The organism is Nitrosomonas sp. (assembly GCF_040240425.1).
Classification (GTDB): Bacteria; Pseudomonadota; Gammaproteobacteria; order Burkholderiales; family Nitrosomonadaceae; genus Nitrosomonas.
Window position 1 is genome coordinate 1 of sequence record NZ_QPHG01000010.1, and the last position, 96170, is coordinate 96170.

The window sequence follows — 96170 nt, forward strand, 5'->3', positions numbered from 1 at the left end:
GACTGTAATCAAGATCGGCAAAACTCGTTTGGTGTGGCATGGCGTATTTAGAAGGTCGTTAATAAATCTATTATCTCAACAAACCTCGGGATTTGTTCAGCGGTTCCCTAACGGTATCACCCATAATCAAAGGTGTAACCCCGATACCCCGGAAATATTCGGCGGCTGCAACCAGTGACTGATGCGCATTGGCGATGATCCGGTTTTCGACGCGGGTAAAAATAGGGGAACCGGGCTTAGGTGTTTCATTCACAGCACCGGCTTTTCCTGCCAGTAATACGCGCTTAACTGCTGGCGGCACATTCAGATCGTAGCGCTCTAATATCGCAAGTGCATCGGTGAAGGTTGTCGGATCGGGTGCGCAAGGACCGGAAGCGATATAAGTTGCGGCATCACCGGTAACATCCGAAATGATCAAAGCCAGTACCGGTGCCTTGCAAACGGCGGCGAGCCTGCCGCCTTGAATAGCTGATAAATGTTTACGAACCGTGTTGATTTCTTGAATATTCGCGCCACACCGCAATAATTGATTGGTGACTTCCCTCGAATCTTGCAACGAAATACCTTCGATGGGCAAGGATAGCAAGCTGGATCCGCCGCCGCTGAACAGGCAGAGCAAGAAGTCGTCAGGGGTTAACGACTTGGCCATAGCCAGTATTTCTTGCGATGCCCGTATGCCATTTTCATCAGGGATGGGATGCCCGGCTTCAACGACTTTAATTTTATGCGTGGGTAGCGCGTGTCCATAACGCGTGACGACCAAACCGTCGATCTGTGCACCCGCAGGCCAGGCATTTTCAACCGCCTGCGCCATGGCAGCCGCCGCTTTCCCTGCGCCGACAACCAGTGTGCGGCCTGCGGGAGGATTAGGGAGATGTTGCGGCACGATATGTGCTGGATTAGCAGCTTTCACAGCCACTGAGAAACTTTCCAGCAAATAGCCGCGCGGATTCATTTTTTCAACATGGATTGCAGGTAATGGCCGGTAAAACTGTTTGCATTGGCGGTAATGTCTTCCGGTGTGCCTTCCGCGATAATGCATCCGCCCCCGTCGCCACCCTCCGGGCCCAGATCAATAATCCAGTCGGCGGTTTTGATGACATCGAGATTGTGTTCGATGACCACCACGGTATTACCGTGATCGCGCAGGCGGTGTAACACTTTCAGCAGCAGATCGATATCCTGGAAATGCAGGCCGGTAGTCGGTTCATCCAGAATATACAGCGTGCGTCCGGTATCGCGCTTGGATAGTTCGAGCGATAATTTCACCCGTTGCGCTTCACCGCCGGAGAGCGTGGTAGCGGATTGCCCCAGGGTAATATAGCCGAGACCAACTTCCAGCAGCGTTTGCAGTTTGCGGGCAACCACCGGCACTGGCGTGAAGAATTCATGCGCATTCTCTACCGTCATTTGCAATACTTCGTTAATATTTTTGCCTTTGTATTGAATCTCCAGCGTTTCGCGGTTATAGCGGCGGCCATGGCAAACATCGCAGGTGACATAAATATCCGGCAGAAAATGCATTTCCACCTTGATGACGCCATCGCCCTGGCAAGATTCGCATCGTCCGCCTTTGACATTGAATGAGAAACGCCCGGGCGCATAACCGCGTTCGCGCGCTTGCGGCACACCGGCGAATAACTCCCGGATCGGCGTGAACAAACCGGTATATGTGGCCGGATTGGAGCGCGGTGTGCGTCCGATCGGGCTTTGATCCATGTTGATCACTTTGTCGAAAAAAGCCAGTCCGTCAATATTTAGATAGGGTGCTGGCTCGGCGTTGCTGGCGTACAGGTGACGGGCAACCGCGCGATGCAGTGTTTCATTGATCAGTGTGGATTTTCCCGATCCTGAAACGCCGGTGACACAAATAAAGAGTCCAACCGGCAGGTTCAGCGTAACATTCTTGAGATTATTCCCGGAAGCGCCTTCAATCCGCAGTATCCGGTCGTGATCCGGTGCGTGGCGTTTTTCCGGGATGTGGATCGATAATTTTCCGGATAAGTATTTACCGGTCAGAGAGTGATCGTCCTCTTGGATGGCTTGCGGACTACCTTGAGCCACCACGAAACCACCATGCTCACCGGCACCGGGTCCCATGTCGACGACATAATCCGCGATTTGAATGGCATCCTGGTCATGTTCGACGACGATCACGCTATTGCCGAGGTCACGCAGGTTTTTTAGTGTATCCAGCAGACGGCTATTATCGCGTTGATGCAGACCGATGGAAGGTTCGTCCAGAACATACATGACACCCGTCAGGCCGGAACCGATCTGGCTGGCGAGACGGATGCGCTGCGATTCGCCGCCGGATAACGTGTCGGCTGAGCGGTCCAGCGATAGATAATCCAACCCGACATTGTTGAGAAATTGCAGGCGGCTGGAGATTTCCTTGACGATGCGCTCGGCGATCGATTGTTTGTGGCCCGTTAACGCAATCTGGTCAAAGAATTGTTTGGTTTTTTTGAGCGGGAAAGCGCTAATTTCATAAATTGCCTGTCCGGCAACATGCACATGACGCGCGGCTTGACATAAGCGCGTACCTTGGCATTCCGGACAGATTTGCGCATTGAGATATTTTGCCAGTTCTTCGCGTACGGTTTGCGATTCGGTTTCCTTGTAGCGCCGCGTCAGATTCGGAATAATCCCCTCAAAAGGATGCGTTTCTTGCTGCTTGCGTCCGTTTTCGGTTAAATAGGAAAAATGAATTTTTTCCTTACCGGAACCATGCAGGATAATGTTGCGAATCGGTTCGTCCAGATTTTCAAATGGCGTTTCCAAATCGAATTGATAATGTGCCGCCAGACTGGTCAACAATTGAAAGTAAAATTGATTGCGCCGGTCCCAGTTTTTGACCGCACCAGCCGCCAGTGAAAGGTGCGGAAAAGCGACCACGCGCGCGGGGTCAAAAAATGTGATTTGCCCCAGGCCATCGCACTTGGTGCAGGCGCCCAGCGGGTTATTGAATGAAAATAATCTCGGTTCCAGTTCGGAGAGCGAATAGCTGCATACCGGGCAACTGAATTTGGCGGAAAACAAATGTTCATGGCCGCTATCCATCTCAACCGCCAGTGCGCGTCCTTCGGAATGACGTAATGCCATTTCAAATGATTCCGCAAGCCGCTGTTTGGCCTCCGGAGAAACTTTCAAGCGATCGATCACGACTTCAATGGTGTGTTTTTTGGTTTTTTGCAGCTTGGGCAATGCGTCGATTTCATGCACTTCGCCGTCGATCCGTAAGCGTACGAAACCTTGCGCGCGCAATTCATCGAATAAGTCAGTGTTTTCACCTTTGCGTTCCACGATCAATGGGGAGAGGATCATCAGGCGGGTATCGGGCGGCAGCTGCAATACATGATCGACCATTTGCGACACGCTTTGCGCGGTCAGTACGATATTGTGCTCGGGACAGTAAGGATCGCCGACGCGGGCGAACAGCAAACGCAGATAATCATGAATTTCCGTGACCGTGCCGACCGTCGAACGCGGGTTGTGCGAGGTTGCTTTTTGCTCGATGGCAATGGCCGGTGAAAGTCCTTCGATCAAATCCACATCGGGTTTCTCCATCAGCTGAAGAAACTGTCTGGCGTACGCTGAAAGCGATTCCACATAACGGCGCTGACCTTCCGCGTAGAGCGTATCGAATGCGAGCGAGGATTTTCCCGATCCCGACAAACCGGTAATCACTACGAGCTTGTTACGCGGCAGATCGAGATGAATGTTTTTCAGATTGTGCGTACGCGCACCCCGTATTTTTATGGATTCCATGAACTATCTATGTAAGAGTCAACCTGCTAATATACCCAACTTTTTAGGAATATCACAACCTGATTCATGTCTGCTTCCTCTTCAACTGAAAAAATGTCCCCAGCGGAGTTGCGTGCGACCATCGGTTTAGCCGGTGTATATGGCTTGCGCATGTTTGGCTTGTTTATCATTTTGCCGGTGTTTGCTTTTTACGCTGAGGACTTGCCGGGTGGAGACAATTACACCTTAGTCGGCATCGCACTAGGGGCATATGGCCTCACGCAGGCTGTGCTGCAAATCCCTTTCGGCTGGCTTTCCGACCGCATCGGACGCAAACCCGTCATCTATCTGGGATTGATTTTGTTTGCTGTGGGTAGCTTGATCGCAGCGATGGCCGCCGATATTTATTGGGTAATAGCGGGGCGGATCATCCAAGGCGCCGGCGCTATTTCCGCAGCTGTGATGGCACTGGCAGCGGATCTTACGCGCGAAGAGCATCGTACTAAGGCGATGGCAACCATCGGTATGACGATCGGCACAGTTTTCGCCCTTTCCTTGATTGCCGCACCGGTTCTGAATCAATGGATCGGTGTGCCGGGGATTTTTGCCATGACCGGTATATTGGCGCTGCTGGCAATGATTGTAGTGAAGAAAGTCATTCCCGATCCGGTGATTAGCCGCTTTCATTCCGATACGGAAGCATCGCCGGCGAGTTTTGCCAGCGTATTGCGCAATACGCAGTTGCTGCGTTTGAATTATGGCATTTTTGCGTTACATGCCGCGTTGATGGCGCTGTGGCTGGTGGTGCCGTTAACCTTACGTCAAGCGGGCATGGCCGCGGACGATCACTGGCAGATATATTTGCCGGTTCTGATTTTGTCGATTGTGCTGATTGTTCCGGCCATTATTTACGCCGAGAAAAAGGCTAAATTAAAACCGGTATTTATTGCAGCCGTTGCGACGTTGCTGACTGGCCAGCTGTTACTGGCCATTACTTTGGATTCAATCTGGGGCACGGCTGCTGCATTATTGGTTTTTTTCACGGCATTCAATTTGCTTGAGGCCAGTTTGCCATCCTTGATTTCGAAAATCGCGCCAGTTGGAGCGAAAGGAACGGCAATCGGCATCTATAGCAGTACGCAGTTTTTGGGGGCGTTTGCCGGGGCCGCAGTGGGCGGTCACTTGGTTGCCACTTATGGAAGCGATGCGTTATACGCGTTCTGCGGGGCGTTGCTGCTGGTATGGTTGATATTAGCTGCTACGATGCAGGCGCCAGCAGCAGTGCGCTCCAAAATGTACCATGTACAGGAAATGGATACAGATCAATCGGCGGAGCTTTCACGTCAGCTTGCAGCGATACCCGGTGTATATGAAGCTTTGGTTCTGGTCAATGAGCGGGTGGCTTACCTGAAAGTCGATATGAAAGGCTTCGATGAAGAGAAAGTGATTAAATTGCTTGGGGAGGAAACATAAATGGCGTCGCTCAATAAAGTCATACTCATCGGTAATTTGGGTAAAGATCCGGAAACGCGTTACATGTCAAATGGTGATGCGGTGACCAATATTACATTGGCAACGACGGATACTTGGAAAGATAAAAATGGCGAAAAGCAAGAGAAAACGGAGTGGCATCGTGTCACTTTTTACCGCAAGCTTGCTGAAATTGCGGGAGAATACTTGAAGAAAGGCCGCTCGGTTTATGTCGAAGGCAGGCTTGAGACCCGTAAATGGACAGACAAGAACGGCGTGGAACGATATACGACGGATATTATTGCCAGTGATATGAAAATGCTGGGGAATCGATCAGGAAGCGGCAGTTTTGAATCGGCGCCTGACCACGAAGAAGATAGCTCAATTTCTAACCGGTCTTCCTCGTTAGGCAAAGCGCCGAGCGGATTTGATGATATGGATGATGATATTCCATTCTGACTGGTCAGAATGCGATTGCGTTAACGTTTTTCAGGTAAGCGGACTATTCCCAACCGGCGTTCTGCGATAGAGATATTTGATTGCCGGCGGGGGGGTAATGAAAATTCAATGCTTTCGATGTTGCCGCCAATATCTTTGGCCATATTTCTGAACTCGAGCGCCAGCATGCATTTTGGAACGATAAACGTTTGCTTGAATCCAGACTTGAAATGAACAAGAATTTTCATAACTTTTTTCCAGGTAAGTTTTATTTATTAATGGCTTAGTCAATAAATTAACAGCAATGAAGCTGTTTCAACGACCTAAAAAAAATAAACTTTAGTGGATATTGGCTATGATTCCTTATAGCAGTGCAATTGTACGTCTTGGAATATCAATTCTGATGGAGTCCTCATTCAGTGGATTTCACAACTCTGCTGGTAATATTTCCTGAGCAAGATTGTGACGGTCCTGATACAGTCATTGCAACCAGAGCTCCAATTCCCGCTTGAAAAGTATTAACTTCGGAACGCGCAAGTAGTACACACGGTTTGCCGGAATGCTTGCAGTAATGTTTCACGGTGAAGAAAGCTTCATGATTTACGCAGTCAACCGGGCAAATGATCATATCCGCTTGCTTCAGGAGTTTTGGCAGATCTTCGAGATGATCGTGCGAGCCGCCATGGAACCCCATAAAACAACCGTCGCAGCTTTTTACTAATTGGCTGTATTCCGGATAAAGCCTAATCCGGCCCCCAACACATAAAACAGATCGTCCGGCTAATTGGCAGCCTGAATTATATTGATGACCTGCCTGACTGTATTTTCTATCGGCCTCATTTAAATAAGCTGCTTTGACCAACGGTGCCCAATCAACGACAGGGATGCTTTTATTCGATATCCTGCGGGGACGGGTAATCTTTGGATTGGCGTGCTCGACTCTTCGCTGCCATGCGCGCGACAATGTTGTGAAAATGCGCAGGCAGCAGGATACGAAAGTATCTGCGGATTCTGAAGCCGTGAAATGATCATGAGGAATCGTGCCGGAAGTATTGGCCAATGCCAGTTTCTTTAGAAATTTCATTGTGATATCTCCTGAGAATCATCAGCGAATAAAAAATTGGCTGGCTGACCTGGAGACAGGCTGGCTGGCTGAATATGCCGCTGAAGAAGGAAGAGGTAAACTTCAGCGGCAGGAAATACTACATCTGACTTTGCAGCCAGTTATGGATACCGATTTTTTGCATGACATTGAGCTGAGTTTCTAGCCAATCAATGTGTTCTTCGGTATCTTCCAGAATCCGTTCAAAAACTTCGCGCGATACATAATCTTGCACTGATTCGCAAGCCGCTATTGCGGCGAGTAACGTGTCTCGCGAAGCTAACTCAAGTTTTAAATCGCATGCGACGCACTCTTCAGCGGTCTCTCCGATCATTAACTTACCGAGATCCTGTAAATTGGGTAATCCTTCCAGTAACAAGATCCGCTCAATTAATGTATCGGCATGTTTCATCTCTTCACACGATTCTTCAAACTCGTGTTTTCCTAAACTGTTGAATCCCCAGTTTTTGTACATACGTGCATGAAGAAAATATTGGTTAATGGCGGTTAGTTCATGTTGCAATTGCTGATTCAACCAGCGAATAATATCTGCGTTACCTTTCATTTTTAGCTCCTAAGGTGAATATCTCTTGATGTATCCGGGTGGTGAGAAGATATCACTCTGTATGGTATTTATTACTTGTTGGATCTAGCATTTTTGCAGAGGAAACCCCGGCATTATCCCAGATTATGCATCTACTCAGCCTTGCGGTTCATGATGATTTACGACTAGCGAGAGTGCTAACAGATTACACGCGTTAATATACATGATATGTGTCTTTTATCCACTATTTGTTCAGAATTAACTTGCCATTCCGTGTGCGACGCAGCGAATATTGCTCGCCTTTATGCAGTATCAACACAACATCGCCATTCTTGAATAGCACATCGCTATTGATCAATGTGCTTAAATTTAATAAATCAGGTTTTAGTGAATTTTTTATGATTGTTTGAGATGAGTTTATGGTGTTCATGGTTAATTAGAATTACATATAATGAGAATGATTCTCATTATATGTAATTCAGGATGAAATGCAAGACCTCGCCGGAAATTTTGTTTGAGAAGCTTTTTGCTACTGGAATGGCGGAAAGTAGATGAATCCCAATGGCCATCAAAATGTGAAGAGGTTTTATTGGTGATGTCACTAGATAAGTGTATACTGCAAATCTGCTGTCTAGGTGATTGCAAGCTATTGAGATTTATAGTTAAAGTTTTTGTAAACAATTGAACTGCTCATCGTGAATGAGTAAGACGCTTTGATTCTACAATGATGATCGAACGGCGCAATTTTTATCGAATTCTACATGTTCAGCCCGATGCACCGATGGCGGTGATAACAGAGAGCTATCGGGTGTTGATGCAAAAGCTGAACATTCGTGCTGATCTGAATAATCCGGATTGGAATGCCAGCTTACTCAATATTGCTTATAACACTTTGCGAGATCCGGTTAAGCGAGCCGCCTATGATCGTGAGTTGCTGAAGCGCTATCATATTAGGGTCCTGAGCCAGGGTGCGCTGGGTTCTAAAACGGAGGCTGAAGTAGAAAGTGCAAGAAGTGAGCAGCCATCCGGATTGAATCAACGCAATTATTACCGGATACTGCAAATCCAGCCCGATGCGCCGATTGCCACAATCAAGGCCAGTTATCAGGCGCTAAAAAAGAGTACTGCCGGAGATACCGCGTTACTTGATGAAGCCTATCGAGTTTTATCCGATCCCAGGATGCGTCAGCAATATGATGATATATTCGCGGGAGGATTGTTTCGTGCGGCGAGAAAAACCACGCGACAAAATAGTAATTTACCTGGATTGACGGTTCGGGAAAACAATACATCGCAATTTGCTGTCGAGCAGTATCGGCCAGTTATCACGCGTTATTGCTCGTTTTGCAAAACTCCCAATGTGCCGCAACCCGGTGTGTATCAAAGTGAAAATTGTCTCGAATGCGGCAGTCCACTGCTTTTATTGCATCATGAAAATCTGGAATCATCGCAGCGCGCCATGCGGCGGGTCAACATCAGTGGGAAGTTTGAGTTTTACTTGTTCTGGCCGGGGCGGCCATGCCTAGGTACATGCCAGGATCTTTCACCGCTGGGAATACGCTTCATGACGACTGAGATACTCGATTCCAATGACGTCATTAAAATTGATGCACCCAGTTTTCAGGCAGTGGCTGAAGTGACGCATAAGCGTTATGAGAAAAAAGGGTTTTCGGTTGGAACTCGTTTTATTGCCATCAAATTTGATCAACGCTATGGGAATTTTGTCACGGTGCAGGTATAACCGATGATAAAAGCAGCCCGGTTTAATCACTCACAGTAGGTTACATCAAATCAAGTTGACCGGGATCTTAAAGTAGGCAATGCCATTTGTCTCGACCGGTGGCAATTTCCCCGCTCTAATATTCACCTGTATCGAAGGCAGTAATAAATTGGGCATCTCCAGGGTTGCGTCACGCCGGTTGCGCATGCTGACAAAGGTGTCTTCATTAATCCCGTCATGAACATGAATGTTGTGCGCGCGTTGCTGTGCCACGGTGCTTTCCCATACAGCTTTGCGCGTAGCGGGAGGGTAGTCATGGCACATAAACAGCCGTGTTGTTGATGGCAGAGCCAGTATTTTCCGGATGGAATGAAATAGCTGATGCGCATCTCCTCCCGGGAAATCTGCACGTGCGGTGCCAATATCCGGCATGAAGAGTGTATCGCCCACAAACACGGCATCATCGAACTGATATGCCAAATCAGCGGGCGTGTGGCCGGATACAGAGATGGCTTTGCCCGTTAAATTCCCAACTGAGAATAACTCGTCATCAGCGAACAGGTGATCAAAATCATGACCATCGGGAACAAATTCATCGCCAAGATTGAAAATTTTTTTGAATGTCTTCTGTACAGCGGGAATGTGATCGCCAATGCCGGTTTTTCCACCCACTTGATGTTTGAGATAATCGGCGGATGACAAATGGTCTGCATGCGCATGCGTCTCCAGTATCCACTCAACCGATAACCGCCGCTCACGGATGAATGCAATCAACTTGTCAGCCGAATGCGTACTGGTTCTGCCCGATTTGGGATCGTAATCCAGAACCGGATCAATGACGGCGCAACTTCCATTCGATTCATCAAAAACTACATAACTGACGGTCCAGGTTGACGGATCGTAGAATGCTTGAATAGTAGGTTTCATTGCGTTCTCCTGTTATATTATTAGGAAAAATCTTACATATTATATTGCATTTATCTATAATTATACAATATTACATATTGTAATTAATTTATGCATTGTGATCGAAATGCAATAGAAGGAGGAAATCAACGATGTCTATCACTTCTGATTTAATACCATGGCATGCGCTGACCGGCGGTTTTGTCATAGGCATTGCGGTGACCTTGCTACTATTTTTTGAAGGCCGCATTGCAGGCATATCGGGAATCGTGGGTGGATTATACCGGTTAAAAAAAGGCGACATCAGCTGGCGTGTTGCGTTTATTTTTGGACTTATAGTATCGGCGGTCATCTGGAAGCTTTTTTTTGACATGCCGCCAATACAAATAGAAACTAGCCATGTGATGCTCGCGTTTGCCGGCCTATTGGTGGGCTATGGTACCCGTCTGGGTTCGGGGTGTACCAGCGGTCATGGTGTGTGCGGTTTATCGCGCCGTTCGCCGCGCTCCATTGCAGCGACGGTGGTATTCATGCTGACTGGTTTCGCAGCGGTTTATTTGTTGCGGCATGTTTTAGTTTAGCCTGGATAAATTGATTATCGGAGAATCAAAATGATTAGTTTTATCGCGTTAATCGCTGGGATTATTTTCGGTTTCGGGATTATCGGCTCAGGCATGGTTAATCCGGCACTGGTTTTGGCATTTCTTGATGTGACGGGCGATTGGGATGCTACATTGCTATGGGTGATGGGCGGTGCAGTGACTGTCGGTACTATCGCTTTTATGCTGGCAAGAAAGCGCGAGCGATCCTATCTTGGCTTACCGATGCAGATACCTGGCATGGCTAAAATAGATAGCCGCTTGCTTTTAGGGAGTCTTATGTTCGGAATCGGCTGGGGTATTGCAGGCATTTGTCCCGGGCCGGCCTTGGTATTAGCGGGGACGGGCAATAGTGATGCGCTGGTATTTTTGGTTGCAATGCTATTGGGGATGGGGATCTACCGGATGACGCAAGATCGTGGCTGATTTGATGCAAATGGATTAGAATCTTAATCGCTCAACAAAATATTATTTTGTTATCCTAATCTTATTAATATAAGTTAACGTAAAGAATTAATTAATCATGAAAACAGATTCAGCCTTAAACAATATCGCAGCGCTGCATTCATCCGCATCGGAGGCTTGCGCTTTACTGAAAATATTGGCTAACGAAGACCGGCTGCTCATTTTATGCGAATTGACCAAAGGAACCCGGAATGTGGGCGAACTGGAAGAATTGCTGGGTATTCATCAACCCACACTGTCGCAACAATTGACGGTGTTGCGTGAAGAGAATTTGGTTGCGACGGAGCGTCGAGGAAAATACATTTACTACAGTTTGGCAAGCCAGGACGCCGTCAAAATCATGGAAACTTTATTTAGTCTGTATTGTAAAAATCACTCCGATTGAAGGAAAGGCGCGATCATACAGATGTCGGCTTTACGGTATCCTTCTGGCGGCGGTTTCTCGTGAACCGGTTTAGCGATTGCCATGGATTATCTTATTTTTCTGTATGTTACAAGGAACATGTTCGGCGATCTGTTGGTTGCCAACAGCAAAACAGGAACTACAGCAGAACCTGCTGTAGTTCCTGCGAGTGTTTCATTCATGAATGCTTTTAGGTTGCGTTGAGCCGGTTGGCAGGTGAAGCCAACGTTCAGTTCAGCATGATTTCACGTAGTTTTTCTTCCAGTGGAGGACGCAAGCCGGATTTGCGGGCCTCCTCGATCGCTACTTCAGGATCGATGCCTTTGGTGATGCGATAGCTAGCCCACATAGCGCTTGCCCGGTTACCCGATCCGCAATGAATGAGTACCGGCGTTTGCGCCGCTTCGAACACTTTGGCGAATTGCGCCACTTGCTCCTTAGTGATGCCGGCCACTGTCGTTGGAATGTTGAAATAGGCGATGCCAACCGAGTCGACCAATCCTTTTTCTTCGGCAGTTCCTTCGTTCTTGGTACGCAAATCAATAACCGTTTTGAAACCGGTAGCTGATAGTGCTTGCACGCCGCCATCGCTGATCATTCCTGATATGGCGACTTGTTCCGTAGCGCGGCTGTAATTTTGTACGGGAATTACCTGGTGCGCGAACGGCACCCGGCCTCCCGAAGCTTGTGCAAGGCCGGTAAACAACATGCCCGCCAGCGTTATCAGAATGATAGAGTATTTCATAGAAAGCCCCATTTGCTGTGTTAAGTGAAAAAAGATTGTTTTCATTGTAGCCGGACTGAATAATGAAATACAAATTATTCCTGCCGGTGCCGGTCTATGGAATGGATGCAATGCAACCGGACAAATTTCATCAAAGGTAAAACACTTATGTCGCATCAACACTCATCGGAAGACGGCGGAACACCTGTATGGCATACCTGTCCACCGCAGCAGGTGCTGGATGTGCTGAATACCGGAAGCGACGGACTAACGCAAACGGAAGCACTGCGGCGACTTGAGCGCTATGGCGCAAACCGTTTGAAGCCTCCGCAGGCGAAGAGTGCCATGATGCGGTTTCTATTGCAGTTTCATAATGTGCTGATTTATATCTTGCTGGTTGCATCGGTGTTGACTGCTGTTCTCGGGCATTGGGTGGATAGCGGTGTCATTCTTGGTGTGGTGGTCATTAATGCCATCATCGGTTTCGTGCAAGAAGGCAAAGCAGAAAAAGCGCTCAATGCAATCCGGCGCATGCTGTCGCTTGCTGCGATTGTGATACGCGCGGGTCAACGGGAACAGATTCCGGCAGAGCAGCTGGTGCCCGGTGATATTGTCCTGCTGCAATCGGGCGACAAGGTGCCGGCCGATTTGCGCTTGCTTCACTGTAAAAACCTGCGTATAGAGGAAGCCGCGTTGACCGGAGAATCACAAGCGGTAGAGAAATCCATTAGTGAGGTTGAGGCCGTGACAGCTATAGGAGACCGGTTCTGCATGGCGTACTCCGGTACGCTGGTGGTTTATGGACAAGGAACGGGCATCGTGGTTGCCACCGGCCAGCAGACCGAGATCGGCCGTATCAGTCAGATGATCGCGCAAGTCGATAAACTGACCTCACCGCTCCTGCGGCAAATGGCGATTTTTGCCCGCTGGCTGACACTGGTGGTTTTGTTGCTGGCGGCCGGTATTTTTGTGTACGGATTGTTATGGCAAGACTATCCGCTCAGTGAAATTTTTATGGCGGCAGTCAGCATGGCGATCGCAGCCGTTCCGGAAGAGTTACCGGCCATCATGACAATCACGCTGGCATTGGGAGTGCAGAATATGGCGCGGCGCAGCGCCATTGTACGTAGACTTCCGGCGGTCGAAACGCTGGGTGCCGTGACTGTCATTTGCACCGACAAAACCGGGACGTTGACGCGCAACGAGATGACCGTGCAACGTGTGGTCACTGCCGATGATCAATTGCAGGTCAGTGGCGCGGGTTATGTGCCAAAGGGTAGTTTTAGCAGGGATGGAGCGGAAATTTCCAGTGTTGACCATGCCGATCTGCGGGAACTGTGCCGCGCTGGTCTTTTGTGTAATGACGCGCTGTTGCGGCAGAGCAATGATACTTGGGAAATTCAAGGCGATCCGACAGAAGGTGCGCTGATTACCTTGGCGATGAAGGCCGCGCTGGATCCTACGCAGGAACATGAGCAGCTGCCGCGTATTGACGTGATACCGTTTGAGCCGGAGCACCGTTTTATGGCGACACTGCATCATGACCACACCGGGCACAGCCTGGTTTATGTCAAAGGCGCTCCGGAAAGGGTGCTGGTTATGTGTAATCACCAGTGTAGCCAAGGCGAAGACCGTCCGCTTCAATCCGATTTCTGGCAGGCCAGAATACGCGAGGCAAGCGAAAACGGGCAGCGTATCCTCGCCATTGCCAGCCGTGTGATGCCGGTAAAACAACACACATTGGCAATGTCCGATATGGAAACCGGGTTCACTTTGCTCGGATTGGTTGGTATTATCGATCCGCCGCGAGAGGAAGCCATTACCGCAGTACAACAATGTCATGCCGCGGGCATTCGCGTCAAAATGATTACCGGCGATCACCGCATCACCGCCGCTGCGATTGGCGCAAGCCTGGGCATTGGGGATGGTCAACGGACCGTGACGGGAATTGAGCTGGACGATATGGACGATGCGCAATTGCGCCGGACGGCTGCGGATGTGGATATTTTTGCCCGCGCCGATCCGGGGCATAAACTGCGTCTGGTGAACGCTTTACAGAATAACGGTGAAATTGTTGCCATGACCGGCGACGGTGTGAACGATGCACCAGCCTTAAAGCGCGCCGATATTGGTGTAGCCATGGGACGGAAAGGTACCGAGGTGGCTAAGGAAGCGGCTGAAATGGTGCTGACGGACGATAATTTTGCATCGATTGCGCATGCTGTGGAAGAAGGCCGCACAGTCTACGATAACATCAGAAAAACAATGGTGTATGTGCTGCCGACCAATGGCGGTGAAGCCGGATTGGTGCTACTGGCGATCATGTTTGGAATGGCGTTGCCGGTTACACCGCTGCAAATTTTATGGATCAATATGGTCACGACGGTGACTTTGGCGATTTCTCTTTCGTTTGAACGGCCCGAAATGAGCGTGATGTCACGTCCGCCGCATGATCCGCATGCGCCGGTTTTGTCGGGTTTCCTGGTGTGGCGTATCGTTTTTGTCACGCTCTTGATGATTGGCGGCAGCTTTGCCTTGTATTTCTGGGAGCTGGCGCAAGGTTCGAGTGTTGAGCTTGGCCGCACCGTGGTGGTGAATGTGCTGGTGTTATGTGAAATCGTCTACTTATTCAATTGCCGCTATTTGATTGCTTCCGTGTGCTCGCGCCAGGGCATGCTGGGTAATCCCTATGTGGTGTTGGCGGCGGGTTCGTTACTGATATTGCAGTTGCTGCTTACTTATTTACCCGTCATGCAACAGCTATTTGGCACCGTTGCACTGGATGCGGCGGCTTGGGGACGTATTGCCGCAGTGAGCTTGATATTGTTTGTAGTGATTGAATTTGAAAAATACTGGTTGCGGCGCAGGGGGATCAAGGATTGATGAAGGGCCAATTTATCCAGTTCAGCATAAATTGGCCCGTTTGCATCCCCCTACCGGCGGATGCAGTTTTACAATGTTACAACGCTGCGAGGAAAGCCACGAGATCGGCTTTTTCTCTTTCGGTCAGACCGATACTGAAGCGGGTGTTGTAAAACTCAACCACGGATTGCAGATCCGGTGCAGAACCATCATGGAAGTAAGGTGGGCGTGAAGCAACCGAACGCAGGATCGGTCCTTTAAAGCGGCCAATATCCTTCCATTTGCCAGTCAGCAATGCACGGCCTGGATCGGTCGTTTTGACGATTTCACCCGTCGTTTTGTTTTTCAGGGTGTACAGCGGCATATCCGGTGCGCGGCGTGATTCATCGGCAATACCGATATCCAGAGGCATCGGGGTGGAGTGATTGCCCGAATTCGGGGTGTTATGGCATGTTGTGCATGTACCTGGCAGTACGCTTACAGCCAGGTCATCATTAATGCCTTTTACCCCTTTGATCAAGATCGGTTTGCTGTTGAATAGCGCTTGTCCGCGTGCAATGGCAGCGCGTGCGCTTTTGGTGCCATGAGTGGATTTGGTTGTTTTAAAGCGATTCCAGCTGTCATAGAGCGACATCGCATTGGGATCAAAAGGTTCGCGTGTTTTGTAGTCACCCGCTAATGTATCGTTAATGCCAAAGTGATACTTTTGCTTTTTCAGCGCTTTAGGTCCGCCGAGTGCATCTTCTGCGGTAAGTTCGCCGGCATCATTATCTTTGATTTGCGCAGTGAACAGTCCGGATTCGAATGCCACGATCGCATCGCGCTCTTCTTCGGTCAGATCCCGCAATGCTTCGGCATGGCCTCGTGTGGCGTGATTGGCTTGTGTGCCCAAGTCAAACGATACCGGAGAGAAGCAAGTCGATGTGCCAAAAATACAATCACCGGAGCCTGGCTGTAGGGTTGTTTCGCGACCATCCCACATGACGGCGCTGAGAAACTTCAGGTTGGTGGTTGGCATCGGGCGGCGGAATAGAGACAATTCGGTTTCGCTGGCGAAGCCGTAAGGATCATCGGCTTCGATCAATTCAAATTCCGCACCGCTGGGAATACCGATTCCCACACGGATATTGGCTTTCTCCAGCAGCATGCTATAAGCCGCGCGGCGTTTTGTAACCGTAGTTACATCTGCGAGGGGAGAGTTGGCGCCATCCACCAAACGGAAAAGCGGATCCAGACCTTTTGTTTTATTGAAAAGTTTCTTTACCTCTTGCGGGGTAATGGTCCATCCTTGGTCCGGTGCATGGCAAGAAGCGCAGCTGCGGCCATTTGTTCCAATGCTTTTGAAGAATGGGTTATTAAGATCAATAAAACCTGCTGTGCTATAGGTCGCATCTTTCCCATGACTATTCTCTGCGCTAAACATATTAGGCAGGCGGTTTGAATGATGATCATGCTCGTCATCGTGATCATGGCTATCTTTGGCAAACGCGGGTGCTGCCAGCATAATAAATAATGCTGATATTGCTTGCAGCTTAATGTTGTTCTTCACTTACTTTCTCCTATTTGTGGATAAAAAAGCCAAATCTTTTTCGGAATTTAGCTCAACAAAGTTTTCTGCCGAGGGCTTAAAATGGGGCGTAGTCTAATTCAATAAATGAAGACCGGCTATAGTCTTGTTGAACTAGTGGTTATAGTCTAAATAACCTAGAGTAAACTGGCTGTGAGAAAAGTCACATCCGCTGAATTAAGTTGAAATTACTTGCAGAGAAAGTTCCGAAAGGGAGTAGGTTTGGCGGCGGGATAATTGCTGAATAGAAGACCGCCAAGCGGGGATTGATAGTCTTCTTGCTGCTATGGTGCTGATTCTAATTAGAGTAAATTTTATCGGCGAATCAAATAAAAGCTTTTATTCTCGTTCATTCTTATCGGATTTGCCCTTGTTATTGCTATGCTCACCGAAATGTTTCAACGATTTTTTCCACGCGCTTTGTCCTATGATACGTCCAAATTTGCGCGCCACTAAATCGCCGTCAATGAAATGGATACCGCCGTAGCGTCTGGAAACACCGGCTTCATCAGCAGCATCGGAGAAAGTAGCCCAGTAGAGGACAATATCTTTAGCCGGTACGGTACCGGGCTCGACTCTTGATGATCCGGCCGGTATGACTACGCTATGTCCGAAGTTGTCGCTTTTGGTAAACAGCTTCAGTGTTTCCGCACCTGCGGCACTGAAGATGCTGTGTCCCGAGAAATATTCCGGAAATGGAGGCGTAACTACGCTGGCGGCTTGATAAGGTTTCCAATCGGCACCGTCGATTAACCCTTGCCATGAGGGAATATGTTGACCAGCGAAGAGAAAGTGTATGGCAGTAACGGGTCTGACATAGTCAAAATACCGTTTGATATCCCACGACACAATACTGGCGTCCAGAATAGCATTGGATAAAGCGAAAAACATTTTGATATCTTGATCGATGTTGTGCGCGTCACGATCCGATACGAATGTGGCAAACAATGTCCAATGTCCGGGTGGCAGTTCGGATAACGGACCATTCGCCCAGTACTCAGCGATGACTTTTTTCTCGTCGGTTAAATGAGTGCCGTAATCGACAACTTGTTGCGCTTGAATACGATAGCGCTCCGGCTCGGTTTTATAGTTGGCGGGTGCAGGAATATCTTTCCGGAATTGCGAGCCGGATTTCAGCACATAAGGTTTCACATTTCCCCAATGCGGCGCAATGTAAGCCTGATCGTGCCCGCCGACCGATAATGGCTGCCAGTGATTCGGATCATTGATGGATGAAGACGTGTTGACCGGTGTATATCCGGTGTAATCACTATAGGGCGCTCCGCCGCCATTCAGATCGCCTAATTGATTGGAACCGTCATGGTGGCGGAATTCAATGACCGCCGCCGCAACATTGCCAACACCCGCTGGGGTGGAGGTATCGGTCGAATTATCCAAAGGATAGGCCTAATGCACTCATTACACTATTGAAGCTGGTAACCTGTGTAGGGAACAGATCGGATAAGCATTTATGAGCAGCATAGCTCATGGCTTTTGCTTTATTTGCATGAGTATGTTCATTGACAGGGCAGCGCAGATGATCTTCTAGTTGCGTGCCTTTTGCTTTTTTGTCATAAGCTGCCCACGCATCGAACATGCAAGTATGTGTGGATTGCTAGCGCTCTTGCCACAATTGGCGGGCCTGGGTGTGTGGTGCGAATGGCTTCCAATGCCGCATTATTCCATTTTGTTACGATCGTTTCTGCAGAGATGGTGTGGAAGATTCCGCAATGTACTTTGACGTTAAAGTAGTCAATGCGAAAAATAATCAAATCATTGGACGTGGAACTGATTGCCTGTCAAAAGTAGCGCCAACAGGAACCGGGGTTGCTTTAGTGGGCACGACTTATTTTCATTTACCTGGTGGCAGTTTGATTACAAGAGGTAAAACCAGTGTACAACCTGTGCTTCATCCAACGGTAACACTGAGAGGTCTCACGGTCACTCATATTACCGGTGCTGCTAGTGACCAAAACTCAGTGATTGGAGGAACAGGCCGTTTCGCAAGCGCATCAGGCAAGGTACGGTTATCCGGAATGGTGAGTATGGCTAATTTTGCAGGTAATATTGGTGATCCAATCGTATCTGATTGTTTATTTGTAGTGGATTTGGATTAATGTTCTTGTTCTGAGCTGACAATTGATATTGTTAGCTCAGAGCGCGATTTGACAATGCTCATCGCCTTCCATCGTACCAAATCGGCAGTTTCTTTCTGTCCTGCAACGCCTTACGTGGACTGAACATGACACTGAATATTTGACTGGCGATTTCCCGGCCGGTATAGAGTTTTACCTTACGCGGTGAAGTTACCAGCGGGTGGCGGGTTAATATGGTGAATTTCAAGCCGTGCTTGCGGCCCCATTTTTTCAGCAGTTCGCTCAAATCGATTTCATCGGCGGCGAACATTTCTTGGTTAAAGCCGCCCACGTCGCGAAACGCATCGGTACGGCATACCACCAGTGCGCCGGATGCCCAGTGAAAAGTGACTGAGCACACAGTCCATAGCCGCATCGCGGCATTACCCCACCACGGCAGACCGGGCATGTGCATGACACTGCCGCAACCGACGTATTTACCCGATTCGATCATGTGCAGAATGTCGGTGACCATACCGGGATTCAACAAGCTGTCGGCATCGACAAACAGCAGCCAGTCACCAGTAGCGGCGGCCGCGCCGGTGTTGCGTGCGCGGCCGATCTGGTTGATCGGCTCGAATACGACTTTTGCGCCTGCTTGCGTGGCCAGTTCCGCAGTTTTGTCGCTGGAATTGTTGTCCACGACAATGACTTCATGGGTAAAGCCGGGTTTTGCGTTGGCGCCGACTGATAATTTGATGGAGTCCAAACAGTCGAGGATCAGCTGTTCTTCGTTAAAAGCAGGGATGACGATCGAAAGATGCATGGCCAGCTTGGAATTGAAAGTGAATATGCGGATTCAGGATGGAGAGCGGGGGACCGCTCTCCAGTGCGAAATTAGAACTCGCCTTGTTTGATGTAAGGTTGTGACCACAGAATCACTTGCATCAGCACGGATTTGCGCCATGCGTCTTGCATGCGATCCACATCATCGCGGGAATGACCGCCTTTTTCCAGGAACGGACGCAGGGTGGTGGTGATCGGGATCAATAAGGCAAAAATGTAATGCACATGAATGATCGGTACCGCTTTGACGTTGTCCGTGGTGTTTTTCTTGGTGGTGTGGTGACGCAGACCGATTTCGTGTTGATAGTTCAACCAATCCTGATTGTATTCCGCATTGGCGGTATCCAGAATCCATTGGCCAAAACGTTTGCGCACGCCACCGAGGTAGTCCATGTTGGGTTGACCGTCGGATGCATTGGTAAAGTAGTGCAACAGGAAAGGAGTTGAGCCGACAAAACCGTACCACACGTCGAGAATTTGCTCGACTTGATCTTTCAATATGTCGTGCGACATTTTCAGATAACGCACATCGTCATCACCGAATAGCGATGCTTGTTTCAGTTTGGCGAAATCATCCAGGGATACGGGAGATTTTCCAACAGCAGCGGTACCGTAGGTATAGCCAGGTATATTTGTTGCCATAAAATTTCCTTTTTAAATGTTTACGAGGTTAATCACCATAACTAACAGCGATTGTCGTTAGCTATGCATTGTATATCATGCTGTTATGCAATGAATTCTTGTTAAATGCTAGAGAAAAATAAACTGGTTAAATATTCGCAACGCGGATTCTACAGGATTGATAATTTGTGCGGGTAACCTTTTTAAGGTTAATGATTAGGTGTTTTCAATAACGCATCGAACCAGACTTTCCAGCGCTGGTATTTTTTGACTAAAGCGTTGTTGTCATTGAGAACCGTGATGTCCTTGGCGTGCCGATGGCATCCTATTTTATGTTCGCTCGCGAGTAATGCCGCGCCCAGCAGACTCGCTTCTTTTTGCTGCAAATGTGAAACCGGGCAAGGGGCGCACTGCGCGATGCCATGTTGCAGACAAGGTAGTTCGGATAATCCGCCAGACAGATAGATCCTGGTCAATGGCGCGTGCCGGTGAAAATCTTCTAGAATGCGTGACACCCGGAAAATAATGGCTTCGAGCAATAACGCGCCGATTTGCCGTGTGGTCAGACCGGATACGGATTGCGAGAAATGAATACCCCAATCATTGCGAAAATACGGTGCGCCTAAACCGCTCGGTTCTGCCAGGCAAAAGATATCGTTTGCCGCTAAATCTTCAACGAGGCAATCCTTGACTGGATAAGGTGCGAGTGCGGCGGCGATGGAGTTGAGCGTGCCTTCTACGGCAAATTGCGTTTCTTGCTGATTGTTCTGATAAACCAATGTGTGCAGATAGCCGCCAAACGCTGATGTGTCCGCGGCAAGGGAGCGGATCACGAAACCGCCAGTGCCGAGATTCACTAAAGCTTCGGAAGAGCGATCGGTCAGGCTGGCGACGAGCGCGGCGGATTGATCGCCCACGCTGGCTTGCAGTGTTAGGCCGATATCCAACGGCAAATTCAATCCGGTGGAAGGCTTGATGTGCGGCAAAATCGAGCGAGGAATATCAAACAGATGGCACAAAGTGTCAGACCACTGTTGCTGGTGGATATCCATCAGCAGGGTGCGTGCGGCCATTGAAGCATCGGTGACAAAATGCCTGCCCTGCGTCCAGCGCCAAATTAGAAAAGTATCCAATGTTCCGGCCAGCCATTCGCCTTGAACCAGCTTCTCGCGCCATGCCGGATTCTCCTGCAAGAGAACACTGAGCTTGGGGGCGAAATAATAGGGCGTCAAACGCAAGCCAGTCAGAGAACGCAAGGTTTCCTCGGATGCATGCAAGCGCTCGCAACAGCTTTTCCCCCGGTCGTCCTGCCACGAAATCAAAGGTGTTACCGGCTCTCCGCTGGCTTTATCCCAAATCAGAAAGGACGAGCGCTGGCTGCACATTCCCAGCGGCGGGTTGTTATCTGCTTGTGCGATGCAGTCTTGCAGGACTTGTGCGGCAATCCGGGCATATTCGGATGCGCTGCTTTCGTACCGACCATCGTGGCTATCGATCGTGGGCGCGGGTTGGGCGGCGATATGTTGGAGGTTTCCCTGCCGGTCCAGTAAAGCGGCTTTTATCGATGTTGAACCCAAGTCGAGCGCAACGGCAGCAGCTGAAATCAGTGTGCGATCCACGGCGCGCAGCGCTCAATTTCCTGATGCAAACGGGTATCGGTCCACTGCAAGGGTGCCGCAACGCGTAAGGCGATGCGTTGCAACTGATCCTGTGTCAGCTGGGTGAGAATCAGTAACGGCAAGCGGCGGCGTAACAGATCGTCGAGATGGACGATCATTTCTTGGGCGGCGCAGTGCACCAGATCGGCAACAATAAACGGCAATGCTGGAACGATCCGTTGCGCCAGATCGGGATCTGTTTCGATGCGGCGAAAAATTCCGTCCGCTTGTGTGCCGTGACGGCGCAGCAACCATCTTGCGCTCTCTCCATCGATGCCGAGCTGCGCGGCGCGGTCTTGCATTGCCGCAAACCATGCCGGAAAAGTATCCTGCGGCGCCCACGGAAAACGCTTGTTTTGCGTGGCGCAAGGTTGTGCGATGCCCAATTGCGCGCATACCGTGTCGACGATACAGGCGGCGTCCTGGCGCGATGAGGTTATTTTTCCGCCGACGGCATAGTGCGCACCGTTTGCGGCGGTTTTTAGCTCCCAGTCGCGGCTGACTGTGGAAGGTGAACTGGCAGAAGTGGTTTTTACGGGTTGTTTAAAAACCCGCACACCGGCAAAACGGCCGATGATATCGGCTTTGGTCCATGGCGTTTTCAGATAACCGTTGGCGGCAGCGAGCAGATAATCGATATCGCTGTCATCGGCGCCTATCTGATCCACATCGCCTTTGAAATCGGTATCGGTGGTGCCGAGCAGCGTTAAGCCATACCAGGGAATCATAAAAAACACCCGGCCATCGGATTTGGCCGTCAGCAGCAAGGCTTCATCGTTCAACACGGCGGGCATGAGTAAGTGGACACCTTTGGCGAGGCGGCACCAATCGCGGCTGGGTGATTCGGTTGCCAACCACTGCCCAGTGGTGAAAACGATCTGCTTGGCACGGATTGCCTGTTCGGCTTGCGTGAGTTGATCGCGGATGATCGCGCCGTCGGCTTTGCCATCGGTTTCCAATAATCGCACCAGCTGGCAGTAATTGACGCAGCGTGCGCCAGCTGCCAGCGCACCGGCGGTGAGTTCCAGCACTAAGCGGGCATCATCGGTTTGCGCGTCAGCGTAAGTGAAACCGCCTTTTAGTGCAACCTCGGTGAGCGCCGGGAAATGCGCAGTGAATTGTTCTGGATTGAAATAGCGATGCTGCATGTGCGGTTCCGGGTCATGCGCCAGGAAATCGTACAGCGTTAGCCCCAGTTTCAGTTGCAGGCGGTTTAGGCGCTGCTGTGCGTACACGGGCACGCCAAAGCGTAGCGGCCAAATGCGGTGCGGTGCGTTATGCAACAGCAGGGTGCGTTCTTTCAGCGATTTGCCGACCAGTTTGAAATCGTATGTTTCCAGATAGCGTAACCCGCCGTGAATCAATTTACTGGATGCGGATGACGTGGCGCTGGCCCAGTCGTTTTGTTCGATGAGAGCGACTTTCAGGCCGCGCAATGCGGCGTCATACGCGGTCCACGCGCCGTATATGCCGCCACCGCACACAAAGAGATCGAAGGGTTGGTGGTGTAGCGCTGCAAAATCCCGCTTCATTGATTGCGCAGCGTCAGCGCTTGTTGCGGTAAGTCGCTGATCAAAATATCTACGCCCAGTTGCAGCGCTTGAGTGATTTCCGCATCGCTGTTACACGTATAAACCGCGATGCATTTGCCGTGAGCGCGCAATAGATCGGTTATCGCACGATCTGTAATTTGAATAGGCAAGCAGAATCCGTAGAGAAATGCGTGGGTGCTCAATAGCGCACGGACATCCGCGATGGTTTGATCGGTTTCAAGATTGTATATCAGCGGAAATTCCGGTAGATATTGGTGTGCGTAGACGAGACTGGCTAAGTTGAAGGACGACACGGTGATGCGCTGTTCCGGATTCTCGCCGATCAAATCGAGTGTTTGGCGGATTTTCAGCTGGTGACGGGAAACCTGTTCCCAGTCACGATTCTTGATTTCGACCAATAAACGACAGCGCGTACGGTAGGCGGCGAGAAAATCCTGTAAGGTCATGATGCCCTCGCCGTCCGATTCCGGATGAATCAATGCCTTGAGCTCGCGAAAATCGAAATCGTCGATGCGTTTGCCGTCCAAGCCGATTTTGTTCAGAAAACGGTCGTGCCATAGCACCGCAATCTCATCCCGGCTCAACTGCACATCGGTTTCGATGCCATCGATGGCATACCCTAACGCTTTATCAAAAGCGCTTCGAGTATTTTCCAATGCTTCCCGGTTAGCGCCGCGATGTGCGAATACCAGAGACTTTTTGCGTGGCTGGTTGTCGAGTTCAGACATCGCGTCGATGTGTGGATTAGCCTGACTACTTCACAGCGGCTTGCAGCAGCTCAATGATGGCAGGATCTTTGGCTATTTCAGCTGCGGTTTTTTCGGTTTTACTTTTGATTTTCGGGTTAGCGCCTTTGGCCAACAGTACTTTCACCGTATCCGCATGATCGTGTAACGCAGCCCACATCAGGGCAGTTATGCCATCGTCGTTTTGCAGATCGATTTTCGCGCCATTTTCCAGCAATATCTCAATGACCGGCGTATGGCCGTTTTGCGCGGCCAGAATCAGCGGTGTGAATCCGTTGGTGGCTTGATGATCGACTTTGGCGCCATGTTTGATCAAGGCTTTGACCACATCGGCGTGCCCGATCAACGCTGCCAGCGTGAGCGGTGTTGCGCCGTTTTTATCCTGCACGTTCGTTTTGGCGCCTTTTGCCAGCAATGCATCGACAATTTCACCGTGTCCGTTCTGTGCGGCGATGTAGAGTGGCGTCGTATCGTTGATTGCCACGATATCGACCGGCGCATTCTTCGCCAGTAACGTTTTGACAATCGCGGTATGGCCGTTTCTGGCTGCCATATACAGCGCGGTGGTATTGTCGGCGGCCTGTGCATCGATTTGTGCGCCTTTTTCCAGCAGTGTGTCGACCATGCCGGCTCTGCCGTCCATGGCGGCAATGATCAAGGCGGTTAGCTTGTCCTGCGTTTGCAAATGAATATCCGCGCCTTTTTCCAGCAGCGTATTGGCGATGGTTTCATGACCTTTCTGAATCGCCAGCATCAAGGCGGTGATGCCATCCGTTGTCTGTGCATTGATTTGCGCGCCTTTTGCCAGCAATGCGTTGACTACATCCGCATGCCCGTTTTTGGCGGCAATGATCAGTGCGGTCGCGCCACCGGCATTTTTCAGATTGACATCGGCGTTCTTGTCCAGCAACAAGTTGACGTTGTCGGCGTGCCCGTATTGCGAAGCCACGATCAGCGCACTGAATCCCTTGTCATTCTGGTAATTGACGTTGACTCCCTTATCCAGTAACTGCTTGAGGTTTTCCGGTTGTCCGGAGAATGCCGCTTTAAGAAATTCGGCTTCATCATCGGAAGAAGCGTTGGCGGCAGAAATGGTCAATAGCGCTGCGATGACCGGGAAAATAATGAATGCGCGCGTAAAATTTACAAAGTTTTTTATATAATTCATCTATGACACCTATAACGGGCTTGTATTGTAGTGATCGATTTTCAGGATTTAATTTCGGGGTAAACTGATCAATGCTTCTTGCACTGATGTTGGATCGTTGATTTTCATGGCCGGTATTTTAACCCAGAAATGTTTTTTCTTCGTTCTAATTGACTGGTTAAGATAAGCTTTATTTTTATCAGTAAAAGATAGTATGAATTCACTCGCGGTAGTTAACAATTGGTAGATCTCTATGAATGATTGGATAATCCCGGATTGGTCGGCGCCAGCCAATGTGAAAGCGTTGTTTACAACCCGCAATGGCGGTGTCAGCCGGGGTGAGAATGACATCTACGCTTCGTTGAATTTGGGAGCGCATGTCAATGATGATGTCACGCATGTGACGCGCAATCGCGCTTTACTGCGCCGCCATTTGCCGAATGAGCCGAAATGGTTGAAACAAGTGCATGGCACCTCACCGATCTGGATCGATCATGCCGAAGCGGCAACGCCGGAAGGCGACGCCGTTCTCAGCCGCGAGTCAGGCACTGTGTGCGCGGTCATGGTGGCGGATTGCTTACCGGTGTTTCTTTGCGACACGGCAGGAACCACGGTGGGTATTGTGCATGCCGGATGGCGCGGACTGGCTGGCGGAGTCATCGAACAATCCATTGCTGCAATGCAAGTGGATCAGCATAAGTTGATGGCTTGGCTGGGACCAGCGATCGGTCCGGATCATTTTGAAGTCGGCAAGGATGTTTATGACACTTTTGTTCGGCATGACGCGCAAGCGGCGCAAGCCTTTGTGCCCACAAACAGTCAGTATGAAAAGAAATGGCTGGCGGATATTTTTCTGCTGGCGCGGCAGCGATTGATCAGTGCGGGTGTCACGGAAATTTACGGCGGCGGCGTTTGCACTTATAGCGACCCAGCGCGTTTTTTTTCCTACCGCCGGGATGGTCAGACCGGTCGCATGGCGGCCTTAATCTGGCTGGCGTAAAAATTCTTTAACTTGTTAATTTATTAGATTGTAACAGCGTATAATCCGGCCTTTCTTTTGTCATTGGTTTTATGTCGACGCTGACCTGGATCATAACTGCCAGCTTACTGGGCGGAATATTGAGTTTACTGTTTGCCGCAATACTTGCACTCAATGCCCGGGTATCGTGGCTTTCCATGCTGGTATCGTATGCCATCGGCGCCTTACTGGGCGCTGCTTTTCTGAATACTCTACCCGAAGCGCTTGAACATTCGGACGATCCAAAGCAAATAACGCTCATCGTATTGCTCGGCATTTTGGTCTTTTTTATCCTGGAAAAGCTGGTGCTGTGGCGTCATTGCCATTTGGAAGATTGCGAAGCGCATGATCTATCACACGCGCCGGTCGCTGCGGTTTCATCCGCTGCCGGTCACCACGAGCACGATCATGGACGCAGCGGAATGATGGTGATTGTCGGGGATACTTTCCATAATTTTGTCGATGGCATTTTGATCGCGGCTGCATTCATGGTGGATGTGCAATTGGGAATCGTGACATCGATTGCGATTATCGCCCATGAAATCCCGCAGGAAGCGGGCGATTTTATTATTCTGCTGAATTCCGGATATACGCGCCGCATGGCATTCTTGATGAACCTGCTATCCAGTTTTGCCACGCTCGTGGGTGGTGTGCTGGCTTATTTCATGTTGCATAACATGAATTTTCTGGTGCAGCCGTTACTGGCGATCGCTTCGGCGAGTATGATTTATGTGGCGATGTCGGATTTGATTCCCGGCTTGCATAAGCGCCCGGAGATTCATGCGACCATTCAACAAGTAACATTGATTTTACTGGGGATCGCTTCGATCTGGATCATGGGAGGGTTTTTCCCGCATGATTGATGCTATGTTCAAAGAAACTTTACTGACAAGGTATTCAACAATGAAACGATTCATTATGCTGTTATTGCTGCTTTTTTGTACCAGCACCGGGTATGCGCAAGAGGACAATAGTCTTCTCGAGAAAGTTGAAAGCAGCGCGCGCGCATGGTTAAAGCTGGTGGATAGTGGCGATTATAAAGATAGCTGGGAGAACGCATCGCCGCTATTCAAGGGGAAAACTTCCGAAGGCGCGTGGATTAAATCGATCACTGCGATCAGAGCGCCGCGTGGCGCAATAACCGCGCGTTATATTGCAACCGCGGGTGCGACCAAGTCGCTATCGGGATTTCCCGACGGAGAGTATGTTGTGCTGCAGTTTTACACTACTTTCGGGGAGAATGGTCTGGCATTGGAGACCATTACGCTGGCAAAAGCAAAAGATGACACCTGGCAAATTGCCGATTATGAGGCCAAATAAGGGATTTCGCTGTATCCCGGATCAGCTGACTCCCTTGAATCCCTGGGAAATCCGGTAATAGACACGCCGCACCGGCGTGCCGTAGCGTTCGATGACCCGGTATTCGATAGGGCCGGGGCGATCCAGCATGTGGTTAATATCATTTTTTGTGCGGGTTCTTTCCAAATGGCGGCGTTTCATGCCCACTTGGATGATAGGGCGGTCAGCCGCTTCCTGCGAAGGCAGCCAGTATTCGTACATGGCGCCGCTGTCGCCAAACATGTTACGTGAACGGATATCCAAGGGATCATCGCCGTGTGTATAAAAATATAACGCGCTGGCAACAGACCATTTGCTCATGCCGACAATAATCGGTTCCTGGCCGGTTTGGTGCTTCACTTCCGCGGCAATTTGCTTGATTTCACCCGCCGTCTCCCGCCAGAAGTAATGTTCCGTGAACATATGATAAGGCATACCCGGTATTCCCAGTACCACGTAGTGCAACACGAAAGCATACACAAAAATGCAGCTGATGATGGTCAATCGCCAGCTGGCTTGAATCCGCCTGGCAAAGGCGCTGACTTGATCCGTTTGGCCGATCATCCAAGCGATGGCGGGTAAAACCGCGAGCCAGATCGGACCGGTCCAATGAAAACGCGGTGTTTCAAAAGTGCTGATGATGAAAAAAATACAAAGTGGAACGCCGGTGAAGATCTGTACAAATAACTGACGTCTGCGTTCGAATGGCCGATCCTCAGAGGGTTTATTCGAGAACAAGGCGAGCAGTGCCGCAGCAAAGCCGATCGGGGTAAGCAACACCAAAATGTGAAAAATTAAAAAATGCACGGCGAATTCATGACCATCCGTCAGCAGCTGGTTCGATTGAAAGGCAAACGATGCCCAGTCATTCTCATAGTTCCAGATAATGACCGGTGAAAAAAGTAATAACGCCAGCAATGACGCCAGATAAGGATGAGAACGTTGCATCCAGCGCCGCGCTGTTGGATCTAGGATGACAAACACCAGCGCTGCGATACCGAGTAATCCAATCGTATATTTGGATAATAATCCGGCGCCAAAAGCGATTCCCATGCCTAGCCAAGCGGTGCGTTGACCGGCAACCAGCGTGCGTTCCATGTAGTACAGCGTGGCAGCCCAGGCGGCGACCAACGGTGCGTCAGGTGTCATGAGCAGACCGGAACCAAATCCCAGCGGTAGAATGGCCAGCAATAATAATGTGCGCATCGCGGTGGATTTGTCGTACAGATTCTGCGCCAGCGCGTACAAATAACCCAAAGTGATTGAGCCGCACAGCAGTGCGCCAATGCGTACGCCAAATTCATTATTACCGGCAATAGCGGTGCCAAACCAGATTAACCACGCCACCATGGGCGGGTGATCATAGAAACTCAGGTCCATGTGCTGCGCATACTGCCAGTAATACGTTTCATCCGGTATGAGCTGCGCCAGGCCGAAATAAACCAGGCGCAACAATATGGCAAACAGTACGATGCCGATCGCTGCGGTGCGCCAACGTATATCCACCGAAGGCAAATCTTTCTCGCTGGGGAATACATAAAAAGCCGAGCCCAGGTAATTGACGGCTGCAGTGGCCACGATAGCGGGAAATATGGCTAATAAAGGTGGTATATGCCACACATAAACCAGCAGGGCCAGGACACCGCCGCGCAATAATAATGCCAGCGCGCCGACAGTCAGGAAACGGCCGAATTGATGCCATTTGAGATAACCTGCATGATGCTCACGGAATGACCACTTTGAATTGAACGTATAGTTGGTGACCGCGGCGACGAAGAAACTGATGAAGTGAGCCAGTGCAAGTCCGGCGTCACGGCTGATCATCCACTGGAAAACGACGGCGTCAATTAATGCGCCGAATAACCCAACCGCGGCGAAACGTCCGGCGGTATTCAGTGTGGCTGTGCCGCCGGCCAGAGTGATCAGGCGTTGAATATAGGCTTGCTGGTGCGACAATGATAATTTGAAAGTGCCTTGCGCGTGGTCGCGGAAACAAATCGGCACCTCCGTGACGCGCAGCTTCCCCTGATTGGCCATGAGCAATTCGAGCAGGATTTTGTAACTGCGCGCATGATTGGAAATGCTGGCAGCCAATTCACGGCGGAAGGCAAAGAAACCCGAGGTGGCATCGTTCACATCGCACAGCGGGCGGGCAATCCAGCTGCCAGCGCGAGATAATAATTGCCGGTACAGCGGCCAGTTTTCCGTACTACCACCGGCTACATAGCGGCTGCCGATCACGACATCGCAGTTTCCGTTCAGAACCGGCGTAACAATTGTCGGTAGTTGTTCTGGAGGGTGACTCAGATCGGCATCCATGACGACAATGACATCACTTTTGGCTGCGGCTATACCGGCGAGAGTCGCAGCGGTCAGATCGGGTTTATCGCGGCGCTCAATGAGACGGACGTTAGACTGATTTCTCCATGCGCGCACTTTGTCCGGTGCGCCATCGGTAGAACCATCATCAACGAAAATAACTTCAAAGCTATCCGGGGAAAAGCTAAGTGCGGATAAGCGAGTTAACAGTAAATTAATATTCCCGGCTTCATTTAATGTGGGTACTACAATCGAAAATTGAGTCATGTAGTTCCACAGATTAACATTGAGGCGTGGTGATTGGCGGCATGATTTTATTTTTGTAGCTTCTGGTATTTATTTACCGCTTTATTATGGTCTGCCAGATTGGTGGAGAATTGCGATTCTCCATTGCCTTTTGCCACAAAATACAGCGCATCCGTTTCAGCCGGATTCACTGCCGCGCGAATGGAAGCCAGACTGGGCAGGGCAATCGGAGTGGGTGGCAAACCTGCGCGAGTATATGTGTTGTATTCCTGATCCGCAAGCAGATCTTGTTTGCGCAAATTACCGTTAAACTGCTCGCCCATGCCATAGATAATAGTGGGATCCGTTTGTAACCGCATCCCTTTGCGCAGCCGGTTGGTAAATACGCCGGCTATTTCAGCGCGGTCACTCTCCAAGCCGGTTTCTTTTTCAATGATCGAAGCTAGAATGAGCGCTTCATACGGCGAGGTTAACGGCAAAGATCCGGCGCGCGACTCCCAGCTGGTTTGCAAGTGATTCTGCATGGTGCGATAGGCGCGCTGCAAGATTTCGATATCGCTGCTGTCACGCACAAAAAAATAGGTATCGGGAAAGAACAATCCTTCGGCAGCACTTTCAGCTGCCCCGATCAAGCGTAAAATTTCCGGGTCACTGAGTCCGGCCGTATGATTTTGTATGGCTGGATGTTCATTCAATGCTTTTCGCAGCTGTGCAAACGTCGAGCCTTCAAGAATTCTGATTTCATGCTGCTTGGCATCGCCTTTGGTCAAATAGTTTAACAGCGCAATCTGGGTGATATTCTCGGTCAGCAGATAGTCTCCGGCCTTGATGGCGGATTCCAGGTTCAAGTAACGCGCCAACAGGATTAAAGACCATTTGGTGTGGATGACACCGGCGTCGGCCAGTTGCTGGGCAGTTTGTTTCAGGTTGCTGCCATGCCGGATAGAAAATTCATACGGTTTGACCGGCAGTGTGATACTGGAATGAACATGAAGATAAAACCATCCGATGAGCAGGATGGTTATGAAAAACGCATAGAACAGGAGGCGTTTCAGCGTGTGCATGCGCCACAGATGATGTTTATACGCTACGGAAAACGAGCGTTCCGTTAGTCCCTCCAAACCCGAAGGAATTGGATAGCGCAACTTTGATATTCATGTCCCGTGCGGTATTGGGAATGAAATCCAGATCACACTGCGGATCTTGATTGACCAAGTTGATGGTCGGCGGCGCAATGTGCTGATGGATCGCGAGTACGGAGAAAACCGCCTCCACGCCACCGGCTGCGCCGAGCAAGTGCCCGGTCATTGATTTCGTTGAGCTAACCGCCAGTTTACTGCTGTGTTCACCGAAGCAGCGTTTGACTGCAATGGTTTCGGCAATATCACCCAACGGAGTGGATGTGCCATGTGCATTGATGTAATCGACTTCGGTAGTATTGATGCCCGCATTCTTGAGCGCATTGGTCATACAGCGTGCAGCGCCCTCGCCATCGTCACAAGGAGCGGTCATGTGGAATGCATCCGCGCTCATGCCAAAACCGGCCAATTCCGCATAAATCTTCGCGCCGCGCCGTTTGGCATGCTCCAGTTCTTCCAGTACCAGTACGCCTGCACCTTCGCCCAGAACAAAACCATCGCGGTCGACATCCCAAGGACGGCTGGCAGTTTCCGGATTGTCATTGTTTCCGGATAATGCTTTGGCCGCGGCAAATCCGCCGATGGCAAGCGGCGTTACACAGGACTCCGCGCCGCCGCACACCATGACATCGGCATCACCGTACTCGATCATACGGGCTGAATTGCCGATGCTATGCGTGGCCGTGGTACAAGCGGTTACGATCGCGATGTTGGGTCCTTTATAGCCATACATGATGGATAAATTACCCGCGATCATATTGATAATAGTACTGGGAATAAAGAACGGGGAAATTTTGCGCGGTCCACCTGCATGGTACGCCGTATCGGTATTTTCGATCATCGGCAAGCCGCCGATGCCGGAACCGATATTGACGCCGATTTTTTCCGCATCAAGGCGGGAGATATCATCGATACCCGCATCTTTGACGGCTTGAATCGCCGCGGCCATGCCGTAATGGATAAAAACATCCATGCGGCGCGCTTCTTTTACAGAAAGATATTGGTGAATATCGAAATCTTTTACTTCGCCTGCAATTTGTGAAGCAAAACTCGATGCATCAAAACGGGTTATCCGGGTGATACCGGATTTTCCTGAGATGATGTCCTCCCATGCGCTGGATACTGTGCTGCCTACTGGCGACACAATACCCAATCCGGTAACGACTACCCTGCGTTTGGACAAAATAACTCCGCTTACTTGTTCTTGAAAAACAAAATACTAACTGGCGCTGGTGTTGGCGGTGACGTAATCAATCGCTTCCTGGACGGTATTTATTTTTTCAGCTTGCTCATCTGGAATTTCACATTCGAATTCTTCTTCCAATGCCATGACCAATTCAACCGTATCGAGTGAATCCGCTCCCAGATCGTTGACGAAAGACGATTCGTTTTTGACTTCTGCTTCATTAACACCAAGTTGTTCAGCTACAATTTTTTTAATACGCTGCTCAATATTTTCCATCTAGGTATTTCCTTTTCAGGTAAGAAAAATGCGTGCCATTCTAACAAATTTTGTATGCCAGCAAAACCAAAACATGACTGCGGGCACATAACTTCCTATTTAAGTTTTTAATTAGGTGGCGCATTATAAAGAACTTTTTGTGATTGTTTTGTGATTAATCTGATTTTACGATCCGATTGAATCAATCTATTCCGTTTCTGTGTTAATCCATATACATGCCGCCATTGACGTGAAGTGTTGTGCCTGTGATGTAGCCCGCCGCAGACGACGCCAAGAATGCGACAGCCGAGGCGACTTCTTCCGGACGGCCTAATCGCCCCAGTGGAACGTGTTGAATCAAGCTCTGCTGGAATTCATCAGCCAGTGCGCGGGTCATGTCGGTATCGATGAAACCGGGGGCAACACAGTTGACAGTAATATTACGGCTGCCCACTTCACGCGCCAATGATTTGCTGAATCCGAATATCCCCGCTTTTGCGGCGGCATAATTGGTCTGGCCCAGGTTACCCATAGCGCCGACAACAGAGGAAATGTTGATAATGCGGCCGTAGCGGGCTTTCATCATGGCACGGAGAACCGCACGGCTTAAGCGGAATACTGATTTTAAATCGGTTTCCAATATATCGTCCCATTCCTCGTCTTTCATGCGCACCAATAAATTGTCCCGCGTGATGCCGGCGTTATTAACCAGTATTTCCACTTCACCGAATTTTTCCCGGATGGTTTGGAGAGTGTGGTTGATTTGCTCAGCATCGTTTACGTTTAAAGCGACCCCCATTCCCTTGATACCGAATTTTTCCAAATATTGATTGATCGCACCAGCACCGTTTTCCGTGGTTGCAGTTCCAATCACGACAGCGCCCGATTGTCCCATTTTGATTGCGATGGCTTGCCCGATACCCCGGCTTGCGCCTGTGATCAAAGTTATCTTATTTTCCAAAACCATACCTCCTTAAATCGAGCCATGATAATGTGTTACGAATGTTCATTGTAATGCTATGTCCTTAAATGGTTAATCGCTTGTTTGATGGCTTCACCATCTGCCAGCGACAGCTGTTGCAGGTTTGGGTCAATGCGTTTGTTAAGTCCGGCCAATACTTTTCCCGGGCCGCATTCGACGACATGCGTAATACCGTTAGCGGCGAGTGCTTTGATGGTATCCACCCAGCGTACCGGGCTGGTGAGCTGGCGAATCAGAATTTCTTTGATATCCGCGGTATCAGTATGCGTTTTTACATCGGCATTATGCAGAATCGGGATGCGGGGCGATTGCAAGGGCACATGCGCTAACTGCTGCCGCATACTGTCAGCCGCCGGTTTCATCAGTGAACAGTGCGACGGGATGCTCATGGGCAGCATGATGGCGCGTTTTGCTCCCTTTGATTTGGCCATTTCGATTCCCTGCAAAATGGCATTCTTATGCCCGGCAATGACGATTTGCCCCGGTGAATTAAAGTTGGCGGGTTCAAGCGATTCTTCACTGTTTTGGTTTGTAATGTCACGGCAGATGGTTTCGATGATTTCATCATCCATTCCCAAAATCGCCGCCATGCCGCCAACACCTTCCGGCACCGCTTGTTGCATGGCTTGCGCGCGAAAATGCACCAATGCCAAGGCATCGGCAAAACTCAACGCTTCGGATGCAACCAATGCAGAATATTCACCCAGGCTATGTCCGGCCAGATAGGCTGGTTTTTCCCCGCCAAGACTTTCCCAAGCGCGATACACTGCGATTCCTGCAGTGAGCATGAGCGGCTGGGTATTGATCGTGAGATTGAGATCATCCGCCGGTCCGTTATTGACCATGGACCAGAAATCCTGCTTTAGGATATCGGATGCTTCTTGAAAGGTTTCCTGAATGATTGGTAAATCGGTGTACCCATTCATCATGCCGACGGATTGCGATCCCTGGCCCGGAAATACAAATGCAAATTTCATAAATCACCAACGCAGTAAGACTGCTCCCCATGTAAAACCACCACCGACACCTTCCAGTAAAACCAATTGATCACGCTGAATACGCCCGTCACGCACAGCCATGTCCAGCGCAAGCGGGATGGAAGCGGCGGAGGTGTTGCCATGCTTGTCCACGGCTACAACCACTTTGTCCATCGGCAATCCAAGTTTTCTGGCGGTTGATTGAATAATCCGGATATTTGCCTGATGCGGAATCAGCCAGTCGATATCGGTGGATTGCAGATCGTTTTTTGCCATCGCTTCCTGCACGACTTCTTCCAGAACCTTGACGGCGAATTTAAAAACAGCATTGCCTTCCATATTGATGTAAGGCGTGCCCTGTACTTTGCCGCCGCTGATGCTGCCCGGTGCGGAAAGAATATTGCTGTGACTGCCGCTGGCATGCAGATGTGTCGATAATATGCCGGGCTGATCGCTTTGCGAAAGTACCACCGCCCCCGCGCCGTCACCGAATAAAACACAAGTGCTCCGGTCATTCCAGTCGAGTATTTTCGAATAGATTTCGCTGCCGACCACCAATGCATTGCGGCATTTGCCGGAACTGACAAACATATCGGCTGTGGCGAGCGCATAAACAAAGCCGCTGCAAACCGCTTGCACATCAAAAGCCGGGCAATTTTCAATGCCCAGCTTGTTTTGCAAAATACAGGCGGTGCTCGGGAAAATCATGTCCGGTGTGGTAGTGGCGACGATAATGAGATCGATGTCCTGACTGGTTACACCGGCAGCCTGCATGGCATTTTGACACGCATACAGCGCCAAGTCGCTGGCGACTTGATCCTCACTGGCAATGTGCCGCTGGGTGATGCCGGTGCGCGTGCGTATCCATTCATCACTGGTGTCCACCATGCGTTCCAGATCAAGATTGGTGAGAATTTTCTCCGGTAAATAACTGCCTGTTCCAGTGATTCTTGAATACATTATCGTATTATTTCTTTAGATGGAGTTTGAGAATGACGGGAGAACTCAGCTACCCGCTCACTAATGCGCCGCAGCATGCCGCCGCGCACCTCGTCGGCGGCGCGCTTGATGGCAAAACCAAAAGCATATTTGTCCGCTGAGCCATGGCTTTTAATCACGATGCCGCGTAAACCCAGGAAACTGGCGCCGTTATAACGCCGGTGGTCAACGCGGCGCTTAAAGGAGTTAATAACCGGCATCGCGATTACACCGGCGAGTTTCGTCAGCAGATTGCGTTTGAATTCCTCACGTAGATAGGCTGCGAGCATTTGAGCCAAGCCTTCGGAGGTTTTTAGTGTGATATTGCCGACAAAGCCATCGCATACCACGACATCCGTGGTTCCTTTGTAAATATCGTTGCCTTCCACGTTGCCATAAAAATTGAGGCCGCTGTTGCGCAGTAATTCAGCTGCTTGCTTGACTATTTCATTGCCTTTGATTTCCTCTTCGCCGATATTGAGCAATCCGACGCTTGGAAAGGCTTTATTCTCTACCGAGGATACCAGGGATGCGCCCATGATGCCAAATTGGCATAAGTGCTCCGCCGTGCAATCGACATTAGCGCCCAAGTCCAACACGTAAGTGTGGCCGGTACTGGTCGGCAATATCACCGCTAGCGCCGGGCGGTCAACGCCTGGGATCGTTTTTAAGACAAACCGGGAAGTAGCCAGCAACGCACCGGTGTTGCCAGCGCTGATACAAGCCTGCGCTTCACCGGTTTTGACGAGATTTATGGCGACACGCATGGAGGAGTCTTTTTTGCCGCGCAAGGCGGTTGCCGGTGACTCATCCATGCCGACAACTTCGCTTGCCGGATGCAAGCGGATTCTTGGGCCAAACTCGGACTTAGCGGCGCGCAGTTCCGCCTCAATGGCGTCGGGAATGCCGACTAAAATGATATTGGCTTCAGGGTCCTGGCGCAAATATTCGAGTGCGGATGGAACGGTCACATGGGGGCCATGATCGCCCCCCATACAGTCTATTGCTACAGTGATATCCAATTTCGGTGCTCTTGCGGCTGGAAGAAGCTATAGTTGATGCGATCTGTAACAATAGGAATTGTGTTTTTAATCGTTTTTGGTTTTAACCACTTTTTTGCCGCGATAGTAGCCGTTAGGGCTGATATGATGGCGTAAATGAATTTCTCCCGTGCTTGACTCTACCGCTAATGGCGGATTGGTCAAAAAATCATGTGAACGGTGCATGCCGCGTTTTGATGGGGATTTTTTATTTTGCTGGACTGCCATGTGAATAACTCCTTGAACTCAATTTGTCTTTTTTAATGCTGCCAATGCTGCAAAAGGGTGTGCCGGTTGTGTTTTATCAACTGAGCCGTTACCGTTTGATTTCAGTTTAAACATGCTGCATTCGTCATCCGCGTGACACAATGCGATCGATAAACTGAGAATCACTTCATCTTCAATTAAATTAAAAACATCTAAATCAGGGACTGCTAAAATTGCATCAATCGTATCGTCATCATCGGCCAGATTCAGCTCTGTTTCATTTTTGGCCAGTATCAGGAATGTCTGTAAATCAATATGATGCACTAGTTTATCAAGACAACGCTGACAATGAAGATGGATTTTTCCGGTTATTTCAACGTATAACCCCGGCCTTTTATTCTTGTCGAATTGACCGCTGATTTGATAGATTAGCTCCCCTTCCTGATCAAATAACAGATCATGTAAGCGCACAAGCTCAACCAACGGGATTTTACCATGACGACTGCCCGCATTACGCACAAAATCCAGAGAGTCTATGACTAACCTATCAGACATAAGGCGCGCATGTTATATTTTTTAAACCTAAGTGTCAAAAATTACAGAAGGAAATTTTGAAAACAAAAAACATTACCCCGCAAATTATCCTGGGATCCAGCTCGATTTATCGTAAAGAATTACTGCAACGGCTGCAGATCCCCTTTGAAACGGAACATCCGGATGTTAATGAGACACCGCTACCCGGTGAATCTCCCGAAGAAACAGCCGTGCGTTTGGCTGAGGCAAAAGCGCGTGCTGTCGCCAAGATTTATCCGCATGCTTTGATTATTGGCTCCGATCAAGTCGCGGCATTGGGAAATATTCCGCTCGGCAAGCCCTTGAATCATGAAAATGCGATAAAACAATTGCAACTGGTTCGAGGTAAAGAGGTTGTTTTTTATACCGCTTTATGCCTGCTGAATAGCGCGGCGGATCGTTTGCAGTCGCGTGTCATTCCTTATCACGTGAAATTCCGGCCGCTGAGCGACCAGCAAATTGAAAATTATTTGCGCAAAGAGCAGCCATATCACTGCGCCGGGAGTGCCAAATCCGAAGGGCTGGGGATTGCACTTATTGAACGCATGACCGGGGATGATCCGAACGGCCTGATCGGATTGCCGCTGATCGCGCTGGTGGATATGCTGATGGCTGAAGATGTTGAGATTTTTTAAAGTTTGATTTCTTTCATAAACTTCTAAATTGCAAATAGCGTCATTCTGTGGAATGATTATGCTTAAATGAAATTTTCATTTTTTATAGATTAAATACTTTATGCGGAAATATTCGGCTTATTCAATCATCTTTATGCTTATTGTCAGCATACTGACGAATGGATTGAGCTTATCGTTCAGAGGTGAAGTATTTACTCATGAACTGGATCATATCCGTCAGTCCTTGTCCGCCGATCCTGTGACTCATTTGGAGCTGCATCGCAATAATGTGTCGTGGGAAGGTGTTGATCTCGATGCCGCAACGCACTTGTGCTTGCATTCGGCCGGACAATACCAGCCATTTTTCTTTCATTCTTTCCCCTTGATTCCTGGTGTGATTGTGACGGAAGTCATGGCGATATTCATTTCTTCCTTGATTCCCGAGACAATTCCGGATTTGCCCCTGCGTCCTCCGCGTGCGCTTCACTTGTTATAAATCAGATTTAAAAAAGTATTGTTTGTGGATGGATGGTAATAATCCATAGCTATGCAAAAAACAGATCAGTTCTGATTTTTCGATGATCCGTTTCACATTTGCATAGCATAGGTGTATGCGGAGGATTTATGACATTGAGCGGCTTATTGATCGCGCCTTGCTATTGGGCGGTATCCGGATTGCGGCGTATCTTGCCGGGGTTCATTTTTTTGCTGGGTTTTTTATTCCACGCCAATGTTGGCGCCGATGCTTTCGGTGTTGCACCAGACGGTATCAAAGGTCAAGCAGCAGAGTTGTCCGCGCAGGAAACGGGCGATCTCACGTTGCGCGATGCCGTCAATCTGGCCTTGCTTCGTAATCCCGAATTGGCGTCGTTTGCCAAGGAAATGCGCGCGCTGGAAGGGGCTACCCTGCAAGCGGGGTTGCTGAGAAACCCGGAATTGTCGGTGAATGTTGAGAATCCCGGGAATATACAAAAGCTGAGCGGTGACATCAATTCGCAGGCTTCGGTATCGCAGGAAGTGGTGCAGCAGTTGACTACCATCCGCATCGGGCAATTGATCGAACTGGGTGGCAAGCGTGCTGCGCGGGTTGGTGCCGCCCGGCTGAATGAGGAATTGGCCGCGCGGGACTATGAATCCAGGCGCGTGGAAATCATAGCCCGGGTGGCTAATGTGTTTACCGAAGTGCTGGCCGGCCAGGAACGGCTCAAGCTCGCGGAGGAAACCAAGCAGCTGGCGCAAAATGTGGTGGATACCGTAGTTTTGCGGGTCCAGGCAGGCAAGGTGCCGCCCATTGAAGAAACCAGAGCCAAAGTCGGATTGTCCACGGCGCGTATCGAATTCGAGCAAGCGCAACGGGATCTGATTTCCGCCCGTAAAAGGCTTGCCTTGCTATGGGATAGTGCCGTGCCGCAGTTTGCGAAGGCCTTGGGGACTTTGGAAACATCGATTGCGCCGCCCGATTTTCAAACGCTGCAAAACCGTGTGCTAGAAAATCCGATGGCGCTGCGTGCCATGAAAAACATTGAACATCGCAAAGCGCTGCTTGAGGTCGAGCAAACCCGCCGTATCCCCAATCTGACCCTGAATGCCGGTGCTGTGCATCATGCGCAATTGGGCGGTACCACGGCGGTTGCGAGCGTAATGATTCCACTGCCGCTCTTTGATCGCAATCAAGGCAATCTCAAAGAAGCTTATCAGCGTGTGGATAAAGCCGTCGATGAACAGGTGGCGACCGACATACGGCTTAGAACCGAGCTGGCGCAATCGTATGAAACGATGTCGGCGGTGTGGAATGAAATCAATATTCTGCGCGATGAAATCTTGCCCGGCGCCCGGAGCGCCTTCAATGTGATGCGCAGAGGTTATGAGCTGGGAAAATTCGGCTTGTTGGAGCTGCTCGATGCGCAGCGCGTGCTGTTTCAGAATCAACTGCTCTATGTGCGTGCGTTGGCAAACTATCAGCGTCTGATTAACGACATAGAACGCCTGATCGCAGCACCAATTGATAGCATCAAGCCTAAGCATGAAATCAACGGACGTTTGCCTTAACAGCGGAAAAAGTAAAAAGGATACATGATGAATAAAACGCGATTGATGCCAATCCTGATCGTCATTGCCATAGGCGTTGTACTGGCGGGATTGATTTTATTGCTGGATAAACCGTCGGTAGTCACAGCGGAAATGGCGGCTGGCGATGCCAGCGGGATAGCGGGCGAAAATCAGCCGGATATCGGCCTAAGAGGCGGCAAGTTGTTTACCAGCGATGGTTTCGGCTTGGAATTGACGATCTTTGAAAAAGGCGTGCCGCCGCAGTTCCGGATTTATCTGTATGAAAACGGCAAGCCGCTTCCACCGGCTGCCGCCAAGGTGTCTATCGCATTGACACGGCTTGGAGCGCCGGTGCAGCTGGTTAAATTTGCACCGGAAGCCGATTATCTGCTCGGCGATCAAGTGGTGGAAGAACCGCATTCATTTGATCTGGCGATTGCCGCCGAGCGCAACGGCCAGACATTCCGTTGGGGTTCCAGTCAAATCGAAGCGCGCTTGGAAATGACGGACGAGATGCTCAAAACGATGGGTGTCGAGATACAAACGGCCGGTCCGGCCATTATCAAGTCAACACTCAAGCTGCCGGGCGAAATTGTGTTTAATCCGGATAGGATTGTGCAAGTGGTGCCGCGTTTGCCGGGTGTGGTGGCCGAAGTGAATTTTGAGCCGGGACAGATGGTGAAAAAAGGCGATGTGCTGGCAGTTATTGAGAGTCAAATGCTGGCGGACTTACATAGTCAATACATGGCCGCTCAGAAACGGCTGTCGCTGGCGCGAACCGTTTATCAACGGGAAAAGCAATTGTGGGAAGAAAAAATATCGGCCAAACAGGATTATCTGGCGGCGGAATTGGTATTGAACGAAGCCCAGATCGCTGTCGATCTGGCTGCGGAAAAGCTTAAGGCCTTGGGTGTTCGGCCTGAGCCGGGATTACCGGCAAAAGAACTGACACGCTACGAGGTGCGCGCACCGATTTCCGGGCTCATCATTACTCGAACGGTGGCTCTGGGCGCGGCATTAAAAGAAGACATCACCATCTTCACCGTGGCCGATATGTCGACGGTGTGGACGGCTGTGACGGTGTACCCGAAAGATCTGAGTATCGTCAGAGTCGGACAGAAAGCCTTGGTCAAAGCGACTGCCTTCGATGTCGAAGGCGAGGGCGTTGTCACGTATATCACCACGCTGATCGGCGGGCAGACGCGCACGGCCACGGCGCGAGTCATCCTGGACAACAAGGACGGCCGCTGGCATCCCGGCATGTTCGTCAACATCGAACTGGTATCCGATGAAATAGAAGTACCGGTTGCGGTTTCGGCGCAAGCGATACAAACGTTCCGCGACTGGACGGTGGTGTTTGGCCGTTACGGCGGTTATCTCGAAGCGCGTCCTCTGGAATTGGGCCGCAGCGACGGCAAAATGGTGGAGGTATTGAAAGGATTTGCTGCCGGGGAGCGTTATGCTTCGGGCAACAGCTTCGCCATCAAGGCTGATATCGATAAAGCCGGTGCATCGCATGACCATTAGCCAACCCAAAATAAGCTACCCAAGGAAAAATCATGTTTGAACGCATTTTGAAAATATCGATATACCAGCGCGGGCTTGTTTTGTTGGCAGTACTGGCAATGGCCGCATTCGGCATGTACAACTACCTGAAATTGCCGATCGACGCGGTGCCGGACATCACCAATGTGCAGGTGCAAATCAATACCACGGCGCCCGGTTATTCGCCGCTGGAAGCCGAACAGCGCATTACCTTTCCGATCGAAATGGCGATGGCCGGACTACCCGGTCTGGAATATACCCGTTCTCTGTCGCGTTATGGCTTATCACAAGTCACGGTGATTTTTAAGGATGGCACCGATATCTACCTGGTGCGGCAACTGGTCAGTCAGCGCATTCAGGAAGTCAGAAGCCGGTTGCCAGTGGCGATTGTCCCGACCATAGGGCCGATTTCGACGGGTCTGGGTGAAATTTTCATGTGGACTGTCGATGCTGATCCCGAGGCGCGCAAACCGGATGGCACGCCGTATACATCGATGGATTTGCGCGAATTGCAAGACTGGATCGTCAAACCCCGCATGCGCATGGTGAAGGGAGTGACGGAGGTCAACTCGGTCGGCGGCTACGTCAAGCAATTTCATGTCACCCCCTATCCGGAGAAACTGATTTCGTTTGGTTTGACGCTGCAAGACTTGGTGCTGGCGCTGGAGCGTAACAATCTCAACATCGGTGCGGGTTACATCGAGAAAAGCGGCGAACAGTATCTGGTCAGGGTACCGGGGCAGGTGGCTGATCTAGTCGAAATCGGCGAGATTATTCTAGGCAGTAATCAGGGTGTGCCGATACGCGTCAAGAACGTCGCCGATGTATTGATCGGTAAGGAATTACGTACTGGTGCCGCGACGCAGAATGGCCACGAAGTGGTGCTGGGCACGGCGTTTATGCTGATCGGGGAAAACAGCCGCACCGTTTCGCAGGCGGCGGCGGAAAAGCTGACCGAGATCAACCGCGGTTTGCCTGCCGGGGTCACTGCAACACCAGTTTATAACCGCACTACGCTGGTCGACAAAACCATCAGCACGGTTTCGAACAACTTGATGGAAGGTGCCGCACTGGTCATCGTGGTGTTGTTCATATCGCTCGGCAACCTGCGTGCTGCGCTGATCACCGCGCTAATTATTCCACTGGCGATGTTGTTCACCATCAGCGGCATGGTGGCCAGTAATGTCAGCGCCAATCTGCTGAGTCTGGGTGCACTTGATTTCGGCATCATTGTCGATGGCGCTGTCATCATTGTCGAAAACTGTATTCGCCGTCTTTCGCTAGAACAAGGGCGAATGGGGCGGGAATTGACGGCTGACGAACGCTTCGAGATCGTTTTCGATGCTTCCAAGGAAGTCAGGGAAGCCCTGTTGTTCGGGCAGATCATCATCATGGTGGTTTATCTGCCGGTGTTTGCGCTATCCGGGGTGGAAGGCAAGATGTTTCATCCGATGGCATACACGGTATTGCTGGCGCTGTTGGGCGCGGTATTTCTGTCGGTGACGTTCGTGCCGGCGGCGGTCGCCATGTTTTTGTCCGGCAAGATGATGGAAAAAGAAGGCGCTGCGGTGCTATGGGCGAAGAAAATCTATGCGCCTGCGTTGGATGCCGCGATGGATAACAAGGGATTGACGGTGACCATCGCCGCTGTCATCGTGATTCTGTCGCTGCTGCTGACCACACGCATGGGCAGTGAATTCATTCCTAGCCTGGACGAAGAGGATATTGCGCTGCACGCCATCCGCATTCCCGGCACCAGCCTGAGTACAGCGATCGAGATGCAAAATGAGCTGGAGGAAACGATTAAGAAGTTTCCCGAAGTCAGCCGGGTGTTTTCCAAAATCGGTACCGCTGAAATTGCTACCGATCCCATGCCGCCCAGTGTTGCGGATATTTTCATCATCATCAAACCGCAATCCGAGTGGTCTGGCAAATATCAAAATAAACAGGAATTGATCGCGGCGATGGAAGAAGCGGTGCGCAAAGTACCGGGTAACAATTACGAGTTCACGCAGCCGATACAGATGCGCTTCAACGAACTGCTATCCGGGGTGCGCGCGGATGTCGCGGTGAAAGTGTTCGGCGACGATCTCGATGTCATGCTCAATCTTGCCGAACGGATTGAAAAAATCATCAAGGCGGTGCCCGGCGCGGCGGATGTCCGGGTGGAACAAATTACCGGCTTGCCGGTGCTGTCGATTCAGATGGATCGCACCAAAATGGCGCGTTACGGTCTCAACGGCAGCGATGTGCAAGACGCGATCAATATCGCCATCGGCGGCAGAACGACCGGTCTGATTTTTGAAGGCGACCGCCGTTTCGAGTTGCAAGTGCGGCTACCGGAACAGGTCCGCGGTGATATCGAAACACTCAAACGCTTGCCGATCAAGCTTCCTGTCCTCAATCCGGCGGGTGCTCCGAACGCGCCAAATGCCCCAGCTGCTCCTTTGCCGGTCTATGTGGCGCTGGGCGAAGTGGCCGATCTGCATATTGCCAAGGGGCCCAATCAAATCAGCCGGGAAAATGGTAAACGCCGTGTGGTGATCACCGCGAATGTGCGTGGCCGCGACATTGGGTCTTTCGTGACAGAAGCCGAGGAGCATATCGGAAAGCAAGTCAAAATACCTGCCGGTTATTGGTTGTCGTGGGGCGGGCAATTCGAGCAATTGATCATGGCGGCGCAACGTTTGCAGATTGTCATTCCGTTGGCGCTTGGGTTGGTATTTTTCCTGTTGTACACCATGCTCGGCAGTTTTCGCGATAGCTTGCTGGTGTTCAGCGCGGTGCCGTTGGCGATTACCGGCGGCATCGTCGCGTTGTGGCTGCGCGATATCCCGCTATCGATTTCCGCTGGCGTCGGATTTATCGCCATGTCCGGCGTGGCGGTGCTGGATGGCCTAGTGTTGCTGTCGTTTATCCGCGATTTGCGCGCGCAGGGGTTAAAACTCGAAGAAGCCATCCGGACCGGGGCGCTATTGCGGCTGCGTCCGGTCCTGATCACGACCTGGGTGGAGTCATTGGGCTTCCTGCCGATGGCGCTGAGCACCACCACCGGTGCCGAAGTGCAGCGCACCCTGGCGACCGTGATGATCGGCAGCACGCTGTCGCAGTCGCTGTTGTCGTTGCTGGTGGTGCCGGTGTTGTATCAGCTGGTGCACCGGCGGAATGCAACGGTTACTTAAGGTTTTGATTCAAGTGTGGTAAGTTCGATGTTGAGGTGTATAAAACACTGATATAAAGTGCAAACGTCGATACTTGCGTATTTCTACTGATATCGATTGCGATGTTTTTGAGCGATTATTGGGTTGGTGTAGCGGATGCTCTGCCGTTTGCGGCCGGGTTTTTAGTATCAAGTTTTTTAATAAGGGAGACTATTATGAAATACTCGAATTCTCTGGGTGCATTGATTGCGGTGTTTGCGTCTTTTTCCGTGGAAGCGAGCACGACACTTTTTAGTGAAGATTTTGAATCCGGTTTGGGTCAATGGAATCCTGTTGGAACCGGTGTTGTCGTTGCCGATCCAACGAATCCGCTGAGTGGCAATGACGTGCTGTCATTCACCGGGCTCGGCTCCGGCGGTGATATTTTTACCGCTAACTCCTTCTTTGCGCCATCACAAATTTATACCGTGAGTTTCGATTACTTGAGTGTCGAGACATCCGGTTCTTCCACGGCTGATCTGGGTGGATTCGTGGGTATCAGTGACGGTAAACCAGGCTCGCACACTTGGATCGCGGGCACTCAGGCTGGTTATCCAGGACTCAATGTGGTGTTGACCCACAACGGAACATGGACAAACTATTCCATCACGATTGATGCCAATACCGCTCTATTTGTTTATGGCGGCACCCCCATGAATGGTATGCCGCTGCATCTTATGCTGGAAGATTTTGTCGGATCTGACGCAATTGCAGGCAACGTTTACTTCGATAATATTGCTGTGACTGCTGTCCCTGAACCCGAAACGTATGCCCTATTGCTGGCCGGATTGGGGCTGCTAGGGTTTGCCACGCGCTATCGCCGCAATAGCTGCGAGCAAGCCTGAATCCTGCGGCGTATAACTACCCGAATCGTAGTCAACCAATAAGAAAAATCAAGACCAATCCTGAGTATCCTCTGGATTGGTCTTTTCGAACTGCAACGATGCGTTGTTAAAGCGGAATTTAGCCACGCTCATTTATCGTAAATCTTCCAGCAATAATGAATCTTGGCATCGCGAGCGAAATCCTCGGGGATCATTTTGCTGCTGATGTCTTCGATGACCAAACAGCTTAATGCTTCCGTGTCCATCTTGAAGCGGCGGAAGTTGGTCGAGAAATACAAAATACCGCCCGGTGACAGCAGGGCTGCGGCGTTGCGGATCAATTGCACATGGTCTTTCTGGATGTCGAAGGCTTCGTCCATTCGTTTTGAATTGGAAAAAGTGGGCGGGTCGAGAAAGATCAGGTCGAATTGCGTTTTTTGTTTGGCGCTGGCTTGTTCGGCGAGCCATTGCGAGCAATCGGCGCGCACCAGCCGGTGATCGCCATCAATACCGTTGAGGACGAAATTGCGTCTGGCCCAATCCAGATACGTGTTCGACATATCCACCGTGATGCTCGATACCGCGCCGCCGATTGCCGCATGCACCGTGGCGCTGCCGGTGTAGGCGAATAAATTCAGGAAGCGCTTGCCCTTGGCTTGTTGCTGAATCAGTAAGCGTATCGGCCGGTGGTCGAGAAACAGGCCAGTGTCGAGATAATCCTCAAAATTCACCCAGAACTTGCAGCCGCTTTCTTCCACGACATGAAAGTGGCGCGAGTCGCTCAATTTTTCGTATTGATCGGTACTTTTCTGCTTGCGGCGAATTTTCAGAAACACTTGCTCGGCGGTAATTTCCAGCACTTGGGGTATCGCCGCCATTGCGCCGGCCAGCCGCTGATTGGCTTTGATAGGATCGACCGTTTTCGGCGATTCGTATTCCTGCACGTTGACCCAGGTTTGCTCGCCTTGATAAACGTCGATTGCCACCGCGTATTCCGGCAAATCGGCGTCGTACAGCCGGTAACAATGAATGTGCTGCTGTTTCGCCCACTTGGCCAGTTTTTTCAGGTTTTTGCGCAAGCGGTTGGCGAACATTTCCGCCTGACTGTCGACCTGCCCAGTTTGGGCGCGGCGGCTGATGTGTTCGATGCGTTCCTGTTGCGAATGGGTTTTCGGTTCGAAGAAAGCGGATTCCTCGACGGTGAAGCGCAATAGTTTGCATTCCAGTGCGCCATTGAACAGCGTGATCGGTTTTTGCGAGCGGATGCCCAATTTGAAACCCAGCTCGGGATTGCCGATGATGATCGCCGCTTGCCAGCCGGTAAAGCGGTCTTTCAGAACCTCGCCGAACTGACGGTAAAGCAAGGCAGCTTGTTCTTCGTCGCCGAGCCGCTCGCCATACGGCGGATTGCACACGATCAACCCTTTCGCCCAGCTTTCCGCCGCAGAGGCATCGCTGATGTCGCGTTTTTCGATGTGAATTTTTCCGGCCAATCCGGCATTGTCAATGTGCTGCAACGCTGCGGCGGCGGTGCGCCGATCCTGGTCGAAACCTGCAATCACCGGTAACTTACTCAAACCTATCTCGCGGCGCTGCTGCGCTTCGTCCAGCAGGCTTTGCCAGAGCGTGGGGTCGTGCTGCTTCCAGCCGATAAAACCGAAATAATCGTGCAGCAAACCCGGCGCGATATCTCCGGCGATCAATGCACCTTCTAAAAGCAAGGTACCGGAGCCGCACATTGGGTCGATCAGCGAACCGCCTTGCTGGGCGATTTCCGGCCAACCGGCGCGCAGTAGAATCGCCGCCGCCAGGTTTTCCTTGATCGGCGCGGTGATGTTGATGTCGCGGTAACCGCGTTTGTGCAAGCTCTGGCCGGATAAATCCAGGCTCAGTTGCGCGGTGTCGTTGTGCAGATAGACGTTGACGCGGATGTTGGGGCGCTCGGTATCGACATTGGGGCGGCTGCCGAACTTGGCGCGCATTTGATCGACGATGGCGTCTTTCACTTTGAGCGCGCCGAAATGCGTATTGTTGATCGCTGGATTGTTTTTGCTGCTGAACGACACCGCCAGACTGTCGTCCGCATTCAGATGCTCAGACCAGTCGACACATTGGATGCCATCGTAAAGATCCTGCTGCGATTTGACCTCGAAGCTACCAAGCAGCAACAAGATGCGGTTGGCGGTGCGCGACCATAAACAGGCTTTATAAGCCATCGCCAGATCGCCCTGAAAAGTCACGCCAGCCATTTTCTGCTGCACGTTTTGTCCGCCGAGCGCCTGGATTTCGTTGGCGAGGATGCCTTCCATCGCTTTCGGCGTGGTGGCGAAAAGTTGGTATTGCGTCATGATTTGCGGCTGTGGTCTGAATAGCCGGGTAGGATACTCGAATGTATTGCTGTCGCGCTGGCTTTTTTAAACCGGAACGCTCAGACTGTCACGGTGATGCGCTCCCGGGCAAATTCCACCATTTGGCCGCTGCGGATCTTGCAGGTTTTGCGCAGTTCAATCTGACCATCCACCTTGACTTTACCCTCGGCGATCACGGCTTTGGCCGCGCCACCGCTGCCACACAGGCCGGTGATTTTGAGCAGATCGTTCAATGCAATCGTGTCGTGTCCTTTAAGACTGAATTCACTCATGGTTACCTTGCTTCAATTGGATATAGATGGTCTCGACTTTCTCTCTGGCCCACGGTGTCTTGCGCAGAAACTTCAAACTGGATTTGATGCTGGGATCCTGCTTGAAACAATTGATATCCACCTTTTGGGCCAATCCTTCCCAGCCGTAATGCGCATGCAGCTCGATCAGCAGCGCTTCCAAGGTGATTCCTTGCAAAGCGTTTCTGGCCTGCGGCTGTTGGTTACTGTGGGAACTGGGCATATTCAGGGGGTTGGAAGCTAACGGGTTTAATTATACGTGCTATACCCGGCGGAGCGTGCGGCATTTGAAACGGCGTAATAAATGAGCATGTCGAGTCCTTTTCTAAAGCCGTAGCAGCAATGCAGATAGTTTTTCAACGGCCTGCTAACCGGCGGGCGAATTCCTTTGCGATGGATCTCTTTTAAACGCTGGCGTCAATTTGTGCGGGTCGATTGCATCCCGCTGATTTTTGGCGGCGGATGACCACCACGTCAGCTGTGCGAAGGATCGGGCAAAATAGCTCGTCCATCTTTCCGCATCAACAGACGCGAGAAAATTGCCGTCTTCAGCGAACACTTCGTGCGCCTTGGGAACATGAATCATCGCCGAAACCGGCAAGCAACCCAGCTCCGACAAAAAAGACCGCATCCCCACCGCCGCCCTGACACCGCCCCATTGCCCCGCCGAATACGTGACAATCGCGCTGGGTTTGTACGAAAACAGCGAACTGCCGAAGTGATTGAGCAAATGCGCCAGAGCCGGGCTGAGCGAATGATTGTATTCCGGACTCACCATGACATAGCCATCCGCGGCTGCGATCTTGTCCGCCAAGGCTTGCAGTTGAGCGGGCGCTTTGCCTTGCGCGTAAGCAAAGTGGGGTTTGAATATCACGCCAAGATCAAAATCCAGCGGATCGATTAGTTCCACTGAAACGTCGTTTTGCTGAAGCTGCGCCACACAAGCTCTGGCAACTCGTAGGCCCAGCCGAGGAGGGTTGGGCGGAGAGCTGTTGCGGGCTGTGCCGAGGAAGGTTAGGAATTTCATAGATATTCTATGAGAAATTGATATGACGTAAAATTGAGGAGCTGCGCGTTTTTGCGCAGTTCCGCTTGAGCATCAGCATAAGGTTAGGGCTTTGAGTTACATGGCCTGCTCGTTCCTAACGGCGACACCAAAAACACAATATCAGGAACATATACCAACCGACAAGCAACAGTCGCAATTAACGGCTTAAAGTTATTCAACTTACGCAACGAGCTGTATCACGCGAATGTTGCCAGAAAGTAGTGGTTTCATGCGATGAAGAGTTGTTATTTGGCTCATGTGTAGGCGGTCGGTTGTTTTGACTTCTGCCCACAGCATTTCGGAGCCATTAGTCATTGTCAGATCAGGCCATCCGGCACGGTATAAGTAAGGGTCCTCCATGATGGCAGAGGTGATCTGTGCCAAACCTTCTGCTCCGAGTGTATCGAATAGCGAACCAATGGCGGAAGGAGTTAGCCCCGGATACCATTCCTGCACCATGAGCGAGCTATAGATTTCACTAAAGTGCCGAACGACTTGCTGTGAGTCTGCGGAACGAATTGCGCTCAAAATCAAGTCAGAGTGCTCATGAAGGATAATTAGTTGTGCCTCTGTGAATCGGGTACAGGCATCTTGCCTAGAGCCAAATGTGTTGAGACGGGTTAAAACGTTCAAAGCTGCTGATCGAATGAGAAGAAGTATTGGACCACCTTCGCAATAGCCGCCTGCATAACCGAATGATGAAAAATGCTGCCACGATGTTAGTTCAGGGGCTTTCTGAAAATTTAGGCCATGCAATTTTTCATGGGTAATGCCCAAATGATGGCACTGCTCTGCCAATGGCAACATCATAATAGCCTGTTTCCACCCACTGTGAGTGAGTGCACCCGTCGAATCCACAAGCCCCCGCTTAACCAAGCCAGTGATTGTGTTTGCCTTGGCTGAAATTGCATTGCTGCGAATTATATCTAGCAACACCTGCTTCATTTCTGGGGTTGGTGGGCGTGTCATGATTGGGTTGGAGCTTGCGCAGTCTTTCTTGACTGCCGGGTTAGGATTTCAGCAGATTAGCCTCGCGCAGCTTGGCAAGAATACTCTCTGGCGCTACTACACTATGGAACTTACCAATATCGGCATCCAACGAAATGCTCTGTATTTGAGAAACCTCATCTCCGAGAAGGTCGTGCAGAGCCTTCTTGGCGTTGCTCTCAACTTCACGCTTCTTAGCCTCCATCGCCTCTTTAGCTTTGTCGTTGAATGCTTTGATTTGATCTTCGAATCCCATCTGTATCTCCTGTGCGTTGATTGGTAAAAGCGACATGTGAATAGCAGCCAGTGAGGCCCTAACGTGATATATACGACATTATTTGCCCAATAATACTTAGCAAGTGTCGTGTCATCATGATTAAGAATCGATATCTTTTGTTAAAGCTTATTAAAGTTTATAGCAATCAGACTAATCATGTCAGCGAACATGCCATCGCTGTTTACAACAAAAAAATCGTCGCCAACCCTAGAAAAATAAAGAACCCGCCGCTGTCCGTTACTGCGGTGATCATGACGCTGGAGCCGATGGCCGGGTCGCGGCCGAATTTGCGCAGGGTGAGCGGGATCAGCACACCGAGCAGCGCGGCGAGCAGCAGATTCAGCACCAGCGCCAGGGTCATGACCAGGCCGAGTTCGGCGTTCTGGTAAATGGCGAAGGTGAACAGGCCGACGATGGTTCCCCATAGCAGGCCGTTGACGATACTGACGCCGACTTCCTTGGTGATGAGTTTCCAGGCGCTGCTGGTGTTGATTTGATCGAGCGCTAGCGCGCGCACGATCATGGTGATGGTTTGATTGCCGGAGTTGCCGCCGATGCCGGCGATGATCGGCATCAGCGCGGCGAGTGCCACCAATTTTTCGATGGAATCTTCAAATAGCCCGATGACACGCGAGGCGATGAACGCGGTGACCAGGTTGACGGCCAGCCACACCCAGCGGTTTTGCACGCTCTTCAAGACCGGCGCAAAAAGATCTTCCTCTTCGCTCAAACCGGCTAGATTCAATGCATCGTTTTCGGCTTTGTCGCGGATGAAATCGATCACGGTGTTGACGGTGACGCGGCCCAGCAGTTTGTCGTTGTCATCCACTACGGAAGCGGAAACCAGGTCGTAGCGCTCGAATGCATTGGCGGCTTGCTGTGCGACATCGTCCGGGTGCAGTTTGATCATTTCGTTGGTCATGACATCGGCAACCAGGGTATCCGGATCGCTGACGAGCAGGCGGTTGATCAGCAACACGCCTTTTAACTGCTCATTACGGTCGACGACAAAGAGTTGGTCGGTATGATCGGGCATTTCGTCCAGCATGCGTAAATAGCGCAGCACCACTTCCATCCGCACATCTTCGCGGATCGTGATGACGTCGAAATCCATCAAGGCGCCGACGGAATCTTCCGGGTACGACATGGCGGCGCGCAGTTGTTCGCGTTCTTCCACGGGTAGCGAACGGAAAACGTCGTCCATGACTTCTTGCGGCAAATCGGGGGCAAGATCGGCGATCTCGTCGGCATCCAGGTACTCCGTTGCGGCGACCAGCTCGTGATTGCCCATGTCGGTGATCAGTGTTTCACGAACGGCATCGGAGGTTTCCAGCAAGACTTCACCGTCCCGGTCTGCCTTGACCATGCTCCAGATCAACAGCCGGTCTTCCATCGGTAGCGCTTCCAGAATCAGCGCAATATCGGCGGGGTGGAGTTGATCCAGGAAATGCTGCAGCTCGGACAGATTTTGCTTCTGGACGGCAGACTCAGCCAGCGATTCATCCGGAGCATCCTGCAAATTCACCAGACCTTCGACCAGCTTGTACTTGCGCAGCAAGAACGCGACCTGCTGCAGCGGCGTCGGTGAATTGTCCTGATCGTTGTCGTTGTCCGTTTCTGTCATAACAGGTTTGTGCTGGCGAGGCGGTTTTTTGTCCGGGATAAATCCAGCCAGTTTATACGCCGGATAGTTTGCAATTTAATGACCGGGAAGTATAACCGTCCGGACTATGTCAGTACCAACAAAATATTGGATAACTAGCCGGGGCCGTTCCACATTTTTGTATTTCTACGATGCGGCGCTGACACTTCTTGTCGCCAGCTAACAAGAAATGTCACTTATTCTTTGTTTGATTCCTGCTTATCCATGACAAGAACTACTTCTTCCGCCTCGGTTACGCTATCCTGGAAAGCATCGTCGGATAATGTTGCTGTTGCAGGGTATAACATATACCGGAACGGTACTAAGATTGGAGCTAGCACTTCAACGAGTTATTCTGATTCACTTGGAAATGCTACTGGGTCTATTTATAGCTACACTGTGAAGGCTTTCGATGCGGTAGGTAATATATCAACTGCAAGTAATGAAGCGTTGGTCGTTTATTAGTAGACATTACAGTGGTTGATTATGTTTCTGGCTAGCTTGATGTGGCTGTGAATGTAATCAACACATTCTCTTGTTATTGAGTTCCCTCCGGATCAGACCAAATCAAACCAGTGATTTTAATTTTGCGATCACTGGTTTTGTTTGCGGTCTGACGTTACGCCATATAAAGAAAGATTCGGCAGCTTGTTCGACCAGCATACCAATTCCATCGGCTATCTGTTGCGCGCCATGTTGCTGGGCGAATTTGAGAAAAGGAGTGGGTTCATGCTGGTACATCATGTCGTAGGCAAGAGCCGCCTGCGCAAAAATACTAGCAGGTAATTCAGGCAAAGTATTGTGCAGGCTGGCGGAAGTAGCATTGATGATGATGTCAAAATGCTCATCGGTGAAAAACATAAAATCACCTGCTGCAATGTTGCCATAAGTGCTGAACTGTTTCTTTAGCGCTGCTGCTTTTTCAGGGGTACGGTTGGCGATCGCCAACAAGGCGGGCTGCTGTTGCAGGAGCGGCAGGATTACCCCTTGCGCTGCACCGCCCGCACCCATGAGCAGTACGCGTTTTCCTGCGATGGCAATTCCCAGATTGCATTCGATGTCGCGCACTAATCCGATGCCATCGGTGTTGTCGCCGAGTATCTCACCGTTTTCAAGTTTAAGCGTATTGACGGCCTGTGCGATGCTTGCCCGTTCGGTTAAACGGGTTGTCAACTGATAGGCTTCCAGCTTGAAAGGCACAGTGACATTCAATCCTTTCCCGTCTCGTTGGCGGAAGTCTTGCACGGTTGCCTGAAAGCCATCCAGCGGCGCCAGCAAGGCAACATACTGCATGGCCTGGCTCGTTTGTTGCGCAAAAGCGGTGTGGATTAACGGTGATTTGCTATGTGAAACAGGATTGCCGATTACGGCATAAGAATCGAGCATGGCTGGTATCTCTTATTGGATTTTCTAAAACTCAAAAATTATTGGCTTAGCAACATATCGGAAGCTGCGAAAACCCAAGTGCGGGTGATGTGCAAAATATCCGTGTCCTGACTGATATCCGGTGGAAAGGGCGCGAATCCGTTTTGTCCGGCGAGTTTGACGATATTGACAGCTGCTTCGTCGAGAATTTTTTCTCCGGATGAGCGATTGATTTCAATCGATTCCAGACTGCCATCGGCGCGGATACCGACGGTCAGCTGCAGGTTGCCGTAGAGCTTTTCTTTTCTGGCGGCTTCCGGGTAGTTCAGGTTGCCGATACGTTCGACTTTGATGCGCCAGTCTTCGACGTAGCGGGCAAACCGGAATTCTTTAGTACGTGCACCGACAAATTTGCGTTTGGGGCGCTTCTGATAACTGTCATGGTCTTGATCGATCTGTGCTCTCAGGCGGGCAATATCCAGACTGCGCAGCAGTAAATCGGTCGAGTCGACCGCGACCGATTTGCTTTCCAGTTCGTTCTTGTGTTCCTTGGGTAGTTCGATCTGCGGTGTTTCGCTGACAGCGGCCATCAGCTTCTTGGCTTCTTGTTCCAGTTGTTTTACTTTTTGCTGTGCTACATTCTCAGCAACAACCGGTTTGTTTCTTGGCAGTACCGGGAATGGCGTTTTTGCCCGGCGGTCCTCTTCCGTGTTGCCTCCGCCATCCAGATTATCTTGCGCCAGTAATTGGGATTCTTTCGGTTTTGTCTGTGTTTTGTTGTTAACCAGCACCACTTCCAAGGATGAAGCAATTTTGTCGAATTTCGGTTGCGGAAACTGGAAAGTCACACCAAAGAATACAATGGCATGTAACAACAGGGAGGCAATCATCGCGGCAACTAGACGATGGCTCTGTAAGTACTGATAACCAGCCAGCGCTAAGGGTGAAGTTGCGAGAGTTTGAATGGTCACAGCCTAAGGGTTAAACCTTGAAGTTAAGTCTATACACTACAGATGATTGCATTATTTTAGGCAACAACAATGGGCTTGTCACATGATTCATGCAGATTTATGGAAGATAGGTCTCTATGCATCCAGTTTTTGCAAAAATTCCGCATGCAAGTTGCGTTCCAGCAAATCGATCTCGGATAGTTTAAGTTTGACATAAGCACCCGGTGCTAACTCAGGCAACGAAGGAACTCGGGCAACGAATGGAATATGATCCAGTTTTACCAAATTTTCTTTGATAACCTGAGCGTTCACGGTTTGAATCTTTTCCTGCAATAACCAGCGCAGGCACCAGTAACGTTCCATGGCGCGCTGGAATTCGCCATAAATTCCGTAGGCTGTTTCAAAGTCGCGCATGGCGATTAAAAGGCTGTTGCTGTCCTTGTGGTAGGGTGGCGCTTCATTGCGCAGCATGGCGATGAGTTGCCTTTGATTGATCAGGTCGACATATCGCCGCATCGGAGAGCTGCTCCAGGCGTATTGGGAAACACCCAATCCTTGGTGAGGTGCGGGAGAGATGCCCATTTTCACTTTGCCATTGGCTTGGCTGCGAAAAATACCGATGATACCGGCATCGGTGAGTTGTCTGCCCCACTCCGTATTCACATAAATCATCAGTTCGGATACCACCTTATCGATCGGAGAGCCACGCCTGCGCTCGCTGATCGTGACATGATCGGCGTTGATTTCAAAGCTGTAATCGACTTTATCGTTATTGCTGTCATTGGTTTTGCCACGCTGATTTTCCATTTTGCAGGCAAATTTCCACAAGAGACTCAATTCTTTGCTGAAGGTATGCGTGAAATCGCCTTTGTTTAATGCGGTTTCGTTGAAATGCTGCTCCAGCGCATTGTTGCGCAGGTTTGCGACAATGTTGATTTTTTCAAGTCGGCTTTCAGTAGCCGTGACGGTGAAATCATCCGATACATCCAGATACAAAGACAGGACTGGGCACAATTTGCTTTCAGCCAGCGTAAAATGATTGATCACCGTATCCGGCAGCATGGTGATTTTTTTTCCTGGCAAGTACACCGTGGAAAGTCTGGATGAGGCGGTTTTATCGAGCGTTGATTCTGGAGTTATTCCCAGTGCCGGTGCTGCAATATGAATGCCGATGCGGAAGCTTCCCAAGGACAGTGGGGTTACGGAAAATGCATCGTCAATTTCTGTCGTTGAGGCATCGTCAATACTAAATGCCGCAACATCCGCTACCGCTAAATCCAGCGGAGCATCATCAACGGACTGTGATTCCAGTTCACCGAAACCGGTGCCTTCTGGAAAATATTCCCAGATGAATTGATTGAAATGGTAATCGTGAGAAGACGGAATAGCGCCGCATTTTTCCAGCAATTTTACGGCAGTGAGTTTTTTTTCCGCGCAGACGACCTCGAGGGCTTTCCATTCCAGTGAGTTTTTATCGGGTTTATAGAGCAAACCGGAGATGCGCGGTTGGAATTCTTCGGGCAGGATGAATTGATTTAACTGCTCAACATAGCGTGCTTGTTGCGCGGCTTGCAGGCGCTTTTTTTCCTGGCCGGCGAGCGCGGCCTTTAGTGCATCCGGTGGTGCGGCTTTGTAGCGGCCATGTCCTTTTTTATAGAAATACATCGGCGCATTTTGCAGCAGTAGCAAGGTCGCGGCCGATTCAACCGGACTCGGAGAATGGCCAAAGTAATCGGCGGCAAGCGTATCGCCGGTAAATTCGGTATCTTGCGCGCAGCATTCCCAAAGAAAATCCGGATCTAATTCATCGGTTATTTTTTGTACATGACCCATGAATTCGGTTAAAGGCGGTTTATCAAACCTGAACAGCACGGCTGAGGCTTTGATTTTCGATCGTTTGCCATGCACAGCCTCTATTTGCAGCGACGTTGTATTGTCAGCCAAAATAGTGCCTATCTTAAAGATTCCAGCTTCTTCATAGAAAACATTCATGAGATTGTTTTTGCAGGGTCGATTGAATAATCGGAGCTCAGTTATTGTATCGGGAGGAATGGGTTGTCATCATAAAATTAAAGACTTAAACGATATTAAAAGACTTCTTTTGTGATGTGAAAAACAGCTTAGCGTTTTGCATTATATACGAGACATCGGTTGAATAAAAAAACAGTAGACATTGATTGCCGGGAATGGTGCCGGTATTTCTCAGGATACCGAGCCAGTTGCTAGTTATCCGGGAAGTTACTGATTGCCTGATCAAGCAATTGCTTTGTGCCGGCATGAGGAAGACTGGAATTGAATCAGAAAGTTTCCCGTAGATCGTGGCAGCGCATATTGTTGAAATGGAAAAGAGATTTAATCGTTCTGGTGTTTTTTAACGAACGACTGAATGGTGTTTTTCAATTCGGAATCCGGTAGCGTTGCGGCTAATTGATTTAAGCACGCTTTTCCGCTTGAGCTTAATTTTAATTTTTTCTTGCTGTATCCATGTCTTGCCGATGGTTTTGTATTTTTGGCAGCGTAATCCGCTTGCACCAAAATTTGAATTGCAGTAACTTGCCACTCTAATTTCTGCAGCTTGAGCAACAATGATGGAGAGATTTGCTTAAGTTTTGCAGCGATTGCGCCATTCTCGGCCACTATGGTCAGTCTGCCGTCCGCGATCCGGCCAAGGTTACAATGCTGTGCCAATTGGGCTGGAATTAGCTTGGAAAATGTGGATTGATCTTCATGCAGTTTTTGAGCCGCTGTGAACAGGCTCGCGTATTCAGGTGTTTTGCCAAGCAGGTTAAAGTAAGCGTTAACTTTATGAGAGGCCATGGGTATTTAATCGATATCCAATGAAAACAAAATATGAATATTATCTTTATTTCAAATAATTCGGAACGAGCGCGTAAGCTGGCGTTAACCAAAATCCATATTGTATTATTAATAAGCGTTTTGTTACTCATCATTGTGACAGTGGCGCTGAGCTTGAATTTTATTTCATTGCGCTACGCCGATCGAATCGATACGCCTCTTCTGAGAGCCGTACTGGTTAATCCGCAAGAAGAGCGGCATCAGAAGATTCAAACGCATCTGCAAGATAACTTGAATGTCATGGCGAGTAAATTGGGTCAAATGCAGGCGCAATTACTCCGCTTGGATGCTTTGGGTGAGCGTCTGGCGGAATCTTCAGGAATCGAGTCAGGGGATTTCGCATTTAATCAAATGCCAGGTCAGGGTGGTGCGAGGAATGATCTGTCTGCTGAAGAGCTGTCATTCTCTGAATTCAGCCTGAAGTTGCAGGAATTATCGAATATGCTGGATGAAAGGACGGATAAGCTGGGCGCATTGGATTCCTTGCTGCGGCATGACCGGATCACAAAGTTTGTGTTGCCTTCCGAGATGCCAGTTGAGACCGATTGGTATTCTTCCGGTTACGGATACCGGATCGATCCGTTTACTGGAAAGCGAGCGTTTCATGAGGGGGTGGATTTTACTGCGGAAGTGGGTGCGCCCATCAAGGCCGCTGCGGGCGGTGTGGTGATCTATTCTGATCAGCATCCTGAGTATGGTAATATGGTCGAAATTGACCATGGTGATGATTTGGTTACGCGGTATGCGCATGCATCGAAGCGTCTGGTGAATCTCGGAGAGGTTGTATTGCAGGGGCAGAAAATCGCTGAAGTTGGCAATACCGGCCGTTCTACGGGGCCGCATTTGCATTTTGAAATCCGGCATAAAGATAAACCGCAGAATCCAGCCAAATTTTTGAAAAAGCCGGGTTAAATGGGAGCACTGATTTCTTCAAGATTTTTGCAGGGTGAGAAATATGCTCACCCTTTGTTTTTTTAAACAATGTGTTTATACGGAATATTTAGAGACTTATGCTAGGCAATCTACTTAAGAAAATTTTTGGCAGCCGCAATGACCGGATGATCAAGCAGTATACCCAGACTGTGCGATCTATCAATGAACTGGAATCGGCTATTGCAGAGTTGTCAGATACCGACTTACGTGGCAAGACAGACGAGTTCAAACAACGTATTCAAAATGGCGAAACATTGGATGCACTGCTACCCGAAGCTTTTGCTGTGGTTCGTGAGACTGGCAAGCGGGTTTTGGGGATGCGTCATTTTGATGTGCAGCTTATCGGTGGCATGGTTTTACACGGCGGTAAAATTGCCGAGATGCGCACCGGTGAGGGAAAGACGCTCATGGCAACATTGCCGGCCTACTTAAATGCATTGTCAGGCAAGGGTGTGCACGTTGTTACTGTGAATGACTACCTAGCAAAGCGCGATGCTGAGTGGATGGGTAAGATCTACCGGTTTCTTGGAATGAATGTCGGTGTTATTTATTCGCAGATGCCGCATGAAGATAAACAAGCTGCTTATGCGGCTGATATCACTTACGGTACCAATAACGAGTATGGCTTTGATTATTTGCGCGACAATATGGTGGCGCATGCGAATGAGCGTGCGCAGCGCGTGCTTAATTTCGCAATTGTGGACGAAGTGGACTCGATTTTAATTGATGAAGCACGCACGCCGCTCATTATTTCGGGTCAGGCGGAAGGTGATACCGAGATCTATGTTCGCATTAACGCATTGGTGCCAAAACTTGTCCGGCAGGAAACGGAGGAAAGTCAGGGTGACTATAGTGTGGATGAAAAGTCTCATCAGGTCACGCTGAGCGAAGTTGGTTTTGAACATGCGGAGCAGTTGCTGGAATCAGCTGGATTGCTCAAACCGGGATCGAGCCTTTATGATCCGGCTAATATCAATTTGGTGCATCACCTCATTGCAGGCCTGCGTGCGCATAATTTGTATTTTCTGGATCAGCACTATGTCGTGCAAGACGATGAAGTAGTGATCGTGGATGAATTCACCGGGCGCTTGATGTCCGGCCGCCGTTGGTCCGATGGTTTGCATCAGGCGGTGGAGGCGAAAGAAGGTGTCGCTATTCAGAAAGAAAATCAGACACTTGCTTCTATTACCTTTCAAAATTACTTCCGCATGTACCAAAAATTGTCGGGCATGACCGGTACAGCTGATACGGAAGCGGCTGAGTTTCAGCAGATCTATGGATTGGAGACAGTCATTATTCCAACGCATAGGCCGATGATCCGGGAAGATCGTATGGATCAGGTATTCCGTACGATGAAAGAGAAAAATGAAGCGATTGTTCGTGAAATTAGAGAATGTTATGAAAGTGGTCAGCCAGTGTTGGTTGGTACGACCTCTATTGAAAATAACGAATTATTGTCCAGGTTGCTGGATCGCGACAAACTTCCGCACCAAGTTTTGAATGCTAAACAGCATGCCAGTGAGGCAAGTATTGTCGCACAAGCAGGCCGGCCTAAAATGATTACGATAGCGACCAATATGGCGGGGCGCGGGACAGATATTGTGTTGGGTGGAAATCCGGAACCTGAGATAAAACAGATACGGCATGATGAAAAATTAAGTGACGAAGAAAAAGAAAAACGTATTCAAGAAGTACAAGAGAAATGGAAGCTGACGCATGAAGAGGTACTGAAGAAAGGCGGTTTACATATTATCGGTACGGAGCGGCATGAATCCCGGCGGGTGGATAACCAATTGCGCGGACGTTCGGGCAGACAGGGAGATCCGGGTTCCAGCCGTTTTTTCCTCTCTCTTGAAGATTCTTTGTTACGTATTTTTGCCTCGGATCGCGTAGCCAGTATCATGACGCGTCTTAAAATGCCGGAAGGCGAAGCTATTGAGCATCCGTGGGTTACCCGCGCCATTGAGAACGCGCAGCGCAAGGTGGAAGCAAGAAACTTCGATATGCGTAAGCAGTTGCTGGAATACGATGATGTTGCGAATGATCAGCGGCATGTCATTTATCAGCAGCGCAATGAGTTATTGGAAGCGGAACAGGATATCTCGGAAACGATAACTGCAATACGCGAGAGTGTTTTGGGAGACTTGTTCAATCTCTATATTCCCCCGCAAAGTGTCGAGGAGCAGTGGGATGTTGCGGGGCTGGAGAAAGCGCTGGCAGCGGAGTATCAGTTGCATTTTTCGGTACGTGAGTGGCTTGAAGAAGAATCCGGCCTGCATGAAGAAAATTTATTTCAGCGCATTATTGATCTCGCGAGCGACCATTATCAGACTAAAGTTGCACAAGTCGGCGCGGACATTATGCATCACTATGAGCGTGTGGTGATGTTGCAAATTCTCGATTCGCATTGGCGGGAACATTTGGCGGGATTGGATCATTTGCGCCAAGGCATACACTTGCGCGGTTATGCGCAAAAGAATCCCAAACAGGAATATAAGCGGGAGGCGTTTGAACTTTTTACGACTATGCTCGAAGAAGTTAAACGAGAAGTTACCAAAATACTGTTGACGGTACAAATCAAGAATGAACAGCAAGTAGAAGCCGTGACAGACACTTTGCGGTCACCGGAAAATATACAACTTCATCATGAAGCTTATGAGGAAGCGTTAGCGGAAGATAATGGATATATAAAAACCGAGGATGATAAAACTCAGCCCTTTGTGCGTCAGAATGACAAAGTGGGTCGCAATCAACCTTGTCCCTGCGGTTCAGGTAAGAAATATAAGCAATGTCATGGAAAAATAAAGTAAATCATAATAAACAGTATCTTATTGTAAGTGAGTTGAGTGGATTTATCGCAAATAGAAATACTTCCAGGATTGCTATAATCCTTAAAACGATTGTGGTATACTGCGCGCTTTTGTAGTTTGGGTAACGTAATTTAACAAATAAATCTAATAGGGATTGGAAGAGGTTTTTCCTTTGTTGTATTGATAATCTTACAATATTATTACTGATGGAATGATTTAACATGGCGGATAGTTTCAGCATTAATGAAGAGATGAGCGGCAGGAGAAAGTTCCTTGTGGCTGCAACCTCAGTAGCAGGTGGAATTGCTGGCGCTGCGATTGCAACGCCTTTTTTATTGAGCATGATGCCTAGCGAACGGGCTAAAGCAGCTGGAGCGCCTGTAGAAGTTGATATATCCAAGCTTGAGCCAGGGATGCTATTGATGGTTGAATGGCGCGGAAAAGTCGTTTGGATTTTAAATCGTACGCCAGATATGCTGGAAAGTCTGGTTAAAGTTGAAGGCCAGCTTGCTGACCCGAACTCGGATAAGAAACAGCAACCGGATTATGCAAAAAATCGCACACGTTCAATAAAACCTGAGATTTTAGTTGCTGAGGGTATTTGTACTCACTTAGGTTGCTCGCCTGTATTCAGGAAGGATGTGGCGCCGGCAGATTTGGGGCCCGATTGGTTGGGTGGTTTCTTCTGTCCATGTCACGGTTCAAAATTTGATTTGGCAGGGCGCGTATATAAAAGTGTGCCGGCTCCAACTAATATGGTTGTTCCTCCTCATGCATATTTGAGCGATAGTCGGCTTTTGATTGGATCTGAAAGCGAGGGATCTGCGTAAATGAGTAATATATTTAATTCAATGCTTGCCTGGGTCGATAAACGTTTTCCGTTGTCGTCAAACTGGAAAGCACACTTATCCGAATATTATGCACCGAAGAACTTTAATTTCTGGTACTTCTTTGGTTCATTAGCCTTGTTGGTTCTGGTCAATCAGTTGCTGACGGGAATTTTTCTTACCATGAATTATAAGCCGGATGCCAGTCAAGCTTTTGCATCGGTTGAATATATCATGCGTGATGTGGACTATGGTTGGTTAATCCGTTACATGCACTCAACGGGCGCATCGATGTTTTTTGTCGTGGTTTACCTTCATATGTTCCGTGGAATGATGTATGGATCATACCGTAAGCCGAGAGAGCTGCTCTGGTTGGTCGGGATGGTTATATTTTTTGTACTGATGAGCTTGGCCTTTACCGGATATATTCTTCCATGGGGGCAAATGTCTTATTGGGGAGCGCAAGTAATTGTCAGTATGTTTGGAGCAATTCCGAGTGTCGGGGAAACATTGCAACAATGGCTGTTGGGAGATTTTACGCTCTCCGATGCTGCCCTGAACCGCTTCTTTGCCTATCATGTTGTGACATTACCATTGGTATTGCTGGTGTTGGTTTTTGTGCACATTTTAGCACTGCATGAAACGGGATCTAATAATCCGGATGGTATAGAGATTAAAGAAAACAAAAATCCAGAAACTGGTATTCCCGTGGATGGTATTCCATTCCATCCTTATTATTCGGTTAAGGATATTGTTGGTGTCGTAGTATTTCTGATTGTGTTCTGTGGAATCATCTTCTTCGCCCCGGAAATGGGTGGATACTTCCTAGAATATAACAATTTTATCCCAGCAAATACATTACAAACGCCGGATCATATTGCACCGGTCTGGTACTTTACCCCTTACTACTCGATGTTACGAGCTGTAACAGTCAACTTTCTAGGCATTGATGCTAAGCTTTGGGGTGTTATTCTGATGGCAGGCTCTGTAGTGGTTTTCTGTTTCTTGCCATGGCTGGATAGAAGTCCGGTCAAATCGATACGTTATAAAGGTCTTTATTTCAAAATAGCATTGACACTTTTCGTGATTAGCTTTTTTGTACTGGGCTGGTTGGGAACAAAATCTCCAACACCTCTATACACATTGCTGGCACAAATCTTTACAGTCATTTATTTTGCATTCTTTATTTTAATGCCATGGTATAGCAAGATAGATAAAACAAAGCCTGAACCAAAAAGACTAAAAGAGTAGAAAAATGAAGAAAATAACGATTGCTTTATTAATCTTGTGCATGGCTCCGTTTGGCGTGCTTGCTGGTGAATCCGGCATGCCATTGGATAGAGCTCCGATTGATACAACTGACAATGCTTCGTTGAAACGTGGAGCAGAAAGCTTTGTGAATTACTGTTTGACCTGTCATGGCGCAAGTTATATGCGCTATAACCGGCATCGCGATATTGGTTATACAAATGAAGAAATTCTTAGCAAGCTGGTGTTGACAGGTCAGAAAGTCGGTGATCTGATGCAATCAGCCATGCGGAAAAAAGAAGGTGAAGAGTGGTTTGGTGTGGCACCACCGGATTTGTCGGTCATAGCTCGCGCACGTGGTGCGGATTGGTTATACACTTACCTGCGCGCGTTCTATCGTGATGATACGACTCATACTGGCTGGAACAATCTAGTATTTGATCGTGTTGCGATGCCGCATGTATTGTATGAACTGCAAGGTGAGCAAAGATTGGTGATTAAAACATCAGATAAAGGCGAGCAAAAAAGCCTGACACTCGAAAAAGCGGGACAATTGAGTGCAACCGAATATGATAAATTCGTTGGTGATTTGGTAAACTATCTAGTTTATCTGGGCGAACCGCATGCTAATGCGAGAAAACAATTAGGGATTGAAGTAATGATCTTTTTGTTAGGCATGCTAGTTTTATCGTATGCGCTCAAGAAAGAATATTGGAAAGATATTCATTAATATCAAATTTGCTGGATATACAGGTAACTAAGTCAAAGATTAGAAGTTATGATGACGCTATATTCAACAATTACTTGCCCATATAGTCATCGTTGCAGGATTGTGTTGCACGAAAAAGATATGGATTTTCAAGTAATAGACGTTGATCCAAATAATAAATCAGAAGATATAGCGGTGATGAGTCCCTATGGCAAAGCTCCGGTACTTGTGGAACGCGATCTGGTGTTGTATGAGTCAAATATTATTAATGAATATATTGACGATCGCTTTCCACATCCGCAGTTAATGCCTGCAGATCCAGTAATGCGTGCACGAGCCCGGTTGTTGCTGTTTCGTTTTGAGCAGGAATTATTTTGTCACATAGATGCATTTGATGGCACAGACCAAAAGGTTATTGACAAAGCGCGAGCAGTCATTGCTGATAATCTTGCGATGATATCGCCAATTTTTGATAAGCAAAAATTCATGTTAGGAGATGAATTTTCAATGCTTGATGTTGCCATTGCACCATTGCTCTGGCGTCTGGAGCATTATGGAATTCGTCTCCCTAAACAAGCAGCACCCTTATTGAAATATTCGGAAAGATTGTTCAGTCGTCCATTATTCATAGATGCATTATCGGCGTCAGAGAAAGTAATGCGAAAATGAGTAATAATTCAACGAAACCATATTTAATTCGTTCAATCTATGAATGGTGCATTGATAGCGGTTTTACGCCTTTTGTATCGGTAAAGGCTTATCCAGAGTTGGATGTGCCTATGGAATACATTAAAAATGGCGAAATAGTTTTTAATATTAGTGCAAATGCAGTTCATGGACTGATTATGAATAATGAATCACTTAGTTTTGATGCTCGGTTCAATGGAATATCAAGAAAGCTCGATATCCCATTAGATGCAATTAAAGGAATTTTCGCTAAGGAAGTCAATCAAGGCATAGCATTTCCAAAGGAAGACGAAGAGATTAAAGGTGAAATCACCAATGAACAATCAAGGGATGGTGCGGTTCAAGATTCAATAGCTGCTCACCCCCAAGCCTCTGGAAAACCAAAACTTCGTATTATCAAGTAATTTTCTCTAAATTTAATTTGTTCTAATCAATTTGCCGGCATAGCTCAGATGGTAGAGCAGCTGATTTGTAATCAGAAGGTCCCGAGTTCGATTCTTGGTGTCGGCACCATAAAATCAATGAGTTATATTGATTTTATAATCTTCTAATTTTCCACTTGTGTCAAAATTGTGTCATTCAGAATTTCATCTACAACCATTGCGTGCTTTCTGAATTGTTCGGGGGCCAAATGAGCATAACGTTTCACCATCTCAGTTGACTCCCAAGCTCCCATTTCTTGAATTACATTTAGCGGTACACCCTTCTGAGTTAACCAGCTGGCCCAAGTATGGCGCAAATCATGCCAGCGAAAGTCCTCTATCCCTGCTCTTCTTAATGCCTTTCGCCATGCCCTGGTATTGACCTGAATAATTGGTTTTCCTTGATAAGTAAACACTCTTAACGGATGCTTGCCAACCTGCTTTCTCAGAACTTCCATGGCCGTTGCATTCAGGGAAATATGAATGCTTTTTCTTGCTTTGGCTTGATCTGCATGAATCCATGCAACATTTCGTTGCAAATCAACCTGCGACCATTCCAATTCAGTAACATTGCGTTTGCGCAATCCAGTTGAAAGTGAAAACTTTACCAAATCAACCAAATGCTCGGGTAATTCATTTAGTAATATTTGTACTTGCTCAGGTGCTATCCAGCGAATTCGCCGTTTGGGTTCCTTATATAGCCGGATAAAGGGTGCTTTCTCAATCCATTCCCAATCTAAAGCCGCTCTTCGTAGAATGGCCCTGATAGTTGCTAAATAACGATTAGCTGTTGAAGGTGAAGTTTCTTTGCATTTTATTTCGCCCGCTTCAGCAATCACTTCCCGAGTTAATTCAGAAAGTAATTGGCCTCTAAAAAACTGTTGAAACCACGCAACTTGCTTCATGTCCTGTTTATGTGAAGCCTTATGTTGTGTCTCCATCAGCCATTTATAAGCCGCTTCATCCCAAGTTCGCTTTGGCTTATCCCCCAGTCTTGCAACCCGCCAGGATTCCGCTTTTAACTTATCGTGGAATTCTTGCGCCTGGGTTTTATCTTCAGTTGCAGCAGAGCATCTAACTCGCTCGCCGCTTGGTGTGGTGAAACTAATCCACCACGTCTTACCACGTTTACAGAGTGACATAATTGCTTCTCCTCATGTCCCACTTGCAACGCTTGCCGAGTGCAAGCATATAACGAGCGAATGTGGTCAGCAAGATCATCTTCAATAAATGCCCACCGTTTACCTAATTTTGCACCCGGAATAATTCCCGCTTTAGCGCGACGACGCACTTCTTCAGGGTGCAACTTCAAGAATTGGGCAGCTTCACTTAAATTTAATGTTCTCATGGACTATCCAACTTATTTTTAGAAAATCTTGCTATAACAAAATCAAAGATATGGTTACAACCGAAACCAAGATCAATGTTGATGCCAGTAAATTAATAATGGCCGCCTGCCTGGAAATTCTGACTAGATCATAAGTTTTCGGATCCACACCGCTCTTAATCCTTTCATCAATCAGCTGAATACAGCTTTCTAGGAATTGGTCTCGTGTTAATTGCGCGTTACTCATGGATGCACTGATAATGGCATTGGATTTCTTGGTCGAATATTCGCACCACCGATTAAAATTTTCTTCCAATATCGCCTGGTAATTGCTTAGCAGCTCAGCATGGGCTTCTTTATTTTGTTCCAGCAATACTTCGTTGAGCGTATGCATCATCAATACCGGATCATCCTGTGAGAGAACAATGCCGTGTTCCGATGCCACTCTTTCAATGAGTGCATCTAATTTGTCATTACTCATGTTAAAACCGCAGCCACATTTTCAATGCTGGTGAAGAGCTGCCTGCGGATAATCGTTAACCTTTGGCGTACCATCACCGGCAAAGCACTATTCTTCAGCGCTTCATCGAAGGTAAATTTCGATTGCAGGATTTCACTCAAATCCTTGCCGAAAGTCTCAGGCTTGTAGTGTGGGATTCGGATAATGGCTGACACTCGCGCTTTGTTATCCACATAAGCTTTCATTTCCTCAAACTGCTTGCCATTCATGGTGATTTCGCCCCAATAAGGATTCAACCAGACGACAAACAGTACTTCTTTGGGAAATTGTTTAATCAGATGCACGAATCCATTGAGCGTATCCAGTAAAGCCTGGCTGCCTGTGATGACAGTATGTACAATCAATTCATGCCCCATATCTAAAAGCAAGGCGGGTATCTGGTTGCTGATGAGGTAATGTGACATCGGTACAAAAGTGCTGGCACCATTATCAATAATGACGTCATTTTCAGCTTTGGCGATGAGTTCAATCAGATCATCAAACTTTCTCGGATCAATCTCATCATTGTTCATCACATTAATCTGCTTAACATTGAGTTTTTTAAAGCCATAAAAAGTAGCATTAACCGGATCTGTATCAATGCATAATGGATTGCCGCCTTTGGCAAACTTATGTTGTGCTAGCGTGGATGATATGAACGATTTGCCTACTCCACCCTTCCCTTGCAGAATCATATGTATTTTAGCCATCAGACCAACTCCTCTTTTTCAGTTGCAGAATTAAAACGAAATCCTTCATGACCATTCCCAGCTGACTTTCCTTGATCAATGCGTGGATGCTGCTTTCTGTTCTCACCAATATGACGATTGACCAATGTTCGGAACCATTGATAAGAGCATTTGATTTTTCCTTCCTGGTGCAAAATGTTCCATATCTGCCGAATCGTCCAGCCATCCTTTAATGCTTCTTCAATTTCAGGCTTCAACGCGATGAACGCCGGTAAAAATTGCTTACCGGTACTTTTGTTTTTATCCGCATAAAGTGCGATTCGATCTGATAAGGATTTAGTCATCACACAATTTCCGCAAAATATTTATCTTGGCGTACAAACAGTTTCTTGTTTTTTTCTTTCCTTTCTGTTTCTTTTTGTTGTTTTAAGTTTCTTTGAATTGCTTATCCTTTCTTATTGTTTCCAGGTGACTGTTATTTAATTGAATAAAGCTTCTTTTAGGTATTTTTATACTGTTTAAAATTATGATATAACGAAAATAAACTATTTGCAAACATCGATTATAGTGTTAGTATATTTCTTGAAATTCACAGAACTGGGCAAGACATGTGGGGATGGCCATCTTCACTTCAACTTATTCGCACGGTGTGCTCAACGTCGATCTTGCTCTTCGAGGAAAACCGAAATGATTGCCAAAAAAAGCTCAAAGACAATCGGGAAAGAAAGAAGAGATAAAAGGCTCAGGGTTCCTGTTTTGCCAATCGAGGAAGCTGAAATAAAGAGTAAAGCAACGGATGCGGGATTAACTGTTGCACAGTACCTGCGCAATCTGGGCCTGGGTTACCAAGTGCCCAGTGTTATAGATAACCGACAAGTGGATGCTTTGCTAAAAATCAACGCGGATCTTGGTCGATTGGGTGGATTGATCAAACTTTGGCTCATCAACGACAAACGCACAAAATTAATTGGCAAGTCACAGTTGCATTTAACCTTGGACAGTATTCGAAATGCGCAAAGTGCCATGCTCAATCAAATTATCAAGCTTAAAAAGTAATGCTCTGACTTAAAAATAACTTTCGGAATAGTCATTTTTTACTTAAGCAGCTTAAATACGATGATCGCTAAAATCATACCCATCAAGTCAGTGCGCAAAAGCAATTATTCTGCGCTGATACAGTATCTGACCAACCCTCAAGACAAGAGTGAACGTATCAGTCAGATCAAGGTATCAAACTGTTATTCAGACGATCAGACAGCTGCTCTGATAGAAATACAAAACACACAGGAAATGAATAAGCGCGCCAAATCAGATAAAACTTGTCATTTGGTGTTGAGCTTCCCGGAAGGAGAGCGTCTGTCACATGCTGATCTGAATAAAATTGAAGAGCGATTCTGTGATGCTTTGGGTTTTACCGGTCATCAACGGTTCAGCGTAGTCCACGATGATGCCAATAACCTGCACATGCATATCGCCATCAACAAGATACATCCTAAAAACTTAACAATCCACAATCCTTATTATGATTACAAAAAGGTAGCGAAGCTTTGTGAGCAAATCGAACAGGAATATGGCTTAACAAAAGTTAACCATGAAACTGTGAGCGACAAAGCGTCCAGAGTAGCGCAGGAAATTGAAGCCAGAACCGGTGTGGAGAGCTTGCTTAGCTGGATCAAGCGTAAGTGCTTGGATGAAATGAAGCAGTCGGGCAACTGGCAGGATTTACATAAGGTTCTAGCTAGACATGGCCTTGAAATCAAGGAACGTGGCAACGGGTTTGTATTGGTTGCCAACAATGGTGTAGCTGTTAAAGCAAGCTCTATTGATCGCTCTTTATCCAAAGGGAATTTAACTCAACGACTGGGTGCATTTGTACAGAATGATCATTCTGTACAGCCTTCACGTTCAAACACCAAACAATATCAACCAAAACCATTGCAGAATCGAATCGATACTTCAGAGCTTTATGCTCGATACCAGCAAGAGCAGAATGATTCCGCCAAACAGCGAACTACTCAATGGGCCATGTTGCGACAAAGCAGAGATCAATTAATTGACCGCGCCAAACGAGAAGCGAAACTCAAGCGCAACATCATTAAAAGTATCAAAGCCGGGAGATTGGCCAAAAAAGCATTGTATGCAACTGCATATCGGCAATTCAAAACAACAGTCGAGGTTATTAAAAGCGATTATCAGAAAGCCTACCAGCACTCTAAAACCAGTCATTCCAGGATGGGGTGGCTGGATTGGCTCACATTTGAGGCAAAAAATGGTAATGCTGAAGCATTGGCTGTTTTGCGATCCAGAAGAACCGGTCAATTTAAGGGCAACCAGATATCGGCCCGGCAAAACCATGTTGGTTTAAGCACTGATGGCCGCTTCAAGGATAGTTTAGTGGAGTCGGTCACCAAAATCGGCACAGTCACTTATCAAGCAGGATCAACCACCATTCGCGATGACGGCAAGCGGTTAATCGTGCTGCCGGATACATCGCGCGAAGCCTTGATAGATATTTTGCAAGTCGCCATGAAGAAGTACGGTAGCCACCTGGCGATCAATGGAACTGAATCGTTTCGTTTTGAGATCGCAGAAGTGGCTGCACAAAACCAAATGCACGTGACATTTGATGACAAGCGGCTTGAACGATACCGCCAGCAATTGATGAAACAGTGCAAAGTATCCAAAGCGCAATCGGCAGAAAGGATACGATCCACAATCTCAACTCTCAGAAGGAGTCTTTAATGAATAAGAACAGCTTCTTATCTCAGAACAATAAAAATTCTAAGAAAGACACACTTATCATTAGGCTATTATCTGTTACGTGTCTTGTTGGCGGATTCCAAATCGCCACTCAGTATTTTGCGCAACAATTCAACTATCAGCCGCAATTAGGCGCTCATTTCTTTAACATCTATGAACCTTGGGCAATTCTGCTATGGGCAAATAAATGGTATGGCGAGTATTCGGGCATCTTCGATCTGGCGGCAGGCTTCGGCATTTTATTTTCCAGCTTTGGTTTAATACTCGTTCTGGTCATTAAAATGGTATTGGCTAATTCATCTCGAACCAATCAGGGGTTACATGGCTCGGCCAGATGGGCAAATAAGCAGGACATTGTAGCCGCAGGACTACTGGCAACCAGCAAGAATAACAAAAATAACAAGAGCGACTCCGTTTATGTCGGCGGCTGGCGGGATAATTCCGGCAAAACCCACTATCTGAAACACAGTGGCCCGGAACACGTGTTGTGCTACGCTCCAACTCGCTCAGGTAAGGGTGTGAGTCTGGTTATACCGACCCTGCTTTCCTGGACTCAGAGTGCCGTCATTACTGATCTCAAAGGTGAGTTATGGGCACTCACTTCCGGTTGGAGAAAGCAGCATGCCAAAAACAAGGTACTGCGTTTTGATCCGGCATCTTTAATGAGCGCACATTGGAATCCGCTGGATGAAATCCAGATTGGCAGTGGCATGGAAGTGGCCGATGTTCAAAACCTGACCACCTTAATCGTTGATCCGGATGGCAAGGGATTACAAACTCACTGGCAAAAGACCAGTCAGGCATTGCTGGTAGGTGTCATTTTGCATGTTTTGTACAAGTCAGAGCGAGAAGGAACTCCCGCCACATTATCTACTGTTGACGCAATGCTCTCTGATCCTGATCGCGATATCAGGGAGCTGTGGATGGAAATGGCCATGCAGGATTATCTGAATGGTAAGAGCCATCCAGTGATTGCAGCCAGTGCGCGCGACATGCTGGATCGCCCTGAAGAAGAAGCAGGTTCCGTGTTGTCGACAGCCAAATCGTATTTATCTTTGTACCGCGATCCGATCGTGGCCAACAATATCAGTGATTCCGATTTTAAAATCCGCGACCTCATGCACCATGAGAATCCAGTCAGTTTGTATATTGTGTCGCACCCCAATGACAAATCGCGGTTGCGCCCTTTAATCCGCATTCTGATCAATATGATCATCAGAAAGCTGGCCGATAGAATCACGTTTAAAGGCGGTCAACCGAGCGCGCATTACAAACACAAACTGCTATTAATGCTCGATGAATTCCCAAGCTTAGGGAAACTTGAAATCTTCCAGGAATCACTCGCGTTTATTGCAGGCTACGGCATGAAAGCCTATCTAATCTGTCAAGACTTAAATCAACTCAAAAGCCGTGAAACCGGCTACGGGCATGATGAAGCGATTACTTCCAATTGTCACATCCAGACCGCGTTTGCACCCAACCGGCTTGAAACAGCGGAGCACTTATCCAAACTGACCGGGCAAACCACGGTCATCAAAGAGCAGATCACCACCAGTGGCCGCAGGTCATCAATGATGCACGGACATGTCACCCGCACCCTACAGGAGACGCAGCGCGCGTTATTAACACCGGATGAATGTATGCGACTGCTAGGCCCCATGAAAGATGCTGAGGGCAAAATCACCAAGCCTGGCGACATGATCATCTATGTGGCCGGTTTTCCGGCCATCTATGGTACGCAGCCTTTGTATTTTCAGGATGAAACCTTTGCAGCACGGGCGCAAGTGAATCCCCCAAACGGCAGCGATAAATTAACTAGCCTTTAATTGCCGCCAAATTCTGCTAAAGGAAATAGCATGAAGAGAACAATCAAAATACTTGCCATAGCTGTTCTAATAATTAGTGCAATCGTGTTTGTGCTGAGTATTGGTTTTCAGATCAGCGGGATTTATATCAATACCACGCCGAGTTTGCCGGTGGGTTTTTATCAGGTTGTGGATGAGCCTATTGTAAAAGGTGTTTATGTTGCTTTCTGCCCACCGAAAAATGAGGTTTTTGATATGGCTATCAATAGGCACTACCTCAATCCAGGGGATTGTCCGGGCGGTTATGGTTTGTTGCTGAAACGTGTGTTTGCTCTATCCGGAGATACGGTTTTCATCGACCAGGCTGGGATTTTTGTGAATGGCGAACATTTACCCAAGAGCACCCAGTTAAAGATTGATGCTGATGGCCAACCATTGCCGCAATACCGGCTTCAAGCTGTGCTGGATGATTCTGAATATCTGCTGCTATCCGATTTGAATCCACGATCCTTTGATGCGCGTTATTTCGGACTGATTGCGCGTGATCAGATTAGACAGGTTGTTCGTCCAGTTTTTACCTGGAGTCATTAATTAAAATTTAATGGAGACAATGTTATGAATAGACCGCCGATTGATGCTGAAACCGATAATCCTGACATAACTGAAATCATTCAGGAGAAGCTACTCGATGCAGAAATACCGGGCTTCCAGGCTGAATTTGATCCCTTCGAGGCTGAGCGGCTGGGCGCATTTAAGGAAGACGCCTTGAGTGAAAAAGATGCGCTGGATAGCACAATTGATCATACAGCGGAGGTTGAAGATGAAAGAGACTAAGAAGGCTTTTCATGAACAAGTCGCCGAGAATCTGATTGAGCAACTTAAAAAAGGGGTCGCGCCCTGGCAAAAGCCGTGGGAACCCGGTGATTTGCTGGCTGTATTACCTGTCAATCCAACAACGGGCAAGCGCTACCGGGGCATTAATAGCCTGAACTTGATGAGCCGTGATTATGCCGATCCGCGCTGGCTAACATACAAGCAAGCGATAAGCCTGGGCGCACAGGTACGCAAGGGTGAAAAAAGTACGCTCGTTCAATACTGGAAATTTACCGATGAACGCATCAAAACCGATGACAACAATAATCCTGTACTCAATACTGAGGGCCAGCCCATTAAAGAACAGGTCATGCTTGAACGCCCCAGAGTGTTCTATGCCGCCGTATTTAATGCTGAACAAGTGGATAATCTGCCAGAACTCAGTATTAAAGCTCCTGACTGGGATCCGCTGGAGCGAGCTGAACACATATTGCAGGCATCCAATGCCATGATCCGTCATGGCGAAGCCGACAATGCATTTTATCGACTATCAACAGACAGTATCCACTTGCCCCACAAACACCAGTTTCCGACACCCGATCGCTATTACGCAACAGCACTACATGAACTGGGTCACTGGACCGGTCATGAATTGCGGCTCAATCGTGACTTATCGCATCCATTCGGTAGCGAAGGCTACGGCCGCGAAGAATTACGCGCCGAGATTGCCAGCATGCTGCTCAGCGGTGAATTGGGAATTAGTCATGATCCGGGGCAGCATGTGGCTTATGTGAGTTCATGGATCAAAGCATTGCAGGAAGATCCCACAGAGATATTCCGTGCCGCCGCAGATGCTGAAAAAATCCAGGATTTTGTACTGGTATTCTCACAACAACAGGAAATTGGGCAGAAAATTGCACAGGGAATTGATAAGCAGGAGGCAACCAAAATGGAACAAATCAAGCAAAACACCGCAGCCTATTTACAGAATCTCTCACCTGATCTTGCAACTACAGTTTCCGGCAATATCAAACGGTTTAATGACTTGACACAAGGTATGCCCATCAAAGATCAAGATGCCATCACGCTGGTAGCAGATGCACTCAAATTTTTGAGGGGCGGCGGCATTGATAACCTAGAGTTTGAAGAAGTGGCTCAAGACAAACTGGGCTTTAGCATTCCGGCTAACTGGAATGGACAAATCCAGGCACAGGGTAACGTAATTCAAACCAATGAAAATGGTGTTAAGTCTGTGGTATCCGCCCATTCGCTGAATTGTGAACCGCAATTTTGGGGTGTGACTATGCAGCGTGATGATCAGACTTTCCAATGGGTGAAAGACTGTGAATCCAAACAAGAAGCGCAAGATTTGAAGGATCTGCTCGCACTTATTGATGTCGCTGCAGAACAAAATGAACATGAAAAGGCCGTCAAGCTTGCCAACATCCATGAAAATAGAATTCGAAATGATCCAATTAGTACTGAAGTATCGATATCACGAGCCAAGACCGAGCAAAACGATGACAATGCTCGTCAATATTTGATTGTTCCTTATACGGAAAAAGACTTGGCAAAAGCTGCCGGAGCTTGCTGGGATAACAAGGCCCGTGCCTGGTATGTAGGGCCAGAAGCAGATATTCAAACATTGCAGCGTTGGCTACCGAAGAATGTTTCCAATCAGCTGGAACCGGCTATCGATTCTGTGAGTGAATTTGCTGACTTGCTGCGCGTACAAGGTTGCCGGGTTGATGGCAATCATCCGGTGATGGATGGCAGCAAACACAGAATTAAAGCCGAAGGTGATAAATCGGGTGAGAAATCAGGTTTTTATGTGGCGCATCTGGATGGTCATCCTGCCGGATATTTCAAGAACAATCGAACCGGTATCGAGACGCGCTGGAAGGCCAAGGGGTATTCGTTAACGGATGAGCAAAAAGCAGAATTGATCGCCCAGGTCGCTATCAAGCAGCAAAACAGAAAAGCCGAACAACATGCGAAACAAATTAAGGTTGCTAATGCAATTCAAAACTTGCTGGCTATTGCACCTGCTGCCGATTCCGAGCATCCTTATCTGAAAGACAAGCATGCCCGACCAGGCGATCTGAGAATCGTGCCGCAGAATGCGGATGATTTACCCCATGATTCAAGCATCAAAATTGGTCAGAACTGGCAGGAAGTCAAATTGCTGCGCGAAGAACACCCTGACAGCATTGTACTGACAGCAGGTGATTTGTTGCTGAGCGCACAAGATATTCATGGACAAATCTGGAGTGTGCAAACGATACAGGCGAGTGGTACAAAGCTTTTTGCAGCGGGTAGTAGGAAAGAGAATAACTTTCATGTAGTTGGTGGTAAGAATCAAGGATTAGTAGCACTGGACGCAACACCTGTCATTGTGATTGCTGAAGGTTATGCCACCGCAGACACGTTATCTCAAGCACTGAATTATCCTGTCATGGCCGCATTTGATTCGGGTAACTTACCCAAAGTCGCGCAGGATTTGCATGAAAAGTATCCGCATAAGACCATCATTATTGCCGGAGACGATGATCATCACCTGGAATCCACCCTTGGTAAAAACCCCGGCAAGGAAAAAGCGCTTGAAGCAGCAAGTTTAGTTGATGGTGTGGCGGTATTTCCGGTTTTTGCTCCTAATGAGAAGGACTCAAAGAAATTAAATGATTTTAATGATCTGGCCAATAAAAGCTCACTTGGTATTGAGGCAGTTAAACGACAAGTTGGATCGGTTGTTGAAAAAGTATCGCAGCAGGCTAAACAGAACAGCTTATTGAAGTTACAAGTCCCTATTGAACCTAAGCAGCAGGAAATCAAGCAAAAACGGGCATTGGTCAGGTAATAACATAAAGAGGTGTCATTATGCGCGATAATAGGCTGAAGATTCTAGGAACCCCATCCAATACTGATGAAGGTGATCTTTATGAAAACATTGAAACTCGTCCCGGTACTACCGAAAAGCAAAAAGAAGCAGGAAGAGGTGCCTATACAGAACTGCTTGAAGCTCATGCTCGATGGGCAGGTGGCACCTTACTGGGTTGTGATTTCCCGAAAGACTTCCGAGAAAAAGGAGGAATCACCTTCCTGAATCAGCCCATCAAGTCAGGCCATGATCTGGCAATAATGGCACAAATATTACGCGACCCGCGTTATGAGACGCTGAGAATCTTCTATACCCGTATGAATCGTATTGTTCATCATACTGCTGTGAGTTCAAGATTGCCGGGTGCAGTCTATCTGGAAAAGATTGGACATGCCAAACATGATCTGGGCATTTTGGTAGAAAAGACCAGGCGACATGTTAAAGCCGATGGTTACTGGTTGTTGCATAATCATCCATCGGGTCATGCTACGCCATCGAGTCAGGATGTCAGACTCACAGAAATAATCGCATCATTTGTTCCGAGTTTCAAAGGCCATGTGGTTATTAATACCAGTCAATACAGTGTCATTGATAAAGACGGTCATGTCGATTTTGTGGATTGGATGGGTGATCAGGCAGGCGGTTATCAGAATAACCACTATAAAAGTCATGAATTGCTCTTGGAGAAAATAGCCTCACCGGAGGATCTGGCAAAGATAGGCCATGCTTTAAAAAAAAGAGATCAGTTTTTTAACCTGATAGGCATCAGTGCAGCAGGATTTGTTTTGTCGTTAAGTGAGTTACCCCTATCTGTACTGAATCGTCCTCAAAATCTACTTCTGGCGCGACTACAAAATTTTGCACGCAACTCCGGCGTCAATACGGTATTTGCCATCACGAATGCCAATGATTACAGGCACCCGGTATTTTCTAAAGCCTGTGAAGTTGGCATATTAAAAGATGTGCTAACCGTAGAGGGCTCTGATTATCGCTCATTGCGGGAAGAAGGGTTTTTTGCGTCGATATCCAGTGAAATAAGCGCCATTTTTAGGAAACCCAGAACCTTTGTGAAGGAAGATGGCGGATTGGGCAAAGGCAAAAGTCGTATACGCTGACAGTTATTCGGTATTTGATATCTATAGTATACTGTAATGATCTTTATATCATTACATGTGTACTATAGTATTCATTATGTCTGTCAGATCATTTCGTGTTGAGCAAATCCTGAAGAAACTCGGTAGTGATATTCGTGACGCTAGAAAGCGCCGGAGAATTACTGTGCAATTGATGGCTGAGCGCATGGGCGTGACACGAGTAACAGTTGCAAAAATTGAACGCGGCGAACCAAATACCAGTATGGGCAATTACACGATGGCGCTATATATCCTCGGTAAAGCCGATGAACTCGAAATGCTCATGGATCGTACCCATGATTCTCTCGGTCTGGATCTGATGGATGAGAAACTACCCAAACGAATCAGGGTTTCTAGATGAATGATACGCACCTGCTTATCTCATTAGATTGGCAAGGACAATTGCATCGCATTGGTCACCTGGAAATTCATAAAAGCCGTGGCAGGGAAAATTACCGCTTTATCTATGAACGCTCCTGGATCAAACACCCCAATCGCTTTGCCATTGATCCAGAACTCCCTTTACTGGTTGATATGCCGTATTTGAACAACCACTTATGGGGTGCCTTCCAGGATATTTCGCCGGATCGTTGGGGCAGGTTGGTTCAGACACGCGCAACCGGTATCTTTTTAAGTGACAGTGACTATATGTTGGGCGTCAGTGATTACATGCGCATGGGTGGACTTCGTTTAAGCCACAATCATGCGCCTGACGTGTTTCTTGCAGAACATACGAATATCCCAAAGCTGATTCATATGCGTCAACTTGAAACCGCAGCCAGGCATTTTGAGAGCGGTATCGAAACGGCCGCTGATCTTGCCATCCTTGCGCAGCCTGGCTCATCGCTTGGCGGAGCGCGGCCTAAAGCGGCGATTGAAGATGCCGGTGAACTCTGGATAGCCAAGTTTGCTTCACAGAACGATACCGAACGAATCAGTTTATGGGAAGCCGTTATGCTGGATCTTGCACAACAAGCCGGAATTGAGGTAACAGCATTCAAGGTTTTAAATGCGAAGAGTGATTCGCCGGTTTTGCTAGTCAAGCGATTCGATCGTGAGAAAACACTGCGTACCCCTTTTATGTCGGCCATGACACTATTAGGACGCAATGAAGATACCAAGGAAGGTGCGAGTTATCTGGAAATAGCGGATGCAATTAATCGTGAATCTGCACAGCCTGCACAAGACCGCCTGGAATTATGGCGGCGCATGACATTTAACGCCATGACCGGTAATATTGATGATCATCTACGCAATCATGGTTTTCTGCGTGTTTCCCAGGGATGGCGGCTGGCACCTGCCTATGATTTAAACCCAACCCCTCAGCCTTTTACCCAACGAGTGCACCAACTGGCGTTTAACCAAAGCGTTAAACCATCATTAGATACCTGCCTGGAGCTGGCAGAATACTTTGCATTAAATCAATCAGTAGCCGACTTGGCATTACAAAAGATTGGAAAAAGTCTGGGTGATTGGCAGCTGACCGCAAAGCGTCATCAATTGCGCAGCGACGAAATCAAACGTATGTCGCCATCCTTTGAGCATGAAGCTAGTCAACGGCTAATTTCAATGGCCACAAAAACAATTTCACGTTCACGCAGCAACTAATGGCCTGGTTATTATGTGCGGCGGTATTGAATATTAGGGCGAAAAGATATATTTCCCGCAACCGGATGCACACTTGCCAGTGCGGCTACGAGATGGCAATGTTACCTGGATAACGTGGGGTAGACGCAAGGATGAAGTCATCGGCAAATTTCCGAATGGCGGTTGGGCACGACTGAATTCCATCAAAAGCGGAAAATGGAAACCCTGGCACCCCCGACCGATTTTAATCTCTTCCGGGTTTAATTCCTCGCCCCTTGGGGCGAAGGCTGGTTGAAAACCAGCAGTCTGAAGAGCACTTTTAATACCTCGCTGCTTGCGGCGGGGTGCTTTATTCGCTGCTGACCAGTTCATGGAAACCACTTCATGCTGAGAGTGGTAAATTTTGAGCGTTGATTAGCACGTAAGAACAAATGATGCTTAGTTCGACACTGAATTACATCAGTTCAATGAAGTTTGAGCAAACTGGCTTCTGGCACAGTTGAAAAAGACCGCACAATAAGCGCGTTAAGATGTACGAATTACCAGGGCAAGGCCGGTATTCGTTTGCAATGCAACATCAGCATTGATTGCAGCTGTTGCACGCCGCTTGACATCGCACGCGTTGTTCTTCACATCTCAGCAAAAACGTGAGAAAATGAATCTATTCCACTTTAAAAAATAAAAATTCAATTAATATCAATTTTTTAAAAAAATGTTGGACGAAATTAATGAAATTCAATCTGATTTAGCCCAGTTAATCAGGCTTGCACTCGCGGAGCAGACCGAGGACGTGCGGCTGTTCGTCGCCCGGCTCGTGCGCAAGTATCGCAATACCGATCCTGAGCTGGCTGAACAGATGGATCTGTATCTACGTGCGAAGGCGCCTCGCTCAAGCACTCCTTTGCGTAAGGCCGCCGCACAACCAGTGTTACCGACGCAGACTTTGCCGGTCGACGACGAATCGAGATTGTCACTGCTGAAGGTTTTCAAGGACGAACCCAGTCGCGAGCAGCCCCTTCTCTCGCTTGACCTCGAAGAAACCTTGAGCCAACTGATCCAAGAGCGCCGTCAAACGGAGCGTCTGGCATCAATGGGCCTAAGCCCAACACGATCCGCCATTTTTGTGGGGCCGCCAGGTGTCGGCAAAACGCTCACGGCGCGTTGGTTAGCCTCGCAATTGGGTGTGCCGCTATATGTGCTGGATCTAACTGCCGTCATGAGCAGCCTGCTCGGACGCAGTGGAAGCAACCTGCGTGCCGCACTTGATTTCTCGAAACGTGACCCTTGCGTATTGCTGCTGGATGAGATCGACGCCATCGCCAAGCGCCGCAGCGACGATGCCGATATCGGCGAGTTGAAGCGGTTGGTTACCGTCATCCTGCAGGAGGTCGATGAGTGGCCTGCCACGGGCTTGCTGCTGGCTGCTACCAATCATGCAGAGCTGATCGATCCTGCGTTGTGGAGACGCTTCGATCTTGTGATCAATTTCAAGGCGCCCGCAATGCCGGCCGTCAAACAGGCGATTAAGCGCTTTCTGGGCCAGGACTATGCGCTGTTCGGGCGCTGGATCGATATTCTGGCCTTCGTTTTCAATGGTGAGTCATTCAGCGACATTGAACGGGATCTTCAGCGTTTCCGACGTGCCGTCGCGTTGAGTACTGCCTCGGACGCCGACCTGATCGAAGAATTCGTCAAATCACGCGCACTCGTCCTGGAGCGTCAGGGGCGTATTGATCTGGCGGTGTTGCTAGCCAAGCAGACTCGTCTTTCGCAGCACACGATCTCCGACATCACCGGAGTGAGCCGCGACACCATCCGAAAGTACACGAGCGAGCAACCGCCCATCGCCAAGAAACCCTCAAAAAGAAAGCCTGACGCATGAGTCAAACCAATTTTCTGATCGGGCGCGGCGAACTGCTGACCCACGACATCAAGGGACCAAAACGCATGCCGGGCAAGGCAGTGGTCTATACCCTTGCGCAAGCCTTGCAGCGGTTAACACCTCAGTTCTCAGCGACTGCGACCGCGCTCGATGCCTTACCTGCACATGCCTGCCCCGGTGACTTCGGTGTTGCCCGGCTGATGATAAATCCCAGCTACATCGCTCGGTCGTTTTTTCCGGTTGCGATGTTGCGCACGGTCGGCTTGGAGTCGGTCGGTAGTCGTACCGTGAAGGTGACGCCCGACGGCTGGACCAAGAAGGGAGCGCCGCAGGAATGCACGACGACCGAATTGTTCGTCGCCGGCAAACGCCAAGTGTTTCGCCATCTCACTGACTGGACCCAACAGATCGAGCTCGAATCTGATGAGGCGCTGGACCTGACACACATTGAGCAATTCTCCGTATTCACACCCCATGACCGCATTGCCGACTATGGCAGCACCAGGGATCGCTTCTTCGAGGTGGGCATCCATTTGCTGCCTGATGAAAGCCGCATGTTCGTCCAGCAAGCCTTCGTGAAATATGCTAAGGAGGTGAGCGTTAAGGTTCACAGCAACCTCAGCTTTACAGCGGGCAACCTGTGGTTCGTGCCGGTCGAAGGTAAGCATGACGACATCGAACGGCTTGCCGAATTCGTGTTCGTGCGCATCATCCGCCCGGTGCCCAAGCTGCGTGGCATGCGGCCCGTACATCGCACAGGCGAGGTGTCGGTCAGCTGCAACCTGCCGGCCGAGCAGCCGCTATCGTCCGAGCCCAAGGTCGCCATTCTTGATGGTGGCTTGCCCAAACAGCATGCGATTGGCCCGTGGCTCCGCTCGTACCGCGTCCTGGACGAAGACGCGCAGGACGATCCGGCAGGTTTGGAACATGGCCTTGCCGTCAGCTCCGCATTCCTGTTCGGTCCCATTCAGCCGAACGGCACTGCCGCCCGTCCCTTTGCTTATGTCGATCATTTGCGTGTGCTCGACAAGGACGCCGGCACGGAAGATTCACTGGAGTTGTACCGGACCTTGGGCTTCATCGAACAGGTTCTGCTCTCACGGCAGTACCAGTTCATTAATCTTAGTCTCGGCCCGAATTTGCCGATCGAGGATACCGATGTACACGCTTGGACGTCGGTCATTGACGATCTGCTGAGCGACGGCGACACCTTGATGACCGTGTCCATCGGCAACAATGGCCAGATGGACCGCGCCTCCGGTAATGCACGCGTGCAGGTGCCTTCGGACTGTGTCAACGCACTGGCGGTCGGTGCTGCCAACGATACCGAGGCGGACTGGGCGCGCGCGCCGTACAGCGCGGTAGGCCCCGGTCGCAGCCCAGGAGTCGTCAAACCGGACCTGATGGCCTTTGGTGGTAATGCTGATAACTACTTCCACGTACTTTCTCCAGGCAAGAAAGCGGCACTTTCGCCCCAGTTGGGTACCAGCTTTGCTTCCCCGTACCTGCTACGCAGTGCGGTCGGTATTCGATCCATCCTAGGCGCGGAATTGTCGCCGCTGGCGATTAAGGCGCTGTTGGTCCACGCGGCAGACACCGCGACGCACGACAAGCTTGAAGTGGGCTGGGGCAAGGTGCCTGAGGACTTAATGAGCATCATCACTTGTCCAGAGGGCGTAGCACGCGTGGTCTACCAGGGAGAACTGAAGCCGGGTAAATACCTGCGCGCCTCGTTGCCGTTGCCCGTCCGTGGCCTAAATGGCAGCATCCGCCTCAAGGCAACCTTCTGCTATGCCTCACCGACCGATCCGCAGGACGCAGCCGCGTACACGCGTGCGGGCCTGGAGGTCGTATTCCGTCCCAGCGACGAGAAAATCAAGGACGGTAAGGCCAACGCCGATACCAAAAGCTTCTTCGATATGAAGAAGTATGCGACGGAAGAAGAACGGCGCTCCGACATGGGCAAGTGGGAAACAGTCTTGCACAGCGCGAAGAATATGCGCGGCAGCACCCTCAAAAATCCGGTCTTTGATATCCACTACAACGCACGTGAAGCAGGCGGTCGAGCCACCGGCGCCGAGAAGATCCGGTATGCGCTGATCATCACCGTCGAAGCCCCTAAGCATGCCGACCTCTATAACGAAATCTTGCGTGCCTACGCGAAAACGCTGGTGCCAATTCAGCCGCAAGTGTCGCTGCCGATCCGTGTCCGGTAGATCGGTGGGCACGATGTTGACCCTTTCATTATCGATTGAGCTACCTGTAACGGAGACAACGAATGCCGGAACCCCTTAAACAGAGAAAGAGGGACGGTACCTCGTATGAGCGTCCTCCCGAGATTGAAGCGTGGCTTAAAAAGCTGGAAACGATTGAGGTCGCAGAGCGACTCAGACAATTTGCGACGCAGTCCAGGAAGAGCATCGGGCATGTGCCGTCGGAGGCACTGATCCACTTTCTGCGAAGAGCTTGGACAGACGGAAAGCAGGGGGATTTTGAAAAGATATTCCGCATTCTTATGAAACGGATCGAGCAGTCGCTGTGCTTAGTTGTCTCTGATTCATGCATGGCTGGTGCCCGAGGCATTCGGGAAGAGATCATGGATCAATTCGCGGAACAAATCGCCAAAGACTGTAAAGGATGCACTGGTCTGCTGGATTTCTATGAAATCCGCTTCGGCAAAGCATTCGCGGCTTTCCGTACGTCCGCTTTGCGCCGGATTGGTCCGTCGGCAGTAGACACGGTGCCTTTGGGCACGGATGAAGAGGATGGCTTGGAGATTTCGGCCGAGGTGGAGGCCGCTGCTGCTGACTTTCTAGGTGGTGATCCTGAAAAACTTGACGATCCGGCTTTCCGGTTGGAGCTAACTGCCGCGATTGACCGTTTGCCAGATGATCAAAAGCAGGTCATCGGGCTACGACTACAAGGTTTTCAGATTGATTCCAAGGATAAAGACATTATGACCATTGCACGCATTCTGCAGTGCGACGAAAGGACGGTTCGCAACCGCCACGATCGCGCCTGCAAGGCGCTCAAGGCCATTCTTCAAGAGGAAAATGCACAATGACTGTCGAACAATACTCAAAACCCAGTGAGGAAGAGGTTCTTCTGGCTTTTGCCGTTGAACCGACGCACAACCACAAGACGTTGGAGAAATACCTGAGGGAGTACCCGGAGCATGCGAAAGCACTCGTCGCCTGCTCGATTGAATTGATGGTGGATGCAACTCGTAGTGACGAGATCACAGTTGTCTCAGGAGGCGCCGTAGATCGGGCTTGGCAGCGGTTCCAAACTGTCGTCGGGCAATCCGACGACGTGGTGGTCACAAACCCGTTTGCCACGCTAAATCCAACCGCTTTCAGATCGCTCGCAAAAAAACTCAATATCACCCCCCTGCTGCTAGCACGCCTACGTGATCGGGCGATCGTCGCAGCAACTATACCGGGATGCTTTGTTGAGGGACTCGCAGCCGAATTGGGCGCGACCGCAGAATCTGTTATGAGCTATCTGCAAAGTCCGCCAGCAATAGTGTCCGGCCATAGCTTTCGATCAGCCGTGAAGCCGGCGGTCACTGAACAGATTTCTTTTACAGAAGCGATTGAGATGTCTCAACTCACGCCAGCTCAACTGGAAGCCCTCAAGGCACTACAGGGCTAGGTCATGGACGCGACCGAGGCCGCTCGTCGAGAAGCAGAGCGCATTCATCAAGCGGCGGTCGCAGCAGGTGATGATCCGTGGAGATTGCTCGATTTTGTCCGACGGGAAGCGGTTCGAAGAGAGTTAGATGTGTATGCCTTACCGTCAGGTGACTCCCAACTGAAAGGGGGGCGCGCGGCCTTCGACAGTCAGGCGGGAATCATTCTGTACGAAGACACGGGGTCCGAATTCGACCGTGCTTTTCTCATTGCCCATGAACTCGGGCATGTTGTGGTGGAGGGCGGCACGCAAGACGTTGTGACAGAGCAAGTCGAACCAGAACGCTCTGTCGAGGATGCACCGGTCGGCATTGAAAAGGTGCTCGACTATGGCGCGCGGGAGCGGCGGGAAATCCGGATGGATCTCTTTGCCCGTGAACTCCTACTACCACGTTCGGTGGTCCGACATCTACATGTGTGCGATGGATGTTCTTCGGCAGACATTGCCACACGCCTCGGTGTGCCGCTGCAGGTGGTTCAGCAACAACTTCTGGATGCGCTGTTGCTGCCAGAGGATTCTTCGACCGAGTCATTCGCCGTTCCTGCCGAAGCGTTGGTCCCCGACTCAACTCAGATTGCGGCAGCAGAACATCGCAATGGTGCGTTTCAGTTGCAAGCCGGACCTGGCACTGGTAAAACGCGAACGCTTGTGCGTCGTATCGAGAGCTTGCTTGCCGAAGGTGTGGACCCCGTATCTATTCTCGTCCTCACATTCTCCAACAAAGCAGCCAATGAACTGAGCGAGCGACTGGCCGCGAGCAACCCCACTGCTGCCGCAGCGATGTGGATCGGCACGTTCCATGCGTTCGGTTTGGATATTGTTCGCCGCTTTCATGATAAGTTGGGACTGCCCTCTGATCCACGTCTGGTCGATCGGTCGGAAGCAATCGGGTTGCTCGAAGATGAGATGCCACGGCTTCCGCTTCGTCACTATCGCAACCTGTGGGATCCGGCACTCGATCTCAGTGACATGCTCCAGGCGATATCGCGCGCCAAGGACGAGGTCATCGATGCGGTGGGATATCGAACTTTGGCACAGGTAATGGCAGATAACGCGGGTCATGATGAAGACGCAACCATGCGTGCGGAGAAATGTCTGGAGGTCGCGTTACTGTTCGAAACCTATGAACGACTAATGGCAGCGAAGCAATTGATCGATTTTGGTGATTTAGTTGCGCTACCGGTGCGTCTGGTTGAAACCGACGCCGAAGTAAGAGTGGCGCTGAAGGTGCGACACCAGCATGTCCTCGTCGATGAGTATCAGGACGTCAACCGTGCTTCGGTGCGTTTGTTGAGAGCCATCGTGGGAGACGGCCGGAATCTTTGGGTTGTGGGAGATGCGCGCCAATCCATCTATCGGTTTCGTGGCGCATCGGCCACCAACATGGCGCAGTTCGCTGTGGATTTCCCAGACGCGCAGATGCGTCAGTTGGGAGTTAACTATCGCTCGGGACGAGAGGTCATCGAGGTTTTTACAGCATTCTCCGGCACGATGAAGGCATCGGCGGATGCTTTGCCGCTGCAACTGATGGCTGATCGTGGCGTCTTGAATGTCCGACCAGAATTTCGGGTGGCCAGATCAACTGAGGATGAAATTTCTGCAGTTGCTGCCGTGATCCAAGCGCAGCAGAAGGCAGGAATTCCGTACCGCAAGCAGGCGCTACTTTGTGCATCCAATGCCCGCCTGAGTGAAATCGCTGAAGGCCTTGAGGCCAGAGGCATTCCGGTGCTGCACCTGGGCAGCCTCTTTGAGCGTCCAGAGATCAAAGACCTGCTTGCATTGCTTTCGATGTTGACGGACCCGCATGCAGTCGGACTGGTGAGGGCCGCCACTATGTCGGCGCACGAGATGCCGTTACAAGAGGTCATGCAAATCATCGAGCATCTCAGAGAGAGCAAAGCTGCTGCTCTCTACTGGAGGCAGGCTGGTGAGAAGCTGCCGAGTCTTGCGGCAGAAAGCCAAGCTGCGTTGTCACGTGTAGCCGACCTTTTTTCTGGACTGAACCCGATGGGCAACCCTTGGACGATCCTGACCACGTGGGTGATCGATCGGCTCGAACTGGCGAAGACTTTGCATTTGGCGCGCGACCCGCAAAGTCGAATGAAGGGTTTGGCGTTGTGGCAGTTCCTCAACTTCTGTCGCAGCCAGTCATCGGAGGCTGGCATTCCCAGTGTACGCCTGCTCGATCGCATTCGCCGACTGGTCCTGCTGTCAGAAGATCGCGGCTTGCGACAACTGCCGGGAGTTGCTGAAAGCATTGATGCGGTACGGCTAATGACCATCCATGGCAGCAAAGGTCTCGAATTCGACATCGTGCATATCCCCGGCATGGTGACCTCCGGTTTGCCACGCAACAACATGGCGCCACGCTGCGTACCGCCGGACGGGTTGATTCACGGTTCCCAGGGAATGACTGGATTAGAGGCGGTAAAGGCAGGGCACGACGAGGAAGAGGAATGCCTGTTCTTCGTCGCGCTGTCACGTGCCCGGGATCGGCTTTTTCTCTATGCATCATCGGTTCAGGCCGACGGCAAGGTACGCAATCCTTCAAGATTCATTCCGTCGATCAATCACCTACTTGTCCATCCCGCCAATCCTGCGCAGCGGAACCGAGCGGCGAGACCGGCAACTACCGTCGGAATTACTTGGGAGGAAAAGCCAGTCTGGACCGAGAACCAAGTGAACCTGTTTGAGCGATGCCCTCGTCGGTTTCTGTACACGCACATACTCAAGCTCGGCGGGCGTCGCACGGAAACAGCTTTCATGAAGATGCATAACGTAGTCAGCGACGTGTTCGATTGGCTAAAGACCGTTCACGAGACGACAACTCCGAGCGAATCCGAACTTAGTTTGCGCTTTGAAGAAGCGTGGCAAGCCAAGGGTCCGGCAGATCATGGCTACGCAGAAGACTACCGCCGCATCGGTCGCCGCCTGGTCGACTACCTTATCGAAACCCGAAGCAATGGAATCCGCTCTCCGGTCGCGCCGCTCTCACTGGGTTGGGCCGAGGGCGATATCCTCGTCAAGCCGGATAGCGTGGCTCGAGGTGATCGAGGGCAGATTGTGGTGGGGCGGGTCAAGACCGGCAAGCCGCGATTGAAAGCTTTTGACGATATCGAATACACGATTCTCCATCTCGCTGCCGTGCAAGCCTACGGCGGGCAGACGCAGGTTGAAGTAACATATTTGACCAGCGAGACGACAGAGTCGATGTCGATTTCGGCAAGGAAGCTTGAGACCCGACGTCAGAAAGTTCAGAACATTGTGCAGAGCGTCCGCTCAGGTGATTTCCCGTTGAAGGCAGAAGCGCGGGCGTGTCCGCGCTGCCCTAGTTTCTTCATCTGTGGTGAGCTGCCGGACGGTGCCGTCACTATAAAAAATTTGTAGATAGCTTTCCGGTTCTGAAATGTGCTGCGATTAACCAACTGAAGGCCAGAAATCTGCAATCCCGCAGGGCCAACAGAAAGGAAATCACATGCAAACTACTACTTCTACCGGCGATGGCCGGATTCCTGCCGATGATGTTGGTGCGGCAATTTGCCGTACCATCAACGTCGCCGATCAAACCTTAACCTATCGTCAGTTTAGTATCGATGACCTCACTCCAACCGGCGCACAGCTCGCTATCGTCGCTGGCTTCAAGTCGATCGATGGAGTCAGCGTGCTGCAAGTTCTGACAACCGGCGATCTGGAAGACGTTCGTCCCAACGAGGCGGTGGACCTGCGTAGGGAGGAGGGACGCTTCATCATCGTCGAGAGCGATCGCGCTTACCGATTGACAATCGACGGTCATCGTTTCGATTGGCCTTGCCGCATCGTTTCGGGAGGACTGTTGCGTAAGCTTGGCCAAGTGCCGGCTGACAAGGTGATCTACTTCGAGCGGCAGGATCAACCGGATCGCCAAGTTGACGATCAAGACCTCATCGACCTCGACGCTGCTGGTGTCGAGTCCTTTATCAGCCGCAAACTCACCTGGAAACTGAATATCCAGGGCGTCGTGCTGGAGCTTTTCGCACCGACCATTGTGGTGCGAGAGGCGCTGGTTGAAGCCGGGTTCAACCCCGACCAGGGCTGGCATATTTTTCTCAAAATCGTCGGTCAGCAAAAACAACCAGTCGAACTCACCACCGTGATTGACCTACGCACGCCAGGTATTGAGAAGCTGCGACTCACACCGAAAGACGTCAACAACGGCGAAGCGCCAGTTATACCTTGCCGTGCGTTCGCTCTACTCGACATTGACGAGGCGCATCTCAATCGCCTTGGTCTGAAGTGGGAAACACTCGTCGAGGCCGAGCGCCGCTGGCTTCTCCTCCATGACTATCCGTTGCCGGTCGGCTATACCGTTTCCCACAGCAAAATAGCTTTGGAAGTTCCTCCCACCTATCCCGGCGCGCAAATCTACGGTTTCTACGCTTATCCGCCGCTTGCATTGTCGTCCGGTCGCGTCATCGCGAGCACCCAGCTTCGAGGTGTGCTACTCGGCGTCGAATATCACGGCTGGTCTCGCAATCGCGGCCCTGCGGCACCTTGGAATGCTAATACTGACAACGTGATGACTCAGATCGCACTGGTAGATGCTGCCCTCGCCAAGGAGGTTGATGAATGATTCCCGAGACCACTTTGGCTTTTAGTGGTGCCCTTCATGCACAGACGAAGCAGCACCTGTTTCCAGGAGACGATCTGGAAGCAGCCGCCATCTTAATCTGCACCCGTACACCAGGCTCGCGGCAGCGCTTTCTGGTTCGAGATATCGTTTTTATTCCATATGCCGCCTGTAAGCGTCGGGAGTTCGATGCCATCACGTGGCCGGGCGAATACCTCGAACAGGCTATCGACATAGCCGAGTCGACAACCTCTGTGATGATTCTCATCCATTCGCATCCCGGTGGACTGTTTGGATTCTCCGACGCAGACGACGAGAGCGATCGTAAGGTCATTCCCAGCTTGTTCCACGCGTTCGGGTCCCTGCATGGCTCGGCCATCATGACCCCTGACGGCGCGATACGCGCACGACTATATGATCCAAGCCTCCAGGCACGCGCAGTCGATCTTGTGACGGTCGCAGGCGATGATCTGTGCTACTGGTGGGATGACAAAGCCGACTTTAACGGCCCCGAGGATCGGCCTGTCGCCTTTACCAGTGGAATGACTGCCGAACTTGGCCGACTTTCGGCCTCGGTGATTGGTGCATCCGGGACGGGTTCGGTTACAGGTGAGCAACTCGCCCGTCTTGGATTTGGACGTGTTTTCGTAATCGATTACGACCATCTCGAATGGAAAAATCTCAACCGTATCCTAAACTCGAAACGCGCCGACGCCGACACGAACCGCCTAAAGGTTGAAGCTTTTGCCGAAGCTGTGACAGCCTATCGCGGCGAAGGCGTGGCCATCCCCGTACCTGCGTCGATCACAACACGGGATGCAGTGCTCGCGGCTGCTCAATCCGATGTTGTTTTCTGTTGTGTCGATACCCTCGAAGCCCGACAAATAGCAGACCTGATCGCGGCAGCGTTCCTTCTGCCGTTGTTTGACGTCGGCGTCGTCATTCCCGTGCGCAAAAAAGGCGATGCGTTCGCAATCGCAATCGCCGATGTATGTGGCCGTATCGACTATATCCAGCCCGGTGGCTCAACCCTGCAGGACCGTGGTGTGTACACACCTGAGAGCCTCCGCGGTGAGTATCTTCGGAAGGTGGTTCCTGATGCGTACCAACAAGAACTCGACGCCGGGTATCTCAACGGGATGGTCGAGGAAGCTCCAGCGGTGATTACGCTTAATATGCGTGCGGCATCGTCCTGCGTGAATGAATTTATATCGCGCGCCTTTCCCTTCCGATTGGAGTCCAACCGTCTCTATGCTCGCACGCAGTTCAGTCTGGCGGCCTGTGAAGAAGAATACTTTGCCGAAGATGTATTCAAGCGAGCACCGAATCGACTCCTCGCGCGAGGCGATACCGAACCACTGCTGGGCTTGCCGGCACTCAAGGCGCCCATGCGATGATAATATCGAAAAAGATAATGCGGTGGTGGCGTCACTTATGGGCTCGGTTCGGTCCGTGCCGGAGACTGCGCATCATTGAGGGCGATAGTCTGCCTCCTCAACTACCCAGACAGGATCTTGTTCTCGCACGAGATGATGGAGAAGACTGGTGTGTAGGCATGCGTTGTCCGTGCGGCTGTGGTCAGGTGATTGAGCTCCTAATCATTGCCGAGGCGAAGCCGCGATGGGATGTGTCGATTGATGCCAAGGGCAGGCCCACGCTTACTCCGTCGGTTTGGCTAAAGAAGGGCTGTCGTTCTCATTTTTGGATTCGCGGAGGCCGTATTCATTGGTGCTGAATGGGATTGGAGTTGCCCCCTTAGAACGGACACATTATGTTCGGGGTGGCCAATACTGTGCGTATGATTACCAGAATCTGTTACAACAATTTGGCATGATCGCTTCCATGAGCCGTAAAGGTGATTGCTATGATAATGCTCCGATGGAAAGCTTCTGGGGGGATACTTAAAACCGAACTGGTTGCCTCATCGGAGATTCAAAACACGGCAACAAGCTATTCAGGAGATTACCGAATATATCGATCTTCCATAACAGGCAGCGTAAGCAAGAAAGATTAGGCTATCTGTCGCCAGCACAATTTACGTAGCGATACTATGCAAATCTAGCCGCTGCTTAAACGAATGGACTCCAGTTTTGACAGCAAACCTCATCATAAATTAGGCTGATTTTCATGGAGCCCCTGATGCAAAACTCAATGCTGCTAACTGGTAAATCCTCCATATTGTTCGGCAAAATTTACCCAATTAAATTTTTAATATTCTTTTATTCTTAGGCGTATCTATTAGGGTTAATGTAGCTTTTTCCCCATCATACGTAATAGCCACATCTTTGCCAGCAACTGGTTTACCATCAACAGAATTTAATTGGTGCACAATAAAATCCTTTTTGACCTGCTGATAGAACACAGCATTGTCTTTATCAACATGAATGATTTGCCCTTCATACCGATTTTTATCAACAGGTGTTTTAGCTAAATAAATGTTGTAAACACCCGGCTTGATACCTTCATCAACCTTCTTGATAGTGCCCATCGTTTCCCATTCATTATTGTTTTGAGTTTGTAGAATCTTTTGTCCATTCATTACAATCATTCGTAGCTTTTGGGGTGTCATCATTTCAAATTAGTTGTGTAGCACTGATAGCAAGTCAAAATTATCCCGCTTCCTGTTGTCCGGCAATTTCTTCCAGTATTCTCATGAGATCGAAAGACTCTGATCTTTCCATGCCATGCAAAAAAGCAATCAATTGCAGTGCGCCGCTCCCCTTGGCTGAGAAGCTGCCATCCTGCAGCGCTTTGATGGTGAACTGAACGATATTTGGGCAATTTCTGCCTTGCTCAAAATAATCACCAATCTTGGTTTTTAGTAACTCTTTATTATCGTTAGATAGATCACGCATTAAATCCTGTGGTTTGCGTTTGTCTTTTTTAATCAGATTGTAAATAGAGTCCAGCAATGAAGGCGAGTCACCTTTTTTTTGATCGTTGTAACTAGCTGAGGTGGTATTCGATTTGCTTTCAGCATTGGATGCTTGATCATCCGCAGAATTAGACGGGGGCGTTTTTTTCAGCTTTAAGAATTGACTGAATTGGTATACATCCAATCGAGATATTTCTTCTTGCGTACTGAGTGCCAGCCAAGTGATTACTTCCTCTTTATTGGCTTTATAGAGCCTTGTTAAATCATAGAGTGCTGTGACATCGGTGCAGCGGCCTGACCGGTACACTTCACCTAAAGGATCAGGCAAATCAAGAAGTGCGGCATGCATGGTGATATAAGGATTGGTTTTGCCAATCAGCCTGGCAATTTCAGACTTGGTTTTGCCGCCTGCAAGTTGTCGCCCAATAAAGTCAGCAATCTCTCTGGAGGTTAAATCATCTCTTTGCAGATTCTCGATTACCTGATCTGCTTCACTGTAATCGGTGTCAATGAATGCTGGAATCTTTGTTAATCCGGCATTAATGCTGGCACGATAACGTCTTGCGCCATGATTAATAATGTAGGTTCCCGGTTTATCCGGATTGGGGCGTACCGATATCGGTGATTTTACTCCACGTAATTTAATCGTCTCCGTTAATTCTCGTAACGTTTCCTGATTAAATTCCTTCCGAGGTTGATGGATATCTTCGCTGATCAGCGTGATGTCAATTTCTGTTGCACCGATAGGTGCAGCAAGCCCTTTTTTATTTTCCTTTTTTCTTTCTGTCATTTTATCTTGGCCTAACTTGCGCTCGTTATACCAGGCAGAAATATTTATTTGGATTAAATAATTCCACCAATCTATGATTAGAAAGCCAAGAACTATGGATGCAATCATTAAAAAATAAAACCGCGCAAAAAGTCGTCTTTGCACTTTCTGTGTTTTTGTTCTTCTTGTTCAGTTTATTATTGAATGCTTAATCTCTCGTATCAGAAAACCGCAAACGTTTTCAGATTCTCCAGATGTTCCATCAGTTACTCATCCATCCTCTATTCATATTATTCTAAGGTAGCTATTAATATTAAGTATATTGATATAAATCAATGATGTGATAAATTTAAAGTTTAAATTTCTATTTTAAGCCTACTATTAATAATTATCTATGGAATATGTATATAACGAAACTATTATTTAGCCCTCCATTGAATTAATGAATTTATATTTTTATTTTGAATTAAAATAGCAGCAATATTACTGCAAAACAATGGTGCTGATTAGTTAAGCTGCTTAAACCCTAAAAATGACAGGGCTATTATATGTACAATTTAATCTTAATCACAAATATTTTGCGTATCCTTGATGAAAGGGATATGACCAAATCAGAATTGGCAGAGAGGGCGGGAGTTTCCATCTCTTTTTTTACTGATCTGACCAATGATAAAGCCAATCCATCACTCAGAATTATAGAGGCAATCGCAGAAGCACTTGAGACTCCACTGCCAATGCTATTGGATAGTTCGGATATGAGCTCGGCTGATCTTGAAGCATTAACCAATCGAAAGCTAAAGCATTTGCCTAAAGGCTTCGTCTGGAAAGGGGGCGTTCTGAGTGAATTTGAGGCGTATCAGGTTGAGCAATGGGATAAAAAGAACAGGGCGTTTTTATTAAAAAATAAAAGTAAGAAATAAACAAAGTAATAAAAAGCAGTAAAAAAGTATTGCACAAAATATAATTACGTTATATTGTAATGTCATGTGTAAGTTGTTGGAGTATTCGCATGACGCTGCAAGGTCAATTACCTCACATCACAACAGTTAAAGATCGCGCCAAGAGCAAGCTGGAGCGAGATGCACGGGAAATACTGTCCGCATTGCAAGATCCTGAGACGGTTGAAATCATGGTCAATGCCGATGGTCGTATCTGGCAGGAGAAGCTGGGTCAAAAGATCCAACATGTCGGAAATATCCAATCTGCCCAGGTTGAAGCGGTCATCAAAACGGTAGCAGGTTTCCACGGCAAGGAAATCAATCGATTCAACCCGATGATCGAAGGCGAATTCCCGCTCGATAATTCGCGCTTTGCCGGTCAGCTACCCCCCATTGTTTCATCCCCCACATTTGCCATCCGTAAAAAAGCCATCAAGATTTTTACCCTTGAGCAGTATGTAGAAACTGGTGTGCTATCGTCCAGACACTCTGATGTCATAAAAGATGCCGTGCTCCAGCACCGCAACATTTTGGTCATAGGTGGCACCGGATCAGGCAAGACCACTTTGATTAACGCTATCATCAATGAAATGGTTCGCAGTGACCCGGATGAGCGCATCTTTATATTAGAAGATACCGGCGAGATTCAATGCGCTGCCCAGAATTTTGTTCAGTATCACACCACGCTCGATGTTGACATGACACAGCTGTTAAAAACAACCTTGCGCATGCGCCCGGATCGCATTCTGGTGGGCGAAGTCAGAGGAGCGGAAGCACTGGATTTGCTCGATGCCTGGAACACTGGCCATGAAGGAGGGGCTGCAACTTTACACGCCAATGATGCGATGTCCGGACTCACACGTCTGGAATCCCTGATCTCACGTAATCCTTCGGCGCCGAAAGAAATTATGCCATTGATCGCAGAGGCGGTTGATATGGTCGTGCATATCACGCGCACACCCAACGGCAGAAAGATCCAACAGATTATCGAAGTACAAGGTTTTAAAAGAGGAAGTTACCAAATCAAGAAGCTGTAAATCACCCATAGGAGCCAATCTATGAAACTGATTCATATCAAGGATATCTCTCCATTCGTTTGTTTCTTCTCAATTGCTTTGTTGTTTGCGCTGTTGTTTTCAACCGATGACGCACAAGCCGCTGTTGGTGCAGGTGGCGCGCTTCCTTATGAAACCTGGCTGGTTAATCTCAGAAATTCCGTCACCGGCCCCGTTGCTTTTACGCTATCCATTGTCGGCATTGTAGTTGCAGGTGGTATTCTGATCTTCGGTGGCGAACTTAATGCTTTTTTCCGCACATTGATTTTTATCGTGCTGGTCATGGCATTACTCGTGGGTGCCAACAACATCATGACCAATTTGTTCCAGGGCGCGGTTATTCCGGGTGAAATATCCCAAGACCAGATAACAACCCTTAATTCACAGAAACAGGAGGCAAACTCATGGCGCTTCGAACCATACCTATCCGTCAATCGGGTAACCGTCCTAACCTGTTTATGGGGGGCGACCGGGAGCTGGTTATGTTTTCTATCCTGATTGCAGCCACTTCGATTTTTGTGGCTATGGAAATTAAGGCCACACTTTTCGGCATAGCACTGTGGATCTTTGCACTGTTTGCGCTACGACTGATGGCTAAAAATGATCCGCAACTGCGCCATGTGTACCTGCGCCAAACGCAATACAAAAAATACTATCCGGCGCGCAGCACTCCTTTTTATGACAATACCCGCCAGCAGGAGAAACAGCACTCATGATTTCCGCCATCGCAATTCTTATCGCAATGTGTGGTGCTGTGCTGCTTCTGATACTGTTTATCCGTATCCGTGATGCCGGCAAAGAACTAAGACTGGATCAACATCGATCCAAAGAAATGGGCTTTGCTGATCTGCTGGTGTATGCGGCGGTGGTTGAAGATGGGGTGATTGTGGGCAAGAACGGTTCATTGATGGCCGCCTGGGTATTTAGCGGCGATGATACGGCCAGCAGTACCGACATTGAGCGTGAACGGGTGTCGTTTCGAATTAACCAGGCTTTATCTCGATTAGGCAATGGCTGGATGATTCATGTGGATGCCATCAGAAAACCCGCGCAAGGTTATTCAGAGAAAGCGCACTCCAATTATCCCGATCCCGTGACCGCTGCCATTGACGAGGAGCGGCGCAATCTGTTCGAGTGTATCGGCAAAATGTATGAGAGTTGCTTTATCGTATCACTCACCTACTTGCCGCCAATGCTGGCGCAGCGCAAGTTTGTAGAATTGATGTTTGATGATGAGGCCCAAGCACCGGATCAAAAAGCCAGAACACAAGGCTTGCTGGAATATTTCCAGCGCGAATGTGCCAGCTTTGAATCGCGGTTATCCAGCGTATTTTATCTGTCGCGTTTAAAAAGCCGCAAGCTGGTCAATGAAGATAATACCACCATCACCCATGATGATTTCTTGCAGTGGCTGCAATTGTGCGTGACCGGCCTGGATCATCCGATGGTTTTGCCTGCCAATCCCATGTATTTGGATACGCTGCTCGGCGGCCAGGAAATGTGGGGTGGAGTCGTACCTAAAATTGGCCGTAATTTCGTCCAAGTGGTATCGATTGAGGGTTTTCCGCTCGAATCTTCACCCGGCATGTTGAATCTATTGTCAGAGTTGCCAGGAGTATACCGCTGGTCATCGCGGTTTATCTTTATGGATACGCATGAAGCAGTCAATCATCTGGAGAAATTCCGCAGACGCTGGAAACAAAAAATCCGTGGCTTCTTTGACCAGGTGTTTAATCTGCAAAGTAGCAACATCGA

The 96170-nt window shown here is 49.2% G+C and carries 92 protein-coding genes, 1 tRNA gene and 1 pseudogene; 49 read left to right on the forward strand and 45 right to left on the reverse strand.

Translation table 11 applies throughout. From position 1 onward, the window contains the following. Nucleotides 1-70: 70 nt before the first annotated feature. Both DU481_RS05265 and uvrA read right to left on the reverse strand, forming a co-directional pair. Nucleotides 71-955, reverse strand: coding sequence for a glycerate kinase type-2 family protein (locus DU481_RS05265; RefSeq protein ID WP_350133210.1), 885 nt, complete (start codon nucleotides 953-955; stop codon nucleotides 71-73). After that, nucleotides 952-3771 carry an excinuclease ABC subunit UvrA gene (uvrA, locus tag DU481_RS05270; RefSeq protein ID WP_350133211.1) on the reverse strand — a complete coding sequence of 940 codons (2820 nt, stop codon included), beginning with the start codon at nucleotides 3769-3771 and terminating at the stop codon, nucleotides 952-954. The genes DU481_RS05265 and uvrA overlap by 4 nt, the downstream gene beginning before the upstream one ends. 93 nt (nucleotides 3772-3864) lie before the next feature. Between uvrA and DU481_RS05275 the strand changes: the two genes are divergently transcribed. Together DU481_RS05275 and ssb are read left to right on the forward strand one after the other, a co-directional pair. Continuing rightward, nucleotides 3865-5223 carry an MFS transporter gene (locus DU481_RS05275; RefSeq protein ID WP_350133212.1) on the forward strand — a complete coding sequence of 453 codons (1359 nt, stop codon included), beginning with the start codon at nucleotides 3865-3867 and terminating at the stop codon, nucleotides 5221-5223. Beyond that, nucleotides 5224-5679, forward strand: a complete 456-nt coding sequence (ssb, locus tag DU481_RS05280; RefSeq protein ID WP_350133213.1) for a single-stranded DNA-binding protein — start codon at nucleotides 5224-5226, stop codon at nucleotides 5677-5679. A 20-nt stretch (nucleotides 5680-5699) separates the two neighbouring features. On the opposite strand, the gene DU481_RS05285 is transcribed toward ssb, so the two are convergent. The 4 genes from DU481_RS05285 to hemP form a co-directional block, all read right to left on the reverse strand. After that, the gene (locus DU481_RS05285; RefSeq protein WP_090316386.1) at nucleotides 5700-5906 is read right to left on the reverse strand and encodes a hypothetical protein; all 207 of its coding nucleotides are present in this window, start codon (nucleotides 5904-5906) and stop codon (nucleotides 5700-5702) included. A 164-nt stretch (nucleotides 5907-6070) separates the two neighbouring features. Beyond that, nucleotides 6071-6742 (reverse strand): DUF2325 domain-containing protein, encoded by a 672-nt coding sequence (locus tag DU481_RS05290; RefSeq protein WP_350133214.1) that lies wholly within the window; start codon nucleotides 6740-6742, stop codon nucleotides 6071-6073. A 118-nt stretch (nucleotides 6743-6860) separates the two neighbouring features. After that, nucleotides 6861-7325, reverse strand: a complete 465-nt coding sequence (gene bfr / locus DU481_RS05295) for a bacterioferritin (protein WP_090316380.1) — start codon at nucleotides 7323-7325, stop codon at nucleotides 6861-6863. Between the two features lie 223 nt (nucleotides 7326-7548). Next, on the reverse strand, nucleotides 7549-7734 hold the full coding sequence (gene hemP / locus DU481_RS05300; protein WP_107803076.1) for a hemin uptake protein HemP: 186 nt from the start codon (nucleotides 7732-7734) through the stop codon (nucleotides 7549-7551). A 294-nt stretch (nucleotides 7735-8028) separates the two neighbouring features. On the opposite strand from hemP, the gene DU481_RS05305 reads away from it, so the two are divergent. After that, entirely contained in the window at nucleotides 8029-9045 is a 1017-nt protein-coding gene (locus DU481_RS05305; protein ID WP_350133215.1) for a J domain-containing protein, read from the forward strand. A 45-nt stretch (nucleotides 9046-9090) separates the two neighbouring features. On the opposite strand, the gene DU481_RS05310 is transcribed toward DU481_RS05305, so the two are convergent. Then, a complete protein-coding gene (locus DU481_RS05310) occupies nucleotides 9091-9951 on the reverse strand; it encodes an MBL fold metallo-hydrolase (RefSeq protein ID WP_350133216.1) in 861 nt (286 codons plus the stop codon). 131 nt (nucleotides 9952-10082) lie between these two features. Here DU481_RS05310 and DU481_RS05315 point away from each other — a divergent pair, with 131 nt between their 5' ends. The 3 genes from DU481_RS05315 to DU481_RS05325 all read left to right on the forward strand — a co-directional run bounded on the left by DU481_RS05315 (nucleotide 10083) and on the right by DU481_RS05325 (nucleotide 11379). Next, a complete protein-coding gene (locus tag DU481_RS05315) occupies nucleotides 10083-10511 on the forward strand; it encodes a YeeE/YedE family protein (protein WP_350133217.1) in 429 nt (142 codons plus the stop codon). Nucleotides 10512-10541: 30 nt separating this feature from the next. After that, a complete protein-coding gene (locus tag DU481_RS05320; protein WP_090316371.1) occupies nucleotides 10542-10955 on the forward strand; it encodes a DUF6691 family protein in 414 nt (137 codons plus the stop codon). Nucleotides 10956-11052: 97 nt separating this feature from the next. Next, on the forward strand, nucleotides 11053-11379 hold the full coding sequence (locus tag DU481_RS05325) for an ArsR/SmtB family transcription factor (RefSeq protein ID WP_090316368.1): 327 nt from the start codon (nucleotides 11053-11055) through the stop codon (nucleotides 11377-11379). Nucleotides 11380-11626: 247 nt separating this feature from the next. On the opposite strand, the gene DU481_RS05330 is transcribed toward DU481_RS05325, so the two are convergent. Continuing rightward, complete coding sequence (locus DU481_RS05330) at nucleotides 11627-12142, reverse strand: protein tyrosine phosphatase family protein (protein WP_090316365.1); 516 nt, start codon at nucleotides 12140-12142, stop codon at nucleotides 11627-11629. Nucleotides 12143-12289: 147 nt separating this feature from the next. On the opposite strand from DU481_RS05330, the gene DU481_RS05335 reads away from it, so the two are divergent. Then, nucleotides 12290-15004: a cation-transporting P-type ATPase gene (locus DU481_RS05335; protein WP_350133218.1), complete on the forward strand. Its 2715-nt coding sequence runs from the start codon at nucleotides 12290-12292 to the stop codon at nucleotides 15002-15004. A gap of 76 nt (nucleotides 15005-15080) precedes the next feature. Here DU481_RS05335 and DU481_RS05340 read toward each other — a convergent pair whose 3' ends face one another. The 3 genes from DU481_RS05340 to DU481_RS05350 all read right to left on the reverse strand — a co-directional run bounded on the left by DU481_RS05340 (nucleotide 15081) and on the right by DU481_RS05350 (nucleotide 18147). Continuing rightward, on the reverse strand, nucleotides 15081-16532 hold the full coding sequence (locus DU481_RS05340; protein ID WP_350133219.1) for a hypothetical protein: 1452 nt from the start codon (nucleotides 16530-16532) through the stop codon (nucleotides 15081-15083). Nucleotides 16533-16889: 357 nt separating this feature from the next. Continuing rightward, entirely contained in the window at nucleotides 16890-17948 is a 1059-nt protein-coding gene (locus DU481_RS05345; RefSeq protein WP_350133220.1) for a vanadium-dependent haloperoxidase, read from the reverse strand. Further along, the gene (locus DU481_RS05350; protein ID WP_350133221.1) at nucleotides 17941-18147 is read right to left on the reverse strand and encodes a DUF6851 domain-containing protein; all 207 of its coding nucleotides are present in this window, start codon (nucleotides 18145-18147) and stop codon (nucleotides 17941-17943) included. Before DU481_RS05350 ends, DU481_RS05345 begins: the two co-directional genes overlap by 8 nt. A 118-nt stretch (nucleotides 18148-18265) precedes the next feature. Between DU481_RS05350 and DU481_RS05355 the strand changes: the two genes are divergently transcribed. Beyond that, nucleotides 18266-18667, forward strand: coding sequence for a hypothetical protein (locus DU481_RS05355; RefSeq protein ID WP_350133222.1), 402 nt, complete (start codon nucleotides 18266-18268; stop codon nucleotides 18665-18667). A 58-nt stretch (nucleotides 18668-18725) separates the two neighbouring features. Here the strand turns inward: DU481_RS05355 and DU481_RS05360 are convergent, their stop codons facing one another. The 6 genes from DU481_RS05360 to DU481_RS05385 all read right to left on the reverse strand — a co-directional run bounded on the left by DU481_RS05360 (nucleotide 18726) and on the right by DU481_RS05385 (nucleotide 25217). Beyond that, entirely contained in the window at nucleotides 18726-19451 is a 726-nt protein-coding gene (locus tag DU481_RS05360; RefSeq protein ID WP_350133223.1) for a glycosyltransferase, read from the reverse strand. Nucleotides 19452-19522: 71 nt separating this feature from the next. Further along, nucleotides 19523-20113: a protoglobin domain-containing protein gene (locus DU481_RS05365; protein WP_090316350.1), complete on the reverse strand. Its 591-nt coding sequence runs from the start codon at nucleotides 20111-20113 to the stop codon at nucleotides 19523-19525. A 188-nt stretch (nucleotides 20114-20301) separates the two neighbouring features. Then, nucleotides 20302-21711 (reverse strand): FGGY family carbohydrate kinase, encoded by a 1410-nt coding sequence (locus DU481_RS05370; RefSeq protein WP_350133224.1) that lies wholly within the window; start codon nucleotides 21709-21711, stop codon nucleotides 20302-20304. Then, nucleotides 21696-23282 carry a glycerol-3-phosphate dehydrogenase/oxidase gene (locus tag DU481_RS05375; RefSeq protein WP_350133225.1) on the reverse strand — a complete coding sequence of 529 codons (1587 nt, stop codon included), beginning with the start codon at nucleotides 23280-23282 and terminating at the stop codon, nucleotides 21696-21698. Before DU481_RS05375 ends, DU481_RS05370 begins: the two co-directional genes overlap by 16 nt. Continuing rightward, nucleotides 23279-24031, reverse strand: a complete 753-nt coding sequence (locus DU481_RS05380; RefSeq protein WP_350133226.1) for a glycerophosphodiester phosphodiesterase — start codon at nucleotides 24029-24031, stop codon at nucleotides 23279-23281. The genes DU481_RS05375 and DU481_RS05380 overlap by 4 nt, the downstream gene beginning before the upstream one ends. A 25-nt stretch (nucleotides 24032-24056) precedes the next feature. Then, the gene (locus DU481_RS05385; protein WP_350133227.1) at nucleotides 24057-25217 is read right to left on the reverse strand and encodes an ankyrin repeat domain-containing protein; all 1161 of its coding nucleotides are present in this window, start codon (nucleotides 25215-25217) and stop codon (nucleotides 24057-24059) included. A gap of 232 nt (nucleotides 25218-25449) precedes the next feature. Here DU481_RS05385 and pgeF point away from each other — a divergent pair, with 232 nt between their 5' ends. The 3 genes from pgeF (at nucleotide 25450) to DU481_RS05400 (ending at nucleotide 27534) form a co-directional block, all read left to right on the forward strand. Then, nucleotides 25450-26196 carry a peptidoglycan editing factor PgeF gene (gene pgeF, locus DU481_RS05390; RefSeq protein WP_350133228.1) on the forward strand — a complete coding sequence of 249 codons (747 nt, stop codon included), beginning with the start codon at nucleotides 25450-25452 and terminating at the stop codon, nucleotides 26194-26196. 71 nt (nucleotides 26197-26267) lie between these two features. Then, the gene (locus DU481_RS05395) at nucleotides 26268-27077 is read left to right on the forward strand and encodes a ZIP family metal transporter (RefSeq protein WP_350133229.1); all 810 of its coding nucleotides are present in this window, start codon (nucleotides 26268-26270) and stop codon (nucleotides 27075-27077) included. A 40-nt stretch (nucleotides 27078-27117) separates the two neighbouring features. Further along, a complete protein-coding gene (locus DU481_RS05400; RefSeq protein ID WP_121168300.1) occupies nucleotides 27118-27534 on the forward strand; it encodes a DUF4019 domain-containing protein in 417 nt (138 codons plus the stop codon). A gap of 21 nt (nucleotides 27535-27555) precedes the next feature. Here DU481_RS05400 and DU481_RS05405 read toward each other — a convergent pair whose 3' ends face one another. From DU481_RS05405 to DU481_RS05450, 10 genes are all read right to left on the reverse strand, one after another. After that, the gene (locus DU481_RS05405; RefSeq protein WP_350133230.1) at nucleotides 27556-30138 is read right to left on the reverse strand and encodes a glycosyltransferase family 39 protein; all 2583 of its coding nucleotides are present in this window, start codon (nucleotides 30136-30138) and stop codon (nucleotides 27556-27558) included. Nucleotides 30139-30185: 47 nt separating this feature from the next. Then, on the reverse strand, nucleotides 30186-31181 hold the full coding sequence (gene mltG, locus DU481_RS05410) for an endolytic transglycosylase MltG (RefSeq protein WP_350133231.1): 996 nt from the start codon (nucleotides 31179-31181) through the stop codon (nucleotides 30186-30188). Between the two features lie 16 nt (nucleotides 31182-31197). Further along, nucleotides 31198-32439, reverse strand: coding sequence for a beta-ketoacyl-ACP synthase II (fabF, locus tag DU481_RS05415; protein ID WP_090316326.1), 1242 nt, complete (start codon nucleotides 32437-32439; stop codon nucleotides 31198-31200). Nucleotides 32440-32475: 36 nt separating this feature from the next. Further along, the gene (acpP, locus tag DU481_RS05420) at nucleotides 32476-32718 is read right to left on the reverse strand and encodes an acyl carrier protein (RefSeq protein WP_090316324.1); all 243 of its coding nucleotides are present in this window, start codon (nucleotides 32716-32718) and stop codon (nucleotides 32476-32478) included. Nucleotides 32719-32920: 202 nt separating this feature from the next. Continuing rightward, the gene (gene fabG / locus DU481_RS05425; RefSeq protein ID WP_350133232.1) at nucleotides 32921-33664 is read right to left on the reverse strand and encodes a 3-oxoacyl-ACP reductase FabG; all 744 of its coding nucleotides are present in this window, start codon (nucleotides 33662-33664) and stop codon (nucleotides 32921-32923) included. Between the two features lie 50 nt (nucleotides 33665-33714). After that, nucleotides 33715-34656, reverse strand: coding sequence for an ACP S-malonyltransferase (gene fabD / locus DU481_RS05430; RefSeq protein ID WP_350133233.1), 942 nt, complete (start codon nucleotides 34654-34656; stop codon nucleotides 33715-33717). Between the two features lie 3 nt (nucleotides 34657-34659). Next, complete coding sequence (locus tag DU481_RS05435; RefSeq protein WP_350133234.1) at nucleotides 34660-35616, reverse strand: beta-ketoacyl-ACP synthase III; 957 nt, start codon at nucleotides 35614-35616, stop codon at nucleotides 34660-34662. Continuing rightward, a complete protein-coding gene (gene plsX / locus DU481_RS05440; protein ID WP_350133235.1) occupies nucleotides 35616-36656 on the reverse strand; it encodes a phosphate acyltransferase PlsX in 1041 nt (346 codons plus the stop codon). Before plsX ends, DU481_RS05435 begins: the two co-directional genes overlap by 1 nt. 66 nt (nucleotides 36657-36722) lie before the next feature. Next, nucleotides 36723-36902, reverse strand: coding sequence for a 50S ribosomal protein L32 (rpmF, locus tag DU481_RS05445; RefSeq protein WP_013967086.1), 180 nt, complete (start codon nucleotides 36900-36902; stop codon nucleotides 36723-36725). An 18-nt stretch (nucleotides 36903-36920) separates the two neighbouring features. Beyond that, the gene (locus DU481_RS05450) at nucleotides 36921-37400 is read right to left on the reverse strand and encodes a YceD family protein (RefSeq protein ID WP_350133236.1); all 480 of its coding nucleotides are present in this window, start codon (nucleotides 37398-37400) and stop codon (nucleotides 36921-36923) included. Nucleotides 37401-37492: 92 nt separating this feature from the next. Between DU481_RS05450 and DU481_RS05455 the strand changes: the two genes are divergently transcribed. From DU481_RS05455 to DU481_RS05480, 6 genes are all read left to right on the forward strand, one after another. Next, the gene (locus DU481_RS05455) at nucleotides 37493-38089 is read left to right on the forward strand and encodes a Maf family protein (protein WP_350133237.1); all 597 of its coding nucleotides are present in this window, start codon (nucleotides 37493-37495) and stop codon (nucleotides 38087-38089) included. Between the two features lie 133 nt (nucleotides 38090-38222). Further along, nucleotides 38223-38564, forward strand: a complete 342-nt coding sequence (locus DU481_RS05460) for a hypothetical protein (protein WP_350113792.1) — start codon at nucleotides 38223-38225, stop codon at nucleotides 38562-38564. Between the two features lie 128 nt (nucleotides 38565-38692). Next, entirely contained in the window at nucleotides 38693-40117 is a 1425-nt protein-coding gene (locus DU481_RS05465) for a TolC family protein (RefSeq protein ID WP_350133238.1), read from the forward strand. A 27-nt stretch (nucleotides 40118-40144) separates the two neighbouring features. Next, nucleotides 40145-41644, forward strand: a complete 1500-nt coding sequence (locus DU481_RS05470) for an efflux RND transporter periplasmic adaptor subunit (RefSeq protein WP_350133276.1) — start codon at nucleotides 40145-40147, stop codon at nucleotides 41642-41644. 32 nt (nucleotides 41645-41676) lie between these two features. After that, nucleotides 41677-44844 (forward strand): efflux RND transporter permease subunit, encoded by a 3168-nt coding sequence (locus tag DU481_RS05475; protein ID WP_350133239.1) that lies wholly within the window; start codon nucleotides 41677-41679, stop codon nucleotides 44842-44844. A 194-nt stretch (nucleotides 44845-45038) separates the two neighbouring features. Beyond that, nucleotides 45039-45707 carry a PEP-CTERM sorting domain-containing protein gene (locus DU481_RS05480; RefSeq protein ID WP_350133240.1) on the forward strand — a complete coding sequence of 223 codons (669 nt, stop codon included), beginning with the start codon at nucleotides 45039-45041 and terminating at the stop codon, nucleotides 45705-45707. Nucleotides 45708-45835: 128 nt separating this feature from the next. Here the strand turns inward: DU481_RS05480 and rlmKL are convergent, their stop codons facing one another. The 7 genes from rlmKL to mgtE form a co-directional block, all read right to left on the reverse strand. After that, nucleotides 45836-48034 carry a bifunctional 23S rRNA (guanine(2069)-N(7))-methyltransferase RlmK/23S rRNA (guanine(2445)-N(2))-methyltransferase RlmL gene (gene rlmKL, locus DU481_RS05485; protein ID WP_350133241.1) on the reverse strand — a complete coding sequence of 733 codons (2199 nt, stop codon included), beginning with the start codon at nucleotides 48032-48034 and terminating at the stop codon, nucleotides 45836-45838. Between the two features lie 80 nt (nucleotides 48035-48114). Beyond that, nucleotides 48115-48327, reverse strand: a complete 213-nt coding sequence (locus DU481_RS05490; protein ID WP_090316284.1) for an RNA-binding S4 domain-containing protein — start codon at nucleotides 48325-48327, stop codon at nucleotides 48115-48117. Continuing rightward, entirely contained in the window at nucleotides 48320-48568 is a 249-nt protein-coding gene (locus DU481_RS05495; protein ID WP_350133242.1) for a VF530 family protein, read from the reverse strand. Before DU481_RS05495 ends, DU481_RS05490 begins: the two co-directional genes overlap by 8 nt. Nucleotides 48569-48712: 144 nt before the next feature. Then, entirely contained in the window at nucleotides 48713-49372 is a 660-nt protein-coding gene (locus DU481_RS05500; protein WP_350133243.1) for an NADPH-dependent FMN reductase, read from the reverse strand. Between the two features lie 201 nt (nucleotides 49373-49573). Beyond that, the gene (locus DU481_RS05505; protein WP_350133244.1) at nucleotides 49574-50362 is read right to left on the reverse strand and encodes a VRR-NUC domain-containing protein; all 789 of its coding nucleotides are present in this window, start codon (nucleotides 50360-50362) and stop codon (nucleotides 49574-49576) included. A gap of 40 nt (nucleotides 50363-50402) precedes the next feature. Then, on the reverse strand, nucleotides 50403-50636 hold the full coding sequence (locus DU481_RS05510; RefSeq protein WP_350133245.1) for a hypothetical protein: 234 nt from the start codon (nucleotides 50634-50636) through the stop codon (nucleotides 50403-50405). 202 nt (nucleotides 50637-50838) lie between these two features. Then, nucleotides 50839-52281 (reverse strand): magnesium transporter, encoded by a 1443-nt coding sequence (gene mgtE / locus DU481_RS05515; protein WP_350133246.1) that lies wholly within the window; start codon nucleotides 52279-52281, stop codon nucleotides 50839-50841. Between the two features lie 243 nt (nucleotides 52282-52524). Between mgtE and DU481_RS05520 the strand changes: the two genes are divergently transcribed. Next, nucleotides 52525-52764 carry a rhamnogalacturonan endolyase family protein gene (locus DU481_RS05520; protein ID WP_350133247.1) on the forward strand — a complete coding sequence of 80 codons (240 nt, stop codon included), beginning with the start codon at nucleotides 52525-52527 and terminating at the stop codon, nucleotides 52762-52764. Nucleotides 52765-52866: 102 nt separating this feature from the next. Here DU481_RS05520 and aroE read toward each other — a convergent pair whose 3' ends face one another. The 4 genes from aroE to DU481_RS05540 all read right to left on the reverse strand — a co-directional run bounded on the left by aroE (nucleotide 52867) and on the right by DU481_RS05540 (nucleotide 57431). Beyond that, on the reverse strand, nucleotides 52867-53685 hold the full coding sequence (aroE, locus tag DU481_RS05525; RefSeq protein ID WP_350133248.1) for a shikimate dehydrogenase: 819 nt from the start codon (nucleotides 53683-53685) through the stop codon (nucleotides 52867-52869). A gap of 38 nt (nucleotides 53686-53723) precedes the next feature. After that, nucleotides 53724-54554 carry an energy transducer TonB gene (locus tag DU481_RS05530; RefSeq protein ID WP_502889917.1) on the reverse strand — a complete coding sequence of 277 codons (831 nt, stop codon included), beginning with the start codon at nucleotides 54552-54554 and terminating at the stop codon, nucleotides 53724-53726. 195 nt (nucleotides 54555-54749) lie between these two features. Next, nucleotides 54750-56606 carry a ribonuclease catalytic domain-containing protein gene (locus DU481_RS05535; protein ID WP_350133250.1) on the reverse strand — a complete coding sequence of 619 codons (1857 nt, stop codon included), beginning with the start codon at nucleotides 56604-56606 and terminating at the stop codon, nucleotides 54750-54752. 360 nt (nucleotides 56607-56966) lie between these two features. Next, entirely contained in the window at nucleotides 56967-57431 is a 465-nt protein-coding gene (locus DU481_RS05540; RefSeq protein ID WP_350133251.1) for a DciA family protein, read from the reverse strand. Nucleotides 57432-57464: 33 nt separating this feature from the next. Between DU481_RS05540 and DU481_RS05545 the strand changes: the two genes are divergently transcribed. The 8 genes from DU481_RS05545 (at nucleotide 57465) to DU481_RS05580 (ending at nucleotide 65197) form a co-directional block, all read left to right on the forward strand. Beyond that, a complete protein-coding gene (locus DU481_RS05545; RefSeq protein ID WP_350133252.1) occupies nucleotides 57465-58382 on the forward strand; it encodes a M23 family metallopeptidase in 918 nt (305 codons plus the stop codon). 98 nt (nucleotides 58383-58480) lie between these two features. Beyond that, nucleotides 58481-61213, forward strand: a complete 2733-nt coding sequence (secA, locus tag DU481_RS05550) for a preprotein translocase subunit SecA (RefSeq protein ID WP_350133253.1) — start codon at nucleotides 58481-58483, stop codon at nucleotides 61211-61213. Nucleotides 61214-61434: 221 nt separating this feature from the next. Then, nucleotides 61435-62043, forward strand: coding sequence for a ubiquinol-cytochrome c reductase iron-sulfur subunit (gene petA / locus DU481_RS05555; protein WP_350133254.1), 609 nt, complete (start codon nucleotides 61435-61437; stop codon nucleotides 62041-62043). Next, entirely contained in the window at nucleotides 62044-63291 is a 1248-nt protein-coding gene (locus DU481_RS05560; RefSeq protein ID WP_350133255.1) for a cytochrome b, read from the forward strand. Nucleotides 63292-63295: 4 nt separating this feature from the next. Continuing rightward, nucleotides 63296-64018, forward strand: a complete 723-nt coding sequence (locus tag DU481_RS05565; protein WP_350133256.1) for a cytochrome c1 — start codon at nucleotides 63296-63298, stop codon at nucleotides 64016-64018. Between the two features lie 48 nt (nucleotides 64019-64066). Next, complete coding sequence (locus DU481_RS05570; protein ID WP_350133257.1) at nucleotides 64067-64666, forward strand: glutathione S-transferase N-terminal domain-containing protein; 600 nt, start codon at nucleotides 64067-64069, stop codon at nucleotides 64664-64666. Beyond that, complete coding sequence (locus DU481_RS05575) at nucleotides 64663-65088, forward strand: ClpXP protease specificity-enhancing factor (protein ID WP_350133258.1); 426 nt, start codon at nucleotides 64663-64665, stop codon at nucleotides 65086-65088. Before DU481_RS05570 ends, DU481_RS05575 begins: the two co-directional genes overlap by 4 nt. 33 nt (nucleotides 65089-65121) lie before the next feature. Then, nucleotides 65122-65197, forward strand: a tRNA-Thr gene (locus DU481_RS05580). A 34-nt stretch (nucleotides 65198-65231) separates the two neighbouring features. Here DU481_RS05580 and DU481_RS05585 read toward each other — a convergent pair. The 5 genes from DU481_RS05585 to DU481_RS05605 are packed head-to-tail and all read right to left on the reverse strand — an operon-like array spanning nucleotide 65232 to nucleotide 67965. Then, a complete protein-coding gene (locus tag DU481_RS05585; protein WP_350133277.1) occupies nucleotides 65232-66215 on the reverse strand; it encodes a tyrosine-type recombinase/integrase in 984 nt (327 codons plus the stop codon). Continuing rightward, nucleotides 66125-66454, reverse strand: a complete 330-nt coding sequence (locus DU481_RS05590) for a helix-turn-helix domain-containing protein (RefSeq protein WP_090322377.1) — start codon at nucleotides 66452-66454, stop codon at nucleotides 66125-66127. The genes DU481_RS05585 and DU481_RS05590 overlap by 91 nt, the downstream gene beginning before the upstream one ends. 31 nt (nucleotides 66455-66485) lie before the next feature. Further along, on the reverse strand, nucleotides 66486-66914 hold the full coding sequence (gene traM / locus DU481_RS05595; RefSeq protein WP_350133259.1) for a conjugal transfer transcriptional regulator TraM: 429 nt from the start codon (nucleotides 66912-66914) through the stop codon (nucleotides 66486-66488). Next, entirely contained in the window at nucleotides 66911-67642 is a 732-nt protein-coding gene (locus DU481_RS05600) for a nucleotide-binding protein (protein ID WP_350133260.1), read from the reverse strand. Before DU481_RS05600 ends, traM begins: the two co-directional genes overlap by 4 nt. Further along, the gene (locus DU481_RS05605) at nucleotides 67642-67965 is read right to left on the reverse strand and encodes a TraK family protein (protein WP_107803114.1); all 324 of its coding nucleotides are present in this window, start codon (nucleotides 67963-67965) and stop codon (nucleotides 67642-67644) included. The genes DU481_RS05600 and DU481_RS05605 overlap by 1 nt, the downstream gene beginning before the upstream one ends. A gap of 343 nt (nucleotides 67966-68308) precedes the next feature. Between DU481_RS05605 and DU481_RS05610 the strand changes: the two genes are divergently transcribed. From DU481_RS05610 to DU481_RS05695, 18 genes and pseudogenes are all read left to right on the forward strand, one after another. Beyond that, on the forward strand, nucleotides 68309-68677 hold the full coding sequence (locus tag DU481_RS05610) for a plasmid mobilization protein (RefSeq protein ID WP_107803115.1): 369 nt from the start codon (nucleotides 68309-68311) through the stop codon (nucleotides 68675-68677). 60 nt (nucleotides 68678-68737) lie between these two features. Further along, entirely contained in the window at nucleotides 68738-70363 is a 1626-nt protein-coding gene (gene traI, locus DU481_RS05615) for a TraI/MobA(P) family conjugative relaxase (protein WP_350133261.1), read from the forward strand. After that, nucleotides 70363-72207, forward strand: coding sequence for a type IV secretory system conjugative DNA transfer family protein (locus tag DU481_RS05620; RefSeq protein ID WP_350133262.1), 1845 nt, complete (start codon nucleotides 70363-70365; stop codon nucleotides 72205-72207). Before traI ends, DU481_RS05620 begins: the two co-directional genes overlap by 1 nt. Before the next feature lie 30 nt (nucleotides 72208-72237). Continuing rightward, nucleotides 72238-72777 (forward strand): conjugative transfer signal peptidase TraF, encoded by a 540-nt coding sequence (gene traF, locus DU481_RS05625; RefSeq protein WP_350133263.1) that lies wholly within the window; start codon nucleotides 72238-72240, stop codon nucleotides 72775-72777. A 24-nt stretch (nucleotides 72778-72801) separates the two neighbouring features. Next, nucleotides 72802-73020, forward strand: coding sequence for a conjugal transfer protein TraD (locus DU481_RS05630; RefSeq protein ID WP_350133264.1), 219 nt, complete (start codon nucleotides 72802-72804; stop codon nucleotides 73018-73020). Next, nucleotides 73007-75856 (forward strand): zincin-like metallopeptidase domain-containing protein, encoded by a 2850-nt coding sequence (locus DU481_RS05635; RefSeq protein ID WP_350133265.1) that lies wholly within the window; start codon nucleotides 73007-73009, stop codon nucleotides 75854-75856. Before DU481_RS05630 ends, DU481_RS05635 begins: the two co-directional genes overlap by 14 nt. A gap of 20 nt (nucleotides 75857-75876) precedes the next feature. Then, nucleotides 75877-76992 (forward strand): JAB domain-containing protein, encoded by a 1116-nt coding sequence (locus DU481_RS05640; protein ID WP_350133266.1) that lies wholly within the window; start codon nucleotides 75877-75879, stop codon nucleotides 76990-76992. A 76-nt stretch (nucleotides 76993-77068) separates the two neighbouring features. Further along, the gene (locus DU481_RS05645) at nucleotides 77069-77371 is read left to right on the forward strand and encodes a helix-turn-helix transcriptional regulator (protein ID WP_350133267.1); all 303 of its coding nucleotides are present in this window, start codon (nucleotides 77069-77071) and stop codon (nucleotides 77369-77371) included. Further along, nucleotides 77368-78618: a type II toxin-antitoxin system HipA family toxin gene (locus DU481_RS05650; protein WP_107803122.1), complete on the forward strand. Its 1251-nt coding sequence runs from the start codon at nucleotides 77368-77370 to the stop codon at nucleotides 78616-78618. Before DU481_RS05645 ends, DU481_RS05650 begins: the two co-directional genes overlap by 4 nt. A 691-nt stretch (nucleotides 78619-79309) precedes the next feature. Then, a complete protein-coding gene (locus tag DU481_RS05655) occupies nucleotides 79310-80479 on the forward strand; it encodes an AAA family ATPase (protein ID WP_350133268.1) in 1170 nt (389 codons plus the stop codon). Further along, nucleotides 80476-82695: a S8 family peptidase gene (locus DU481_RS05660; RefSeq protein ID WP_350133269.1), complete on the forward strand. Its 2220-nt coding sequence runs from the start codon at nucleotides 80476-80478 to the stop codon at nucleotides 82693-82695. The genes DU481_RS05655 and DU481_RS05660 overlap by 4 nt, the downstream gene beginning before the upstream one ends. A gap of 62 nt (nucleotides 82696-82757) precedes the next feature. Further along, on the forward strand, nucleotides 82758-83543 hold the full coding sequence (locus tag DU481_RS05665; protein ID WP_350133270.1) for an RNA polymerase sigma factor: 786 nt from the start codon (nucleotides 82758-82760) through the stop codon (nucleotides 83541-83543). After that, nucleotides 83540-84133, forward strand: coding sequence for a hypothetical protein (locus DU481_RS05670; protein ID WP_107803126.1), 594 nt, complete (start codon nucleotides 83540-83542; stop codon nucleotides 84131-84133). Before DU481_RS05665 ends, DU481_RS05670 begins: the two co-directional genes overlap by 4 nt. Before the next feature lie 3 nt (nucleotides 84134-84136). Further along, entirely contained in the window at nucleotides 84137-87559 is a 3423-nt protein-coding gene (locus DU481_RS05675; RefSeq protein ID WP_350133271.1) for a UvrD-helicase domain-containing protein, read from the forward strand. Nucleotides 87560-87647: 88 nt separating this feature from the next. Continuing rightward, complete coding sequence (locus DU481_RS05680) at nucleotides 87648-88781, forward strand: multiubiquitin domain-containing protein (protein WP_107803128.1); 1134 nt, start codon at nucleotides 87648-87650, stop codon at nucleotides 88779-88781. Continuing rightward, nucleotides 88778-90175, forward strand: coding sequence for a ThiF family adenylyltransferase (locus DU481_RS05685; RefSeq protein ID WP_107803129.1), 1398 nt, complete (start codon nucleotides 88778-88780; stop codon nucleotides 90173-90175). Before DU481_RS05680 ends, DU481_RS05685 begins: the two co-directional genes overlap by 4 nt. Nucleotides 90176-90192: 17 nt before the next feature. Further along, entirely contained in the window at nucleotides 90193-90513 is a 321-nt protein-coding gene (locus DU481_RS15565) for a ubiquitination-like system serine protease family protein (protein WP_107803149.1), read from the forward strand. 32 nt (nucleotides 90514-90545) lie between these two features. Beyond that, a pseudogene (locus tag DU481_RS05695) lies at nucleotides 90546-90821 on the forward strand (IS3 family transposase); the annotation flags it as partial. Nucleotides 90822-90978: 157 nt separating this feature from the next. Here the strand turns inward: DU481_RS05695 and DU481_RS05700 are convergent. Both DU481_RS05700 and DU481_RS05705 read right to left on the reverse strand, forming a co-directional pair. Beyond that, nucleotides 90979-91350, reverse strand: coding sequence for a KfrB domain-containing protein (locus tag DU481_RS05700; RefSeq protein WP_350133272.1), 372 nt, complete (start codon nucleotides 91348-91350; stop codon nucleotides 90979-90981). Between the two features lie 37 nt (nucleotides 91351-91387). Further along, entirely contained in the window at nucleotides 91388-92443 is a 1056-nt protein-coding gene (locus tag DU481_RS05705) for a ParB/RepB/Spo0J family partition protein (RefSeq protein WP_350133273.1), read from the reverse strand. Nucleotides 92444-92970: 527 nt separating this feature from the next. On the opposite strand from DU481_RS05705, the gene DU481_RS05710 reads away from it, so the two are divergent. The 5 genes from DU481_RS05710 to DU481_RS05730 form a co-directional block, all read left to right on the forward strand. Then, nucleotides 92971-93342 (forward strand): helix-turn-helix domain-containing protein, encoded by a 372-nt coding sequence (locus DU481_RS05710; protein ID WP_090321015.1) that lies wholly within the window; start codon nucleotides 92971-92973, stop codon nucleotides 93340-93342. An 89-nt stretch (nucleotides 93343-93431) separates the two neighbouring features. Further along, nucleotides 93432-94397: a P-type conjugative transfer ATPase TrbB gene (gene trbB, locus DU481_RS05715; RefSeq protein WP_350133274.1), complete on the forward strand. Its 966-nt coding sequence runs from the start codon at nucleotides 93432-93434 to the stop codon at nucleotides 94395-94397. 21 nt (nucleotides 94398-94418) lie between these two features. After that, nucleotides 94419-94913 (forward strand): TrbC/VirB2 family protein, encoded by a 495-nt coding sequence (locus tag DU481_RS05720; protein ID WP_350133275.1) that lies wholly within the window; start codon nucleotides 94419-94421, stop codon nucleotides 94911-94913. After that, a complete protein-coding gene (locus DU481_RS05725) occupies nucleotides 94874-95131 on the forward strand; it encodes a conjugal transfer protein TrbD (RefSeq protein ID WP_258192991.1) in 258 nt (85 codons plus the stop codon). Before DU481_RS05720 ends, DU481_RS05725 begins: the two co-directional genes overlap by 40 nt. Continuing rightward, the coding region (locus DU481_RS05730) for a VirB4 family type IV secretion/conjugal transfer ATPase (RefSeq protein ID WP_502889916.1) at nucleotides 95128-96170 on the forward strand (1043 nt) is incomplete at its 3' end. The genes DU481_RS05725 and DU481_RS05730, both read left to right, overlap by 4 nt.

Bases quoted from the DNA above. Each gene is read 5' to 3' on its own strand.
- DU481_RS05405 (WP_350133230.1), bottom strand. From the start codon at position 30,138: ATGACTCAATTTTCGATTGTAGTACCCACATTAAATGAAGCCGGGAAT.
- fabG (WP_350133232.1), bottom strand. From the start codon at position 33,664: ATGGTTTTGGAAAATAAGATAACTTTGATCACAGGCGCAAGCCGGGGT.
- DU481_RS05505 (WP_350133244.1), bottom strand. From the start codon at position 50,362: ATGACACGCCCACCAACCCCAGAAATGAAGCAGGTGTTGCTAGATATA.
- bfr (WP_090316380.1), bottom strand. From the start codon at position 7,325: ATGAAAGGTAACGCAGATATTATTCGCTGGTTGAATCAGCAATTGCAA.
- rlmKL (WP_350133241.1), bottom strand. From the start codon at position 48,034: ATGACGCAATACCAACTTTTCGCCACCACGCCGAAAGCGATGGAAGGC.
- DU481_RS05375 (WP_350133225.1), bottom strand. From the start codon at position 23,282: ATGAAGCGGGATTTTGCAGCGCTACACCACCAACCCTTCGATCTCTTT.
- DU481_RS05675 (WP_350133271.1), top strand. From the start codon at position 84,137: ATGGACGCGACCGAGGCCGCTCGTCGAGAAGCAGAGCGCATTCATCAA.
- DU481_RS05610 (WP_107803115.1), top strand. From the start codon at position 68,309: ATGATTGCCAAAAAAAGCTCAAAGACAATCGGGAAAGAAAGAAGAGAT.
- DU481_RS05700 (WP_350133272.1), bottom strand. From the start codon at position 91,350: ATGATGACACCCCAAAAGCTACGAATGATTGTAATGAATGGACAAAAG.
- DU481_RS05655 (WP_350133268.1), top strand. From the start codon at position 79,310: ATGTTGGACGAAATTAATGAAATTCAATCTGATTTAGCCCAGTTAATC.
- trbB (WP_350133274.1), top strand. From the start codon at position 93,432: ATGACGCTGCAAGGTCAATTACCTCACATCACAACAGTTAAAGATCGC.
- aroE (WP_350133248.1), bottom strand. From the start codon at position 53,685: ATGCTCGATTCTTATGCCGTAATCGGCAATCCTGTTTCACATAGCAAA.
- DU481_RS05720 (WP_350133275.1), top strand. From the start codon at position 94,419: ATGAAACTGATTCATATCAAGGATATCTCTCCATTCGTTTGTTTCTTC.
- DU481_RS05490 (WP_090316284.1), bottom strand. From the start codon at position 48,327: ATGAGTGAATTCAGTCTTAAAGGACACGACACGATTGCATTGAACGAT.
- DU481_RS05605 (WP_107803114.1), bottom strand. From the start codon at position 67,965: ATGACTAAATCCTTATCAGATCGAATCGCACTTTATGCGGATAAAAAC.
- DU481_RS05435 (WP_350133234.1), bottom strand. From the start codon at position 35,616: ATGTATTCAAGAATCACTGGAACAGGCAGTTATTTACCGGAGAAAATT.
- DU481_RS05545 (WP_350133252.1), top strand. From the start codon at position 57,465: ATGAATATTATCTTTATTTCAAATAATTCGGAACGAGCGCGTAAGCTG.
- DU481_RS05640 (WP_350133266.1), top strand. From the start codon at position 75,877: ATGCGCGATAATAGGCTGAAGATTCTAGGAACCCCATCCAATACTGAT.
- DU481_RS05570 (WP_350133257.1), top strand. From the start codon at position 64,067: ATGATGACGCTATATTCAACAATTACTTGCCCATATAGTCATCGTTGC.
- DU481_RS05500 (WP_350133243.1), bottom strand. From the start codon at position 49,372: ATGAAATTCCTAACCTTCCTCGGCACAGCCCGCAACAGCTCTCCGCCC.
- DU481_RS05600 (WP_350133260.1), bottom strand. From the start codon at position 67,642: ATGGCTAAAATACATATGATTCTGCAAGGGAAGGGTGGAGTAGGCAAA.
- DU481_RS05630 (WP_350133264.1), top strand. From the start codon at position 72,802: ATGAATAGACCGCCGATTGATGCTGAAACCGATAATCCTGACATAACT.
- DU481_RS05265 (WP_350133210.1), bottom strand. From the start codon at position 955: ATGAATCCGCGCGGCTATTTGCTGGAAAGTTTCTCAGTGGCTGTGAAA.
- DU481_RS05335 (WP_350133218.1), top strand. From the start codon at position 12,290: ATGTCGCATCAACACTCATCGGAAGACGGCGGAACACCTGTATGGCAT.
- DU481_RS05465 (WP_350133238.1), top strand. From the start codon at position 38,693: ATGACATTGAGCGGCTTATTGATCGCGCCTTGCTATTGGGCGGTATCC.
- DU481_RS05290 (WP_350133214.1), bottom strand. From the start codon at position 6,742: ATGAAATTTCTAAAGAAACTGGCATTGGCCAATACTTCCGGCACGATT.
- DU481_RS05725 (WP_258192991.1), top strand. From the start codon at position 94,874: ATGGGGGGCGACCGGGAGCTGGTTATGTTTTCTATCCTGATTGCAGCC.
- DU481_RS05705 (WP_350133273.1), bottom strand. From the start codon at position 92,443: ATGACAGAAAGAAAAAAGGAAAATAAAAAAGGGCTTGCTGCACCTATC.
- DU481_RS05385 (WP_350133227.1), bottom strand. From the start codon at position 25,217: ATGAATTATATAAAAAACTTTGTAAATTTTACGCGCGCATTCATTATT.
- DU481_RS05305 (WP_350133215.1), top strand. From the start codon at position 8,029: ATGATGATCGAACGGCGCAATTTTTATCGAATTCTACATGTTCAGCCC.
- DU481_RS05400 (WP_121168300.1), top strand. From the start codon at position 27,118: ATGAAACGATTCATTATGCTGTTATTGCTGCTTTTTTGTACCAGCACC.
- DU481_RS05380 (WP_350133226.1), bottom strand. From the start codon at position 24,031: ATGTCTGAACTCGACAACCAGCCACGCAAAAAGTCTCTGGTATTCGCA.
- DU481_RS05275 (WP_350133212.1), top strand. From the start codon at position 3,865: ATGTCCCCAGCGGAGTTGCGTGCGACCATCGGTTTAGCCGGTGTATAT.
- pgeF (WP_350133228.1), top strand. From the start codon at position 25,450: ATGAATGATTGGATAATCCCGGATTGGTCGGCGCCAGCCAATGTGAAA.
- uvrA (WP_350133211.1), bottom strand. From the start codon at position 3,771: ATGGAATCCATAAAAATACGGGGTGCGCGTACGCACAATCTGAAAAAC.
- DU481_RS05310 (WP_350133216.1), bottom strand. From the start codon at position 9,951: ATGAAACCTACTATTCAAGCATTCTACGATCCGTCAACCTGGACCGTC.
- DU481_RS15565 (WP_107803149.1), top strand. From the start codon at position 90,193: ATGCGGTGGTGGCGTCACTTATGGGCTCGGTTCGGTCCGTGCCGGAGA.
- DU481_RS05575 (WP_350133258.1), top strand. From the start codon at position 64,663: ATGAGTAATAATTCAACGAAACCATATTTAATTCGTTCAATCTATGAA.
- DU481_RS05360 (WP_350133223.1), bottom strand. From the start codon at position 19,451: ATGCATCTTTCGATCGTCATCCCTGCTTTTAACGAAGAACAGCTGATC.
- mgtE (WP_350133246.1), bottom strand. From the start codon at position 52,281: ATGACAGAAACGGACAACGACAACGATCAGGACAATTCACCGACGCCG.
- DU481_RS05665 (WP_350133270.1), top strand. From the start codon at position 82,758: ATGCCGGAACCCCTTAAACAGAGAAAGAGGGACGGTACCTCGTATGAG.
- DU481_RS05565 (WP_350133256.1), top strand. From the start codon at position 63,296: ATGAAGAAAATAACGATTGCTTTATTAATCTTGTGCATGGCTCCGTTT.
- DU481_RS05530 (WP_502889917.1), bottom strand. From the start codon at position 54,554: ATGATTGCCTCCCTGTTGTTACATGCCATTGTATTCTTTGGTGTGACT.
- DU481_RS05285 (WP_090316386.1), bottom strand. From the start codon at position 5,906: ATGAAAATTCTTGTTCATTTCAAGTCTGGATTCAAGCAAACGTTTATC.
- hemP (WP_107803076.1), bottom strand. From the start codon at position 7,734: ATGAACACCATAAACTCATCTCAAACAATCATAAAAAATTCACTAAAA.
- DU481_RS05460 (WP_350113792.1), top strand. From the start codon at position 38,223: ATGCTTATTGTCAGCATACTGACGAATGGATTGAGCTTATCGTTCAGA.
- DU481_RS05350 (WP_350133221.1), bottom strand. From the start codon at position 18,147: ATGTTCGATGCGTGGGCAGCTTATGACAAAAAAGCAAAAGGCACGCAA.
- petA (WP_350133254.1), top strand. From the start codon at position 61,435: ATGGCGGATAGTTTCAGCATTAATGAAGAGATGAGCGGCAGGAGAAAG.
- DU481_RS05590 (WP_090322377.1), bottom strand. From the start codon at position 66,454: ATGAGAACATTAAATTTAAGTGAAGCTGCCCAATTCTTGAAGTTGCAC.
- DU481_RS05680 (WP_107803128.1), top strand. From the start codon at position 87,648: ATGCAAACTACTACTTCTACCGGCGATGGCCGGATTCCTGCCGATGAT.
- fabD (WP_350133233.1), bottom strand. From the start codon at position 34,656: ATGAAATTTGCATTTGTATTTCCGGGCCAGGGATCGCAATCCGTCGGC.
- traM (WP_350133259.1), bottom strand. From the start codon at position 66,914: ATGAGTAATGACAAATTAGATGCACTCATTGAAAGAGTGGCATCGGAA.
- DU481_RS05330 (WP_090316365.1), bottom strand. From the start codon at position 12,142: ATGAAATACTCTATCATTCTGATAACGCTGGCGGGCATGTTGTTTACC.
- DU481_RS05395 (WP_350133229.1), top strand. From the start codon at position 26,268: ATGTCGACGCTGACCTGGATCATAACTGCCAGCTTACTGGGCGGAATA.
- DU481_RS05685 (WP_107803129.1), top strand. From the start codon at position 88,778: ATGATTCCCGAGACCACTTTGGCTTTTAGTGGTGCCCTTCATGCACAG.
- rpmF (WP_013967086.1), bottom strand. From the start codon at position 36,902: ATGGCAGTCCAGCAAAATAAAAAATCCCCATCAAAACGCGGCATGCAC.
- DU481_RS05560 (WP_350133255.1), top strand. From the start codon at position 62,044: ATGAGTAATATATTTAATTCAATGCTTGCCTGGGTCGATAAACGTTTT.
- mltG (WP_350133231.1), bottom strand. From the start codon at position 31,181: ATGCACACGCTGAAACGCCTCCTGTTCTATGCGTTTTTCATAACCATC.
- DU481_RS05475 (WP_350133239.1), top strand. From the start codon at position 41,677: ATGTTTGAACGCATTTTGAAAATATCGATATACCAGCGCGGGCTTGTT.
- DU481_RS05495 (WP_350133242.1), bottom strand. From the start codon at position 48,568: ATGCCCAGTTCCCACAGTAACCAACAGCCGCAGGCCAGAAACGCTTTG.
- DU481_RS05325 (WP_090316368.1), top strand. From the start codon at position 11,053: ATGAAAACAGATTCAGCCTTAAACAATATCGCAGCGCTGCATTCATCC.
- DU481_RS05510 (WP_350133245.1), bottom strand. From the start codon at position 50,636: ATGGGATTCGAAGATCAAATCAAAGCATTCAACGACAAAGCTAAAGAG.
- DU481_RS05320 (WP_090316371.1), top strand. From the start codon at position 10,542: ATGATTAGTTTTATCGCGTTAATCGCTGGGATTATTTTCGGTTTCGGG.
- DU481_RS05650 (WP_107803122.1), top strand. From the start codon at position 77,368: ATGAATGATACGCACCTGCTTATCTCATTAGATTGGCAAGGACAATTG.
- DU481_RS05670 (WP_107803126.1), top strand. From the start codon at position 83,540: ATGACTGTCGAACAATACTCAAAACCCAGTGAGGAAGAGGTTCTTCTG.
- DU481_RS05535 (WP_350133250.1), bottom strand. From the start codon at position 56,606: ATGAATGTTTTCTATGAAGAAGCTGGAATCTTTAAGATAGGCACTATT.
- DU481_RS05520 (WP_350133247.1), top strand. From the start codon at position 52,525: ATGACAAGAACTACTTCTTCCGCCTCGGTTACGCTATCCTGGAAAGCA.
- DU481_RS05365 (WP_090316350.1), bottom strand. From the start codon at position 20,113: ATGGCAACAAATATACCTGGCTATACCTACGGTACCGCTGCTGTTGGA.
- ssb (WP_350133213.1), top strand. From the start codon at position 5,224: ATGGCGTCGCTCAATAAAGTCATACTCATCGGTAATTTGGGTAAAGAT.
- DU481_RS05540 (WP_350133251.1), bottom strand. From the start codon at position 57,431: ATGGCCTCTCATAAAGTTAACGCTTACTTTAACCTGCTTGGCAAAACA.
- DU481_RS05480 (WP_350133240.1), top strand. From the start codon at position 45,039: ATGAAATACTCGAATTCTCTGGGTGCATTGATTGCGGTGTTTGCGTCT.
- secA (WP_350133253.1), top strand. From the start codon at position 58,481: ATGCTAGGCAATCTACTTAAGAAAATTTTTGGCAGCCGCAATGACCGG.
- acpP (WP_090316324.1), bottom strand. From the start codon at position 32,718: ATGGAAAATATTGAGCAGCGTATTAAAAAAATTGTAGCTGAACAACTT.
- DU481_RS05660 (WP_350133269.1), top strand. From the start codon at position 80,476: ATGAGTCAAACCAATTTTCTGATCGGGCGCGGCGAACTGCTGACCCAC.
- DU481_RS05645 (WP_350133267.1), top strand. From the start codon at position 77,069: ATGTCTGTCAGATCATTTCGTGTTGAGCAAATCCTGAAGAAACTCGGT.
- DU481_RS05710 (WP_090321015.1), top strand. From the start codon at position 92,971: ATGTACAATTTAATCTTAATCACAAATATTTTGCGTATCCTTGATGAA.
- DU481_RS05470 (WP_350133276.1), top strand. From the start codon at position 40,145: ATGAATAAAACGCGATTGATGCCAATCCTGATCGTCATTGCCATAGGC.
- traI (WP_350133261.1), top strand. From the start codon at position 68,738: ATGATCGCTAAAATCATACCCATCAAGTCAGTGCGCAAAAGCAATTAT.
- DU481_RS05620 (WP_350133262.1), top strand. From the start codon at position 70,363: ATGAATAAGAACAGCTTCTTATCTCAGAACAATAAAAATTCTAAGAAA.
- DU481_RS05635 (WP_350133265.1), top strand. From the start codon at position 73,007: ATGAAAGAGACTAAGAAGGCTTTTCATGAACAAGTCGCCGAGAATCTG.
- traF (WP_350133263.1), top strand. From the start codon at position 72,238: ATGAAGAGAACAATCAAAATACTTGCCATAGCTGTTCTAATAATTAGT.
- DU481_RS05315 (WP_350133217.1), top strand. From the start codon at position 10,083: ATGTCTATCACTTCTGATTTAATACCATGGCATGCGCTGACCGGCGGT.